The organism is Pantoea coffeiphila (genome assembly GCF_016909495.1).
GTDB classification, from domain to species: Bacteria; Pseudomonadota; Gammaproteobacteria; order Enterobacterales; family Enterobacteriaceae; genus Erwinia; species Erwinia coffeiphila.
The window spans coordinates 1-115,343 of record NZ_JAFBFW010000002.1 but is presented as its reverse complement, the minus strand read 5'-3'; the positions used below and the strand labels follow the sequence as shown (position 1 = coordinate 115,343).

Annotated in this window: 108 protein-coding genes and 3 tRNA genes (1 of these 111 running past the window's edge); 66 read left to right on the top strand and 45 right to left on the bottom strand. The window is 54.3% G+C overall.

Going from position 1 to position 115,343, the window contains the following annotated elements; translation table 11 throughout:
- Positions 1-150: the 5' portion of a DUF2594 family protein gene (locus JOE09_RS06290; RefSeq protein ID WP_105593376.1), read on the bottom strand. The gene continues 75 nt to the left of window position 1, outside the view; 150 of the gene's 225 nt are visible here — the first part of the coding sequence; its start codon is at positions 148-150; the stop codon falls past the left edge of the window.
- 524 nt (positions 151-674) lie between these two features.
- Here JOE09_RS06290 and uvrY point away from each other — a divergent pair.
- The 7 genes from uvrY to JOE09_RS06255 all read left to right on the top strand — a co-directional run bounded on the left by uvrY (position 675) and on the right by JOE09_RS06255 (position 5,215).
- Complete coding sequence (uvrY, locus tag JOE09_RS06285) at positions 675-1,331, top strand: UvrY/SirA/GacA family response regulator transcription factor (protein WP_205065196.1); 657 nt, start codon at positions 675-677, stop codon at positions 1,329-1,331.
- Position 1,332: 1 nt separating this feature from the next.
- Entirely contained in the window at positions 1,333-3,159 is a 1,827-nt protein-coding gene (uvrC, locus tag JOE09_RS06280; RefSeq protein WP_205065195.1) for an excinuclease ABC subunit UvrC, read from the top strand.
- 71 nt (positions 3,160-3,230) lie between these two features.
- Positions 3,231-3,779: a CDP-diacylglycerol--glycerol-3-phosphate 3-phosphatidyltransferase gene (gene pgsA, locus JOE09_RS06275; protein WP_105593373.1), complete on the top strand. Its 549-nt coding sequence runs from the start codon at positions 3,231-3,233 to the stop codon at positions 3,777-3,779.
- Positions 3,780-3,952: 173 nt separating this feature from the next.
- Positions 3,953-4,028, top strand: a tRNA-Gly gene (locus tag JOE09_RS06270).
- A 44-nt stretch (positions 4,029-4,072) separates the two neighbouring features.
- Positions 4,073-4,146: transfer RNA gene (locus JOE09_RS06265), tRNA-Cys, on the top strand.
- A gap of 13 nt (positions 4,147-4,159) precedes the next feature.
- Positions 4,160-4,245, top strand: a tRNA-Leu gene (locus tag JOE09_RS06260).
- Positions 4,246-4,501: 256 nt separating this feature from the next.
- Complete coding sequence (locus JOE09_RS06255) at positions 4,502-5,215, top strand: YoaK family protein (protein ID WP_205065194.1); 714 nt, start codon at positions 4,502-4,504, stop codon at positions 5,213-5,215.
- Between the two features lie 102 nt (positions 5,216-5,317).
- Here JOE09_RS06255 and JOE09_RS06250 read toward each other — a convergent pair whose 3' ends face one another.
- Both JOE09_RS06250 and JOE09_RS06245 read right to left on the bottom strand, forming a co-directional pair.
- On the bottom strand, positions 5,318-5,902 hold the full coding sequence (locus tag JOE09_RS06250; RefSeq protein ID WP_205065193.1) for an RraA family protein: 585 nt from the start codon (positions 5,900-5,902) through the stop codon (positions 5,318-5,320).
- A gap of 41 nt (positions 5,903-5,943) precedes the next feature.
- Positions 5,944-6,411: a GNAT family N-acetyltransferase gene (locus JOE09_RS06245; RefSeq protein ID WP_205065192.1), complete on the bottom strand. Its 468-nt coding sequence runs from the start codon at positions 6,409-6,411 to the stop codon at positions 5,944-5,946.
- 154 nt (positions 6,412-6,565) lie between these two features.
- Here JOE09_RS06245 and JOE09_RS06240 point away from each other — a divergent pair, with 154 nt between their 5' ends.
- The 4 genes from JOE09_RS06240 to JOE09_RS06225 are packed head-to-tail and all read left to right on the top strand — an operon-like array spanning position 6,566 to position 11,162.
- A complete protein-coding gene (locus JOE09_RS06240; protein ID WP_105592844.1) occupies positions 6,566-6,997 on the top strand; it encodes a MarR family winged helix-turn-helix transcriptional regulator in 432 nt (143 codons plus the stop codon).
- A 60-nt stretch (positions 6,998-7,057) separates the two neighbouring features.
- Positions 7,058-8,695 carry an MFS transporter gene (locus JOE09_RS06235; RefSeq protein WP_200546886.1) on the top strand — a complete coding sequence of 546 codons (1,638 nt, stop codon included), beginning with the start codon at positions 7,058-7,060 and terminating at the stop codon, positions 8,693-8,695.
- Positions 8,695-9,786 (top strand): HlyD family secretion protein, encoded by a 1,092-nt coding sequence (locus tag JOE09_RS06230; RefSeq protein ID WP_205065191.1) that lies wholly within the window; start codon positions 8,695-8,697, stop codon positions 9,784-9,786. Before JOE09_RS06235 ends, JOE09_RS06230 begins: the two co-directional genes overlap by 1 nt.
- On the top strand, positions 9,786-11,162 hold the full coding sequence (locus JOE09_RS06225) for an efflux transporter outer membrane subunit (RefSeq protein ID WP_205065190.1): 1,377 nt from the start codon (positions 9,786-9,788) through the stop codon (positions 11,160-11,162). Before JOE09_RS06230 ends, JOE09_RS06225 begins: the two co-directional genes overlap by 1 nt.
- Before the next feature lie 35 nt (positions 11,163-11,197).
- Here JOE09_RS06225 and JOE09_RS06220 read toward each other — a convergent pair whose 3' ends face one another.
- Positions 11,198-13,207, bottom strand: coding sequence for a putative bifunctional diguanylate cyclase/phosphodiesterase (locus JOE09_RS06220; protein ID WP_205065189.1), 2,010 nt, complete (start codon positions 13,205-13,207; stop codon positions 11,198-11,200).
- Between the two features lie 759 nt (positions 13,208-13,966).
- Here JOE09_RS06220 and JOE09_RS06215 point away from each other — a divergent pair.
- Positions 13,967-14,140: a hypothetical protein gene (locus tag JOE09_RS06215; RefSeq protein ID WP_172606586.1), complete on the top strand. Its 174-nt coding sequence runs from the start codon at positions 13,967-13,969 to the stop codon at positions 14,138-14,140.
- Here the strand turns inward: JOE09_RS06215 and JOE09_RS06210 are convergent.
- A complete protein-coding gene (locus JOE09_RS06210; protein ID WP_205065188.1) occupies positions 14,122-15,285 on the bottom strand; it encodes a beta-glucosidase in 1,164 nt (387 codons plus the stop codon). The two genes, JOE09_RS06215 and JOE09_RS06210, sit on opposite strands and share 19 nt — an antisense overlap.
- Positions 15,286-15,408: 123 nt before the next feature.
- On the opposite strand from JOE09_RS06210, the gene JOE09_RS06205 reads away from it, so the two are divergent.
- Complete coding sequence (locus tag JOE09_RS06205; protein WP_205065616.1) at positions 15,409-16,875, top strand: phospholipase D family protein; 1,467 nt, start codon at positions 15,409-15,411, stop codon at positions 16,873-16,875.
- A gap of 24 nt (positions 16,876-16,899) precedes the next feature.
- Here JOE09_RS06205 and mdoC read toward each other — a convergent pair whose 3' ends face one another.
- The gene (gene mdoC / locus JOE09_RS06200) at positions 16,900-18,024 is read right to left on the bottom strand and encodes a glucans biosynthesis protein MdoC (RefSeq protein WP_205065187.1); all 1,125 of its coding nucleotides are present in this window, start codon (positions 18,022-18,024) and stop codon (positions 16,900-16,902) included.
- Positions 18,025-18,277: 253 nt separating this feature from the next.
- Here mdoC and JOE09_RS06195 point away from each other — a divergent pair, with 253 nt between their 5' ends.
- From JOE09_RS06195 to JOE09_RS06185, 3 genes are all read left to right on the top strand, one after another.
- A complete protein-coding gene (locus JOE09_RS06195; protein ID WP_205065186.1) occupies positions 18,278-19,831 on the top strand; it encodes a glucan biosynthesis protein G in 1,554 nt (517 codons plus the stop codon).
- Positions 19,824-22,364: a glucans biosynthesis glucosyltransferase MdoH gene (gene mdoH, locus JOE09_RS06190; RefSeq protein WP_205065185.1), complete on the top strand. Its 2,541-nt coding sequence runs from the start codon at positions 19,824-19,826 to the stop codon at positions 22,362-22,364. The genes JOE09_RS06195 and mdoH overlap by 8 nt, the downstream gene beginning before the upstream one ends.
- Before the next feature lie 171 nt (positions 22,365-22,535).
- Positions 22,536-22,769, top strand: a complete 234-nt coding sequence (locus JOE09_RS06185; RefSeq protein ID WP_105592834.1) for a YceK/YidQ family lipoprotein — start codon at positions 22,536-22,538, stop codon at positions 22,767-22,769.
- Between the two features lie 27 nt (positions 22,770-22,796).
- Here JOE09_RS06185 and JOE09_RS06180 read toward each other — a convergent pair whose 3' ends face one another.
- Positions 22,797-23,195 carry a MysB family protein gene (locus JOE09_RS06180; RefSeq protein WP_205065184.1) on the bottom strand — a complete coding sequence of 133 codons (399 nt, stop codon included), beginning with the start codon at positions 23,193-23,195 and terminating at the stop codon, positions 22,797-22,799.
- 292 nt (positions 23,196-23,487) lie between these two features.
- Here JOE09_RS06180 and JOE09_RS06175 point away from each other — a divergent pair, with 292 nt between their 5' ends.
- Positions 23,488-24,837 carry a carbohydrate porin gene (locus JOE09_RS06175; RefSeq protein WP_205065183.1) on the top strand — a complete coding sequence of 450 codons (1,350 nt, stop codon included), beginning with the start codon at positions 23,488-23,490 and terminating at the stop codon, positions 24,835-24,837.
- Between the two features lie 66 nt (positions 24,838-24,903).
- Here the strand turns inward: JOE09_RS06175 and JOE09_RS06170 are convergent, their stop codons facing one another.
- Positions 24,904-25,824 (bottom strand): Kdo(2)-lipid IV(A) acyltransferase, encoded by a 921-nt coding sequence (locus JOE09_RS06170; protein ID WP_205065182.1) that lies wholly within the window; start codon positions 25,822-25,824, stop codon positions 24,904-24,906.
- Positions 25,825-26,268: 444 nt separating this feature from the next.
- On the opposite strand from JOE09_RS06170, the gene trhO reads away from it, so the two are divergent.
- Positions 26,269-27,315, top strand: coding sequence for an oxygen-dependent tRNA uridine(34) hydroxylase TrhO (gene trhO, locus JOE09_RS06165; protein ID WP_105592830.1), 1,047 nt, complete (start codon positions 26,269-26,271; stop codon positions 27,313-27,315).
- 51 nt (positions 27,316-27,366) lie between these two features.
- Here trhO and JOE09_RS06160 read toward each other — a convergent pair whose 3' ends face one another.
- Both JOE09_RS06160 and JOE09_RS06155 read right to left on the bottom strand, forming a co-directional pair.
- Positions 27,367-27,939, bottom strand: coding sequence for a YceI family protein (locus JOE09_RS06160; RefSeq protein ID WP_200546887.1), 573 nt, complete (start codon positions 27,937-27,939; stop codon positions 27,367-27,369).
- 25 nt (positions 27,940-27,964) lie between these two features.
- The gene (locus tag JOE09_RS06155) at positions 27,965-28,519 is read right to left on the bottom strand and encodes a cytochrome b (protein ID WP_205065181.1); all 555 of its coding nucleotides are present in this window, start codon (positions 28,517-28,519) and stop codon (positions 27,965-27,967) included.
- 592 nt (positions 28,520-29,111) lie between these two features.
- Here JOE09_RS06155 and proP point away from each other — a divergent pair.
- The gene (proP, locus tag JOE09_RS06150) at positions 29,112-30,590 is read left to right on the top strand and encodes a glycine betaine/L-proline transporter ProP (RefSeq protein WP_205065180.1); all 1,479 of its coding nucleotides are present in this window, start codon (positions 29,112-29,114) and stop codon (positions 30,588-30,590) included.
- A gap of 51 nt (positions 30,591-30,641) precedes the next feature.
- Here the strand turns inward: proP and solA are convergent, their stop codons facing one another.
- From solA to JOE09_RS06120, 6 genes are all read right to left on the bottom strand, one after another.
- The gene (gene solA / locus JOE09_RS06145; RefSeq protein ID WP_205065179.1) at positions 30,642-31,754 is read right to left on the bottom strand and encodes an N-methyl-L-tryptophan oxidase; all 1,113 of its coding nucleotides are present in this window, start codon (positions 31,752-31,754) and stop codon (positions 30,642-30,644) included.
- A 108-nt stretch (positions 31,755-31,862) separates the two neighbouring features.
- Positions 31,863-32,120, bottom strand: coding sequence for a biofilm formation regulator BssS (gene bssS, locus JOE09_RS06140; RefSeq protein ID WP_105592827.1), 258 nt, complete (start codon positions 32,118-32,120; stop codon positions 31,863-31,865).
- Between the two features lie 213 nt (positions 32,121-32,333).
- Positions 32,334-32,609: a hypothetical protein gene (locus JOE09_RS06135; RefSeq protein ID WP_205065178.1), complete on the bottom strand. Its 276-nt coding sequence runs from the start codon at positions 32,607-32,609 to the stop codon at positions 32,334-32,336.
- Positions 32,610-32,730: 121 nt separating this feature from the next.
- Positions 32,731-32,976: a DNA damage-inducible protein I gene (gene dinI, locus JOE09_RS06130; RefSeq protein WP_205065177.1), complete on the bottom strand. Its 246-nt coding sequence runs from the start codon at positions 32,974-32,976 to the stop codon at positions 32,731-32,733.
- Between the two features lie 76 nt (positions 32,977-33,052).
- Positions 33,053-34,105, bottom strand: a complete 1,053-nt coding sequence (gene pyrC, locus JOE09_RS06125; protein ID WP_205065176.1) for a dihydroorotase — start codon at positions 34,103-34,105, stop codon at positions 33,053-33,055.
- A 139-nt stretch (positions 34,106-34,244) separates the two neighbouring features.
- Positions 34,245-34,808 carry a lipoprotein gene (locus JOE09_RS06120; protein ID WP_105592823.1) on the bottom strand — a complete coding sequence of 188 codons (564 nt, stop codon included), beginning with the start codon at positions 34,806-34,808 and terminating at the stop codon, positions 34,245-34,247.
- A gap of 323 nt (positions 34,809-35,131) precedes the next feature.
- On the opposite strand from JOE09_RS06120, the gene rimJ reads away from it, so the two are divergent.
- The 5 genes from rimJ (at position 35,132) to JOE09_RS06095 (ending at position 39,434) form a co-directional block, all read left to right on the top strand.
- Positions 35,132-35,725, top strand: coding sequence for a ribosomal protein S5-alanine N-acetyltransferase (gene rimJ, locus JOE09_RS06115; RefSeq protein WP_105592822.1), 594 nt, complete (start codon positions 35,132-35,134; stop codon positions 35,723-35,725).
- A gap of 10 nt (positions 35,726-35,735) precedes the next feature.
- Positions 35,736-36,386, top strand: coding sequence for a YceH family protein (locus JOE09_RS06110; protein ID WP_420830628.1), 651 nt, complete (start codon positions 35,736-35,738; stop codon positions 36,384-36,386).
- Positions 36,387-37,310: a Gfo/Idh/MocA family protein gene (locus tag JOE09_RS06105; RefSeq protein WP_205065174.1), complete on the top strand. Its 924-nt coding sequence runs from the start codon at positions 36,387-36,389 to the stop codon at positions 37,308-37,310.
- Between the two features lie 147 nt (positions 37,311-37,457).
- Positions 37,458-38,996: a murein biosynthesis integral membrane protein MurJ gene (murJ, locus tag JOE09_RS06100; protein ID WP_205065173.1), complete on the top strand. Its 1,539-nt coding sequence runs from the start codon at positions 37,458-37,460 to the stop codon at positions 38,994-38,996.
- A 261-nt stretch (positions 38,997-39,257) separates the two neighbouring features.
- Positions 39,258-39,434: a hypothetical protein gene (locus JOE09_RS06095; RefSeq protein WP_205065172.1), complete on the top strand. Its 177-nt coding sequence runs from the start codon at positions 39,258-39,260 to the stop codon at positions 39,432-39,434.
- 56 nt (positions 39,435-39,490) lie between these two features.
- Here the strand turns inward: JOE09_RS06095 and rne are convergent, their stop codons facing one another.
- A complete protein-coding gene (rne, locus tag JOE09_RS06090) occupies positions 39,491-43,246 on the bottom strand; it encodes a ribonuclease E (protein ID WP_205065171.1) in 3,756 nt (1,251 codons plus the stop codon).
- Positions 43,247-43,836: 590 nt separating this feature from the next.
- On the opposite strand from rne, the gene rluC reads away from it, so the two are divergent.
- Complete coding sequence (gene rluC, locus JOE09_RS06085; RefSeq protein WP_205065170.1) at positions 43,837-44,793, top strand: 23S rRNA pseudouridine(955/2504/2580) synthase RluC; 957 nt, start codon at positions 43,837-43,839, stop codon at positions 44,791-44,793.
- A 46-nt stretch (positions 44,794-44,839) separates the two neighbouring features.
- Here the strand turns inward: rluC and JOE09_RS06080 are convergent, their stop codons facing one another.
- On the bottom strand, positions 44,840-45,421 hold the full coding sequence (locus tag JOE09_RS06080; protein WP_205065169.1) for a Maf family protein: 582 nt from the start codon (positions 45,419-45,421) through the stop codon (positions 44,840-44,842).
- A 142-nt stretch (positions 45,422-45,563) separates the two neighbouring features.
- Here JOE09_RS06080 and yceD point away from each other — a divergent pair, with 142 nt between their 5' ends.
- The 22 genes from yceD (at position 45,564) to JOE09_RS05970 (ending at position 64,327) form a co-directional block, all read left to right on the top strand.
- A complete protein-coding gene (yceD, locus tag JOE09_RS06075; RefSeq protein ID WP_105592815.1) occupies positions 45,564-46,085 on the top strand; it encodes a 23S rRNA accumulation protein YceD in 522 nt (173 codons plus the stop codon).
- A 14-nt stretch (positions 46,086-46,099) separates the two neighbouring features.
- A complete protein-coding gene (rpmF, locus tag JOE09_RS06070) occupies positions 46,100-46,270 on the top strand; it encodes a 50S ribosomal protein L32 (RefSeq protein WP_013025362.1) in 171 nt (56 codons plus the stop codon).
- Between the two features lie 25 nt (positions 46,271-46,295).
- Complete coding sequence (plsX, locus tag JOE09_RS06065) at positions 46,296-47,330, top strand: phosphate acyltransferase PlsX (protein WP_205065168.1); 1,035 nt, start codon at positions 46,296-46,298, stop codon at positions 47,328-47,330.
- A 6-nt stretch (positions 47,331-47,336) separates the two neighbouring features.
- Positions 47,337-48,290: a beta-ketoacyl-ACP synthase III gene (locus tag JOE09_RS06060; protein ID WP_105592813.1), complete on the top strand. Its 954-nt coding sequence runs from the start codon at positions 47,337-47,339 to the stop codon at positions 48,288-48,290.
- Positions 48,291-48,306: 16 nt separating this feature from the next.
- On the top strand, positions 48,307-49,236 hold the full coding sequence (fabD, locus tag JOE09_RS06055) for an ACP S-malonyltransferase (protein ID WP_205065167.1): 930 nt from the start codon (positions 48,307-48,309) through the stop codon (positions 49,234-49,236).
- A gap of 13 nt (positions 49,237-49,249) precedes the next feature.
- Positions 49,250-49,984, top strand: a complete 735-nt coding sequence (gene fabG, locus JOE09_RS06050) for a 3-oxoacyl-ACP reductase FabG (RefSeq protein WP_105592811.1) — start codon at positions 49,250-49,252, stop codon at positions 49,982-49,984.
- A gap of 154 nt (positions 49,985-50,138) precedes the next feature.
- On the top strand, positions 50,139-50,375 hold the full coding sequence (gene acpP, locus JOE09_RS06045) for an acyl carrier protein (protein WP_004157115.1): 237 nt from the start codon (positions 50,139-50,141) through the stop codon (positions 50,373-50,375).
- A gap of 88 nt (positions 50,376-50,463) precedes the next feature.
- Complete coding sequence (fabF, locus tag JOE09_RS06040; protein WP_200546848.1) at positions 50,464-51,705, top strand: beta-ketoacyl-ACP synthase II; 1,242 nt, start codon at positions 50,464-50,466, stop codon at positions 51,703-51,705.
- 223 nt (positions 51,706-51,928) lie between these two features.
- Positions 51,929-52,723: an aminodeoxychorismate lyase gene (gene pabC / locus JOE09_RS06035; protein ID WP_205065166.1), complete on the top strand. Its 795-nt coding sequence runs from the start codon at positions 51,929-51,931 to the stop codon at positions 52,721-52,723.
- 17 nt (positions 52,724-52,740) lie between these two features.
- Complete coding sequence (gene yceG / locus JOE09_RS06030; RefSeq protein WP_205065165.1) at positions 52,741-53,766, top strand: cell division protein YceG; 1,026 nt, start codon at positions 52,741-52,743, stop codon at positions 53,764-53,766.
- Positions 53,756-54,388, top strand: coding sequence for a dTMP kinase (gene tmk, locus JOE09_RS06025; protein WP_205065164.1), 633 nt, complete (start codon positions 53,756-53,758; stop codon positions 54,386-54,388). Before yceG ends, tmk begins: the two co-directional genes overlap by 11 nt.
- A complete protein-coding gene (holB, locus tag JOE09_RS06020) occupies positions 54,385-55,383 on the top strand; it encodes a DNA polymerase III subunit delta' (protein ID WP_205065163.1) in 999 nt (332 codons plus the stop codon). Before tmk ends, holB begins: the two co-directional genes overlap by 4 nt.
- A gap of 11 nt (positions 55,384-55,394) precedes the next feature.
- A complete protein-coding gene (locus JOE09_RS06015; protein ID WP_200560480.1) occupies positions 55,395-56,186 on the top strand; it encodes a metal-dependent hydrolase in 792 nt (263 codons plus the stop codon).
- Positions 56,187-56,483: 297 nt separating this feature from the next.
- Entirely contained in the window at positions 56,484-57,917 is a 1,434-nt protein-coding gene (ptsG, locus tag JOE09_RS06010; RefSeq protein ID WP_205065162.1) for a PTS glucose transporter subunit IIBC, read from the top strand.
- A 199-nt stretch (positions 57,918-58,116) separates the two neighbouring features.
- A complete protein-coding gene (gene hinT, locus JOE09_RS06005) occupies positions 58,117-58,467 on the top strand; it encodes a purine nucleoside phosphoramidase (protein ID WP_105592803.1) in 351 nt (116 codons plus the stop codon).
- A 26-nt stretch (positions 58,468-58,493) separates the two neighbouring features.
- The gene (locus JOE09_RS06000; protein ID WP_105592802.1) at positions 58,494-58,862 is read left to right on the top strand and encodes a YcfL family putative periplasmic lipoprotein; all 369 of its coding nucleotides are present in this window, start codon (positions 58,494-58,496) and stop codon (positions 58,860-58,862) included.
- A 23-nt stretch (positions 58,863-58,885) separates the two neighbouring features.
- Entirely contained in the window at positions 58,886-59,482 is a 597-nt protein-coding gene (gene lpoB, locus JOE09_RS05995; protein WP_239553004.1) for a penicillin-binding protein activator LpoB, read from the top strand.
- A complete protein-coding gene (gene thiK / locus JOE09_RS05990) occupies positions 59,466-60,314 on the top strand; it encodes a thiamine kinase (protein ID WP_205065160.1) in 849 nt (282 codons plus the stop codon). Before lpoB ends, thiK begins: the two co-directional genes overlap by 17 nt.
- Positions 60,315-60,355: 41 nt before the next feature.
- Positions 60,356-61,375 carry a beta-N-acetylhexosaminidase gene (gene nagZ, locus JOE09_RS05985; RefSeq protein WP_200546857.1) on the top strand — a complete coding sequence of 340 codons (1,020 nt, stop codon included), beginning with the start codon at positions 60,356-60,358 and terminating at the stop codon, positions 61,373-61,375.
- 35 nt (positions 61,376-61,410) lie between these two features.
- On the top strand, positions 61,411-61,953 hold the full coding sequence (gene ycfP / locus JOE09_RS05980; protein WP_200546858.1) for an alpha/beta hydrolase YcfP: 543 nt from the start codon (positions 61,411-61,413) through the stop codon (positions 61,951-61,953).
- Positions 61,954-62,196: 243 nt separating this feature from the next.
- Positions 62,197-63,501 (top strand): NAD(P)/FAD-dependent oxidoreductase, encoded by a 1,305-nt coding sequence (locus tag JOE09_RS05975; RefSeq protein ID WP_105592798.1) that lies wholly within the window; start codon positions 62,197-62,199, stop codon positions 63,499-63,501.
- A 286-nt stretch (positions 63,502-63,787) separates the two neighbouring features.
- Complete coding sequence (locus JOE09_RS05970; protein ID WP_105592797.1) at positions 63,788-64,327, top strand: glycine zipper 2TM domain-containing protein; 540 nt, start codon at positions 63,788-63,790, stop codon at positions 64,325-64,327.
- Positions 64,328-65,256: 929 nt separating this feature from the next.
- Here the strand turns inward: JOE09_RS05970 and mfd are convergent.
- On the bottom strand, positions 65,257-68,700 hold the full coding sequence (gene mfd / locus JOE09_RS05965) for a transcription-repair coupling factor (protein WP_200564003.1): 3,444 nt from the start codon (positions 68,698-68,700) through the stop codon (positions 65,257-65,259).
- Between the two features lie 392 nt (positions 68,701-69,092).
- On the opposite strand from mfd, the gene dgcQ reads away from it, so the two are divergent.
- Positions 69,093-70,754: a cellulose biosynthesis regulator diguanylate cyclase DgcQ gene (dgcQ, locus tag JOE09_RS05960; protein WP_205065159.1), complete on the top strand. Its 1,662-nt coding sequence runs from the start codon at positions 69,093-69,095 to the stop codon at positions 70,752-70,754.
- Here the strand turns inward: dgcQ and JOE09_RS05955 are convergent.
- Positions 70,751-71,971, bottom strand: a complete 1,221-nt coding sequence (locus tag JOE09_RS05955; RefSeq protein ID WP_105592793.1) for a glycosyltransferase family protein — start codon at positions 71,969-71,971, stop codon at positions 70,751-70,753. The two genes, dgcQ and JOE09_RS05955, sit on opposite strands and share 4 nt — an antisense overlap.
- Before the next feature lie 29 nt (positions 71,972-72,000).
- The gene (locus JOE09_RS05950; RefSeq protein ID WP_205065158.1) at positions 72,001-72,816 is read right to left on the bottom strand and encodes a mannosyl-3-phosphoglycerate phosphatase-related protein; all 816 of its coding nucleotides are present in this window, start codon (positions 72,814-72,816) and stop codon (positions 72,001-72,003) included.
- A 643-nt stretch (positions 72,817-73,459) separates the two neighbouring features.
- Between JOE09_RS05950 and JOE09_RS05945 the strand changes: the two genes are divergently transcribed.
- Both JOE09_RS05945 and dsrB read left to right on the top strand, forming a co-directional pair.
- Positions 73,460-73,618 (top strand): YqaE/Pmp3 family membrane protein, encoded by a 159-nt coding sequence (locus JOE09_RS05945; protein ID WP_034824466.1) that lies wholly within the window; start codon positions 73,460-73,462, stop codon positions 73,616-73,618.
- A 71-nt stretch (positions 73,619-73,689) separates the two neighbouring features.
- Positions 73,690-73,878, top strand: a complete 189-nt coding sequence (dsrB, locus tag JOE09_RS05940) for a protein DsrB (protein WP_105592791.1) — start codon at positions 73,690-73,692, stop codon at positions 73,876-73,878.
- A gap of 39 nt (positions 73,879-73,917) precedes the next feature.
- Here dsrB and rcsA read toward each other — a convergent pair whose 3' ends face one another.
- From rcsA to JOE09_RS05925, 3 genes are all read right to left on the bottom strand, one after another.
- Complete coding sequence (gene rcsA / locus JOE09_RS05935; RefSeq protein ID WP_200546888.1) at positions 73,918-74,559, bottom strand: transcriptional regulator RcsA; 642 nt, start codon at positions 74,557-74,559, stop codon at positions 73,918-73,920.
- Positions 74,560-75,137: 578 nt separating this feature from the next.
- Positions 75,138-75,347: a DUF2767 family protein gene (locus JOE09_RS05930; RefSeq protein WP_200546862.1), complete on the bottom strand. Its 210-nt coding sequence runs from the start codon at positions 75,345-75,347 to the stop codon at positions 75,138-75,140.
- A gap of 171 nt (positions 75,348-75,518) precedes the next feature.
- On the bottom strand, positions 75,519-76,913 hold the full coding sequence (locus tag JOE09_RS05925; protein ID WP_200546863.1) for a GGDEF domain-containing protein: 1,395 nt from the start codon (positions 76,911-76,913) through the stop codon (positions 75,519-75,521).
- Between the two features lie 457 nt (positions 76,914-77,370).
- Between JOE09_RS05925 and lolC the strand changes: the two genes are divergently transcribed.
- Genes lolC through cobB form a run of 5 tightly spaced genes read left to right on the top strand, consistent with a single transcriptional unit; the run spans position 77,371 to position 82,279 of the window.
- Positions 77,371-78,570, top strand: coding sequence for a lipoprotein-releasing ABC transporter permease subunit LolC (gene lolC / locus JOE09_RS05920; protein WP_205065157.1), 1,200 nt, complete (start codon positions 77,371-77,373; stop codon positions 78,568-78,570).
- Positions 78,563-79,267: a lipoprotein-releasing ABC transporter ATP-binding protein LolD gene (gene lolD, locus JOE09_RS05915; protein WP_200564019.1), complete on the top strand. Its 705-nt coding sequence runs from the start codon at positions 78,563-78,565 to the stop codon at positions 79,265-79,267. The genes lolC and lolD overlap by 8 nt, the downstream gene beginning before the upstream one ends.
- Positions 79,267-80,511, top strand: a complete 1,245-nt coding sequence (gene lolE / locus JOE09_RS05910; protein WP_205065156.1) for a lipoprotein-releasing ABC transporter permease subunit LolE — start codon at positions 79,267-79,269, stop codon at positions 80,509-80,511. The genes lolD and lolE overlap by 1 nt, the downstream gene beginning before the upstream one ends.
- A gap of 12 nt (positions 80,512-80,523) precedes the next feature.
- The gene (nagK, locus tag JOE09_RS05905; protein WP_205065155.1) at positions 80,524-81,435 is read left to right on the top strand and encodes an N-acetylglucosamine kinase; all 912 of its coding nucleotides are present in this window, start codon (positions 80,524-80,526) and stop codon (positions 81,433-81,435) included.
- A 10-nt stretch (positions 81,436-81,445) separates the two neighbouring features.
- Positions 81,446-82,279, top strand: a complete 834-nt coding sequence (gene cobB, locus JOE09_RS05900) for a Sir2 family NAD+-dependent deacetylase (protein ID WP_205065154.1) — start codon at positions 81,446-81,448, stop codon at positions 82,277-82,279.
- A gap of 6 nt (positions 82,280-82,285) precedes the next feature.
- Here cobB and JOE09_RS05895 read toward each other — a convergent pair whose 3' ends face one another.
- Positions 82,286-83,467 (bottom strand): benzoate/H(+) symporter BenE family transporter, encoded by a 1,182-nt coding sequence (locus JOE09_RS05895; RefSeq protein ID WP_205065153.1) that lies wholly within the window; start codon positions 83,465-83,467, stop codon positions 82,286-82,288.
- Between the two features lie 99 nt (positions 83,468-83,566).
- Here JOE09_RS05895 and JOE09_RS05890 point away from each other — a divergent pair, with 99 nt between their 5' ends.
- Positions 83,567-84,127, top strand: coding sequence for a cupin domain-containing protein (locus JOE09_RS05890; RefSeq protein ID WP_205065152.1), 561 nt, complete (start codon positions 83,567-83,569; stop codon positions 84,125-84,127).
- 90 nt (positions 84,128-84,217) lie between these two features.
- Entirely contained in the window at positions 84,218-85,456 is a 1,239-nt protein-coding gene (gene pepT, locus JOE09_RS05885) for a peptidase T (protein ID WP_205065151.1), read from the top strand.
- Positions 85,457-85,536: 80 nt separating this feature from the next.
- Here the strand turns inward: pepT and JOE09_RS05880 are convergent, their stop codons facing one another.
- From JOE09_RS05880 to rluE, 8 genes are all read right to left on the bottom strand, one after another.
- Positions 85,537-86,664: a ribosomal protein uL16 3-hydroxylase gene (locus JOE09_RS05880; RefSeq protein WP_200546869.1), complete on the bottom strand. Its 1,128-nt coding sequence runs from the start codon at positions 86,662-86,664 to the stop codon at positions 85,537-85,539.
- Positions 86,665-86,756: 92 nt separating this feature from the next.
- Positions 86,757-88,229 carry a two-component system sensor histidine kinase PhoQ gene (gene phoQ / locus JOE09_RS05875; protein ID WP_205065150.1) on the bottom strand — a complete coding sequence of 491 codons (1,473 nt, stop codon included), beginning with the start codon at positions 88,227-88,229 and terminating at the stop codon, positions 86,757-86,759.
- Between the two features lie 4 nt (positions 88,230-88,233).
- Complete coding sequence (gene phoP / locus JOE09_RS05870) at positions 88,234-88,902, bottom strand: two-component system response regulator PhoP (RefSeq protein WP_105592776.1); 669 nt, start codon at positions 88,900-88,902, stop codon at positions 88,234-88,236.
- 120 nt (positions 88,903-89,022) lie between these two features.
- Positions 89,023-90,393 carry an adenylosuccinate lyase gene (gene purB / locus JOE09_RS05865; RefSeq protein WP_200564033.1) on the bottom strand — a complete coding sequence of 457 codons (1,371 nt, stop codon included), beginning with the start codon at positions 90,391-90,393 and terminating at the stop codon, positions 89,023-89,025.
- 28 nt (positions 90,394-90,421) lie between these two features.
- Entirely contained in the window at positions 90,422-91,066 is a 645-nt protein-coding gene (gene hflD / locus JOE09_RS05860) for a high frequency lysogenization protein HflD (protein ID WP_105592774.1), read from the bottom strand.
- 36 nt (positions 91,067-91,102) lie between these two features.
- Positions 91,103-92,212, bottom strand: coding sequence for a tRNA 2-thiouridine(34) synthase MnmA (mnmA, locus tag JOE09_RS05855; protein ID WP_205065149.1), 1,110 nt, complete (start codon positions 92,210-92,212; stop codon positions 91,103-91,105).
- A gap of 188 nt (positions 92,213-92,400) precedes the next feature.
- Positions 92,401-92,874 carry an NUDIX domain-containing protein gene (locus JOE09_RS05850; protein ID WP_105592772.1) on the bottom strand — a complete coding sequence of 158 codons (474 nt, stop codon included), beginning with the start codon at positions 92,872-92,874 and terminating at the stop codon, positions 92,401-92,403.
- 45 nt (positions 92,875-92,919) lie between these two features.
- On the bottom strand, positions 92,920-93,576 hold the full coding sequence (gene rluE, locus JOE09_RS05845) for a 23S rRNA pseudouridine(2457) synthase RluE (RefSeq protein WP_205065148.1): 657 nt from the start codon (positions 93,574-93,576) through the stop codon (positions 92,920-92,922).
- A 102-nt stretch (positions 93,577-93,678) separates the two neighbouring features.
- On the opposite strand from rluE, the gene icd reads away from it, so the two are divergent.
- Entirely contained in the window at positions 93,679-94,929 is a 1,251-nt protein-coding gene (gene icd / locus JOE09_RS05840) for an NADP-dependent isocitrate dehydrogenase (protein ID WP_105592770.1), read from the top strand.
- Positions 94,930-95,076: 147 nt separating this feature from the next.
- On the opposite strand, the gene JOE09_RS05835 is transcribed toward icd, so the two are convergent.
- The gene (locus JOE09_RS05835; RefSeq protein WP_205065147.1) at positions 95,077-95,445 is read right to left on the bottom strand and encodes an RND transporter; all 369 of its coding nucleotides are present in this window, start codon (positions 95,443-95,445) and stop codon (positions 95,077-95,079) included.
- A 146-nt stretch (positions 95,446-95,591) separates the two neighbouring features.
- Between JOE09_RS05835 and JOE09_RS05830 the strand changes: the two genes are divergently transcribed.
- Positions 95,592-96,122: a GNAT family N-acetyltransferase gene (locus tag JOE09_RS05830; RefSeq protein ID WP_205065146.1), complete on the top strand. Its 531-nt coding sequence runs from the start codon at positions 95,592-95,594 to the stop codon at positions 96,120-96,122.
- A 137-nt stretch (positions 96,123-96,259) separates the two neighbouring features.
- Here the strand turns inward: JOE09_RS05830 and JOE09_RS05825 are convergent, their stop codons facing one another.
- Positions 96,260-96,691 carry an Lrp/AsnC family transcriptional regulator gene (locus JOE09_RS05825; protein ID WP_239553000.1) on the bottom strand — a complete coding sequence of 144 codons (432 nt, stop codon included), beginning with the start codon at positions 96,689-96,691 and terminating at the stop codon, positions 96,260-96,262.
- A gap of 134 nt (positions 96,692-96,825) precedes the next feature.
- On the opposite strand from JOE09_RS05825, the gene JOE09_RS05820 reads away from it, so the two are divergent.
- Positions 96,826-97,719 (top strand): DMT family transporter, encoded by an 894-nt coding sequence (locus JOE09_RS05820; protein WP_205065144.1) that lies wholly within the window; start codon positions 96,826-96,828, stop codon positions 97,717-97,719.
- 39 nt (positions 97,720-97,758) lie between these two features.
- Here the strand turns inward: JOE09_RS05820 and JOE09_RS05815 are convergent, their stop codons facing one another.
- Positions 97,759-98,475, bottom strand: a complete 717-nt coding sequence (locus JOE09_RS05815; protein ID WP_205065143.1) for an N-acyl homoserine lactonase family protein — start codon at positions 98,473-98,475, stop codon at positions 97,759-97,761.
- Between the two features lie 770 nt (positions 98,476-99,245).
- Between JOE09_RS05815 and JOE09_RS05810 the strand changes: the two genes are divergently transcribed.
- On the top strand, positions 99,246-99,452 hold the full coding sequence (locus tag JOE09_RS05810) for a hypothetical protein (RefSeq protein WP_205065142.1): 207 nt from the start codon (positions 99,246-99,248) through the stop codon (positions 99,450-99,452).
- A 53-nt stretch (positions 99,453-99,505) separates the two neighbouring features.
- On the opposite strand, the gene JOE09_RS05805 is transcribed toward JOE09_RS05810, so the two are convergent.
- From JOE09_RS05805 to JOE09_RS05785, 5 genes are all read right to left on the bottom strand, one after another.
- Entirely contained in the window at positions 99,506-100,792 is a 1,287-nt protein-coding gene (locus JOE09_RS05805) for a carbohydrate porin (RefSeq protein WP_205065141.1), read from the bottom strand.
- Positions 100,782-102,194 carry a glycoside hydrolase family 1 protein gene (locus tag JOE09_RS05800; RefSeq protein WP_205065140.1) on the bottom strand — a complete coding sequence of 471 codons (1,413 nt, stop codon included), beginning with the start codon at positions 102,192-102,194 and terminating at the stop codon, positions 100,782-100,784. The genes JOE09_RS05805 and JOE09_RS05800 overlap by 11 nt, the downstream gene beginning before the upstream one ends.
- 105 nt (positions 102,195-102,299) lie before the next feature.
- Entirely contained in the window at positions 102,300-103,733 is a 1,434-nt protein-coding gene (locus JOE09_RS05795) for a PTS transporter subunit EIIC (protein ID WP_205065139.1), read from the bottom strand.
- 230 nt (positions 103,734-103,963) lie between these two features.
- Entirely contained in the window at positions 103,964-104,809 is an 846-nt protein-coding gene (gene licT / locus JOE09_RS05790; protein WP_205065138.1) for a BglG family transcription antiterminator LicT, read from the bottom strand.
- Positions 104,810-104,944: 135 nt separating this feature from the next.
- Positions 104,945-105,214, bottom strand: coding sequence for a hypothetical protein (locus JOE09_RS05785; RefSeq protein ID WP_205065137.1), 270 nt, complete (start codon positions 105,212-105,214; stop codon positions 104,945-104,947).
- A gap of 42 nt (positions 105,215-105,256) precedes the next feature.
- On the opposite strand from JOE09_RS05785, the gene umuD reads away from it, so the two are divergent.
- The 3 genes from umuD to JOE09_RS05770 all read left to right on the top strand — a co-directional run bounded on the left by umuD (position 105,257) and on the right by JOE09_RS05770 (position 108,295).
- Complete coding sequence (umuD, locus tag JOE09_RS05780; protein WP_205065136.1) at positions 105,257-105,679, top strand: translesion error-prone DNA polymerase V autoproteolytic subunit; 423 nt, start codon at positions 105,257-105,259, stop codon at positions 105,677-105,679.
- On the top strand, positions 105,679-106,941 hold the full coding sequence (gene umuC, locus JOE09_RS05775) for a translesion error-prone DNA polymerase V subunit UmuC (protein WP_205065135.1): 1,263 nt from the start codon (positions 105,679-105,681) through the stop codon (positions 106,939-106,941). The genes umuD and umuC overlap by 1 nt, the downstream gene beginning before the upstream one ends.
- Before the next feature lie 424 nt (positions 106,942-107,365).
- On the top strand, positions 107,366-108,295 hold the full coding sequence (locus tag JOE09_RS05770; protein WP_205065134.1) for an ornithine cyclodeaminase family protein: 930 nt from the start codon (positions 107,366-107,368) through the stop codon (positions 108,293-108,295).
- A gap of 84 nt (positions 108,296-108,379) precedes the next feature.
- On the opposite strand, the gene JOE09_RS26280 is transcribed toward JOE09_RS05770, so the two are convergent.
- The 3 genes from JOE09_RS26280 to ldcA form a co-directional block, all read right to left on the bottom strand.
- The gene (locus tag JOE09_RS26280; protein ID WP_255569952.1) at positions 108,380-108,505 is read right to left on the bottom strand and encodes a hypothetical protein; all 126 of its coding nucleotides are present in this window, start codon (positions 108,503-108,505) and stop codon (positions 108,380-108,382) included.
- Between the two features lie 410 nt (positions 108,506-108,915).
- Positions 108,916-109,161 carry a DinI-like family protein gene (locus JOE09_RS05765; protein ID WP_205065133.1) on the bottom strand — a complete coding sequence of 82 codons (246 nt, stop codon included), beginning with the start codon at positions 109,159-109,161 and terminating at the stop codon, positions 108,916-108,918.
- A 151-nt stretch (positions 109,162-109,312) separates the two neighbouring features.
- Positions 109,313-110,254 carry a muramoyltetrapeptide carboxypeptidase gene (ldcA, locus tag JOE09_RS05760; protein ID WP_205065132.1) on the bottom strand — a complete coding sequence of 314 codons (942 nt, stop codon included), beginning with the start codon at positions 110,252-110,254 and terminating at the stop codon, positions 109,313-109,315.
- 308 nt (positions 110,255-110,562) lie between these two features.
- Here ldcA and emtA point away from each other — a divergent pair, with 308 nt between their 5' ends.
- A complete protein-coding gene (emtA, locus tag JOE09_RS05755) occupies positions 110,563-111,171 on the top strand; it encodes a membrane-bound lytic murein transglycosylase EmtA (RefSeq protein ID WP_205065131.1) in 609 nt (202 codons plus the stop codon).
- Between the two features lie 140 nt (positions 111,172-111,311).
- Complete coding sequence (locus JOE09_RS05750; protein ID WP_105592759.1) at positions 111,312-111,560, top strand: GlsB/YeaQ/YmgE family stress response membrane protein; 249 nt, start codon at positions 111,312-111,314, stop codon at positions 111,558-111,560.
- Positions 111,561-112,351: 791 nt separating this feature from the next.
- On the opposite strand, the gene JOE09_RS05745 is transcribed toward JOE09_RS05750, so the two are convergent.
- Positions 112,352-114,487, bottom strand: coding sequence for a TonB-dependent siderophore receptor (locus tag JOE09_RS05745; RefSeq protein WP_200547803.1), 2,136 nt, complete (start codon positions 114,485-114,487; stop codon positions 112,352-112,354).
- Positions 114,488-115,343 lie beyond the last annotated feature (856 nt).

Genomic DNA, 115,343 nt, shown 5'->3' with positions numbered 1-115,343 from the left:
CGCAATGTAGCGCTCCATATTGATGATCACTTTGCCTGCGTCGGCCTGACCAATCGATTTCAACATCAGCGTAACCAACGCCTTCATGCAGGTGACTTCGTTAGCTAATGCTTTAACGTCTTCACTGGTTGAAAAGTCAATCTGACTCATGATCTCTCCTGATAAATGATAAAAAACATGCTCCTGAGCCACAGGGCAGGGCGCGAAAAATTGTTAAAAGTATATCATACATAGCTTAAAAAAAATCAGACGGGCACGCTTCGTTTTCGCTCTCGTTTACGAAGTAAAGCGTGATGCAGTAACGGTAACGCTATCCTGCTTACTTATCGCTTTAGACTAAACTTAATTTAAGTTCACAGAGATATCCGGATGTCTGTAGAATTTACTTAACGAAGAGTTGTCGCAACTGGTTTTATCTAATGCTATGTAATTGCTGATTATTGTGTATTTTTCATTTATTTTGGTAAGTATTTATTGCAATTTTTCCGATGAATATCAATGTCTCTGCCATAGAGATTTTCATGAGCGTTATTTTTTATTTTGCATTATGATTTAAGAAACGAAATTGTTAGTCGCTGTGTTAAATATGTTCTACCAGTGAAAAAAAAGTAGTAGAATAATGACCCTGCGTTATTGCACATCATCACCTGCCTCAGCCATTTAGGGAGTTCCGTTTGATAAGCGTTTTTCTCGTCGATGACCACGAACTGGTGCGTACAGGGATCCGTCGCATACTGGAAGATATCAAAGGTATCCAGGTTGTAGGTGAAGCCAACTGTGGTGAGGATGCAGTGAAATGGTGCCGCAGCAACAATGTTGACGTGGTGCTTATGGATATGAACATGCCAGGCATTGGTGGCCTTGAAGCTACGCGTAAAATTGTGCGCTACTCGCCGGATGCTAAAGTGATTATGCTGACCATTCATACTGAAAGCCCGCTTCCGGCTAAGGTAATGCAGGCGGGTGCATCAGGTTACCTGAGTAAGGGAGCGGCTCCGCAGGAAGTGGTCAATGCAATCCGTTCCGTCAACGCCGGGCAGCGCTACATCGCCTCTGACATCGCGCAACAGATGGCGTTAAGCCAGATAGAACCGCAGTCAGAATCACCTTTGAGCTGTTTGTCAGAACGCGAACTGCAGATTATGCTAATGATCACCAAAGGACAGAAAGTGACTGAGATTTCCGAGCAGTTGAATCTCAGCCCTAAGACGGTGAATAGCTACCGCTATCGTATGTTCAGCAAGCTGAATATCAGTGGTGATGTTGAGTTAACGCATCTGGCTATTCGCTATGGTCTGTTCAATTCGGAACCGTTAATCAGCAGTGAGTAGTATGGTATTTGATGCCCGTTCCTTTCTAAAAACCGTTACCAGCCAGCCTGGTGTCTATCGTATGTACGACGCCAGTGAAACGGTCATTTATGTTGGTAAAGCCAAGGACCTGAAAAAGCGCCTCTCCAGCTATTTTCGCGATAATCTTGCCAGCCGAAAAACGGAAGCGCTGGTGGCATTGATCCAGCAGATAGATGTGACCGTGACCCACACGGAAACTGAAGCCCTGCTGCTGGAACACAACTATATAAAGCTCTACCAGCCGCGCTATAACGTTCTGCTGCGTGACGATAAATCCTATCCTTATATTTTCCTCAGCGCTGATGCCCATCCGCGTCTTGCCAGTCATCGCGGTGCCAAACACGCGAAAGGGGAGTACTTTGGTCCTTTCCCTAATGGCTATGCGGTGCGGGAAACGCTGTCGCTGTTGCAAAAGGTGTTTCCCGTTCGCCAGTGTGAAAACAGCGTATACCGCAACCGCACGCGGCCCTGTTTGCAGTATCAGATTGGCCGCTGTTTAGGTCCCTGTGTAAGCGGGCTGGTGAGTGAAGAAGAATACGCCCAGCAGATTAACTACGTGCGGCTGTTTCTCTCCGGCAAAGACGATCAGGTTCTCAACCAGCTGGTCAGTCGGATGGAGGCTGCCGCCATGGAGCTGCGTTTTGAAGAGGCTGCACGCCTGCGCGATCAAATCCAGGCCGTGCGCCGCGTAACGGAAAAACAGTTCGTTTCCAATCAGGGCGATGATATGGATGTCATCGGCGTTGCTTTCGATGGCGGCCTGGCCTGCCTGCACGTGCTGTTTATCCGGCAGGGCAAGGTGCTGGGCAGCCGCAGCTATTATCCGAAGGTCCCGGCAGGAACGGATCAGGCCGAGGTGGTGCAAACCTTCGTCGGGCAGTTCTACTTACAGGGTAGTCAGGCCCGAACGCTGCCGTCAGATATCCTGCTTGATTTCACGCTACCGGAAAAAGATCTGCTGGCCGAGTCCCTGACCGAGCTTGCCGGGCGGCGGGTTAGCATACAAAGCAAGCCCCGTGGCGATCGCGCGCGGTATCTGAAGCTGGCCCGGACGAATGCCGCCACGGCGCTGGCGACTCGTTTAGCCCAGCATTCCACCGTTCATCAACGGTTGTCAGAACTGGCTCAGGTGCTGGAACTGCCTGAAATCAATCGAATGGAGTGCTTCGACATCAGCCATACGATGGGGGAGCAAACTGTGGCTTCCTGTGTCGTATTTGATGCTAATGGTCCGGTGCGCAGTGAATACCGGCGTTATAATATCAGCGGAATCACGCCAGGGGATGACTACGCGGCGATGAATCAGGTACTGCGCCGCCGTTATGGCAAAGATCTGGAAGAGAGTAAAATCCCCGATGTGATTCTGATCGACGGCGGTAAAGGTCAGCTGGCGCAGGCGAAAAGCGTTTTTGCTGAACTGGACGTCAATTGGGATAAACAGCATCCTTTGCTACTCGGTATTGCGAAAGGCACCGATCGCAAAGCGGGGCTGGAAACGCTGTTTTTCGAACCGGAGGGGGAGGGATTTTCTCTGCCGCCGGATTCCGCTGCGCTACATGTATTGCAGCATATTCGTGATGACTCTCACAATCATGCAATTACGGGTCATCGCAATAAACGGGCGAAAGTGAAAAATACCAGCGCGCTGGAAACGATAGAAGGCATAGGCCCGAAACGTCGCCAGATGCTGCTGAAGTATATGGGGGGCCTGCAACCGCTGATAAATGCCTCGGTGGAAGAGATTGCCAAAGTACCGGGAATATCGCATGCGCTGGCCGAAAAAATCTTCTATGCGCTGAAACACTAAGCATTGCAACACCCGTAGCAATGTAGGAACATAGAGACAAATTCTACTCTGTCCAAACAGTTAGCATAATTATGCCATTTAATATCCCGACCTTACTGACCCTGTTTCGCGTAGTTTTAATTCCATTTTTCGTGCTGGCGTTCTACCTGCCGTTTGAATGGGCTCCACTACTTTGTGCATTGATCTTTGTCGTTGCTGCGGTAACGGACTGGTTTGATGGATTTCTTGCCCGTCGCTGGAAGCAAACCACCCGTTTTGGTGCGTTCCTCGATCCGGTGGCCGATAAGGTGATGGTTGCCATGGCGCTGGTGCTGGTGGCGGAATACTTCCACGCATGGTGGATCACTTTGCCTGCTGCAACCATGATTGCCCGTGAAATTATCATTTCTGCGCTGCGCGAGTGGATGGCGGAAATCGGTAAACGCAGCAGCGTTGCCGTATCCTGGATTGGTAAAGTGAAAACCACGGCGCAGATGCTGGCACTTTTTGCTCTGTTATGGCGTCCGAACTCGATCGTTGAGGGCATTGGGGTGGCTGCACTTTACATTGCCGCCGTGCTGACTTTCTGGTCAATGTTCCAATATTTGAGCGCTGCACGCGGTGATTTGCTCGAACGTTGATCGAAGCGACTTAAAAAGCAGCAAACGGACGCATTGTACGGATAATTTGATTGACTCAGTGCGCCATCTCAGTAGAATGCAACGCATCGAAAGGCAGCACGGTCTGCCAGAAGATAAAGCAAATCAGCAGCTTCTGAGTTTCACTCAAACAAAGTAGCAAAGTTGATGGCCAAGCGGGAATAGCTCAGTTGGTAGAGCACGACCTTGCCAAGGTCGGGGTCGCGAGTTCGAGTCTCGTTTCCCGCTCCAGTTTAAGTCAGCAGAGAATTTCTCTGAAGGCAAAAAAGAATAAAGGCGCGTTGGCAGAGTGGCCATGCTACGGATTGCAAATCCGTCTACCTCGGTTCGACTCCGGGACGCGCCTCCAATCTTACATCCAGGCCCGGATGGTGAAATCGGTAGACACAAGGGATTTAAAATCCCTCGGCTTATGGCTGTGTGGGTTCAAGTCCCACTCCGGGCACCATATTCGAAGTACCGATTAAAACGAATAAAATCAAAGCAATATGTAGTAATGTCGTGACCGCCCAAGGGCGGTTTTTTTGTTTTTGTCCCGCAATTTCCTAATAACCTCTCCTGATACTATTCAACTGGGTCCGGCCACTAACACGCATCCGCGTATCGCACTCCACGATTAACAACAACATAGGTTCCTCTACTTGTCCTCAGACACAATTAAGCCGATGATGGCACGAATCATGCCTGAGAATGAGACATCGCAGATGTTAATCAGTACCGACGAAGCCAGAACCATCAATACCGACAGCCGTCTGGCCTGTACGCTTGCCGCCGTTGCGGGTGCACTGAATACGGCGGCTTTTGAGATCGTTGGTTTTTTCTCGGCGAATATGACCGGCAACGTTTCGTCACTGTCGGACAATCTGGCGAAAGCAAACCTGAAGGCGGGCGTTCTGTTCCTGGCGGTTCTGCTGCTGTTTATTGCAGGATCTGCTTTTTCCACGCTGATCATCAACGCCGGGCGTAGAAGGGGGATTCGTACCATTTTCGCGGCAAATATTCTCGTTGAGGCACTGGCGCTGATTGCGCTGGGCATCGTTGAAATGTGGTGTAATCCATCATATCCCGGGCTGCTGCTGATTTTTTCATTGAGCTTTTTGATGGGATTACAGAATGCGGTAGTCACGCGGATCTCTAATGCCAGGGTCAGAACCACCCATGTTTCCGGCACCGCCACGGATATTGGCATTGAGGTTGCGATGCTCATCGATGTCTTCCGACGTAAAGAATCGCCCAAGGATGCACCGCTTTACCTGGATCGTCTGGGGCTGCACTCATCAACGCTTTTAGCGTTTTTTGTGGGTGGGGTCGCCGGGATCTGGCTGTCTAAGCTGTTTAGCTATGTTTTTCTGATAATTATCGGTGCCGGGCTGCTTTATCTTTCGCTGGCAACGATATTCAGAAAACGCTCAGCATAAAAACGCCTGATTCAGGCTGAAATCACCAATACGGCTCTCCCCTAACACCGATTCGGCCCGGCAAGCCACCGGGCAGATATCGACTTAAAAACGCAGAACGGTTTATCGTGGGAAGCGTTGTTCAAGCCTGTCGGCGACGTCGGCGGCATATTGCAGCGGAATAACGCAGACGCCATTACGATCGGCAAATACAATATCTCCAGGATTTACCACTACGCCACCGGAGCTGATCGCGACGTTGATTTCACCGGTACCCGTTTTTCCTGAAGCGCCACAGGTCAGCCCTCGGGCAAAAATCGGCAGGCCAATTTTTTCGCAGTCATCAATGTCGCGAAACGCGCCGTCAATAATCACCCCAATCGCACCGAATTTAAGAGCCAGGCTGCTGCGCTGATCGCCCCAGTAGGCGCTTTCGGTATTGCCTTTCCCGTCGATCACCACGATATCACCGGGCTGCGCCAGTTCAATGGCGGTGGGAATGATACCGCCTTCGCCAGGCGGCACTCTGACGGTCAGGGCCGGTCCAACGATTTTACCGGCGGATACCCACGGTTTGATGCTGCTGGTCATGCAGTCGAAGATACCCGCAACATCACATAAATCCGGTGTGGCATAAACCGCCAGTCGTGCCAGAACCTGCGGGTCAGGGCGTTCAAAGGAAGCGTTAATGCGTTTACCGTAGCTCATCGTCATTACCTTTCTTAGTCGTTATGGGTTATCTATCGCCTTTATGCCGCCAGGTTCAGCACCATCACCGAAACCCATTCGCCGGAGACTTCACGTTGTTCAATCTCACGCCAGTCAAGCCGCTGATACAAACTCTGCTTATCCGGCGTATAGAGCCACAGACTGTCCATACGATCGTTTCTCGCATACTGGATACAGGCATTGACCAGCGCCGATCCCACGCCCTTACCGCGCCAGGCAACTGGCGTGAATACTTCTCCCAGCCAGAAGCGTCGCGACGGATCATCGTCGAGTTCGTACTCAATCACACTGGCGGTTCCCATCAGACTGCCGTCTGTGTGGTTGGCAAGCAGGGTAAAACTGCTGCGGTCCGGGTGATTGCGTAAAAGCAGACGTTCATTAATCCGCGCTATCGAAGACCAGTTTGGCAGCGCTGACCATTCGCTGTGCAGCAGGTGCGCTATCTCCAGGCTTCTTTCAGGCTGTTGGCGCAGGGGCACAATCTCCATTCAATCCTCTCCGATGCGTGAATTCATTTCCACCGCCTGGCGGAAAGTTCAGGAACTATCTAAACTTTTTCCGATCCTCTTCCCATTTTTATCTGAGCACGTTTATAATTGCCAGGTAATTTAGTTAGAACTCTAATCATCAGGTCTCTATATATTGAACTCCCAGGAACTGAACTTCTCCCGTTTGCTGCATCTTACGGCGCATGCCTGGCGTCAGGCGATCGATCGGCGGATGAAAGATAACGGTCTGAGCATGAGCAGCTGGATGGCGGTGGCCACCATTGCCATTCAGGAAACGCCAATCAGTCAGAAAGAGCTGGCTCAGGCGCTGGGGCTGGAAGATGCCAGCGTGGTGCCATTGATCGATCGGCTGGTCAAACAGCAGCTGGTGGAGCGCATCCAGCCGGAAGAAGACCGGCGTAAACGGCTGCTGCACGTGACGCCTCAGGGCGAAACGCTGTATCAGCGACTGAAGGTTGAGGCGGATGCACTGCGCAATGAGCTGCTGGCCAACGTTGATAAAGATGACCTGGCGGTCACCCAGCGAGTACTGCAACAGCTACTGATTGCCACCGAGGGTAAGTAAGTGCGCCGCGATAAGCCTAACCCCTATGCGCCGCGGGAGTGGGCTCCCGGTGAAAAGCCGATGCTGCCCGGCTCCCCCTCCACGCCGCTGCACCCCGGCCATAAGCGTATTGCCTTTGGCATTGTTGGCCTGCTGATCTCCATCACCGGGGCGTTGAGCAATGCGCTGGTGACGGCTAATCTCACCAATCTTCAGGGCGTCTTTGGCGCATACAGCAATGAAATCGCCTGGCTGCCGGCGGTTTATGTGATGGGCAACATCTCCATCAACCTGCTGCTGGTCAAGTTTCGCCAGCAGTTCGGCCTGCGGGTGTTTACCGAAGCATTCCTGGTCCTGTACGTGCTGGTGGCGTTCTTCCATCTGCTGGTCAACGATCTCAGCTCGGCAATTATCGTGCGTGCGGCGCACGGTATGGTGGGGGCAGCGCTGAGTTCACTGGGTATTTACTATCAGATTCAGGCCTGGCCTGCGAAGCATCGGCTGAAGGCGTTGGCTATCGGGCTGGGCGCATCGCAGCTGGCGATCCCACTGGCGCGGCTGTTCTCTACCGAGCTGCTGCAGCTGGAGGAGTGGCGGGGGCTGTATCTGTTTGAGCTGGGGCTGGCGCTGATGGCGCTGGGCGCGGTGCTGATCCTCAAACTGCCGCCGGGCGAGCGGACCCGCGTGTTTGAGAAAAAAGATTTCCTCACCTTCTTCCTGATGGCGCCTGGCATGGCGCTGTTTTGTGGCGTGCTGTCACTGGGCCGCATTGAGTGGTGGACCAGCACGCCGTGGCTGGGTGTCTGCACGGCGCTGGGCCTGGTACTGGTGACGGCCGCCGTGCTGGTGGAGCATAACCGCAGTAACCCGCTAATCAATACGCGGTGGCTGGGCAGCGGGGCGATTATTCGGCTGGGGATCGTGATGATCCTGCTGCGTATCATGCTGGCTGAACAGAACACCGGCGCGGTGGGCTATTTGCAAACGATCGGGATGTTAAACGATCAGATGCAGGGGCTGGCGCTGGCGATCCTGGCCGGCGTTGCGGCAGGCATTATTTTCAGTGCGTTGACCATTAATCCGAAGCATCTGAGCTGGCCGATCGTTGTTTCGCTGATTATTGTGATGGTTGCCTCGCTGATGGATGCGCAATCCAACCCGCTGACGCGTGCGCACAATATGTATTTCAGCCAGTTCCTGCTCGGCTTCAGTACCTCTTTCTTTATCGCACCGGCGATGCTGCTGGGGGTAGGGGGCGTGGTCACCCAGCCTAAAAACCTGGTGAGCTTCGTGGTGCTGTTCGGCATGAGCCAGAACATTGGCGGACTGATGGGATCGGCGCTGCTGGGAACATTTCAGACATGGCGTGAGAAATATCATTCCAGCCTGCTTGGCGACCAGCTTTCGTTGCTCGACCCCAACGTGACCGATCGCCTCGCACAGTATTCCAGCCTGTTTAGCAGCCAGTTGACCGATTCTGTTCTCACCAGTGCGCAGAGCACCACGCAGCTACAAACGGTTGCCACTCTACAGGCAAACGTCCTGGCTTATAACGATGTTTATCTTCTGACGGCGGGTATTGCCGCCGTGACTTTACTCTGGGTGCTGTGGCGGCTGTCCCGCCTGCGCTATCTCAACTGGCAGCAGGCAAAACGGGAAGCGGAAGCTGAGCAGCGGGCAATGCAACAAACGGCGACAACGATCGCAACGGGGAAATAATGAGCCAACAGGAACAGCAGCAGGCCGAGCGCCAGAGAAACAACAAGCTGCGAATTTTATCGATTGCTCTGGGATCGGGCATTGCCATCGTCGGTGTACTGGTGATCCTCTACGCCTGGCAGCTGCCGCCGTTTACCAGCCAGGTACAGTCGACGGAAAATGCCTACGTGCGTGGACAGGTGACCTTTATCAGCCCGCAGGTCAGTGGTTACGTCACCTCGGTTAAGGTACTGGATTTGCAGCCGGTTAAGCGCGGCGATCTGCTGATGACTATCGACGATCGTATTTATCGCCAGCGTGTGCATCAGTCTCAAGCGCAGCTGGAGATGAAGAAAGCGGCTCTGGCGAATAACCAGCAGCAGCGGCGCAGCGCAGAGGCGGTAATCAAACGTAATGAAGCCGCTTTGCAAAATGCCAAAGCCCAGGCGGTGAAAAGCGGGCTGGATCTGAAGCGCGTAGAAAATCTGGTGGCGGACGGATCGCTGTCGCTGCGCGAGCGCGACGCTTCACGGGCCAGCAACAGTCAGACGCAGGCGGACGTTCAGCAGGCGCAGGCCACGCTGGAAGTGTCCCGTCAGGATCTTCAGACCACTATTGTTAATCGCGCTTCGCTGGAGGCCGACGTGACCAGCGCGCAGGCAGCGCTGGAGCTGGCGCAGATCGATCTGGATAACACCCATATTATTGCCCCGCATGACGGCCAGCTTGGCCAGATTTCGGTACGTCAGGGTGCATACGTGACCGCCGGCACCCGGCTAACGTCGCTGGTGCCGCAGCAGAAATGGGTGATCGCCAATATGAAAGAAACGCAGATGGCACGCATCCGCCCTGGGCTACCGGTCAGCTTTACCGTCGATGCGCTGAACAACACGCGTTATGACGGAGAAGTGGAGTTTATCTCTCCGGCGGCAGGTTCTGAGTTCAGTGCGATTTCACCGGATAACGCCACCGGTAACTTCGTAAAAATCGCCCAGCGTATTCCGGTGCGTATTCGCATTACCAGCGAGAACACGGAACAGCTGCGCCCCGGTATGTCGGTGGAGGTGAACATCGATACCACAGGGGATGATAACGGCAGGGAGAAACGCTGATGCCGGCTCAAAAAGCCCTGCTGGCACTGCTGCTGGCATCCATGCTGTCGGCCTGCGCCACACAAGTAGACCAGGCTCCCGCTTCGCTGCCGATCCCTGAAGGCTGGCGCAGCCAGGTCGGGCCGGGAGCCGCCGTTGAGGCGAACTGGTGGCGGGCGTTTGGCGATTCGCAGCTGAATCAGCTGGTGGAGCAGGCGCTGCGCAATAATCCGGACATCCTGATCGCCCGTTCGCGCGTGGATCAGTACCGTGCCCAGTTGCGTGGGGCGCAGGGTGACAACTTCCCGACGCTGGATGCCGGTGTGGCCGCGACCCGCGCGCGGGCAATTTCGGCCGTCACCGGGCAGCCGTATCAGTATTCGGTGTTCCAGGGCTTGCTGCAGGCAAACTATAACGTTGACCTTTGGGGCGCGCGCAGCAGCAGTATTGACGCGGCAAAAGCCTCTCTGGCAGCACAGCAGGCCGCCGCCAGTGCTGCGGAGTTGACCATTGCCGCGTCGGTCGCTTCTGGCTATATGACACTGGTCTCGCTGGATGAACAGCTGCGTGTTACCGAGGCAACGCTGGCAACCCGGCAGAACTCACTGAATCTGGCTAAACGTCAGTTTGAAACCGGCTATACCTCAAAGCTGGAATGGGTACAGTCTGAGTCGGAATATCAGACGGCAAAAGCACAGATCCCGCTGTTGCAGCATCAGATATCCCAGCAGGAGAATGCGCTGAGTATTCTGGTCGGTATGAACCCACGTCAGATTGCCCGGCAGAACAACTTTGACCATCTTGCTCCGCAATCGCTGCCTGCGGTGATGCCATCGCAGCTGCTGCAGCGACGGCCGGATATTGTGCAGGCCGAACGCCAGCTGCTGGCGGCGGATGCCTCTTTACAGTCTTCCCGCGCCAGTTTGCTGCCGTCGCTGAATCTGACCGCCAGCGGCACGCTGCAAAGTTCCGTTCTGCATGAGCTGGCGGCCAATCCCTTCCGACTCTGGAGCATCGGTGGCAGCGTGCTGGCTCCGCTGCTCAACCGTGAAGCGCTGACCGCGCAGGTGGATGTCTCAATGGCGTCGCGAAATCAGGCACTCTACACCTATGAAAAGGTGGTGCGCAGCGCGTTCGGTGAGGTGAATGACGATCTTGATGCGATTACGCGCTACCAGCAGCAGCTGGTCGAACTGGAAAAACAGCAGCAGGTGGTGAGCGAAGCGCTGCATATTGCCAGCAATCGCTATCGCAATGGCTACGCGTCTTATCTGGATGAACTGGATGCTCAGCGCACGCTGTTCAGTACCCAGCTGAGCGTGGTACAGGCAAAAAATAATCTGCTGCTGGCGCAGATCGATCTCTACCGTGCATTGGGCGGGGGCTGGCAGCAGTAAATATCTGCCAGCAGGTTTTTTGCCCCGATCCCGCTTTAGTTAAACAGATGGACCAGTCGATCGGGGGTCTGAGAGCGGGAAAAATACCAGCCCTGAAAGCGATGACATCCCATATCGCACAGGGCTGAAAACTGCGTTTCTTCTTCCACGCCTTCGGCAACAATGTTGATCCCCAGAGCCTGGCACATGGCGATCATCGCGCGGATCGCCATCAGATGATCCGGATTATGTTCCATATCCATCACAAAGGAACGATCGATTTTGACCTCGCCGATCCCCAATTTACGCAGCCCGGTCAGCGATGCCATGCCCGTACCGAAGTTATCCAGCGCGATATTAATGCGCATGTCCCGCAGTGCGGCGAGTTTACGCTGAACGTCATCGATATCGCTGGCCAGCGCTGATTCCAGTATTTCAAAACTCAGACGCTGAGGATCAACGCCGCTGCGGCTCACAATGCGCTCCGTTTGCCGAATAAAGTCACTGCGTTTCAGCTGTCGCGGGCTGATATTGACCGAGACTCGCACCGTTTCCATTCCGGGCTGAGTCTGCCACAGCTTGAGCTGTGCGCAGGTTTTCTCCAGCACCCACTCGCTGATATTCAGAATCAGCCCACTGTTTTCCGCTACGGGTATAAAGGTGGCCGGAGAGATCAATCTACCGTCCGGCGTTCGCCAGCGCAGCAGTGCCTCCAGGCCGGTAACGCTGCCACAGCGGGAAAACTGCGGCTGATATTCAAGGAAAAATTCGTCTTCTTTTAGCGCGCGCCGCAAACCGTTTTCGATAGTATCCCGCTGGCGCTGTTCTTCACGCAGGCGCGTTGACCAGAACATCCACTTGCGCTGATTCTTTTTGGAGTAGTACTGCGCCATATCGGCCTTGTGCATCATTTCGGCGATAGGAGCCAGATCGTGGCGGTAGAGGTAAATACCGATGCTACTGGTGATATTGAGCTGGTTATCGCCAATGATGACATCGTGCTCCAGATTCTGCAGCAGGCGCTCGGCGAGTACGGTCAGTTTGCTGCGCGCTTCCTGATAGCTGTCACCGAGGTCGGTTACCAGAACGGCGAACTCGTCGCCGCCGAGGCGAGAGAGAGCATCGTGGCTGCGAAGGGTCGAGCGCAGGCGCTGAGCGATGATTTTCAGCAGCTCGTCCCCGGCGTTGTGGCCCAGAGTATCGTTAACTTCTTTGAAGCGCGTCAGGTCAAGATAGAGCAGGGCGGAAAACTGCTGCCGATCGGCCTGGCTGCGCGCCTGCTCAATTTTATCGTAAAAACGGTTACGGTTATCAAGTTGGGTTAACGGGTCCTGCCAGGCCAGCTGAAGCATCTCACGCTCGCGGCGCTTTTTTTCGGTAATGTCTTTTGCTTTACCCAGCATCTCCAGCACCGTACCCGAATCGCTGTGACGTACCGCCTTGCCGTGATTAAGTATCCAGCGCTGGCGTCCAATGGGATCGACAACGCGATATTCGCAGTGAAAAAGCGGGGTTTGACCGGAGAGATGATTGAAGAAATTCTGTTTGGCGGCGGCAAGATCGTCAGGGTGAATCAGATTGAACATCGCATCCTGGTGATGCGTTAGCCGGTTATCATCAAAGCCAAACAGGCGGTTCCAGTCCTGATTATGGGAAATAATTCCACTGCCGATATCCCATAACCAAAAACCCTCTTCCGTCAGCTCCAGGGTCTGTTCCAGGCGCCAGCGCGAAAGCGACTCTTCACGCTGGGCCTGAATCTCGGCGGTAATATCCGTGGCGATCAGCAGTTGACCGGGCGTGGCCTGCGGATTGCCGATGGTCACGCATCGGGTGCGTAACCAAAGAGGTGCATCGGCCGTTGACAGATCGAGCTGAGGGCAGTCTTCGGTCAGCGTTTTTGCCAATTGTCCGGTTGCCAGCAGATGATGATAGAGCCGTTCACCCGGATGGTTGGCGAAGGTCAGCGTCAAACCACCGTCAACGATAAAAATCGCATTGCTACTGTGTTCAATAATCTGTTCAAAAATTAAAAAACTTTCTTCAGGAAGGCGATATCGATGCATGATAAACCTGGTCGCGCAGCAGGATAAATTGGCGATGCCGTTGAATGAGCGCCAGCATTATTCAGTCTTTTTTCATGCAAGTCTATCGGGGTGGCGAGAAAAGAAGCACCTGGATAGCCTGCCGAAAGAATTCCCTATTTTATCTCTTAAATTGCTTAAAATTGGTCGAATAATTCAGGGTCAACGGTATTCACCGTATTTATCAATTGTGCTAATGTTTTTTATAGGTGCCGGATTTTGCCACCATAGCTGATTTTAAGGTGTGATGACAAAAAGGAATATCTTATAGCCAATCGGGCCAGTGTTAACTGATTTGTCATGTTAATATGTTTATTCGCCATGTTATCATTGTTTTTAAACTTATTTTAGCGGTATCTGGTGTGAACAGACTGATTAAAACAGGCTGTTAATGATTTTTTCAGGTTAATTATTCTTTATTTAATCGCCGATAACATCAAAGCAAAGATACGTTTTCTTAAAATTTTTGAAAAGGATTTCGCACAGTTTTCTGGCTATAAAACAGGGTGGTTTTGCTCAAACGCTGCGGCTTAACATGAAAAAAAGTTCTGAATCTGGCTCCGAATTTGAAGCCGAAAAACACGCGCGGGTGCCGCTTGATGATGCCCCATTTGCGATTGTGGTACTTGCAGTCACCTCTTTTACTCTTATAATCTTTGTCCTCACCATAACGTTGCTGATGTCGTAAATTTTTCCGGGCGACATCATGACGTGTTGATTATCCTAAGGATTGAGGATTATATGGAATCCAGAGACGATAAATTACTGGCGCTGGTCGGGCTGCTTTCCGCTGGACTGATTACTGTAACGGTACTGTTTACCCTGACCTGGCTTTCCGATGTGCGGTATCCCGCAGAGCAGCCGCTTGATACCCGAACCTGCCCCTCATCTTTGCATCATTCTTCCCGATCCTGATTCTGCTTAAATTTAATTTGCTGGCTGCGCAGTGCTAAAGCGCAGGCTTCATTGACCGTGCGATTACCGTTGGCATCGGGCAGCCCAAACAGTCCCGCCGGTGAGCGACGGTCATCATCCCAGCTGGGATAGTCAACCAGCGGATAGAGTGAAATGCCTTCAACCGCAACGCCCATATCGAGTGCCGCTCGGACTTCTTCACACACCCGATTTAGCCACTCAGCACATTTGATTGCTTCGGCACCGGTTTCTGCCAGCAGAAGGGGGCGCTGGTAGCGTGTGGCGATATCCCGCAGCAACAGATGGAGCGGGCGATAATCGGGGTGATGAGGCTCCAGAGGATCGCCATTGTGGAACCACTGGTGGTCCGGGTACCAGGTCAGGCCAATAATATCCAGTAATTCTTCACTGCCCCCCAGATCGGGAAGGCTGCGCCCCGATATCCAGTCCCACACTTCAAACTGCGCTTCATGCTGCTGCTGTGCTGCACTTTTCGCGGTGCTGGAATAGCCGGATGCTGCAATGTGCACCAGCGGATCGGTAATAATAAATCGGGTTTCCGGCAGTTCGTTACGTATCGCATACATTGCCGCGATCGCAGCCTTAGTGAGCTGCTGCTTAAGCTCGTATCCCCGGCCTGTATCAAACGGGTTAAACCAGGCGATTTCAGCCCCGGCCCAGGACCAGAATGAAATCTGGTTCATCGGCGAGATCAGCGGCTGAGTTTCGCCTTGTTCGCGCAGAAGGCGGGCAAATGCCGCTCCGAAGGCCGCGAAGCGGTCAACAAACTCAGGCTGCCAGATATCCACCCCATCCGGCCAGCCAAAGTGCGCCAGCTCCCATGTCATCTGAATATGGTACTTTCTTGCCGCTTCAAGCTGTGGCAGAAAGCTTTCCCAGCAGTACTTCCCCGGCTGATTTTCAATAAGATACCAGCGTACCCCGTCACGTGCGCTCAGTAGCTGATGCTCAGCCAGCAGGGCATAATCCTTATCCACCAGGGTATCGTGGCCGCTGTTGATCATCAGATCGGCGCGCTTTCCCGGCGATCGGCAGGCACTTGAACCGGGGAAACTGCCCTGGAAAAAACTCTGAAACAGATGCGGATGGTGCCGGGAGCGGGAGGAATCGGTGTCATTACACATGATGCTCTCCTGTTTGCAGAACTGAGCGGAACAATGGGATAAGTCTAGACTAAAAGAGCGACCAGACCGTGGATGAGGGGCGCTGATGAATATGATCTACCGAAACTCCGTTAAGGACAGATGATGAGTGATGTTACCGTTTCAATGCAGCCCGATGTCGACGGATTTACACGCCTCGCCCAGGCCATCAGACCGCTGGTGTCCGGGCATCCTCAGGACAGCGGCATCTATCCTCTTGCTGAAGGACTGGATGCGTTTGCCGCCCGCTATCTGCTGATTGCCATGGCAGAAAAAACGCTGGATATACAATATTATATCTGGGAAAACGACATATCAGGGCAGCTGCTGTTCAGCGCCGTGCTGGAAGCCGCCCGGCGTGGCGTGCGCGTTCGTCTACTGCTGGATGACAACAATACCCTGGGGCTGGACAAGACGCTCAGTGCACTTAACAGCCACCCTAATATTGACATTCGTCTGTTTAATCCCTTTTCATTTCGCACGCTGCGCCTGCTGGGATATCTCACCGATTTCGCCCGGCTTAACCGCCGAATGCACAACAAAAGCTTCACCGTGGACGGAGAAGCCACCATCGTCGGCGGGCGGAACGTAGGTGATAAATACTTTGGTGCCGGTGACGAACCGCTGTTCTCCGATCTGGATGTGCTGGCGGTGGGGCCCGTAGTCGAGGAAGTTGGGGAGGATTTTGAACGCTACTGGCAGTGTCGTTCGGTTGCGCCGTTCAGTACGGTAGTTGATATGGAGCCAGGCTCAGAAGCGGATATCGGTCTGCAAGAGGGGTGGCGAGAAAACGAACAGGTGAAGCACTATTTCACGCGCTTGCAGGAGTCAACGTTTATCACCCGGCTGGAAAGCCGCACGCTGCCGTTTATCTGGGCCAGCAGCCGACTGCTCAGCGACGACCCACGTAAAGGGCTGGGGCGAGCCAGAACGAAAAACCTGCTGCCCCAACGCTTACTCTCTGTGATTGGCCGCCCGCAGGAGCAACTGGACATTATCTCTGCCTATTTCGTTCCGACCCGTGCCGGGGTCGCCCAGCTGCTGGCGCTGGTACGCAGGGGCGTAAAAATTGCCATCCTGACCAATTCTCTGGCGGCCAACGATGTCTCTGTGGTGCATGCCGGCTACGCAAAGTGGCGTAAGAAACTGCTGCGTCACGGTATCGCACTCTACGAACTGAAGCCAACCAGTACGCCTCCGGGCGGCGTGCTGCACGACCGTGGCCTGACCGGGAACTCCGGCTCGAGCCTGCATGCGAAAACCTTCAGCGTGGATCAAAAAACGGTGTTTATCGGCTCGTTTAATTTCGATCCGCGTTCGGCGGTGCTGAACACCGAAATGGGGCTGGTGATCGAAAGCGGTGAGCTGGCGAACAGCATCCATCAAAACCTGCTGGTCAACCTGCGTGAACACGCGTGGACGCTGAGGCTTGATGAGCGGGGAAAAATCAACTGGGTGGAATATCCGGGGGAAGCTGAGGAGGTTGTGCACCGGCATGAGCCACGTACGCGATTTATCCAACGACTGCTGGTCAGGCTGGTGTGGCGTCTGCCGATTGAGTGGTTGCTGTAGCCCGGCTGATGCCGGGCATAAGGATCAGCGCTGGGGCTTGCCGGAAAACAGGAAACGCAGCAGGGGGATACGCAGATGGATCTCATACAGCAGGAATGCGATGCTGAAAACCATCACCAGCCCGATGAAGAAGCCCAGCGTGCTGCTGCCAATCAGCGGCACAACAAAAATACCGTACAGGATGGTCAGCGGATGGTGGACCAGATAGATAAATAACGACGAGTTCACCAGATAGGTGACGCGAGGCGAATGGGAATTCAGCATGCGGTGGCCGAAGGAGAACACCACGTTAACCATCCACAGCCCCATCAGCATAGATGCGATCGTGTCCAGTTCGTACATCCAGCCTTCGCCCGTACTCCACGTCAGATTCGCCACATAGGCAGCAAACGCCAGAGCGGCACCAATAAACGTCCACGGATTCGGCTTCACAAACAGGGCCTTGATTGCCGGATATTTCCACGCCATCGCGCCGAGCATAAAGAAGGGCAGATACATCAGCGATTGCATTACCGCCATATTGAACAGGCCATCGGCGGTCACCTGAGGGGCCACGAACAGAATCACCCGGCGAAACGCCCCCCATCCCAACGCACAAAGCAGGATAACGACGGTTAATTTACCCCAGGTCAGGTCGGAATAGTCTGCTTTTTCCCTTTTACCATCGCGCAGCAATCGGAAAAGCCAGAAGCCGGCAACGGTCAGAACCAGCAGTACCAGCAGGAACCAGAGGTGAGAAATCAGATCCCAGACCAGCGCATTGTACTTCTGGTAGGGACTCATTTTGCTCCAGTCGCCAATCTTACTAGTCAGCTCCTTCAGAATGAAGAACTGAGGTACGGTAATCAGCGGAATAGCGGCCAGCATTGGAATTCCGACACGCTCAACGCGCACCTTCAACCAGTGGCCGGGCGTATAGCGCAGGAAGAGCATGTAGGAGAAATAGCCGGATATGACAAAGAACACCTGCATGCGAAATGCATGGATAAACTCATTGAGCAATGTCAGCCACTCAGACGGAGCCGGACTGTTTACTGACCAGTTTTGTGAAGAATAAATCAGGGACAGATGAAAGGGGACGCCCAATAACATCAGCCAGGCGCGAATCGAATCCAGAAAATATTCTCGTTGTGGTGATTTTTTAGTCATATATGTCCAATTTTCAATGCGTTACAATGCAGGCTCACCCTGAACCGGCCTAAAGCTTGCTGCTTACTTTAATAGAGTAAACACAGGTATACTATCAGTCGAATCTGTATCCGCTAACCACTTGAGAATCCGGCGCTTGCGCGTTCGGAATAGTGGAACAAAAACGCGGTCATGCTGTCGGAATGCTTAATTATCCATTAAGATGTTTAGGATTGATTTTCGCACCCGTAAAGGGGGGGATGTGCTGATTAAAATGAACAAAAAACCAAAACTTATGCAGCTACGTTGGGTTGGTGCTGCGGTTTTGCTTGCGATGTATGCCAATTCGGCATGGGCGTTTAGCATTGACGATGTTGCAAAACAGGCAAAGGATTTAGCCGGTAAAGGTTACGAAGCGCCGAAGAGTAATCTGCCTTCTCAGCTGCGCGATATGAAATATGCCGACTATCAGCAGATTCAGTTCAATCATGATAAAGCCTACTGGGGTAAGCTGAAGACACCCTTTAAGCTTGAATTCTATCACCAGGGCATGTATTTCGATTTGCCGGTCAAACTCAATGAAGTGACCGCCAACAGCGTTCGCGCCATTAAATATTCCCCGGACTATTTCAATTTTGGCAATGTGCCGCACGATTCGGATACGGTGAAAAATCTCGGGTTTGCCGGATTTAAGGTTCTGTATCCGTTAAACAGTAAAGATAAGAAAGACGAGATCAGCAGTTTCCTCGGCGCGAGCTATTTCCGTGTTATCGGCGCGGGCCAGGTCTACGGCCTGTCCGCACGCGGTTTGGCGATTGATACCGCACTGCCTTCCGGTGAAGAGTTCCCGCGCTTTAAGGAGTTCTGGATTGAGCGTCCTAAACCGCAGGACAAGCATCTGGTTATCTATGCGCTGCTGGACTCACCGCGTGCGACTGGTGCTTATCGTTTCCTGATCTCTCCTGGTAAAGACAGCACTGTTGATGTTACTTCCAAAGTCTATCTGCGCGACAAAGTGGGTAAACTGGGCATTGCGCCGCTGACCAGCATGTACCTCTTCGGTGCAAATCAGCCGTCGCCGGTGACCAACTATCGTAAAGAGCTGCACGACTCGAACGGCCTGTCGATTCATGCCGGTAATGGTGAATGGATCTGGCGTCCGCTGAACAATCCTCGTCACCTTGCCGTCAGCACCTTCACCGTGGAGAATCCACGCGGATTCGGTCTGCTGCAGCGTGGGCGTGATTTCAACCTTTACCAGGATCTGGACGATCGCTACGATCTGCGTCCAAGCGGCTGGATTGAGCCAAAAGGCGACTGGGGTAAAGGCCGCATCGAGCTGGTGGAGATCCCAACCACCGATGAAACGAACGACAACATCGTGGCGTTCTGGAGCCCGGAAAGCCTGCCGGAAGCGGGTAAAGAGATGAACTTCTCCTATCGCCTGCACTTCACCCGCGATGAAAATCTTCTGCATTCGCCGGAAACGGCCTACGTGAAAGATACGCTGCGATCTACTGGCGATGTTAAGCAGTCTAATCTGGTACGCCAGCCGGACGGCACCGTTGCCTTTATCGTTGACTTTGTCGGCCCGGAAATGAGCAAACTGGCTCAGGATACACCGGTCACTCCGCAGGTGAGTATCGGTAATAACGGTGAGCTGGTTGAGAACAGCGTCCGCTATAATCCGGTCACAAAAGGCTGGCGCCTGGTGATGCGTCTGCGAGTGAAAGACAATAAACAGCCGACTGAAATGCGTGCTGCACTGGTTAACGGTGATAAGACGCTGACAGAAACCTGGAGCTATCAGCTGCCTGCCAATGAATAAGACAACTGTGATACCCGTTGAATACATTGACGCGCTGCCGCTTCCCCCTGAACGGCAGGGGGAACTGCGTGGTGAAGAGAGCTTCAGCCAGCTGCATTTTGATCTGGCGGGTGAAGTTCCGTCTGAAATCCGTCCCGACGACGTACCTCAGCAGTCGGTAAAGGCACGTGTTGAGATGAGCTGGCCAGAGTCAATTGATGAAGGCCGTCAGTTCTATCAGGATGCGCTTAACCGTACTACGCTCAAGGCGATGCCGCCGCATACTCGTTCGTCGATGTATCCTGAGGAGTGGCGTACTAACCCGGTTGCCAGAGCGTGGGACTCGCTGCGCGGGCGCAAAAGTACTCATCGCTATGCCACTAAGGAAGAGCAAAAGAGCGAAGATAACTGGCGCTATGTCGGCTCCATTCGTCGCTACATTTTGCTGTTCCTCACCGTTTTCCAGACGGTGATTGCGACCTGGTATATGAAGACCATTCTGCCTTACCAGGGCTGGGCGCTGATCGATCCTATGGATATGATCAATCAGAACTGGCAGCAGTCGCTGCTGCAGATCCTGCCGTATGTGCTGCAAACCGGGATTCTGTTCCTGTTTGCCATCCTGTTCTGTTGGGTGTCCGCAGGATTCTGGACCGCGCTAATGGGCTTCCTGCAACTGCTGATCGGCAAGGATAAGTACAGTATTTCGTACAAGACCACCGGCGACGAACCGATCAACCCGGAACACCGTACCGCGCTGATTATGCCGATTTGTAATGAGGATGTGGAACGCGTCTTCGCCGGTCTGCGCGCGACCTGGGAATCAGTGGTGCGCTCCGGAGAACAGCAGCATTACGACGTCTATATTCTGAGCGACAGCTACAATCCGGACATTTGCATGGCCGAGCAAAAGGCGTGGATGGAACTGGTGCGTGACGTCGGAGGGGAGGGGCGTATTTTCTATCGCCGCCGCCGCCGCCGTGTGAAGCGCAAATCCGGTAACATCGATGACTTCTGCCGCCGCTGGGGCAGCCAGTACAGCTACATGGTCGTACTGGACGCCGACAGTGTGATGAGCGGCGGGTGCCTTAATGGCCTGGTGCGAATGATGGAAGCTAACCCGAACGCCGGTATCATCCAGTCTTCGCCAAAGGCTTCCGGCATGGATACGCTCTATGCGCGTTGCCAGCAGTTTGCTACCCGTGTATACGGTCCGCTGTTTACTGCCGGTCTGCACTTCTGGCAGCTGGGTGAGTCGCATTACTGGGGGCATAACGCCATTATTCGCGTTAAGCCGTTTATCGAACACTGTGCGCTGGCTCCGCTGCCGGGCGAAGGGTCTTTCGCCGGTTCGATCCTGTCCCATGACTTCGTTGAAGCTGCGCTGATGCGCCGTGCGGGCTGGGGAGTCTGGATCGCTTACGATCTCCCGGGTTCTTATGAAGAGTTGCCGCCAAACCTGCTTGATGAGCTGAAACGTGACCGCCGCTGGTGCCACGGTAACCTGATGAACTTCCGCCTGTTCCTGGTTAAAGGTATGCACCCGGTACACCGTGCGGTATTCCTGACCGGTGTGATGTCCTATCTCTCCGCGCCGCTGTGGTTTATGTTCCTTGCACTATCAACGGCACTTCAGGTGGTTCACACCCTGATGGAGCCGCAGTACTTCCTGCAGCCAAGGCAGCTATTCCCTGTCTGGCCGCAGTGGCGTCCTGAGCTGGCCATCGCGCTATTCTCGACCACGCTGGTGCTACTGTTCCTGCCGAAGCTGCTGAGCGTAGTGCTGGTGTGGTGTAAGGGAGCGAAACCTTACGGCGGAGCCCTGCGCGTGCTGGCCTCGCTGTTCCTGGAGATGCTGTTCTCTGTGCTGCTGGCACCGGTGCGTATGCTGTTCCATACGGTGTTTGTGGTCAGCGCATTCCTCGGCTGGGAAGTGGTGTGGAATTCACCGCAGCGTGATGATGATGCAACGCCGTGGAGCGAAGCCTTTAAGCGTCATGGTTCGCAGATGCTGCTCGGCCTGGTTTGGGCCGGGGGGATGGGCTGGCTGGATCTGAACTTCCTCTGGTGGCTGTCTCCGATTGTCTTCTCGCTGATCCTGTCGCCGTTCGTTTCGGTGTGGTCCAGCCGTCGTACGCTTGGTCAGGCGTCGAAGCGCGGTAAACTGTTCCTTATTCCGGAAGAGTATCAGCCGCCGCAGGAACTGCTGGATACCGATCGCTACGTGGAGCTGAATCGCGAGCGTGCGCTGGATAACGGCTTTATGCATGCGATGTTCCACCCGTCGTTTAACGCGCTGGCCAGTGCGATGGCAACGTCTCGCCACCTGAAAAGCGATATCCTCGACTATGCGCGTGACCGTCGCGTTGAGCAGGCACTCAGCCAGTCGCCGGCTAAGCTGGATCGCGACAGCCGCCTTGCGTTGCTGAGTGACCCGGTTACGCTTTCGCGTATGCACTATCGTCTGTGGCAGAACGCGGATAAGTATCACGACTGGCTGGATCATTACCACTCGCTGCCGCTCAATCCACTGGCGTTAAATAATGCGAAGTAATTAATTGTATTGCGCCTTACGGGTGCTGCATCAGAAAGCCGGGACAGTGTCCCGGCTTTTTTTCGCTGGCTATCCGAGTATTTACGCATAATTTTCACTGTCGGCTATGGTGTGGCGCAGAACTGTGGGTAAAATAGTGCGTTTTTTACCCTAAAGTGTGATGTGATAAGTATGTTCTTACGTAGTTTAACGGTTGGTTTTTGCGTGCTGCTACTGAGCGGCTGTGGCAGCATTATCAGCAGAGCCGTGCCCGGACAGGGACACGGCAATCAGTACTATCCGGGTGTACAGTGGGACGTTCGGGATACGCCCTGGCGATTTCTGACTATTATCGATCTGCCGCTGTCGCTGGTTGTGGATACGTTATTGCTGCCGGTAGATGCTAAACACGGACCTTACGAATAGCACACCGGGGTTGAGCCTGGCGGAAGCCTATGCCCAGCGGTCGGACTCACTGTTATCATCCTCCCACTCCTCAGCGGCGGCATCGGCCTCTTCACTGCCTTCAGGCGGCACCAGCTGAAATTCGCCCTCATCCCACTCGTGCAGGGTATTTTCAGCCAGCCACTCCTGACGAAGTTCGATCTCGTCGAAGTCACCGTCAAAAATTGCCTGCGCCGCTTCACCGCTGCGCAGCGGCAGGCATTCTCCTTCATCACCTTCGTTGGTGAAAAACTCCACCTGCCACATGATGTCGCCATCCTGCATCACGTATTTCTGCATCGCGAACTGTTCAACGGACGCTTCTTCCTCAATCACTTCCGGATTCGCGGCAAGATACTCTTCGCGAGCGGCGTCGATGGCTTCTTCCAGAGTTGCATAAAGGGTCATGTACTTCTCCTTGCTGGCGTTTAAGTAAAAACATCGTTAAGTGTTGTCGCTGTGCTTCAAGATGCAAGGAGCCGGTGAGGAAATTTTTGCCAGATGTGCTGATGGCGTTGCTGTAGCGCAGCTATCTGCATCCGCAGGCAGCGATGTCTACGCGACTCTGTGCGGTTTATCGGCCGAGCGCACGATTTAAATAAAGGAAAATGCCTGAGAAGTGGTTAATTAGCGCCGCGCACAGTGATGTGCCGCCAGGCGGCCTGCCGCCCCGAACTTTCACTATTTAAGGATGACTGATATGGCAAGGAATTTAACCACGCGTAAACCCTGGCAAAAGAAAAAAGCCGGACTGCTACCTCTGGGACTGGCACTGGTTTCGTTTTCCACACTTGCTGATACCCCGCCATTTTCGCTGGACTCTCCCTGGCTGCTGGGGGACTGGGGCGGGTATCGCCAGAAACTGACCGATGACGGCGTAGATTTTCAGGTGGGTTATACCATGCAATCCGCCGCTAACCTTGCGGGGGGATACCGTACGGCAACCACCATGCGTTATGCCGACCAGTGGACATTTGGCAGCACGCTCGATCTGGATAAATTGTTGAACTGGCAGGGGGGAACCTTCCAGGCCACAATCACCAATCGCTCCGGTGAAAATTTAACCTCTCATATTAACGATCCGCGCACCGGCGGTTTATCCAACGTGCAGGGGATCTCCGCGCGTGGTGATTATCTGCGCCTGACGCAATTCTGGTTAAATCAAAGCCTGTTCAATAACTGGCTGGATGTAAAACTGGGGCGCGTCACCACCAACGAAGACTTTGATACGGCAAAACTGGGGATGTTCCAGAACTGGGCAATGGGGAGCGGACAGCCCGGGCACTGGCGTAACGACCGCTGGTTTAACGCCCCAATATCACAATGGGGCGGAAGGGTGAAACTGAATCTGCCAGAAGATCTTTATCTGCAGGTAGGTATTTATAACCAGAACAAGGTCAACAATACCAAAGCCAACGGCTTCCGTTTCGATATGCGCCACGGCGAGGGAAATCTGGTGCCGATGGAGCTCGGCTGGCAGCCGAAACTGGGGGCTGACAAACTCCAGGGTAACTATCGTCTGGGGGGCTATTACAGCTCAACCAGCGGCGGTAATTACAGCAGCTGGCATGACGGAAAATACGGCAAGACGGATCATGCCTACGGCGGCTATCTGCTCGCTGAACAACGGCTTACCGCGACCGGTGGCGATAATACTCGTGGCCTCGGTATTAACTTCCAGTACATCATGAACGATCACCGAACCTCAAAACTGGATAACTACCAGTCGCTCGCCTTAACCTGGGCCGGGCCGTTCGATGCGCGTCCAAAGGATGAAATTGGTATCGGCATGGCGCGCATCCACGTCAACCACGACTATGCGAAGATGCGCAATGAGCAGAACCAGGACAAGGGCGTTAGCGACTATCACGATATGTCCTATATGCCGCTGCAGAAAGGATCGGAGTGGAACTATGAGGTCTATTACAATGTGAAAGCAACGCGCTGGCTCAGCATTCGGCCTAACTTACAGCTGATTACTAAACCGGGCGGTGTTGATCAGGTGCAGGACGCGTTTGTTGGCGGTATTGCCGGGGACATTACGTTCTAAATCGATAACGGTTTGAGGAGTGCCTGCCAGCCCGGCAACGCGGTCTGGCAGGAATAACGCGACGGGTCAGTAAAGTGAAGGCTCGCCTTCCGGTCGAGTTTTAAAACGGCGGTGCAGCCACATATACTGCTCGGGGGCCATCAGCACGCCGTGCTCCACAATCTTGTTCATCCGTGCGGCGGTGGCGCTTTCATTTTCCAGGGGGATATCCCGTTCTTCCGGCAGGATCACCATCTCATAACCTTTCCCGGACGGCAGACGGCGAGGTACAAAAGGAATGACCGCTGGATTACCGCTGCGGATTAACAGATAGCTGCCTTTCGTTGAGGCGGCCTGCTCCACGGCAAAAAAGGGAACAAACACGCTGCTTTTGGGGCCGTAATCGTGGTCCGGTGCATACCAGATGATGTCGCCATTTTTCAGCGCGCGAATCATTCCCTTAAGATCTTTGCGGTCCAGCATGCTCTTGTTTGAACGCATACGTCCCCAGGTTTGCAGCCAGTCCAGCAGCGCGTTGTCATTTGGGCGATAAACGCCAATACCGGGGTTATGGATACCGAAAATTCGCGCGCCCAGTTCCAGCGTCAGAAAATGCATGCCGATCAGCAGCACCCCTTTTTTGTCGGTTGCGGCTTTCGCGATATGTTCAAGCCCGCTGACCTGAAACCAGCGGCTTACCCGCCAGTCCGGCCAGAACCAGGCCATGCCGGTCTCTATCAGGCCCATTCCCAGTGATTCAAAATTACGGACTACCATCGCTTCGCGTTCAGCTACGGGCATCTCCGGGAAGCAAAGTTCAAGATTACGTCTGGCGACGCTTACGCGGCGTTTAAGAAAGCGCATTGAAAATCGCCCAAGGCCACATCCGATGTAATAGAGCACCGGGTAGGGTAACAGGACCAGAACATAAAGCAGGGCAATACCCAACCAGGTAAACCAATAACGAGGATGCAGCAATGCGCGGCTAAATTGGGGCAGCTGAGTCATGAGTTTCCAGATCGTAAAGGGGGAAATGTTATCCTGTCCATAGGGGTTTATTTATGGCGTATTGTGCCATTTATTGTATATCCCGCGAAATAACGCGCCGTTTGGGTGATTTTTATTCGAAAAACCAGTCACTAATCCCGTCAATGATAGTTAATATTTTCCAGTAATCTCACTCCGAATGCCTGAGTTACTCGATTCCCCACAGGCCGAAAATGGCTGACACCATTCCCGCCTGAATGCGATCATAGCATGTGCCTGCGGTTTTTTCCTGGTACTGAACTTTACGTGATGGACTTTTATCCGACTGAATAGACATGTAAAGTCGATGAGGTATCGGGAACCTGGGAGCTGTACAGGGACAACAGCGGCAAGTGCAATTCGCTACAATTCAGGTATGATAGCGCCGCAAAAATTTCTCTCATTCAGAATTCAGGAACGAACACCATGCCAGTGTTACATAACCTTGTTTCCAATGAAGAGCTGAAGGCACGCATGCTGGCTGAAACCGAGCCGCGTACCACAGTATCTTTCTATAAGTATTTCAACATTGACGATCCAAAAGCCTTCCGCGACGCACTTTATGTTGCGCTAACCAAACTGAAGGTTTTTGGCCGTGTTTATGTCGCCGCTGAAGGCATTAACGCCCAGATCAGCGTTCCGGCCAGCCAGTACGAAACCATGAAATCCACGCTGTATGCGTTCCATGCACAGTTGAATAACCTGCGTATGAACATTGCACTGGATGACGACGGTAAATCCTTCTGGGTGCTGCGTCTTAAAGTCCGCGAGCGCATTGTTGCCGATGGTATTACCGATGATACTTTTGACGCCAGCGACGTGGGTGCCTATCTGAAAGCGGCGGAAGTGAATGCCATGCTTGACGATCCGGAAGCCGTTTTCGTTGATATGCGTAACCATTATGAATACGAAGTGGGTCACTTCGACAACGCGATGGAAATCCCGGCGGATACCTTCCGCGATCAGCTGCCGATGGCCGTGGATATGCTGCAGCAGGACAAAGACAAAAAAATCGTGATGTACTGCACGGGCGGAATTCGCTGTGAAAAGGCCAGTGCGTGGATGCGCCATAACGGCTTTGAGAACGTTTATCACATTGAAGGCGGTATTATTGAGTACGCGCGTCGTGCCCGTGAGCAGGGGCTGCCGGTGCGTTTTAAGGGCAAAAACTTTGTCTTTGACGAGCGTATGGGGGAGCGTATCTCAGAAGATGTGATTGCCAACTGCCACCAGTGCGGCGCGCCGTGCGATACGCACGTGAACTGCCTGAACGACGGATGCCATCTGCTGTTTATCCAGTGCCCGAGTTGCGCAGAGAAATTCAATCACTGCTGTAGCCCGATTTGCATGGAGGAGCTGGCGCTGTCGCCGGAAGAGCAGCGTTCTCGCCGTGCCGGCCGTGAGAATGGCAATAAAATCTTTAATAAATCGCGTGGTCTGCTCAGTACTACGATGCATATTCCTGAAGAGTAATATTCAGTGAAACACCACCTTCCCCGGCGGGGAAGGTGGCGATCTCCGTGCTTACTGACGCACGCCCTCAACGGAAATAATCAACTCAACTTCCTGCGAAGCCGGGCCTAAATCGGATTTGATATTAAAATCTTTCAGCGCAAATTTGCCGGTTGCCTCGAAGCCTGCTCGCTCGCCGCCCCACGGATCTTTACCTTCTCCAGTCAGCTTCGCTTCCAGCTTCACCGGCTTAGTCACGCCGTTCAGCGTCAGATTACCGTCCACGTTCAGGGCATCGCCGTTTTTCGTTACGCCGGTTGAGGTGAAGGTCGCCTGCGGGAATTTACTGGCATTAAGGAAATCGGCACTGCGCAGGTGTTTATCGCGCTCGGCATGGTTGGTATCGACGCTGCCGGTATTGATCGTTACGTTGACTTTATCTTTGGACGGATCGGCCTGATCGTAGGTGAATCCCCCGTCGAAATCTTTAAAGCTGCCGTACAGCCAGCTGTAGCCAAGGTGCTTAATGCGGAACTGAACGAAGGCGTGCTGGCCTTCTTTATCAATTTTATAATCAGCCGCTGCGGCAGTTCCGGCGGTCATCAGCAGTGCGGCGGTGGTTAATCCCAGAATAGTATTCTTCAACACGAGACTTCTCCTTTTCCAAAGGTTAATCGATGCGGGAACCCAGCATCCGTTTCAACGTAATATCTTTATCAATAAAGTGGTGCTTCAGTGCGGCAAACCCGTGAAGCCCTGACAGGATAACCACCCCCCAGGCCAGCCAAAGATGGATATCCCCGGCCAGGTCCGCCTGTTCACCGAGGTCGGAAAACGCGGCAGGTACAGGAACCACGCCGAAGACGTTAATCGGTTTTCCTTCAGCGGTAGAAATCAGATAGCCGCTAAACAAAATAGCAAACAGCACCCCATACAGGAGGAGGTGCGCTGCAATCGCGCTATAGCGAGTGAGGGGCGAGTATGTGCTGAGTGGTTTTGGCGGTGGGGAGACAAAACGCCACACGACGCGGACCAGCATTACGGCGAACAGCACCATACCGATACTTTTATGCAGCTCTGGTGCTTTGTGATACCAGGTATCGTAATAGCCGAGTGTCACCATCCAGAGTCCGAAGGCGAACATGCCATAGACAGCGATGGCCACCAGCCAGTGCAGACTGATGCTCAAAGAGCCATAACGGGTAACGCTATTTTTCCACTGCATAATTCACCGGTTGTCATTTTTTTGTTAAGACTGGCCAGGTGAAAGGTTAAAATCAATAGCTAATTTCCTCTAATGACAAAATATTTTTTTATGTGAAATTATTTGAATATTAATTGCGAAAAACACTCAGTAAAGCAGTTTGTTTTTGCGGGTTAGTAGTGGTTTGTGGCTTTATGGTTGAGTTTTAATCATTTCGATTTTGTAAAAACATATTCTATTTTTTTGTTTATTTTATCGATTAATGTCAATTTTTTGTCATTTTTTGTCAATCATCGCCGATAAAAATATATTAAAAATACTAATATCTTTCTCTTGTGGATAGTTTCAGTGGTGGAAACAACCAGGAAGTGATATTTCGATATTTGTTAATCACACTAACTTTAGGTAATTTGGCTTAAAATGCGGTTAATTTGAAAAATATCGGAATTTTGTATACATTAAAGATACGTAAGCAAGGGTGCCAGCGGTATTCGTTGCTTATCGTCATCTCACATTTCGCTGCGTTATAGCTTTCTTCCCCTTTATGTATTCCTGCTCGATCTGGCGACGAAAGCTATAAGGCTGCTCAATCTACTGCGTGACAGGGAGCGCTATGAGCAACTTATCCGATCACAATGCATCGCAAAAAAAACATTTCTGGCAAAAAAAATCAGCTAAAAAAGAGCTGAGTGTTGACGACATTACCATCGTCGATAAAGACATGCTTAAGCGCGCCGTGGGTGCGGCTGCTCTAGGTAATGCCATGGAGTGGTTTGATTTTGGCGTCTATAGCTATCTTGCCGTAACCATAGGTAAGGTCTTCTTCCCCGGCGGCAGCCCTGCCGCTCAGCTGTTAGCCACATTTGGCGCGTTTGCTGCGGCATTTCTGGTTCGGCCTCTGGGAGGCTTAGTGTTCGGCCCGTTGGGCGATCGCATTGGCCGCCAGAAAGTACTGGCACTGACTATGATTTTGATGTCGATTGGCACATTCTGTATCGGCCTGATCCCCGGGTATGCCTCAATCGGCATCTATGCTCCGGTGCTGCTGCTGCTGGCACGTTTGCTGCAGGGATTCTCTACCGGTGGCGAGTACGGCGGTGCGGCTACTTTTATCGCGGAATATTCTACCGATGAGCGCCGTGGATTTATGGGCAGCTGGCTGGAGTTCGGTACGCTCGGCGGTTATCTGCTGGGAGCTGGGTTGGTAACCTGCCTGACAGCGGCGATGCCTGAGCAGGCACTGCTCGACTGGGGCTGGCGCATCCCGTTCTTTATCGCGGCGCCGCTGGGACTGTTTGGCCTCTATATTCGACTAAAGCTGGAAGAGACCCCGGCGTTTCAGAAGCATATGGAAAAACAGGAGCAGCTTGAACATAGCAAACCGCAGATGGGGCTGTGGGCGATGTTGAAGACTTATAGAGCGCAGATGCTGAAGTGTATTGGCCTGGTGCTGCTGTTTAACGTCTCAAACTATATGCTGACCTCATATATGCCGAGCTATCTGACCGGCATACTCGGTCTGAGCGAGTTAAGCAGCCTGCTGCTTATTCTGGTGGTGATGTTTGTCATGATGCCGCTGACGCTGTTCTGGGGGCACTGGAACGATCGCCTTGGTCGTCGTCCGGTTATCTGGGGCGGTGCGGTTGGCCTGATCCTGTTGGCGATCCCCTGCATGATGTTAATAGGCACGGGGAATATGCTGCTGGTCTTCCTCGGATTGATTATTCTCGGTGCGCTGCATACCTGCTTCAGCGGTTCAATGCCGGCCACGCTACCTGCACTCTTTGCCACCGATATTCGCTACAGTGCGCTGGCGATTGGTTTTAACCTCTCGGTTTCGCTGTTCGGCGGCACCACTCCGCTGGTCACCACCTGGCTGGTGGAGAAAACCGGTAATCTGCTAATGCCGGCATACTACCTGATGGGAGCCGGTGCGATTGGTGTGATTACCGTCTTCACCCTGCGCGAAACGGCACGTAAGCCGCTGCGCGGTTCTGCCCCTTCGGTTGGCAGCCGTGCCGAGGCGCATCGTCTGGTCAATAAGCTGCGCCTGCGTAGTCAGAAAGCGCTGGCGAGCGAAATCAAGAAGTAATGTTCAGCAGAAACTATGCAAATAAAAACGGCTCAGAATTGAGCCGTTTTTTTAGGAAAAACGGGTAAGGCTGAACGGCGTTAAATCAAACTCGCTGCTTTTACCTGCGGCAAACTGTGCTGCAACTTCGCCCAGCACGCTGACGAACTTAAAGCCGTGCCCGCTTAAGCCTGTGATAATCAGCCGGTCAGGGTGGGCAAAGGTATCAATGATGAAGTCCTCATCCGGCGAGTTGTCATAGGTGCAGGACTCACCGCGCAGGCAAACACCAACGCCCGGCAGGAACTGGCGTAAAAAACCAAACAGTTCGCTGCCGTCTTCCGCCACGCTGCCAAACGGTTTACGCTGTTCAGGAGCATCAATCGGCTGCCCGCCTTCGTGTTTGCCAATTTTGATGGCGTTATTATCTGCCGGGAAGCCGTAATAGTGAATGCCGTCCGGCATTTCGGCGGTGAACGCCGGGAACTTGTTGTTCTCACTGTACCGGCCATCCGCCTGGTGCCAGGCAAACACCTTACGCACCGGGGTGACCGGTAGAGAAGGATAAAGCGTTTTGACCCAGGTTCCTGCGCTCAACAGCAGCTTACGTGCCTGATAGACGCCTTCAGGTGTAGTGACCGTCTGCAGGCCATCCTGCTCATCGATCGCAGTGACCTCGCAGTTGAAAAGCTGGGCGCAGCCCGCCTCTTTGGCCAGGCGGATATAGTTTTTAATGGCGAGCTCGGATTTCAGGTAGCCGGAACGCGGCTCAAAGACCCCAATATAGCCCTCAGGCACGCTGATCTGCGGCCAGCGGGAGGTTATCTCATCACCCCGCAGGATCTGCACCTCAAGATTAAACTCGCGCGCGCTGCCGATGACGTTTTGGATGAACTCGGCGTTTTCCGGCCCCAGGTTCAGTACGCCGCTGCGATGCATAATCTGTTCGCCACACTCTTTCTCCAGCGCGTCCCACAGCTGCTGGGCGCGGAGCACCATTGGCACATAGCGTGCGCCCTCACCGTAGGCATGGCGAATCAGACGGGTTTCTCCATGGTGGCTTCCTGCCGCGTGGGGAGGATGGGCGCGGTCAATCATCAGCACTTTCAATCCGGCACGCGTTGCATACCACCCGGCGGCGGCCCCAACGGAACCACTGCCCACCACAATTAAATCGTAAACCATTTTTACCCGGCCTCTGGTTGGAACACTATTCCGTGCAGAATAACAAATTATTGCGGGCATGAAAAAGGCACCCAGTGGGGTGCCTGTCGGTGTGGAACAGATTGAAGATCAGTGCTTCTTGTAATCGCGGTCCTGGTAATCGGTCGCTTCGATCTTGGCAATGCCAGCTTCAAGGATGGAAATAAACTGGCGAGCGACATCTGTGGTCAGCCAATAGGTCTGGCCAACTTCGGCTTCATCACTGTGTTGCTCATTGGAGGACAGGGAATGCAGACGAATCATCATTGCATCATAGCTGTCTACTGTACTGATATCCCATCCGATGAGGGGATGTGTCTGGATGACATCTTTGTTGTTTCTGTCCATTATAACCCCCTTATTACTCGTGTTAATGATGACAACGAAGTTATTTATCGAGGTTCAATGCGGCTTCTTTTATTACAGCTTTGTAATTATAACAGCACTTTTTAGTATGACAGAATTATATTTTTGAACGGTAAACAGCAGTGCATTATTTGAACATTAATTGTACGAGTGTGAGTGAAAAATAGTCACTCCGGTTATCAAACCAGAATTTTCTCACTCGGGGGTGTCCGGCTGCGCGGCAGACAAACCAAGGCGTTTTTCAATATCGTCGGCAAAGCTGATGAACTGTTTTTGCAGCGGCTCGTCGCGATTTTGATTTTGCCCTTCCAGCCGCAGGCTGTGGATTAACAGCTGGTTGGATTTATCATCCAGGCAGAAGGTGAGCCAGGAAAAGGCGTTTTCCAACACGGTAAGGCGGCGCTGCTGCTCGCCGATCACTTCCAGGAGCTCCCCAAAAGTCATTGCCTGTTCAGGATTGTCATGAGCCATTAACGACACCTCGGTAATAAACAACGGCGGGATGAGTGATTCAGATTAGGGGATAATTCGAAAGTCGTCTATCCCCTGGAAGGCCGCGATCGCGCAGAAAGACAATATAAAAAGGCAGGGCTTAATCGGTAATAAACCAGTCGTCGGCGCTTTCCCAGGTTTCCTGTAAAATTTCGCTAATGAGATCTTTAGCCTCTTTACCGCCGCCCATCACCGTCAGGCTATTGGCACCGGCGTAGCGCACCGAAATAGTATTGGTGCCGTCTGGAAACTGTTTATCAATTCTTTTGCTGAGTTCCTGCGTCAGCGCTTCAATCGCGCCAGCAGGCAGTGAGGTGGTTTTTGCTACAGTGACTTCTACACGCATGAGAGCCTCCGGTTTATTTACTGTAAATATATACAGTAAGTTAACCGAAGGCAATCACCGCATCAGCAAAAAATGCTTATGCTTTAACGCGCCAGTTCAGGGTTTCACCGGCGAGGAACGGAATGACGGTATGGCCATCGTTACCCACGGCAACGCTTTCGGCCACGGTCCACGGCTGGCGTTCCAGCGTGATGGTACCCTCGTTCAGCGGCAGGCCGTAGAAGTTCGGGCCATTTTCAGAGCAGAACGCCTCGAAATGCTCCAGCGCGCCGATTTCTTCAAACACCGTCGCGTAGGCCGACAGCATGGACGGCGCATTGAATACCCCGGCACAGCCGCAGCTGGCTTCTTTGCGATCGCGGGTGTGCGGAGCGGTATCAGTCCCGAGGAAGAAACGACGGTTACCGCTGGCGACCGCATCACGCAGTGCCTGCTGGTGGATATTACGCTTCAGAATCGGCAGGCAGTAAAGGTGCGGGCGAACGCCACCGACCAGCATGTGATTGCGGTTAAACATCAGATGCTGAGGGGTAATGGTGGCGCCAAGGAACTCGTTGCCTTCCAGAACAAAAGCGGCAGCTTCTTTGGTGGTGATATGTTCGCACACCACTTTCAACTCCGGGAACTGCTTGCGCAGCGGTTGCAGCACGGTTTCGATAAAGCGCGCTTCGCGGTCGAAGATATCAATATGGGCATCGGTCACTTCACCGTGGATCAGCAGCGGCATGCCGATTTTTTGCATCCGCTCCAGTACGGTCGCAATGGTGGCGATGCTGGTCACGCCGTGCGCCGAGTTAGTGGTGGCATGCGCAGGATAAAGTTTCGCGGCGGTAAATACGCCCTCGCGGAAACCTTTTTCAATTTCATCAGGATCGAGGCCATCGGTGAGATAGCACGTCATCAGCGGGGTAAATGCGTGCCCGGCAGGAACCGCAGCCAGAATACGCTCACGGTAGGCACGGGCGGCGGCGACGCTGGTCACCGGCGGCACCAGGTTTGGCATCACAATCGCGCGGCCACAGACCTCACTGGTAAAGGGCACTACCGCTTCCAGCATATCTCCATCGCGCAGATGGATGTGCCAGTCGTCAGGGCGGCGAATAATTAACTGCTGAGGTTGTGCGGTCATGCGATGTGCTCCGGCAAAAGAGAAAGGTAATGGCAGGTTTTGGCCGGGTACTAAGGATAGGGATAAAGCGAGGGGAATGCACCAGGTTTATGACGGATAAGTGAAAAACGGTACGGAAAACCTCCGTACCGTCATGGCATCAGTCAGTGAACGGGATCACCAGCTCGCCAGGCTTCACTTCCAGCCCTTTGGCAAAGCGTTTGGCCAGCGATTCCGCTTTACTGCGGTCGGTACTTAACACATAGGCCGGTTTCTGATTGAAGTAGTTTTTCAGTGATTCATTAAGATAAGGAGTCAGCGTTTTTAGCACACCCTGCATTTTTTCCGGCTGTACCTCAACGTCAACCAGCTCCATATCCTTCAGATAGATGGCACCCGCGGCGGCATCAAAGGTAGGCTGCGCTTTCATTTTCAGCTTCATATCCGCCTGCTGTGGGCCGAAAAGCGAGCTGATGTTGACTTTGGCATTTCCCGTCAGTGTGACTTTATTGGGTTCTTCACGACCAATCTGACTGTTCAGATCGTTGAGAACAATATGCGCATCAACCAGGCCAGGAACACCGATCTGTTTTTCATAGTTATTGTGCTTAACCAGCGCCTGATTAATTTCCTGCTCGCTGATACTGTACTGTGCAATCTGATTACAACCGGTGAGTAAGCCTGCTAACAGCAGGGCACACAGACCAAAATAACGTTTCTTCATAATTATCCTCTGTTATTACACCGGCAGTTTCCAATCCGGCCAGAGGGATAGCATGCACCACGTGGCCTGATTCGTCACCAGGACAAAGCCGATTACCCTCAAGGAAAATCACAACTGAATATGTCGGACTATTTGAAAATACTCCGTGAACCCTGTTCTTATTCGTCTGTATTTTTCATGTTTGTTTCACACATTTTTTGTTGTCAGTATTTTCCAGGGATTCTGATGGCAGGTATAGTGGCAGACAGCGAGGCCAGCACCTTAAGATGCAACCGGCCTGATAAGTGAGAATATTGACCCGGCCACGGATTTCAGGAGAAAAGATGTTTGGCTATCGTACCGCTGCGCCGAAAGTGCGCCTGACTACTGACCGGCTGGTCGTGCGGCTGGTCCATGAGCGTGATGCCTGGCGCCTGGCTGATTACTATTCTGAGAACCGGGCTTTCCTTAAACCGTGGGAGCCGGTTCGGGACGACAGCCACTGTTACCCCTCCGGCTGGCAGGCGCGGCTGGGACTCATCGCGGAAATGCAAAAGCAGGGCAGCGCCTTCTATTTCGCGGTGATGGACCCGGATGAAAATGAAATTCGCGGCGTGGCTAACTTTAGCAATGTACTGCGCGGATCGTTTCACGCCTGTTATCTCGGTTACTCTCTGGGCGAAAAGTGGCAGGGGCAGGGAATGATGTTCGAAGCGCTGCAGACCGCTATTCGCTACATGCAGCGTCAGCAGCGTATGCACCGTATTATGGCGAACTATATGCCGCACAATCAGCGTAGCGGCGATTTACTGGCGCGCCTCGGCTTTGAAAAAGAAGGCTATGCCAAAGACTATCTGTTAATTGACGGACGCTGGCAGGATCATGTCCTGACGGCGTTGACCTGGCACGAATGGCTGCCTGAACGGCGTGGAGCGTAACGTTATCATGATTAAAAGCCCTTTCAGCGCGATTGAAGCGCGAGTTGTTGGCTGCCTGCTGGAGAAGCAGGTCACTACCCCCGACCAGTATCCGATGTCGTTAAACGGCGTGGTTACCGCCTGCAATCAGAAATCTAACCGTGAACCGGTAATGACGCTCAGCGAGAGCGAGGTGCAAAACACCCTGGATCTGCTGGTTAAAAAACATCAGCTCACGGCCATCAGTGGTTTTGGCAGCCGGGTGGTGAAATATGAGCAGCGTTTCTGCAACTCTGAGTTTGGCCAGCTTAAATTCAGCTCTGCGGAAGTGGCGCTGATTACCACGTTACTGCTACGCGGGGCGCAGACGCCCGGTGAGCTGCGTACTCGCAGTTCTCGGATGCATGACTTTAGCGATATGGCGGAAGTTGAACAGACGCTGGAAGGGCTGAGCAAGCGCGAAAGCGGTGCGTTGGTGGTTCGCCTGGCGCGGGAACCCGGCAAGCGTGAAAGCCGCTATATGCATCTTTTCAGTGGAGAGCCGGATGAGGCCAGCCTGGCAGGTGGCGACAGTGATGTTGCCGATGAAGGGCTGAGTACGCGCGTGGATCAACTGGAACGGGAAGTGGCACAGCTGAAACAGCAGCTGGCCGCACTGCTTGAAAACCGGGACGGTGAATAAATGGCCGCGCTAAGAGTAGGTATTGTCGGCCTTGGCGGCATTGCGCAGAAAGCCTGGCTACCGGTGGTTACCCGTACTGACGGCTGGACGATTTCAGGCGCGTATTCGCCCAATCAACAAAAGGCGCGGCCGGTCTGCGACGCTTATCGCATTCCGCTACTGGCTTCCCTTAACGATCTGGCTGCGGTCAGCGATGCCGTTTTTGTACACAGCAGTACCGCCAGCCATTTTGGCATTGTTGATATGCTGTTACGTGCCGGGGTTGACGTCTGCGTTGATAAACCGCTGGCGGCCACCTATGACGAAGCAGAACAGCTGGTGGAACTTGCCGCGTCGAGAGGCCGCAAGCTGATGGTGGCCTTTAACCGTCGATTTGCGCCGCGCTATCTGCAGCTGCGCGCTGCACTTTCTCAGCCTGCCTCATTACGCATGGATAAACATCGCAGCGACAGCGTAGGACCGCAGGATGCGCTGTTCACCCTGCTGGATGACTACCTGCATGTTGTGGATACGGCGCTCTGGCTGGGGGGCGGGGATGGCGATCTGAAAAGCGGCGTACTGCAAACCAATCCGCAGGGGCAGCTGCTGTATGCCGAGCATCATTTCCGCGTTGGCAATGCCCAGGTGACCACCAGTATGCATCGCCGCGCCGGTAGCCAGATGGAAACGGTACAGGCGGTGGACGACGGGGCGGTATTCCGCATCGGCGATATGCGCGACTGGCAGCAGGAGAGCGGGGGGCGTATCGTCATCGATCCGGTTCCGGGCTGGCAAAGTACCCTGGAGCAGCGAGGTTTTGCCGGTGCCGCGCATCATTTTATCCGCAGCATTGAAAATCAGACAATGCCGGAGATTAGTGGTGAGCAGGCTCTGCTCGCACAGCGCTTAGTGGAAAAACTCTGGCGTGACGCGGATCGCGGCTGATTAGCTTAACCCTGCACCCATCCCAACAGAGGCGATGGGTTTATAGGGTGTAACAATCGTGAGTGGTTATTTCCTTTCATTTCCGTAGACTATCCCCCACCTTATTCCGGCCACTCCGATGGCCGGAAAACCCAAATCAGGAAACACATGAACCTGTTGAAATCACTCGCAGCGGTCAGTTCTATGACCCTGTTTTCTCGTGTGCTGGGATTTGCACGTGACGCGATTGTGGCGCGAATCTTTGGCGCAGGCATGGCCACCGACGCCTTTTTTGTGGCGTTCAAATTACCTAATCTGCTGCGCAGGATCTTTGCGGAAGGCGCATTCTCTCAGGCTTTTGTGCCGATCCTTGCCGAATATAAAAGCAAGCAGGGTGAAGAAGCTACGCGGATATTCGTGGCTTATGTATCGGGTCTGTTGACCCTGGCGCTGGCGGTTATCACCCTTCTGGGTATGTTTGCCGCGCCCTGGGTTATTCTGGTCACGGCACCCGGATTCGCCGATACGGCCGATAAATTCGCGCTGACTTCATCCCTGTTGCGGGTGACTTTTCCTTACATCCTGCTGATTTCGCTGGCATCGCTGGCCGGGGCGATCCTCAATACGTGGAACCGCTTCTCAGTGCCCGCCTTTGCTCCGACCCTGCTTAACGTCAGTATGATCGGCTTTGCGCTGTTTGCCGCACCGCACTTCAATCCTCCTGTCATGGCGCTGGCCTGGGCGGTGGTTGCGGGTGGTGTGCTGCAGCTGGGCTATCAGCTGCCGCATCTGAAAAAAATCGGCATGCTGGTTCTGCCCCGGCTGAACCTGAAAGATGCCGGCGTCTGGCGGGTAATGCGTCAAATGGGGCCGGCGATCCTCGGTGTTTCCGTCAGCCAGATCTCGTTGATCATCAATACCATTTTCGCCTCTTTCCTCGCCTCCGGTTCGGTTTCCTGGATGTATTACGCCGACCGCCTGATGGAGTTTCCGTCCGGTGTTCTGGGCGTGGCGTTGGGCACTATTCTGCTGCCGTCGCTGGCAAAAAGCTTTGCCAGCGGTAACCAGGACGAATATTCGCGCCTGATGGACTGGGGCCTGCGCCTGTGCTTCCTGCTGGCGTTACCGAGTGCGGTGGCTTTGGGTATTCTGGCGAAACCCCTGACCGTGGCGCTGTTCCAGTACGGAAAATTCACCGCATTCGACGCGGCGATGACCCAGCGCGCGCTGATTGCCTATTCGGTTGGTTTGATGGGGCTAATCGTGGTTAAGGTACTGGCCCCCGGTTTTTACTCGCGTCAGGACATTAAAACCCCGGTAAAAATCGCCATGGTGACGCTGGTAATGACTCAGGTAATGAACCTGGCATTTATTGGCCCGCTGAAGCACGCCGGACTGTCGCTGTCGATTGGCCTTGCAGCCTGCCTTAATGCGGCACTGCTTTACTGGCAGCTCCGCAAGCAGGATATCTTCCAGCCGCAGCCGGGCTGGCGCAGCTTCCTGGTACGTCTGCTGTTCGCCGTGGTGGCGATGGCCGCTGCGTTACTGGGTGTGCTGTACGTGATGCCTGACTGGGCGACGGGCAATATGCTGTGGCGTCTGATCCGCCTGGCGGCGGTTTGTGCGGTGGGTGGGGGAGTATACTTCGCCGTGCTGATGCTGCTGGGCTTCCGGCTGCGTGACTTTGCACGCCGGACGGTGGCTTAACGTCGTGCGTTGAACGATACGGATCAACACTGAATAAGAATCGCCTTCGGGCGATTTTTTTTTCGCCTGAAAACGGGATTGAAGTGCAGTCTGTTGGATGACTGGTTTATTGCTTAATGATTTCAACCTCAGAGAATAGCCTGCCGCTTTTGCTGAATTAATCGATGAGGAGGGCAGCTTTAACGCCAGTCCGGAAGAGAATTTATTAGATATCCTCCTTTTTAAATTGAGGCCACCATTAGCAAAAGCTGAGAATATACGATGCTGATGCTGATGCTGATGCTGATGCTGATGCTGATGCTGATGCTGATGCTGATGCTGATGCTGATGCTGATGCTGATGCTGATGCGGCGGGTCAAGTCTGAGTCGTCGTTCGCAACGTTAAGGGAAGTGCGTTTGGCAGGGATTGAAGGAAAAATGCTCATCCCACAGGCATAAAAAAGCCCCGGCACGTTGGCCAGGGCTGGATTTCACTTCAGCGTTAAAAATAACGCTTAAGGACGGGTTGCCGGAGCGGTAGCCTGATGAGAGGCCGCGTGGCCACCGGCAGAACCTTTACCTTCAAAGTTGAAGTCAGGGCGCACCCAGTCACTCTGAGGTGCTGGTTCTGGCTGATATGCCGGAGCTGGAGCACTGGTCATTGGCGCGCTGGCATGATGCTTAAAGCTACCGTGGGCGGCTGCATCACTCACCGGCTTATCGCGTGCCGGTACTGGCGCATGCGGTTCGCTAACGATCGGCGCATCTTCACTCACCGCAGTGCTCACGTTCAGTACTTCAGCGACCTGCTGAGTGGTTTCCGCGCTGACGCTCGTCGGAGCCTGCTCTGCCAGTTCGCTCGCTGCTTCAGCAATCTGCTGCTGCTCAACGATATCCGCAACGGCATCAACCGGGGCGAATTCAGCCTGAGGCTCTTCGGCAGCCGATACGGCTTCCGCGACAGTCTCAGCGGCAACGCTCTCTTTCGCTGGAGGAATAACTGAAGGGACCTCTGTTGCCGGTGTTTCGATAGCGGCAGTTTCATCGGTGTTCACCACGGTAACCTGTGGCTGTTGCTCTTCCGGCAGCGGTTCAGAGATATGAACCGGCTGAGCTTCTGGCTGAACTTCTTCGGCGACGGTGACTGGCGCCGCGGCAATCGGTGTTTCGATTACTGGAGCAGATTCCACAACTTCTGCAGTCGGGATCGCTGCAGCCGGGGCGACTTCAGCCGTTATAACATCTTCCTGCACTGACGTGGTTTCTTCAGCCTGCACCGGTGTTGCTTCAACCTGTACAGGAGCAGCTTCAGCCTGCGGCGCCTCCGCTACCGCTGGGGTAGCTTCTACCGGTGAAGTTTCTGCCGACACTGGCGCAGATTCAACCGATGCGGCTTCTACCTGAGGAGCGACAGGTGCTGCCGGTGCCTCAACGGCTTGAGACGATGCCACAGTAGCAGAAGCAACGGCTACGCTTGCCGCTGCCGCCACTTCAACTGCTGCCGGAGCTTCAGCGACGTCGTTGTCGACATCAGCATGACCATAAGCTGGAACAACGGACTGTTCCTGCTCTACTTCATCGCTTGCCTGAGCAACAGGGTAGGAGATCCACACTTTTCCTGATGCCATTTCTGGCGATGCAGCAGCACTGGTCAACGGCATTGGCGACTGTGTTGGGTAACGCTCATCGCGGTAGCGACGACGACGCTGGCCGCTAACGCGCAGATGGCGTGGCGAACGGCGTGAACGACGCGGCATGTTGTTGCTGTCACGATCGTCATTATCGAAGCTTTCGCTTGGCGTTTCTGCCGCGGCTGGCTGAGCAGCTGGAGCAGGGACTGCCTCAGTCTCTTCCGGGCGGAAGGTACGGGCTGCCGTTTGCTCTGCGGTTTCAATGCGTACTTTTTGGTTCAGCTGGCGCGGTTTACGACGCGGCATCACCTGCACATTTTCTTCCAGCGCATCGATATTTTCATCAACGGCAGCAACGGCCTGCTCAATGACTTTCTCTTCCTGCACTACCGGGCGCTTTTCTTCCTGGCGACGACGCTGGCGATCTGCGCGAGGTTCACGCCGCGGCTGCTGCTCTGCACGATTCTCTTCGTTCAGATTCTGACGATCGTCTGCCTGCTCAACCTGCGTGGCAACGTTACGCTTGTTACGACGATTGTCATCGCGGCCTTCACGCGCTTCATTGTTACGGTCGCGAGAACTATTGCGGTCGTTACGATCGTTACGGTCATTGCGATCGGTATTGCGTTCAGAACGCTCATTACGATCGTTATAACGGTCGTTGCTACGCTCAGTACGATCGGCATTGCGGTCGTTGCGCTCGTTGCGGTCGCTACGTTCACTGCGGTCGTTACGCTCATTACGATCGTTACGTTCAGTACGCTCACCGTTGCGATCGCGACGGTTGTTGTTCTGACGACGATTGTTACGACGATCGCCACGTGGTGCAGCGCTATCGGTCGCTTTTTTCTCGGTAACTGGCTGAGCCTGTTCAACGGTTTTTTCTTCACCGGCAAACAGCTTTTTCAGACCACTAAAGAAGCGACTAATCAGACCCGGCTGTGCAGGCTCTGCTGGGGTTTTTTCAACCGGCTTTTTGCTTACTGGAACCGCAGTGACATCGCTGCTGGTTTCCTGCGGTGCCGGAGGTGCATCAGGCATCACGAAGGCGGCAAGCGCAGGCTGTTCAGGGCGCTTACGCTCGGCACGTTCTTCTTCCGAAGGCAGCGCCATTTCGGTTTCGTGCAGCTTAGGCAGGTGATAGCTCAGCGTCTGAGTTTCTTCGCCGGTACGAACGCGCAGTACCGAGTAGTGCGGGGTTTCCATCTGATCGTTTGGCACGATGATGGCACGAACGCCACCCTGACGCTTCTCGATAGCACTGACGGCATCGCGTTTTTCGTTTAGCAGATAGGACGCAACCTGCACCGGAACGATGGCGTGGACTTCTTTAGTGTTTTCCTTCAGCGCTTCTTCTTCAATCAGACGCAGAATAGACAGCGACAGCGACTCGTTATCACGGATGGTGCCGGTACCGCTACAGCGTGGGCAGACGTGATGGCTGGACTCACCCAGTGACGGGCTGAGGCGCTGACGTGACATCTCCAGCAGACCAAATCGTGAAATATGGCTGATCTGAATTCGCGCACGATCCTGGCGCACCGCTTCACGCAGGCGGTTTTCAACCGCGCGCTGGTGGCGAACCGGGGTCATATCAATGAAGTCGATAACGATCAGACCGCCCAGGTCGCGCAGGCGCAGCTGGCGGGCAATTTCATCGGCCGCTTCAAGGTTAGTGTTAAATGCGGTTTCTTCAATGTCGCCGCCGCGGGTTGCGCGCGCCGAGTTGATATCGATAGCGGTCAGGGCTTCGGTGCTGTCGATAACAATGGAACCACCGGACGGCAGACGCACTTCGCGCTGGAAGGCGGACTCAATCTGCGACTCAATCTGGTAATGGCTGAACAGCGGGATCTCACCGGTGTACAGTTTAATTTTGCTGCTGAAGTCAGGGCGTCCGAGAGCGGCAATGTGCTGACGAGCCAGCTCAAGCACTTTCGGGTTATCGATAAGGATTTCACCGATATCCTGACGCAGGTAGTCGCGGAATGCGCGGACAATCACGTTGCTTTCCTGATGGATCAGGAACGGAGCAGGGCGGCTGTCAGCGGCTTTCTTAATGGCATCCCAGTGCTTCATACGGAAGCTCAGATCCCACTGCAGCGCTTCGGCTGATTTACCGACACCGGCGGTGCGAACGATCAGTCCCATGCCATCCGGCAGTTCCAGCGAAGAGAGCGCCTCTTTCAGTTCTGTGCGATCATCACCTTCAATACGGCGAGAAATACCGCCAGCACGCGGGTTGTTCGGCATCAGAACCAGATAGCTTCCCGCCAGGCTGATAAAGGTGGTTAAGGCTGCGCCTTTGTTGCCACGTTCTTCTTTATCAATCTGGACAATAACTTCCTGACCTTCACGGAGTACGTCCTTGATATTAGGGCGGCCGTGAGCGGAATAGTTAGCGGGGAAGTATTCGCGGGAAATTTCTTTCAGAGGTAGGAAACCGTGTCTTTCAGCACCGTAATCAACGAAGGCGGCTTCAAGGCTGGGTTCAATGCGGGTTATCTTGCCTTTGTAGATGTTGGCTTTTTTCTGTTCGTGTCCTGGGCTTTCAATATCCAGATCGTACAGGCGTTGGCCGTCTACGAGAGCCACACGCAACTCTTCCTGCTGAGTTGCGTTTATCAACATTCTTTTCATCGTAACTTACTCATTATTCTTACATTAGGGACAAAGCTGCGGGCAAAGTAACGCTGGACGTATTGAACCGATGGCCCCGTGTCTCATCGCTTAGTCGTCAACCTCTCGGGTGTCGGCAGCTCAAGGGGCGCAAAATCACGGTAGCCTGTTTTACATATGGAAAAACAGCGCTTTGTAAGGGGGGAACCGCCAGTAGATTACCAGGTGAACCAATCCCGTTTTTTCGTCCAGGCTGCAACCCGCAGCCCGCTAAATGCCTGATTGCACAATACGTCTTACGCCATTGCTGCGTGTATGGGCTATCCGGCAAAATTTTGGTAATACACCCCAATTCTATTGGGTTAACGCTTTTTCTTGCATTCCCAAGATGTCGCGTTAAAAACGGAAACATTATTCCATTGCTAAGCTTGAGAGCGCAAGATGACTTTATCCGCGATGAGAAGTTTATCCCGTCTTTTAAAACGAATTGCAGTGCTTTTCAGCAAACTGTATAAAATCCGGCCATAACTTCCTTGCGGCGGTCATCCATGTCAGTTAAGCACAGAAAAAGATGTGGCGCTATCACTGCCGGGTATTTAGAATCGCCAACCATGAAAACCATGACTCCAGCCGTACAAATAATTGCCATTTCTGCTGATGAAGCGGGACAGCGCATCGATAACTTTTTACGCACTCAGTTAAAAGGCGTGCCGAAAAGTATGATTTATCGCATTTTGCGTAAGGGCGAAGTGCGGGTGAACAAAAAACGCGTCAAACCTGAGTACAAACTTGAAGATGGCGATCAGGTTCGCGTCCCGCCTGTGCGCGTGGCCGAACGTGAAGAAGAGAGCGTTTCACCTAAGCTGGCCAAAGTGGCGGCGTTAAGTGATGCAATCATTTATGAAGATGAACATATCCTGGTGCTGAATAAGCCTTCCGGCACGGCCGTACACGGTGGCAGTGGTTTAAGCTTTGGTGTAATTGAAGGGCTGAGGGCGCTGCGCCCGGAGGCACGTTTCCTTGAGCTGGTCCATCGTCTTGACCGCGATACGTCGGGTATTTTGCTGGTGGCGAAAAAGCGTTCCGCGCTGCGTTCACTCCACGAGCAGCTGCGCGAAAAGGGAATGCAGAAAGATTACCTGGCGCTGGTGCGTGGGCAATGGCCGTCACATGTTAAATCGGTGCGCGCACCATTATTGAAAAACATCCTGCAAAGCGGTGAGCGAGTGGTGAAGGTCAGTAGTGAAGGCAAGCCGTCGGAAACGCTGTTTAAGGTTGAAGAGCGCTATGCGTTCGCCACGCTGGTGAAAGCCAGTCCGGTGACCGGACGCACTCACCAAATCCGCGTTCACACGCTGCATGCCGGACACCCGATTGCGTTTGACGATCGCTACGGCGAGGCAGAGTTTGATAGCCAACTGGCCGGCACCGGGCTTAACCGCCTGTTCCTGCATGCTGCCGCGCTGAAGTTCACCCATCCCGGCACCGGTGAAGAAATGCGCGTGGAAGCGCCGCTGGACGACGGCCTGAAGCGCTGCCTTGCTGTGCTGCGTAAGCAAAGCAGCTAATTATCCCGGCAATGAATGCGGCAGCGTCTGCGCCGCATTTTGTTGCTCAGCCCAGCGGGTCCATTCCGGCCTTTCTTAGCATCTCACAAAGCGCAATCAGCGGCAGGCCAATCAACGTATTCGGGTCTCGCCCTGAAAGGCGTTCAAACAGCGTGATGCCTAAACCTTCGCTTTTAAAGCTGCCAGCACAGTTTAGCGGCTGTTCGCGACTAACGTAGTGGGTAATTTCGGGCTCGCTAAGCGTTCGAAAATCTACGGTGAAATGCTCGCACAGCGTTTGCAGTGCCTGGTGGCGACTATCGTACAGCGCCAGTCCGGTATAAAACACCACGCTGCGTCCGCTGGCGGCGCGAAGCTGGGCGCGGGCGTTCTCCTCGGTATGAGGTTTGCCACAAACAACGCCGTCCACGACGCAGACCTGATCGGAACCGATAATCAGATGCTCGGGGTAACGTCCTGCCAGCGCCTGAGCTTTCGCCGCCGCGAGGCGCACAACCAGCTGCTCTGCCGTTTCGTTGCCCAGCCGGGTTTCATCCACCTCCGGCGCATCGGTAATAAAGGGCAATTGCAATTTCGTTAACAGCGCGCTGCGGTAAGTCGACGTTGAGGCTAAAACCAGCTGTGACATATTTTTTTCCATAATAGATAGCGAATCGATGAAAGGCATTTTAAACTGTGCGCCGCACTGGATGCGAATAATGGCTGAAAGATGTCGTTACACGGCCTTTTTCTTTGACTCTATGTCGTTACAAAGTTAATATGCGCGCCCTATGCAAAAGGTAAAATTACCCCTGACTCTCGATGTGGTGCGAACCGCTCAGAAACGCCTGGACTACCAGGGTGTTTACACCCCTGAACAGGTTGAGCGAATTGCCGACTCGGTGGTTAGTGTGGACAGTGATGTAGAATGTGTGATGTCGTTTGCGATCGACAATCAGCGTCTGGCGGTATTGAAAGGTACTGCTGAAGTTTCCGTGACGCTATGTTGTCAACGCTGCAACAAACCATTCCCGCATCAGGTCCACGTATCGTACTGTTTCAGCCCGGTCGTTACTGACGAGCAGGCCGAAGCACTACCGGAAGCGTACGAGCCAATCGACATCAACGAGTTTGGTGAAACCGATTTGCTGGCAATGGTTGAAGATGAAATCATCCTCGCCCTGCCTGTCGTTCCGGTGCATGATTCTGAACACTGTGAAGTGTCCGAGGCGGACATGGTCTTTGGTCAATTGCCTGCAGAGGCAGAAAAACCAAATCCATTTGCCGTATTAGCCAGTTTAAAGCGTAAGTAATAGGAGTAAGGTCCATGGCCGTACAACAGAATAAACCAACCCGTTCCAAACGTGGCATGCGTCGTTCACACGATGCTCTGACCACTGCAACACTTTCCGTAGATAAAGTTTCTGGTGAAACTCATCTGCGTCACCACATCACTGCGGATGGTTACTACCGCGGTCGCAAGGTCATCGTTAAGTAATTCCGCGGAATAGCGCGGCAATACTTTGACACGATTGACCCTGGCGATAGATGCCATGGGCGGGGACTTCGGTCCCTGCGTGACAGTGCCTGCGGCAATGCAGGCACTGGCATCTGATTCGCACCTGCATCTTCTTCTGGTCGGCGATCCCGACAAAATCACGTCATTACTAGCCACAGCTGATTCTGCGCTGCGCGCGCGTTTGCAGATAATCCCTGCTGAATCAGTTATTGCCAGTGATGCGAAACCCTCGCAGGCTATTCGTGCAAGTCGCGGATCGTCAATGCGTATTGCTTTGGAGCAGGTCAAAGCGGGTCACGCCGATGCCTGTATCAGTGCCGGTAACACCGGTGCGCTGATGGGGCTGGCAAAAATATTATTGCAGCCGCTGGAAGGGATTAAGCGTCCAGCGCTGATGACAGTACTGCCAAATCAGCTGAAGGGTAAAACCGTCGTGCTGGATTTAGGTGCTAATGTCGAATCCGACAGTGCTATGCTGGTGCAGTTCGCCATTATGGGTGCGGTGATGGCAGAAGAAATTTTAGAAATTGCCAATCCGCGCGTGGCGCTGCTCAACATAGGCCAGGAAGAAACCAAAGGGTTAACGGCAATTCGCGAAGCCGCAGCAGCACTTCGTGATTCAGCAGAAGTTAACTATATTGGCTACCTTGAAGGTGACGATCTTCTTACCGGCAAGACGGATGTTCTGGTGTGCGATGGTTTCATCGGCAACGTGACGTTAAAAACTATGGAAGGTGTGGTAAGAATGTTTCTTTCGCTGTTGAAATCACAGGGCGAAGGTAAAAAAAAGGCATGGTGGCTGAGACTATTAGGGCGCTGGATTCAAAAGCGTCTGGCTAAGAATTTCGGCCATCTCAACCCCGACCAGTACAATGGCGCCTGTCTGTTAGGATTGCGCGGCACCGTGATTAAAAGTCATGGCGCAGCGAATCAACGCGCGTTTACCGTCGCGATAAAACAGGCAGAGCAGGCGGTGCGGCGGCAAGTTCCCGAGCGGATTGCTGCCCGCCTACAGGCTGTATTACCTAAGAGTGACTGAGCGTACATGTATACGAAGATTATCGGTACGGGCAGCTATTTGCCCGAACAGGTGCGGACTAACGCCGATCTGGAAAAAATGGTGGATACGTCGGACGAGTGGATTGTCACACGAACCGGTATCCGTGAACGTCGTATTGCTGGCCCGGATGAAACCGTGGCAACGATGGGCTTTCATGCCGCCGAGCGTGCGCTCTCTATGGCGGGCATTGATAAAAATGACATCGGTTTGATCGTGGTAGCAACCACCTCTTCCAGTCACGCGTTCCCAAGCTCAGCCTGCATGATCCAGCAGATGCTGGAAATTGACGATGCGGCCTCTTTCGATCTGGCTGCGGCCTGTGCGGGCTTTACCTACGCACTGAGCGTTGCCGATCAGTATATTAAAAACGGTGCGGTGAAATATGCACTGGTGGTCGGTGCTGACGTGCTGTCACGCACGCTTGATCCTTCCGATCGTGGCACGATCATCCTGTTCGGCGATGCTGCCGGCGCAGTTGTTCTTGGTGCCAGCGAAGAGCCGGGCATTATCTCTACCCATCTGCACGCAGATGGCCGCTATGGTCAACTACTCACCCTGCCAAATCAGGATCGCGAGCATCAGGAACAGCCTGCGTATCTGACGATGGCGGGCAATGAAGTGTTCAAAGTTGCCGTGACCGAACTGGCCCATATCGTTGATGAAACGCTCAAGGCGAACGACCTTGACCGTTCTGCCATTGACTGGTTAGTGCCGCATCAGGCCAACCTGCGCATTATCAGTGCAACGGCCCGCAAATTGGGCATGGATATGGATAAAGTGGTGGTGACCCTCGATCGCCACGGCAATACATCTGCGGCTTCTGTGCCTTCAGCACTGGATGAAGCGGTGCGCGACGGGCGTATCCAGCCCGGCCAGTTGATTCTGCTGGAAGCCTTCGGTGGCGGTTTCACCTGGGGTTCAGCTCTGGTTCGTTTTTGATTAACAGGAAATAACGATGACGCAATTTGCAATGGTATTCCCGGGACAGGGATCGCAAACGGTGGGCATGCTGGCTGATTTAGCCGCAGGCAATCCGATTGTGGAAAAAACCTTCCGCGAAGCTTCTGACGTGCTGGGTTACGATTTATGGCAGCTGGTCCAACAGGGACCTGCTGAAGAGTTGAACAAAACCTGGCAAACTCAGCCTGCTTTACTGGCTGCTTCTGTTGCCATTTTCCGCGTTTGGCAGGAAAAAGGCGGAAAAGTACCGTCAATGCTTGCAGGCCACAGCCTTGGTGAGTACAGTGCCCTGGTTTGCGCCGGAGTGATTGCGTTTGCCGATGCCATTAAGCTGGTTGAACTGCGCGGTAAGCTGATGCAGGAAGCCGTACCGGAAGGGACGGGGGCCATGCAGGCGATTATCGGTTTGGACGATGCGTCCATCGCCAAAGCCTGTGAAGAGTCTGCCCAGGGGCAGGTTGTTTCGCCGGTGAACTATAACTCACCGGGCCAGGTCGTTATCGCCGGCAATAAAGAAGCCGTTGAGCGCGCGGGTGCAGCCTGTAAAGCTGCGGGCGCGAAGCGTGCACTGCCGCTGCCGGTGAGCGTACCTTCGCACTGTGCGCTGATGAAACCTGCTGCTGATAAGCTGGCCGTGGCGCTGGAGCAACTGACCTTCAACGCACCGGCATTCCCGGTGGTGAATAACGTTGATGTTCAGTGTGAGACTTCACCTGAAGCTATCCGCAGTGCGCTGGTCCGTCAGCTGTACAGCCCGGTGCGTTGGACCGGTTGCGTAGAATTTATGGCTCAGCAGGGCGTGACGTCGCTGCTGGAAGTGGGTCCGGGTAAAGTGTTAACCGGGCTGACTAAACGTATTGTTGACACCCTGACGGCGGCGGCGGTAAACGACCAGGCCAGCCTGTCAGCGGCGCTTGAACAATAACACGAGGAACAACATGAATTTCGAAGGTAAAATCGCGCTGGTTACCGGTGCAAGTCGCGGTATCGGCCGTGCAATCGCGGAAACGCTTGTCGCCCGCGGTGCTAAAGTTGTCGGTACGGCGACCAGCCAGAACGGAGCCGAAGCCATCAGCGCTTATCTGGGCGATAACGGAAAGGGCATGCTCCTGAACGTGACAGACCCTGCTTCGATCGAGACCGTGCTGGAAAATATTCGCGCCGAATTTGGCGAAGTGGACATTTTAGTCAATAATGCTGGCATCACGCGTGATAATCTTCTGATGCGCATGAAGGACGATGAGTGGCAGGATATCCTGGACACCAATCTGACTTCAGTATTCCGTCTGTCAAAAGCGGTAATGCGTGCCATGATGAAAAAGCGAGTGGGCCGAATTATTACCATTGGCTCCGTAGTTGGAACAATGGGTAATGCGGGTCAGGCAAACTATGCGGCAGCAAAAGCAGGTTTGATTGGCTTCAGCAAGTCACTGGCGCGTGAAATTGCGTCACGTGGCATTACCGTTAACGTCGTGGCACCTGGTTTCATTGAAACCGACATGACGAGCGCGCTGAACGACGATCAGCGTGCAGGTATTCTGGCGGAAGTTCCCGCGGGCCGCCTCGGCAGCGCGCAGGAAATCGCTAATGCCGTGGCATTTTTGGCCTCTGACGAAGCAGCTTACATCACTGGTGAAACGCTGCACGTCAATGGCGGAATGTATATGGTCTGATAATCACGAAAACTATTTGCGTTATTTGAGGCAAAAGCCGCAAAATAGCGTAAAATCGTGGTTTGACCAGCCGGGATTTAGTTGCATCTTTTTCAACATTTTATACACTACGAAAACCATCGCGAAAGCGAGTTTTGATAGGAAATTTAATAGTATGAGCACTATCGAAGAACGCGTTAAGAAAATCATTGGCGAGCAGCTGGGCGTTAAGCAGGAAGAAGTTGTTAATACTGCCTCTTTTGTAGAAGATCTGGGCGCTGATTCTCTTGATACCGTTGAGCTGGTAATGGCTCTGGAAGAAGAGTTCGATACCGAGATTCCGGATGAAGAAGCTGAGAAAATCACTACTGTTCAGGCTGCTATTGATTACATCAATGGTCACCAGGCATAAGTGAACATCTCCAGGCGGTCATTCGACCGCCTGAGTTTTATCTAAATATCCCTCATCGCGTCAATTTTTCCCTCCCTGGAGGACGAACGTGTCTAAGCGTCGTGTAGTTGTGACTGGTCTTGGCATGTTGTCTCCTGTCGGCAATACCGTAGAGTCTACCTGGAATGCTCTTGTTGCCGGTCAGAGTGGCATCAGCCTGATTGACCATTTTGATACTAGTGCCTACGCAACGCGTTTTGCTGGCTTAGTAAAGAATTTTAATTGTGATGAAATCATCTCGCGCAAAGATCAGCGTAAGATGGATGCTTTCATTCAATATGGCGTTGTTGCTGGCGTTCAGGCCATGCAAGATTCTGGCCTCGTTATTACAGAAGAAAACGCAGGGCGCGTTGGTGCCGCGATTGGCTCCGGTATCGGTGGTCTTGGTTTAATCGAAGAAAACCATTCCTCACTGGTCAACGGTGGTCCCCGTAAAATTAGTCCGTTCTTTGTCCCTTCAACTATTGTGAATATGGTTGCCGGACATCTGACGATTATGTACGGAATGAAAGGCCCAAGTATTTCCATTGCTACCGCCTGTACGTCCGGCGTGCATAATATTGGTCATGCTGCACGTATCATCGCCTATGACGATGCTGATGTGATGCTGGCTGGTGGTGCAGAAAAAGCCAGTACGCCACTGGGCGTGGGTGGTTTCGGTGCTGCTCGTGCACTGTCAACCCGCAATGAAAATCCGCAGGCTGCCAGCCGTCCGTGGGATAAAGACCGCGATGGTTTTGTTCTCGGCGATGGTGCTGGTCTGATTGTGCTGGAAGAATATGAGCACGCGAAAAAACGCGGTGCCAAAATTTACGCAGAAATCGTTGGTTTTGGTATGAGCAGCGATGCTTATCATATGACTTCTCCGCCGGAAAACGGCGCTGGCGCAGCCCTGGCGATGGTCAACGCGCTGAAAGATGCAAAGATTTCAGCGGAACAGATTGGTTATATCAACGCGCACGGTACTTCAACGCCGGCCGGTGATATCGCTGAAGCTCAGGCGGTGAAATCCGTCTTCGGTGCTTCTGCCGGTAGCGTGATGGTCAGCTCGACAAAATCCATGACCGGCCACCTGCTGGGTGCGGCGGGCGCGATCGAATCGATCTTCACTATTCTTGCCCTGCGCGATCAGGTTGTTCCTCCAACCATCAATCTGGATAACCCGGATGAAGGTTGTGACCTGGATTTCGTGCCGCATACTGCGCGCCAGGTGAAAGGTATGGAATACACTCTGTGTAATTCATTCGGATTTGGTGGCACCAACGGGTCACTGATTTTCCGTAAGGTCTGATTTTTTGCTCTTGCGTAAAGGCCCGCCTTATCGGCGGGCTTTTTTTTACCTACGATTGAGGGGAGCGAATCACCACTATCCGGTTTTGAACGACATATTCGTCTTTGCGAGTTATAGCGAACCGGGTATTACCTGATATTGCTCATCATCCCCGGCAGATTCAGATGATTCTGGCACGACGGGCAGGTAATCTTGCAGCATGATCGAAAATAGAGGAATCAGCATGATGTGGGTCAATGGGGTGAAGCAGGGCGTTGTTGCCGCGAGCGATCGCGCCGTGCAGTTTGGTGATGGCTGCTTTACCACCGCTCGCATAAGTTCTGGCGAGATCGAGCTGTTTCCCGCACATATCGCGCGGCTGCAGCAGGGCTGCGAACGTCTGCTGATAACCGGCGTGGACTGGGAATTATTGCGCCAGGAAATGATTCGCGCAGTTGCTGACTGTGACGATGGCGTACTGAAAACGATTGTGACCCGGGGCAGCGGCGGCAGGGGATACAGCGCCGCTGGCTGTGCAGCACCCACGCGCATCGTCTCCGTTTCAGCCTATCCTGCACACTACCACACGCTGCGTGAGAGCGGGGCAAGGCTGGCCCTCAGCCCGATTCAGCTGGGGAAAAATCCGCTGCTGGCGGGGATAAAGCATCTTAACCGGCTGGAACAGGTGCTGATCCGCACACGGCTTGAGCAGACCGGTGCCGATGAGGCACTGGTGCTTGACACTGATGGCATGCTGGTGGAATGCTGTGCGGCAAATTTTTTCTGGCGCACCGGGGAGCAGGTTTTTACCCCGGACTTAAGCGCTTCGGGCGTGAACGGTATCCAGCGCCAGCGGGTGATGCGGCAGATCGCGGATCTGGGGTTTACCCTCAGCGAAGTCCGTGCAGGCGTTGAGGTGCTGGCGGAAGCCGATGAAGTGCTGATCACCAATGCACTGATGCCGGTGTTGCCCGTTCGTCAGATTGAGGCGTGGCACTTCAGCTCGCGCCGCTTGTTCCGTCTGCTTAACCCCCATTAATCAACCGTGGAATTTTCATGACTAAAACACGCAAAATTATCGCCGGGGTCGTTGCTGTCTCTCTGCTGGCCGTTGCTTACGGATACTGGCAAACCCGCCAGCTTGCAGACTCACCGCTGACGGTGGACAAAGAAACTATTTTTACCCTCCCGGCAGGTTCTGGCCGAGTGGTGCTGGAAGCCCAGCTGGAATCTAAGCACATCATTAAACAAAGCCCGTGGTTTGGCGTATTGCTGAAACTTGAGCCGGATCTGGCAAAGTTTAAGGCCGGGACCTATCGGCTCGACCCCAAAATGACCGTCCGCGAGATGCTGGCGCTGCTTGCCAGCGGTAAAGAGGCCCAGTTCCCGCTGCGTTTCGTAGAAGGCACGCGCATGCAGGAGTGGCTGAGCCAGCTGCGCAGCGCGCCGTATATCAAACACACGCTGGCGGATGACCAGCTGGCTACCGTCGCCAGTGCCCTTAAGCTGGAAGGTGAAGCGAAGGGCGTTGAGGGATGGTTCTATCCTGATACCTATCTGTATACCGCGAATACCACCGATGTTGCGGTGCTCAAGCGCGCTTACCAGCGGATGGAAAAAGAGGTGGATGCGCAGTGGCAGGGGAAAATGGATAGCCTGCCGTATAAAAACAAAAATGATATGCTGACCATGGCCTCGATTATTGAAAAAGAGACGGCGGTCAGCGACGAGCGCAGCAAAGTGGCTTCGGTGTTTATTAACCGCCTGCGGTTGGGTATGCGTCTGCAAACCGATCCGACGGTGATCTATGGCCTGGGGCCGGACTACCGCGGTACGCTAACGCGCAAAGATCTGGAAACGCCGACGGCCTGGAATACCTATACGATTAACGGCCTGCCGCCTGGTCCGATTGCAATGCCGGGTAAAGCCTCGCTGGAAGCCGCAGCTCACCCGCTGAAAACGAACTTCCTCTACTTCGTTGCCGATGGGAAAGGTGGCCATACGTTTACCACCAATCTGGCAAGCCACAATAAAGCCGTGCAGGTGTATCGCCTGGCGCTGAAGGAAAAAAATGAACAGTAAATTTATCGTTATCGAAGGCCTGGAAGGGGCAGGTAAAACCACTGCGCGGGATGCGGTAGTGGCTGAACTGCGTCGTCATGGCATTAACGATATTGTTTTCACCCGCGAACCCGGCGGTACTCCGCTGGCGGAAAAACTGCGCGATTTGATTAAGCAGGGGATTGAAGGCGAACAGGTTACCGATAAGGCCGAGCTGCTCATGCTGTATGCTGCCCGCGTGCAGCTGGTGGAAAACGTGATTAAACCCGCGCTGGCGCGGGGGGCCTGGGTGGTTGGCGATCGTCACGATCTTTCCTCTCAGGCTTATCAGGGCGGCGGACGGGGCATGGACAGCCAGCTGATGAGCAGCCTGAAACAGGCGGTGCTGGGTGACTTTACCCCGGATCTGACGCTATATCTGGATGTCACGCCTGAAATCGGCCTGCAGCGTGCCCGCGCGCGCGGTGCGCTGGACCGCATTGAGCAGGAGTCCCTGAACTTCTTTATTCGCACCCGTGACCGCTATCTTGCGCTGGCCGCTGCCGATGCGCGGATTAAAACCATTGATGCAACCCGTGACCTCCCGCAGGTGACGCAGCAGCTGGAGCAGACGCTGCAGCAGTGGTTACAGGAACAGCAATGAACTGGTATCCGTGGCTGAATAACAGTTACCGGCAAATTATCAGCCAGCATCAGGCGCAGCGTGCGCATCATGCGCTGCTGATTCAGGCGCTGCCCGGTATGGGCGACGATGCGCTGGTGTGGGGGATTGGCCGCTGGCTGATGTGCCGCCAGCCCGACGGGATGAAAAGCTGCGGAAGCTGCCATGCCTGCCAGCTGATGCAGGCGGGAACCCATCCTGACTGGTATCGTTTGGAAGCGGAGAAGGGTAAGAGTGCGCTGGGGATTGATGCGGTGCGCAGCGTAACGGAAAAGCTCTATCACCACTCTCAACAGGGTGGGGCAAAAGTGGTCTGGCTGCCGGACGCCGAACAGCTGACCGAAGCTGCGGCTAACGCCCTGCTCAAAACGCTGGAGGAGCCGCCGCAAAATACCTGGTTCTTACTCAGCTGCCATGAACCCTCCCGCCTTTTGGCAACCCTGCGCAGCCGCTGTCTGCAATGGCACCTCGCGCCACCGGATGAAATGCAGAGCCTGAACTGGCTACAAAAACAGTGTGCCGCGGGCCTGAATGAACGTACTGCGGCGCTACGGTTGAGCAGCGGCGCGCCTGCGGCAGCGCTGATGCTGCTGGAAGAGAAAAACTGGCAGCAGCGCCAGCTGGTTTGTCAGGCGCTCCCCGCAGCTATTCAGGGCGATCTGCTCAGTCTGCTGCCCGCGCTGAATCATGATGATGCCGCACGTCGTATTGGCTGGCTTTGCTCGCTGCTGGTCGATGCGGTGAAGTGGCAGCAGGGCGGCGGGGCCTGGATCAGCAACGTCGACTGCCAGGCGCTGGTGATGCAAATCGCCAGCCTGCTGCCGGCGACGGCCATTGATGCCAGCCTTCGCCAGTGGCTGACCTGCCGCGACCGCCTGCTGAACGTCGTGGCGGTAAACCGCGAGCTGCTGCTCACCGACCAGCTGCTGAGCTGGGAAGCCATTTTGCATCCTCACGCTACCGATTTTACGGGTTAAGAGTAACGATTATGTTTTTAGTTGATTCACACTGTCATCTGGATGGCCTGAACTACGAAACGCTGCATCAGGACGTCTCTGACGTTCTGGCGAAAGCCGCCGCGCGCGATGTGAAATTTTTGCTGGCGGTCGCGACCACGCTGCCCGGCTATAAAGCGATGATTGAATTAATTGGCGATCGTCCTAACGTGGCCTACTCCTGCGGCGTTCATCCGCTGAATCAGGAAGAAGAGTACGACTTCGCTGAACTGCGCCAGCTTGCCGCCGATTCGCGGGTGATTGCGATGGGTGAAACCGGCCTGGACTACTTCTACCAGAAAGAGACCAAAGCGCGCCAGCAGGCCTCATTCCGCGAACACATCCGCGTGGGGCGCGATCTGAATAAGCCGGTGATCGTCCATACCCGCGATGCGCGTGAAGATACGCTGGCCATTTTGCAGGAAGAGCAGGCTGAAGGCTGCGGCGGCGTGCTGCACTGCTTTACCGAAGACCGTGAGACGGCGGAAAAGCTGCTGGATATGGGCTTCTATATCTCATTCTCCGGCATTGCGACCTTCCGCAATGCGGAGCAGATCCGCGAAGCGGCACGCTATGTTCCGCTGGACAGGATGCTGGTTGAAACTGATTCGCCGTATCTGGCCCCGGTTCCACACCGTGGTAAAGAGAATCAGCCGGCCTACACCCGCGATGTGGCGGAATATATGGCGGTGGTGAAGGGCGTGAGTATTGAAGAGCTGGCGCAGGCGACCACGGAAAACTTCTCCCGTCTGTTCCATGTGCCGATGTCACGACTGACGGATTAAGTGGCGGGCTTTCTTTTATAGCTCGTAATTAATAGCGAAAATTTGTAAAGTGCAGCCCGATAAAATCAGTGGCTGCATTTTTTTTGCTGAAAAAAGTCGCAAATCCTTGTGAAATCATCCAAAGAGCGGCAGCACGTTCAACGAAACGTGATAGTCATCAAACAAATTTACGCGGATTTATTTTACTCTTCGTAATAAATATCAGGGGCACAACGATGCCTCACCCGCAAAGGGTCCTCCCCCCTTTGCAACGCGCCTGGCGCGAAGAAAAGCACTCATACTCAGGAGCTTTACACTATGTTCAAAAATGCATTTGCGAACCTGCAAAAGGTCGGTAAATCGCTGATGTTGCCTGTATCGGTCCTGCCGATTGCAGGTATTCTGCTGGGCGTTGGTTCCGCCAACTTCAGCTGGCTGCCGGCGGTGGTTTCGCAGGTTATGGCGGAAGCGGGCGGTTCGGTCTTTGCCAATATGCCGCTGATTTTTGCTATCGGCGTAGCACTCGGCTTTACCAATAACGACGGCGTTTCCGCGCTGGCCGCCGTAGTTGCCTACGGCATCATGGTGAAAACCATGGCCGTTGTGGCACCGCTGGTCCTGCATCTTCCTGCGGAAGAGATTGCAGCCAAGCACCTGGCGGATACCGGCGTCCTCGGCGGGATTATTGCCGGTTCGATAGCGGCCTATATGTTTAACCGCTTCTATCGTATCCAGCTTCCTGAATATCTGGGCTTCTTTGCCGGAAAACGCTTCGTGCCGATTATCTCCGGCCTGACGGCAATTTTCCTGGGCGTGGTGCTCTCCTTCATCTGGCCACCGATCGGTACGGCGATTCAGACCTTCTCACAGTGGGCTGCGTATCAGAACCCGGTTGTGGCATTCGGTATCTACGGTGTGGTTGAGCGTGCGCTGGTGCCGTTTGGTCTGCACCATATCTGGAACGTACCTTTCCAGATGCAGATTGGTGAGTTCACTAACGCAGCGGGCCAGGTCTTCCACGGTGATATCCCTCGCTACATGGCGGGTGACCCAACCGCAGGTAAACTGTCCGGCGGCTTCCTGTTCAAAATGTACGGTCTGCCAGCGGCGGCGATTGCTATCTGGCACTCAGCAAAACCGGAAAACCGCGCTAAAGTCGGCGGCATCATGATCTCAGCAGCGCTGACCTCATTCCTGACCGGCATCACCGAACCGATTGAATTTTCATTCATGTTCGTTGCGCCGATCCTGTATGCGATCCACGCTATTCTGGCCGGTCTGGCATTCCCAATCTGTATTCTGCTGGGTATGCGCGATGGCACCAGCTTCTCGCACGGTCTGATCGACTTTATCGTACTGAGCGGCAACAGCAGCAAAATCTGGCTGTTCCCAATCGTCGGTATCATCTACGGTCTGGTGTACTACACCATCTTCCGCGTGCTGATTGCTAAGCTGAACCTGAAAACCCCGGGTCGTGAAGACAGCTCCACCGAGCAGACCACCGGTAACGCCACAGAAATGGCCGCTAACCTGGTTGCAGCCTTCGGTGGTAAAGACAACATCACTAACCTCGATGCCTGTATCACTCGTTTACGCGTTAGCGTTGGCGACGTCAGCAAAGTTGACCAGGCCGGGTTGAAAAAACTGGGCGCGGCCGGTGTTGTCGTTGCAGGTTCCGGCGTGCAGGCGATTTTCGGCACCAAGTCTGACAACCTGAAAACCGATATGGATGACTACATCCGTAAGATGTAATCGGGCAGGATGATGACGCAAAAGGGGAGGCCAGCGGCTTCCCCTTTTGCTATTTAACAGATGGATAAATCGTGCTGCCGGAACGCTGAACTGCTGCAAAGCCGCGCAGTCGGGAAAGAAAAATCAGTTGCAGGTTGAAAGAAAACGATTTTCTCGCTCATACTGCGGTTATAAAAAAACACTGCTAAGGATATGCAACATGGCCGAAGAAACTATTTTCAGTAAAATCATTCGTCGCGAGATCCCGTCCGACATCCTGTTCCAGGATGAACTGGTCACCGCGTTTCGCGATATCTCACCGCAGGCACCGAGCCATATTCTGATCGTACCGAATGTGTTGATACCGACCGCCAACGACGTTCAGGCTGAACACGAGGCCGCGCTGGGGAGAATGATTACCGTCGCCTCTAAAATCGCTAAGCAGGAAGGCATTGCTGAAGACGGCTACCGCCTGATTATCAACTGCAATAAACACGGTGGCCAGGAGGTTTATCATATTCACCTTCACCTGGTTGGTGGCCGTCCTTTAGGCCCAATGCTGGCTTCCTGAGCGCCGCTGAACGGGGACACAATGTTATGCGGGCATGTCTGACGGCTCTGACGTTACTGATTACACTGGCAGGTTGCAGTAACGATCGCACCACCATTAATACCTCGCAATCGCTGGTGATGGAATCCTCGGTTCTTTCTGCCGGTATCACCACCGATGAGCCGATAATCAGCGAAACGGAAGGCCAGCAGCGCGCGGTAAGCACCCTGGTCAACCAGCAGGAAAAACCGGTCAAAGTCACCTATCGTTTCTACTGGTATGACGATCGTGGGCTGGAGATCCTGCCTTACGAGAAGCCGCGTACGCTGGTGGTGCCCGCGAAGGGTAAAATCGACATTTCCTCGCAAACCGGCAATCTGACGGCGAGCAAAGTTCGCCTTTACCTGTATCTGTAAGGAGTGATGGCGTGACAAGTCACCTGTTAAAATTCTCTGGCGTGCTGGCGCTGGCGCTGATCCTCAGCGGTTGTGTTATTAACCAGCAACAGCAGCCTGAACAGCCGCAGCAGCCTGCGCCGGTAGAGCCGGTACAGCCGCAGCAACCTCAGCCGGTGCCTTCCCAGCCCGGACCGATTGAAACCGTACCGCAGCCGCCGAAAATGCAAACCATTAACTGGCAGGCCAGCGTCAGCCCGCTGGTGGCACAGATGCTGAAAGCCGACGGCGTTACGGCGGGTAGCGTGCTGCTGGTCGACAACGTGAAAAACAGTACCAATGGCAGCCTGCAAAGTGCGAAAGCCACCGCTGCGTTGCAGAGTGAGCTGGCTAACAACAGCCAGTTTACCCTGGTCACGCCGCAGCAGCTGGCGGTGGCGAAACAGACACTGGGTCTGTCGGCGGAAGACAGCCTGGTATCACGCAGTAAAGCAATTGGTCTGGCACGCTACGTGGGTGCGCAGTACGTGCTTTACAGCAATGCGCAAGGGGATGTGAAAGCGCCCGAGCTGCAAATGCAGCTGATGCTGGTGCAAACCGGCGAGATTATCTGGTCAGGCAGCGGTGACGTTCAGCATTAACGCCGATTTGCAGCAGCTGATATCCAGACAGTTTCCGGCGGCGCAGGTCGCCGGTACCGTTTTGCCGCTGGATGGTCTGAGCGGCTACAGTATGAAAGTTTCTCTCCCCTGTCAGACCCTGCTGGCGCGTCGGGCGGCAGGCTCGCTGGAGATGCCTGGCGTTAATCGTCAGCGCGAATACCGTATTCTGCGTAAACTTCAAGACAGTGGCCTGGTGCCTGCGGTTTATGGCCGCAGTCGAAACTGGCTGCTGCTTGACTGGCTGCCGGGAGAGGTGCTGTCCGCAGCGGAATTCGATCGGGCAATTGAGCCGCTGTCTGAAATCATTAGTAAGCTGCATCGCCAGCCGCTCACCGGCTACCGGCTTCAGCTCATGCCCCTGCTGATGAGCTACTGGCAGCGTAGCCTGCCCTCCCGGCGGAATCTCACCTGGCTCAGAGCACTCAAGCGTCTGCGGCGTCGCGGCGAACCGCATCCACTGCGGCTGGCGGTGCTGCATATGGATATCCATAGCGGTAACCTTATCGGCAACGGCGGTCGTTTGCGTCTGATTGACTGGGAGTATGCGGGCGACGGCGACGTTGCCCTTGAGCTGGCGGCGCTGATCGACATTAATGGTCTGGACGACGTGCAGCAGCAGCGGCTCATTACCGCCTGCGCTATCGGGCAGAAGATCGACAGCGGCAGGCTTTGCCGACAGATTCGGCGCTGGCAGCCCTGGCTTTTGCTGCTGGCTACCAGCTGGTACGAACTTCGCTGGCAGCAGACCGGCGAAAACCAATTTGGCGCGCTGGCAGCATCAGGCTGGCAGCGGCTTTCACAGTTTAATTAGCCTGATAAGCAGGCTTACAGAGGTGCAGTGTGGGACCGGTAATGTTAGATGTGCTCGGCTACGAGCTGGATGCGGAAGAACGCGAGATTTTACAGCACCCGCTGGTGGGGGGGCTGATTCTGTTTACCCGCAACTACCACGATCCGGCCCAGCTGGCCGAGTTGATCAGGCAGATCCGCGCGGCGTCGCGTCATCGTCTGGTGATTGCCGTTGACCAGGAAGGCGGGCGCGTACAGCGCTTTCGTGAAGGTTTTAGTCGGCTGCCGGCGATGCAGTCTTTTGCCGCACTGAATGATGCAGCTGAAGCGGCAAGACTGGCGCAGGAGGCGGGCTGGCTGATGGCTTCGGAGATGATTTCGATGGATATCGACATCAGCTTTGCGCCGGTACTCGATATCGGTCACGGCAGCGCAGCGATCGGTGAGCGTGCGTTTCATGAAGATCCGGTTCAGGCGCTGGCGCTGGCCCGCTGTTTTATTCGCGGCATGCATGAGGCCGGTATGAAAACCACCGGTAAACACTTCCCCGGTCACGGTGCGGTGAGTGCAGACTCCCACAAGGAAACGCCGCGCGATAACCGCAGCGAGGCGGAGATTCGCCAGCATGATATGGCGATCTTCAAACAATTAATTGATGAGCAGGCGCTGGATGCGATTATGCCCGCCCACGTTATCTATACTGAAGTGGACCCTCGCCCGGCCAGCGGTTCATCGCACTGGCTGCAAAAGGTATTGCGCAAAGAGCTGGGCTTTGACGGTGTGATCTTCTCGGACGATCTGTCAATGGAAGGTGCAGCGGTGATGGGCAGCTACGCCGAGCGCGGGCAAACCGCACTGGATGCCGGATGCGATATGATTCTGGTGTGCAATAATCGTGCAGGTGCGGTTAGCGTGTTGGATAACCTGTCACCGATCAATGCAGAGCGCGTGAGTCGGTTATACCATCGGGGTTCCTATACCCGCCAGCAGTTGCTGGGCTCTTCCCGCTGGAAGCAAATCAGCGCGACACTCGACAACCTTCAGGAGCGTTGGCTGGCACACAAAGCCGCAAAAGGTGACTGACTCCGCTGCCTGCGGCACGTTAAGTGAGAATGACGATGATTATCTACCTGCATGGTTTTGACTCTAACAGTCCAGGCAATCACGAAAAGGTTTTACAGCTGCAGTTTATCGATCCGGATGTCCGGCTGGTGAGTTACAGCACGCGGCATCCCAGGCATGACATGCAACATATTCTTAAAGAGACGGATAAGCTGTTAAAGCACTGTACCGACCCATCGCCGTTAATTTGCGGCGTAGGGCTGGGGGGGTTTTGGGCTGAACGCGTGGGATTTCTGTGCAATATCCGTCAGGCAATCTTTAATCCTAACCTGTGGCCCCAGGAAGTGATGGAAGGGAAAATCGATCGGCCAGAAGAGTATCTCGATATTGCCACCAAATGCGTAAAGGACTTCCGCCAGAAAAACCATAGCCGCTGTCTGACTTTTCTCTCGCGCAATGACGATGCCCTTGATAGTCAACGCAGTGCCGCGCTGCTGCGTGAATTTTATGAATTGATTTGGGATGAAGTTGAGGGGCATAAATTTAAAAACATCTCACATCATCTGCCGAGAATTAATCACTTCAAAACCCTCGGATAATTATCCAAATACGCCTTTTACATCCATTCCGTAACCCGCCTTGAGCGGGTTGCGTTGCTAAGTTTATTCTTACTATTCTTGGTTTTTATAATAAAATTGACCAGGATCAATTTTCGTAGAACTCATGAATTCCCCCGTGATATCCTGCCCTCAGCTTGCGAATTAACATCGCCAACCCTATGTTTACCAAGGTTATTTATTTAACTTTTGGTTAACGATTGGTTCACTTTTAGAGAGGGTCGTTTGACAGCACCTATGAAGAAAATTGTTATTATCGGCGGGGGTGCCGGCGGACTGGAACTGGCTACCCAGCTGGGCCATAAGCTTGGGCGTAAGAATAAAGCACAAATCACGCTGGTGGATCGTAACCACAGCCATTTGTGGAAACCTCTGCTGCATGAAGTAGCGACCGGTTCACTGGATGAAGGCATTGATGGCCTGAGCTACCTGGCTCACGCGCACAAGCATAACTTCCAGTTCCAGCTGGGTACGCTGACGCAGCTGGATCGCGAAAACAACCGCGTTCATCTGGCAGAAATCCGTGATGCGCAGGGCAGCGTGCTGGTTCCTGAGCGCGAACTGGCGTATGACACGCTGGTGATGGCGTTAGGCAGCACCTCGAATGATTTCGGTACGCCGGGCGTGAAAGATAACTGCATCTTCCTGGATAACCCGCATCAGGCGCGTCGTTTCCATAATGAGATGCTGAACCTGTTCCTGAAATTCTCCGCCAGCGAAGGTGCAACGGAGAAAGTGAACATCGCCATCGTCGGTGCGGGTGCTACCGGCGTGGAGCTTTCTGCTGAACTGCACAATGCCGTTAAGCAGCTGCACAGCTATGGCTACAAAAACCTCGACAGCAATGCGCTGAACGTGACGCTGGTGGAAGCCGGTGAGCGTATTCTGCCTGCACTGCCTGCGCGTATCTCCAGCGCTGCGCATCAGGAGCTGACCAAGCTTGGCGTCCGGGTGCTTACCCAGACCATGGTGACCAGCGCCGAGAAAAACGGCCTGAATACCAAATCCGGTGAATTTATTGAAGCCGATCTGATGGTGTGGGCGGCCGGTATCAAGGCGCCGGACTTTATGAAAGATATCGGCGGTCTGGAAACCAACCGTATCAATCAGCTGGTGGTTGAGCCAACGCTGCAAACCACGCGCGACCCGAACATCTACGCAATCGGCGACTGTGCGTCATGCGCGCTGCCTGCAGGTGGTTTCGTACCGCCGCGTGCGCAGTCTGCTCACCAGATGGCGTCCCGCGTGCTGGCAAATATTCTCGCTGACATCAAAGGCAAACCGCAGCAGGCCTATGTTTATAAAGATCATGGCTCGTTGGTTTCCCTGTCTCGCTTCAGTACCGTGGGCAGCCTGATGGGGAACCTGATGCGCGGCTCGATGATGGTTGAGGGGCGTATTGCGCGCTTCGTTTACATCTCTCTGTACCGTATGCATCAGATCGCTCTGCATGGCTACTTCAAGACGGGCCTGATGATGCTGGTGGGCAGTATCAACCGCGTGATCCGCCCAAGGCTGAAGCTACACTAATTTCAGCAGAACAGTGTTAAACGGCCCGGGATAACGTTCTTAATTGCGCGTTATCAGCGGGCCGTTTTTTTATGATGGCCGCGAGAGTGCTTCGGAACACTCTTAAAACGCGGTACTAATCATGCGGTAATCTCATTTCTTCCCGTATTCCGATTGTCAGTTTTCCCTCTCCGCCGCAAAATTTGTCTTAATTACCCCGGCGCGTCGCGCACGCCGAGTATGCCGTACCTGCCACGGATGTTGCAGCAGGCAAAGATGCGCGGTAACACTTTCAGGAGGGTTTCCTGTGAATAAATCAATGTTAGCCGGTATTGGGATCGGTGTGGCTGCAGCCCTGGGCGTTGCTGCCGTTGCCAGTATGAACGTGTTCGATCGCGGTCCGCAGTTTGCACAGGTTTTGTCCGCCACCCCAATTAAAGAAACGATAAAAACTCCGCGTCAGGAGTGTCGTAACGTGACCCTGACTCACCGTCGTCCGGTACAGGATGAGAACCGTATTGCCGGTTCCGTGCTGGGTGCCGTGGCGGGTGGTGTGCTGGGTCATCAGTTTGGCGGCGGGCGCGGGCGCGATGTAGCAACCGTTGCTGGCGCACTGGCCGGCGGTTACGGCGGTAATCAGGTGCAGGGTGCGTTGCAGGATCGCGATACTTACACCACCACCGAGCAGCGTTGTAAAACCGTCTATGATAAGCAGGACAAGATGATGGGTTACGATGTGACTTATAAGATTGGCGATCAGCAGGGCAAGATCCGTATGGATAACGATCCCGGCACGCGTATTCCGCTGGATGGCAACGGTCAGCTGGTGTTGAATAATAAGGCCTGATTGTTGGTTTGAGGGCGAATTTGGTCGAAAATCACTGAAGTTACTGAAGTTACTGAAGTTACTGAAGTTACTGAAGTTACTGAAGTTACTGGCGTTGCTGGAAGTTCAGGTGCTCGGTTCAGCCTCTGCGGTGGCTGCAGGGCGGTCCTCGCGTCGTGCTCTGCACGATGCCTTCGGTGTCAGCATCTGGCCGGTCGGACCGGCAAAGACGGGTCGTCCCTGACCCGACTCCGCCTGACGCCAGCGTCCTGCTGGCGTCTCCTGGCCAGCTGCTGCCACCTCAGCGCTGCGGATTGCCCGGCAGCCACCGCAGAGGCTTTCCCTTTTTATCTCTCTTTATCGCGATGTGAAACGTATTTCTGGTGGTGCATTGCGTATATTTCGCAGCACATAAAATACCAGGAAAAATGCCAGCAATTGCCGTTAACGGGCTGCCTGCTTGCCACCCGAACCCAATTTAGCCTGAAACCAGCTTCCCTGCTGGCGTCTCCTGGCCAGTTGCTGCCACCCCAGCGCTGCGGAATGCCCGGCAGCCACCGCAGAGTCCGTCCCTTCAATCTTTCTTTAATCGCGATGTGAAATGTATTTCTTGTGGCGGACGAACACGATTTTTTAGCAGGCAACGCAGAATGTAAAAGCGGAGCGGCAGGGGCACCCTACGGGCAATCCGCAGCGCTGAGCGAAGAGAGGAAGCCAGGATTCGGCCACAGGGATGTGGACGAAAGCCTGAGCCGTGCCATGGATGGCACGTCTCAGGCGGTCCGACAGGCTGACGATCGGAGAGAAGGTATCGCGAAGCGACGCGATGACCCGCCCGAAGGGGGACTCTGCCGCTCAGCGCCGCAAAACGGTTCAGACAGCTACAAGCGTTTAACTTAAACTCCACTGCTGAACCGAACTCAGCACAATAAAACGGACCAAATCGCCCGTCAGCCCACGTTCTCCTGCATACGCTGCATAAACTCCTGTACCCACTTCATCCGCACCTTACGCTCCGCCAAATCGCGAATAAACTTCAGGCGCGTCGGGCCATCAAGACGCCAGTGCTTCGGCTCCTTTTGCAGCAGCCCAATCAGCCACATCGGATCGACCTTATTCTTCTCGGCAAACTCAACATAACCACCGTTATCGCTGGCTTCAATCTTGCGCACGCCCAGCTTCTGAGCAATCAGCCGCAGAGCCGCAATATCCAACAGGTTACGCGCCGCATCAGGCAGTAAACCGAAACGATCGATCAGTTCGACCTTCAGATCGTCCAGATCGCCCTGCTGCTGGGCACTGGCTATCCGCTTGTAGAATGAAAGGCGGGTATTCACGTCAGGAATAAAATCATCCGGCAGCAGCGACGGCATGCGCAGCTCAATTTCGGTCTGGCTGCTGGTCAAATCCTCCAGCGACGGCTCACGGCCTTCTTTCAGCGCGGTCACCGCGTTTTCCAGCAGCTCCATATACAGCGAGAAGCCAATGGTTTCCATTTGCCCGCTCTGGCCTTCACCCAGCAGCTCACCTGCACCACGGATCTCAAGATCGTGGGTGGCGAGCGCGAAACCAGCCCCCAGATCCTCCAGCGAGGCGATCGCCTCCAGGCGCTTATGGGCATCAACGGTCATTGCTTTCGGATGCGGCGTCAGCAGCCAGGCATAGGCCTGGTGATGCGAACGGCCCACGCGGCCGCGCAGCTGGTGCAGCTGTGCCAGACCAAAGTGGTCGGCGCGCTCAATAATAATGGTATTGGCCGTAGGAATATCGATACCGGTCTCAATAATCGTGGTACAGACCAGCACGTTAAAACGCTGGTGATGGAAGTCGTTCATCACCCGCTCCAGCTCGCGCTCGCGCATCTGGCCGTGACCGATCGCCACCCGCGCTTCCGGCACCAGCGTAGATAAACGCTGTGCGGCTTTTTCGATATTTTCCACGTCGTTATACAGGTAATAAACCTGCCCGCCGCGCAGCACCTCACGCAGAATCGCCTCGCGTACCACCAGATCGTCATACTCGCGAACGAAGGTTTTCACTGCCAGGCGACGTGCCGGCGGAGTGGCAATAATCGACAGGTCGCGCATGCCGCTCATCGCCATATTCAAGGTGCGCGGAATTGGCGTGGCGGTCAGCGTCAGAATATCGACGTCGGCGCGCATCGCTTTGATACGCTCTTTGTGACGCACGCCGAAACGGTGCTCCTCATCGACGATTAGTAAACCAAGGTCGCGCCATTTGATGTCATTCTGCAACAGCTTGTGTGTGCCGATCAGAATATCAACTTTACCCTCGCCGGCTTCGGCCTGAACCAGTGCCTGTTCTTTCGCGGTTCGGAAGCGGGAGAGCATCTCAATACGTACCGGCCAGTTGGCGAAGCGATCGCGGAAGTTATCATAATGCTGCTGTGCCAGCAGGGTGGTGGGCACCAGCACCGCCACCTGCTTGTGGTTTTCCACCGCCAGGAATGCGGCGCGCATCGCCACTTCGGTTTTACCAAAGCCGACGTCACCACACACCAGGCGGTCCATCGCCAGCGGCTGGCACATATCGCTCAGTACCGCGTTGATGGCCTGCGCCTGGTCCGGTGTGGTTTCAAACGGGAATCCGTCGCAGAACAGCTGGTACTGCTGCCGGTCGTGCTTAAAGGCAAAGCCTTTTTTCGCTTCACGCTGGGCATAGATGTCCAGCAGCTCGGCGGCCACGTCACGCACTTTTTCGGCGGCTTTCTGCCGGGCGCGCGTCCAGGCATCGCTGCCCAGCTTGTGCAGCGGCGCATTCTCTTCGGCGCCACCGGCGTAGCGGCTAATCAGGTGCAGCGACGATACTGGCACATAAAGCTTGGCATCTCCGGCATAGGCCAGCATCAGATATTCTGCCGTGATGCCGCCGGTCTCCAGCGTGGTCAGACCGATATAGCGCCCCACGCCGTGCTCAAGGTGGACCACCGGCTGGCCCGGATGCAGCTCGGCGAGGTTACGGATCAGCACGTCCGGGTTAATGGTCCGTTTGCTGTCCTGGCGGCGTCGACTTACGCGCTCGCCCAGCAGATCGCTCTCGCAAATCAGCGCCAGATTGCGCAACCCGTCGATAAAGCCGTGCTCGCTGGCACCGATCAGCAGGTAATGACCTGGCTTACTGACTTCTTTCAGCGAACGTACCGTTTTGGGCTTCAGCTTGATACGTGCCAGCAGTTCCTGCAGCGTTTCACGGCGGCCTTCACTCTCAACGGAGAACACCACCGAACCGCTGAAGGATTCCAGAAACTTCCGCAGCGCTTCCAGCGGTGATTTGGCCTGTGCCTGCACGGCCAGATCCGGCAGCGGTTGATACTGCAGATTGGTATTCGCCGCTTTGTCTGTCAGCAGATCGGTACGCAGCTGAATACGCGGCCAGTTTTTCAGTTCGGCAAATAATTCATCGCAGCGTAACCACAGAGCCGGTGGTGAAAGCAGAGGGCGCATCGGATCGACTTTGCGATTTTCGTAACGCGTATTCACATCCAGCCAGAAACGCTCGGCGCTGCTTTCCAGATCGCCCGCCACCACCAGCAGGGTACTGGCAGGCAGGTAGCTGAACAGCGCGGGTAAAGGCTTGTCGAAAAACAGCGGCTGCCAGTATTCGATTCCGGCAGGCAGGGTGCCTTTGCTGACTTGCTGATAGATATGTTCCGGTTCACGGCGAACGTCAAATTGCTCACGCCACTGGGAGCGGAACAGCTCGATGGCATTTTTATCAGTCGGGAACTCGTGAGCAGGCAGCAGATTGATGGCGGAAACTTCTTCCTGAGTACGCTGCGTATCAACGTCAAACAGACGCAGACTGTCGATTTCATCATCGAAAAAGTCGATGCGGTACGGGCGGTCGCTGCCCATTGGATACAGGTCCAACAGGGCACCGCGCGTGGCGTATTCGCCGTGTTCCATCACCTGATCAACGCTGCGGTAGCCCGCCTGTTCAAGCTGTGAACGCAGCGTATCGCGGGAGAGCTTCTGCCCCTTGCTCATCACCAGCGCATGTCCGTGCAGGAAACTGTGCGGGCACACGCGCTGCATCAGGGTATTAACCGGTAAAATCAAAATACCGTGGCTTAGCGATGGCAGCTGGTAAAGCGTGGAGAGGCGCGAAGAGATAATTTCCTGGTGCGGCGAAAAACTGTCGAAAGGCAGCGTTTCCCAGTCAGCCAGCGTCATCACCGGCTGTTCCGTAAACTGGCGGATTTCATCCTGCAACCGCAGAGCATTCTGCATATCTGGCGCAATTAACAGCACCGGGCCGGCATGGCGTTCAACAATTTCGGCGCATTCTACGGCGCAGGCAGCGCCCGTGAGCTGCCCCAGCAGCCGCTGATCGCCGGCGCGTGAGGGAAGAGTATAACGATAGTTTTCAGGCATATTCAGTTCGATAGTCTCTACTCAAATGGGAGAGAGGGGAGCCGCCATGACGCCTGTCGGCTGTAATGGCTCGGACAGCAGGGGACCCCAATTCAGCTTTGCCGAGTATACCTTTTTTTTGCTGGCCGCTGGGTACTGTGTCGCTCCGGCTGGTCAATGTTTATCCAAAGCTTCATTTTTTCGCTATGGCAATGATGTCCACTGCCGCAGTCTGACGGAATCAATATAGTGAAAAATCCCCGTTAGCGTCGTCTTTCCGGCGAAAGGGCACTTTTAAAATGTTTCAGATCAATAAGTGTCGATAAATAAGCCCGTGGCGGATATAGCGCCAATAGCACTCATTGTCTAAAATCATCAGGTAAAACGGCCATGGTGCAACCGGGAGAAATCGAGTGAGTTTGCCTACGGAATCACGCTTTTTTCACCCTAAAAATATTGTGCACCTGTGCTTTGCCCTCGTGTTTCTGTTTTTAACGTTGCTCACCTGGCATGAAGCGATAGTGCTGAAGCGCACCTATGAGTCCAACCAGCTGGCCCGTCTCAGCGCGGTGGCGAACAATCTGGATAATCAGTGGCAGCATAACCTTGATGAACTGGCGTTTTTTCACAGTATGCTGGAGCATTCACTCGGCGATCCACTGATTACCGACAAATCCACCGCTTTCTTGCAGCAGTTTGAGCACGTTCGCCATACGCCACTGTGGCATCTTAGCCCGAGTGAAACCCGTGGCATACCGATCAACGGTATTTCCGATGAGCTGCTGACGCGTTTTCCGCTGTTCAGCCGGTCTGATTCCCGGCGCCTGGCCGATGAGCTAAATGCGGTGCTGGAAATGAGCCAGATCCTGCAATTTAACCAGCCGGAGCGCGATTTCCACTATCGCTTCTGGTATATCTCTCGCGCCGGTTTCTACCTCAGTTCCACGCTGCCGGATGCCAGCAGCAACCACTCGCTGGAAAATTTCTCCGGCGTGGCACAGCGTCCTTACTTTGTCGACCTCGACCCAAAGGTCAATCCGCAGCGTAAGATCCTGTGGTCAGATCCCTACGACTCCATGGATAACGAGGGTAAGGTGGTGACGGTCGCGCGCCCGGTCGATCGTGATGGCTACTGGTACGGCGTACTGGCAATGGATTTCTCCACGCAGCAGATCAAGCAGTACCTGCAGCAGTCGCTGAGCACGCGGCAGGAAGGGGGGGTAATGCTGGTCGGTCATCAGTTCAATCTGATCGCCTGGTCTGACGGCAGCCAGCTGGAGGAGTACCGTCTGCACAAAGCACAGCTGGCGCAGCTGACCGAACAGGCTGCCGGAACCCACAGCGGGACAATGCGCTTTGACGGGCGTTTTGTCAGTTGGGTCCGCCTGCAGTATTTCGACGGCATGCTGGTCAACGTGCAGACGCTGCGTGAAGGGCTGCTGGGCGACAGTGGTCGTGTTGGACTGGTGCTGCTGCTGACGTGGCTGATGTTTAGCATTGTGGTACTGGTTTCCCATCAGACGATTATTCGGATGACCGGCAGCCTGCTGAATTTGCAGGAAAAACTGAGCTGGCGCGCGAATTACGATGGCTTAACGCGGCTGTTTAACCGCACTGCCTTTTTCGATCGCGCGGAAAAGCTGGCAGCGCTGAATCACCGACAGCAGCAGCCGCTCTCCGTAATCCAACTCGATCTCGATCATTTTAAATCGGTTAACGACAGTTGGGGACACCACGCCGGAGATCGCGTGCTGGCCCACGCGGCATCGGTGATTGGTCAGGCGCTGCGGAAAACCGATATCGCCGGTCGGGTAGGCGGGGAAGAGTTTTGCATTTTGCTCCCGGCCACCCGGCTGGATGAGGCCGTGCTGGTGGCGGAACGCATTCGCCGCAAGCTGGCGGCAAAAGAGCTGCTGGTGGGCAAACATCAAACGCTGAAGGTTACCGCATCGCTGGGCGTGAGCAGCAGTGAAGAGCAGGGTGAGTATCAGGTGGATAACCTGCAGTCCGTTGCCGATCGCAGGCTGTATCTGGCGAAACAGGACGGACGCAACTGCGTCCGCCATCGAGATTAAACATCGCCGCTGTTATCGTCTTCAACCGCCTGATAGATGCGCTGCATAATATCGGGGAACGCTGACTGAACCCGGCTCCAGCTGGGAATAAACGGCTTTTCGTTAGGGCGTTCAATAAACGCCTGCCCGGCCTCGAGTATTGACTGGGTGAACATTTCTACCGCCGCTTCTTCGGCGTGCTGATCGAACTTCAGGCCATTCATCACCGCTTCGTGGTTGTAAATCTCCATCATATCCAGCGCATTGCGATAGTAGGTTGCTTTCAACACCCGGAAGGAGTCGCTGGTGATGTTCACGCCCATGGTGGCCATTTTACGCAGCAGCGACTGCACAATATCATTGCTCATCCGCCGCAGCCCGCCGGTTCCGTCCTCCTCCGACAGCGGCTGATGCTTGTGGTCGTAATTATCTGCGATCTCCACCTGGCAGCTCTGGCGGGTGGTATAGTTGCGGTAAATCTCAGACAGGACGCCGATTTCCAACCCCCAGTCGCCGGGGATTTTGATGCCGTTCAGCACGTGCGTGCGCATGGCGAATTCGCCGGAAAGCGGGTAGCGGAAACTGCTGAGATAATCCAGATACTCGGAGTGGCCGTAAACTTTTTGCAGCGAACGCAGCAGCGGGCCAACCAGCAGTCGGCCTACTCGGCCATTAAGTTTGTTATCGGCCACCCGGGCATAAAACCCTTTACAGAATTCGTACTGGAAATCGGGGTTAGCCAGTGGATAAAGCAGCCGCGCCAGCATGCCGCGTTCATAGGTTACGATGTCGCAGTCATGCAGTGCCACGCAGGAGGATTTATCGGAAGCCAGCGTATAGCCGGTGCAGAACCAGACGTTGCGCCCCTTGCCCGGCTGTGAGGGGGAGAGTCCTTCTTTATCCAGTTCGGCGTCCAGTGCCTTCAGACGCGGCCCGTCATTCCACAAAATGCGATGCCGCTGCGGCAGGCGAGAGAAGAACTCGCGGGCGTGAAGAAACTGATCGCGATCGGCACGATCGAGGCCGATAACGATCTCTCCCAGGTAGGGAACCTGTGCCAGCTCATCAACAATATGGCTCAGCGCCGGGCCTTCAAGTTCCGAAAACAGCGAGGGCAGAATCAGCCCCATCTTACGTTTGCGCGAAAAGCGTACCAGGTCCTTTTCCAACTCTTTAAGACTGCGACCGGTGAGATTATGAAAGTTAGTTATTACGCCGTTCTGGTAAAAATCGCTCATCGCTATCCCCTTGGAATGTAGGTGGTCAGTCAGGATGGAGTGATAAAATGGTTCAGGCCTTCAACCCAGCCTTCCGGGCCCCGGGCGGTACTGCGATAGATATGCTGTTTGTCGGCTCGCTCAAGGAGCACCGGATTTTTGCTGTAGCCGCGAATGACCACGGCATAATCGACACTGTCGAGCATTGGCGCATCGTTAGGTCCGTCGCCCAGGCCAATGGTGATCGGGCGGCGGCTGTGCGGAGAAGCCGAAGAAGGGGCGTGCTCAAGCAGCCAGCGCAGCGCAGCACCTTTGCCACTTCCCTTGCTCATGACGTGCCAGAAACGCCCGCCCTGAACCAGCTCCAGTTCCGCCTCATTCAGCCGTACCCGGAACAGGTCAAATTGTTCTCTGCTGTCCCGCCAGATCAGGCTTTCGGATGCTTCGCGCATTTTGGCCCGGGCAGCTAAAGCCGGGGTCAGCCCGGTCCACTCGGCAATCTCTTTTTCACTGACGTCGGCAAAGCCGATAAATTTAAAAGCGTCACGCTGCCGGAGATTCAGCAGGGTATGGCAGATCGCCCGATAGTCCTGGGGGGATAACTGGCCGGTGAGCGCCGACTGAGCATCGCCATAGTGAACGACAGCACCGTTTTCGCTGATAAACGGCGAACCGCCGAAACCCAGTTCCTGCTGCAGCGGCACAATTTCCGCGGCTGTTTTACTGGAGCAGATCACCAGTGGGATGTGGTGTTCTTTCAGACGCGTCAGCCACTCCGTGGCGGGTTGCCAGCTGTAGGTGTGATGATCGAGCAGTGAGCCGTCGAGATCGGTAACGATCATCAGAGGTTCCTGCAGTGTAAGCATAGTTTTAACCTCGCGAAATTAGCCCGGTGTGACAGTAAGACCACCGTATCAGCACAAAGTATAGTCAAGCTATCGTCACCTTGTGGGGTGTGGAAGTTCGCCTGATACAGGCTGGTATGCGGATTAATCCTAAAAAAAATGCTGATTTTTTGGCCGGTTGCAAAAGTGCCAGAATGCCCACAGCGCAGAACTGGTGCGGGTTTTCCTGTACAAGTTAACGATTGTTGTACACATTAATGCGTGAACTTAGGATTAGTCTTAATGCCAGAACGGGTTAGGGTAGTGCTGTAAAAGGATTTCCCCGAGTAACGAATTTTATTTTTAATGTGAACAATTTACCCTGGCCAGCGGCTGGGGTTTTTTTTACCAATCGAAGGGCATCACGGGTATCAGGTAAGAGATGTCAGGAACGGCGGGCAAAAAAAAGCCCGCGCTGCGCGGGCAAAATCCTTGTTACTTTTTAGGTTGACTGCGCCTTTGGGGTTGGTGCAGTGAGAATATTCTAAGTGTTCCCGATGTCAGAAGTCTTTGCGCGAAACGTAAAGAAAGCGAAAAGGCGGGTTATGACAGTGCCTTTTCCGATTGATTTTGCCACGCTGTCTATACTGTTTATCAGACAGTTATCGATTAAAAAGGAGAAAATATGGACTTTATTCGTATTGTGATTGCGATTCTTCTACCGCCTCTGGGCGTCTTTCTGCAGGTCGGTTTCGGTGGCGCTTTCTGGCTTAACATCCTGCTGACGTTATGCGGTTATATCCCCGGAATTGTTCATGCAGTGTGGGTGATTGCGCGCCGATAATTCTGGCTAAACCCCTGCGCAGTATGCGGTTTTTAAGTTAAACTGTTGGGAAAAATTGCACAGGAGTTACCATGAAGGTGAATCAGCAGGTGACGGTAAAAACTGACGGCGGTCCACGCCGGGTCGGCACGGTTCTGGCGGTGGAAGAGTTTAACGAAGGGACAATGTATCTGGTTGCACTGGAAGACTATCCGCTGGGGATCTGGTTCTTTAATGAATCGGGTCACGAAGACGGCGTTTTCGTTGAGCCTCACGCCTGAACACATTAAGGGGGGACTCCCCCCTTTAAACCGCTACTGTTAACCCTGCCGCACGTTGACGTAAATACCGCTGGTGACGTTATCCATCAGGCGCACCACATGGTAGATCACCTGCTTGTTATGCGTCTTGATTTTGCGCTTAATATTGCCTTTATGTGACGAAACGGTTTTTACCTTGATTTGCATCTGGTCAGAAATCTCGCTCGTATCGTGGCCCGACATCCACATCCTCAACATATTGGATTCCGTCTGACTGAGCGTCAGTGGATGGACATCCTTGCCAGACGACTGGCGGGATGAAACATTAAGCCGTTGCTGGAAGTAACTGCCTAATAACTGATCCAGAGTGGCAGGCTTGATGGATTTCGACGTAATAATCAGGTTCTTCCGTACGTACAGATATTCTTCAAAATGGTTATTAGAAATAGCCATAAAGATAAAAAACAGCGTATCCGGATTCTGGACTATCGCATCTCTGATTTGCTGGCTGGCTTCGGGTTCGTTAATGAAGCAGTCTTCGTTGATAAACACGACGCCGGGATGCAGCTGTTGACAGCATGTTTGCAGCCGATCGATACCGTTAACCGGCGTTATATTCTTGCTTTTAATCCCTTTGGTTGTCATATAGCTGATCAACCCTGCACGGGTATAATTACACGGGTCCATAATTATTGTCGGCATTCTAGCGGCCCTTACCGGTTCGTTATCCATTTAAGTCAACGATGAATTACACGTTAGCGTGTCAAAAGAAAGCGTTCTGTATGCACATTCTTGTTATAGCTGCCAACATTAATACTACCCCGCCGCAGGTGGCTGGAGTATTGACTCATCCTTGTAGAAGGGAGCTGCATTGGTCGCAGCGATCGCGGTCACTATCGCGTAAAATGTTAAAAATCATGATAGGATTTTTCTTAAAAAAATTCAATCAGAAAAACTTTCTTCAAAGCAGGCAGATTTTTCTAACGTCAGTCAGTCATTCAAATGAAATAAACGATCGGTAAAGTTGTACTAATAAACATGGGGCTGTTCATGTTTCACTTATGATATCTTACTGTTTTTTGTCCCTATTTTATTTCCGGCATTCTCGCTGGCAGGGCCCGCTCAGATTTAGTAAATCAATGACTTAAATTTGTCGGTTACGGCAACGAAAACTGACTATTTTTAGTGCGCTAAATGATTTGTCTTCCAGTGGGTCATAGGAAAACATTATTTCTTGTGCAAATTAATAATATCGATGTGCATATAAGTACTCATTACCGCTAATCTGGCTTTATTAACCGGATGGCATGTTCCAAAATTTTCTGTTCATCACGGTTAGCATCAACGCGATTCAGCCGCGTTTGCCTCAGCAGGCTGGCAATCATCCCCCGAGAAATATTATGGCCGTCCTCCGTCAGTACAATTGCAGCATCGCCGATAACCCGGCAAACTTCATCATAATATTCTTCGCTCAGTACATCACGTTTCATTTTTACTCTCCAATCATTGCCAACGGCCAGGTGTTTATCCTCCGGCAGTGTGCGGAATAAGCTTATGCCCGCAGTATCGGGCCCTTTTCGTTAAATGGCTGCAATGAAAAAGGGTAGCAATGATTGACCAGGTGTCAAACCCACCGGCAGTCAGGCAATCGCCAACAGTTATTACAGGACGAATTCCGGCCTGACCTGGTTTCTGCCGCTGCTTTTGGCGATATATAATTGCTCATCTGCGCGGTTAATTGCTTCATCCAGGGCCTGTACGCTGCTGATATTCAGCAGGCTGATACCGATACTGGCCGTGACGCTAAGATCGTTGCCCTTATGCATAATGGCATTGTTTTCGATGCTGTTACGCAGTCGATTGGCCAGAAGGAATGCCCGCGCTTCGTTTGCCCCTTCCAGCAGCACAAGGAACTCCTCGCCGCCCATCCGGCAGACCAGCGAAGTGGGGGGGAGCGCCTGTTGAATACAGTGCACGGTTTGTGCCAGCACATAATCGCCGGCAGCATGGCCCCAGGTATCATTAATATTCTTAAAACGATCGATATCGACCAGGAACAGCGCCCCGGAAAAACCCGTCAGACGGTTGCGTGGCGCGATTAAGCTCTGCAAACGGGATGAGAGGCCGCTGCGAGTCAGTGCACCGGTCAACAAATCGTAATCCGCCCGGCGAGTTACGCGCGCAACCAACCTTTTATTTGCTTCAATACTCAGCGAAACGATTAACGGGCTGATGGTCATGGCAGCGACCCCCAGCCGTGCCGCAGACAGGCTGTCTATGCGGAACAAATCGTTTTCGCCCTGGATATTCAGGACGTTACCGGCCACCAGAATGATCTCGCTAATACCGGTTATCAGCGTCAGGCAGCAGGTAATAAACAGCGGGTAGCTAATGGCACACCACAGCAGCGCCGGAAGCGGAAACAGCAGGCTGCCGCCGCCGCCTACCCAGATACTCATGGCGGTGGTCACCAGCAGCGCGACCAGCGGCAGCAGCGAACTCTCAAACGTTTTTCTCAGTATCAGGCGCAGTTCGTCACGTCGCGGCAGGCTGATTACCGCCGGTAGCAGCAGAATGGAGGTCGACATCTGTTCTGAGAACCATGAAAACCAGGCCTTAAACAGCTCATCGTGAAAATAGCGCTCGCTGACAATGCCGCCGATCGCCGCGCAGACCAGCGCACCGGCAATCGACGCCGGGAATATGCGCATCAGCGACTGTAAGCGGCGCGGATACGGGCGGGTAAAGTGGCGAGTCAGCAGTACCCAGCGCGCGGCGGCAATAAAGGTAATGTTGGAGAAATTCACCCCCACGGAGATCATCGCCGGAGTGCCCCAGCACAAATCCGTGATCAGCATGCCGAAAAATAGCACCAGCAGTGAAACGCGGTTATCCAGGGCCGGAAAACGGATCAGTAAACCCAGCAGCACCGCATTGCCCGGCCAAAAGATCGACATGGATTCGAAATTACGAAAGCACAGGCCGATAACCGACAGCAAAATGGCGAAAAAAAATAGAACGATAACCTGGTGAATACGATTTTTATTGTTTGGCATCTTCAGACTCGCTGCTGCCTGATACGGCTGCTTATAGCATCTTTGATTGAGTCGCTGGCTTCCGGCCGGCAGACCTCCCGCGGGTGGCTACCTGAACTCACGTGCGAATGACATAAGTGACGAGCTGGATGAAAGCAAATTAAGTAAGAACATTCCTGGTTATCATAGTAGCAAGAGTTGGCCGTGTCTTTTCTGAAAATCATCACATTCTGTTCTTAATGAATAACTTCTCCGCCACTGGTGTGACGAAATCTTCCATTTCAGCGTCATTCATTTAGTGGATGGTGCGGGTAACTGATGCGAGTCCGGCTATATTTTAGGCATTGCCGTTGAGATTAGGCCGAATGTTTCAGCCATTGACAAAACAATGCGCACAGTCAGAGGCTTAGTAGTTCCATAAGACGGTACTAAGCTTTATCATTCCCCCCACTTATTGCATTAGCAAAAAACGGATTTCATGTATCAGCCTGTCGCACTTTTTATCGGCCTGCGCTACATGCGCGGGCGCGCCTCCGACCGCTTTGGGCGGTTTGTTTCGTGGCTTTCGGCTATCGGCATCACGCTCGGCGTAATGGCGCTGGTGACCGTGCTGTCGGTGATGAACGGCCTGGAGCACCAGCTGGAGCAAAATACCCTTGGCTTAATGCCGCAGGCGCTGGTGACCAGCGACAGCGGTTCCATTAACCCGCAGACAACCCCCGCCGATTCGCTGCACCTCAACGGTATCAGTAAGGTCACGCCGCTGACGACCGGAGAAGTGGTGATGCAGAGCGCGCGCAGCGTTGGTGTTGGGGTTATGCTGGGGATCAACCCCGATGAGCCCGATCCGCTCACGCCTTATCTGATGAACGTCAGGCAGCAGCAGCTGCAAAGCGGCGAGTATAACGTCATTCTCGGTGAGCAGCTGGCCGCGCAGTTAGGTGTGCGCCTCGGCGAACAGATCCGCCTGATGGTGCCTTCCGCCAGCCAGTTCACTCCAATGGGGCGCATTCCCAGCCAGCGTTTGTTTACCGTAATCGGTACATTCGCCGCGAACAGCGACGTTGACGGCTATCAGATCCTCGTTAACCAGCAGGACGCCTCGCGCCTGATGCGCTATCCGGCAGGCAACATCACCGGCTGGCGTTTATGGCTGGATAAGCCGCTCGATGTTGACGTGATCAGCCAGCAAAAGCTGCCTGAGGGCATGGTGTGGAAGGACTGGCGCGAGCGTAAAGGCGAGCTGTTCCAGGCGGTGAAAATGGAAAAAAACATGATGGGGCTGCTGCTCAGCCTGATCGTCGCCGTGGCCGCGTTTAATATCGTGACGTCACTGGGCCTGCTGATTATGGAGAAGCAGGGCGAAGTGGCGATCCTGCAAACCCAGGGCCTGACCCGGCGGCAAATTGTGGCGGTATTTATGGTGCAGGGTGCCACTGCGGGCGTGGTTGGCTCGCTGCTGGGCGCGCTGCTTGGCATGCTGCTGGCCAGCCAGCTGAATAATCTGATGCCGGTTATCGGCGCGTTCCTTGATGGCGCGGCGCTGCCGGTGGACATTTCCCTGACGCAGGTAGCGACCATTACCGTAACGGCGATCGTCGTGGCGCTGCTGTCAACGCTGTATCCTTCCTGGCGCGCGGCCGCCGTTCAACCCGCTGAGGCTTTACGTTATGAGTAACAAGATCCTGTTGCAGTGCGACAACCTGTGCAAACGCTATCAGGAAGGCAGCGTGCAGACCGATGTCCTGCGCAACGTTTCCTTCAGCGTGCAGCCGGGTGAAATGATGGCCATCGTCGGCAGCTCCGGTTCCGGAAAAAGTACCCTGATGCATCTGCTCGGCGGGCTGGATACGCCGACCTCCGGCAGTGTGGTGTTTGACGGCAAGTCGCTGAATGAGATGTCCTCTGCCGCGAAAGCCGAGCTGCGCAACCGCGAACTGGGCTTTATCTATCAGTTCCATCATCTTCTCCCGGACTTCAGCGCGCTGGAAAACGTGGCGATGCCGCTGATGATTGGTAAAACGCCAAAGGCCGAAGCCCGCACCCGGGCGCTCGAAATGCTGAAAGCGGTGGGCCTCGATCACCGTGCCGAGCATCGCCCGTCGGAGCTGTCCGGCGGCGAGCGCCAGCGTGTGGCTATCGCCCGCGCGCTGGTGAATAATCCGCGACTGGTACTGGCCGATGAACCGACCGGTAACCTGGACGCGCGCAATGCCGACGCGATCTTCGATCTGCTGGGTGAACTCAATCAGCGTCAGGGCACGGCATTCCTGGTGGTAACGCACGATCTGCATTTAGCCAAACGTATGCGTCGCCAGGTAGAAATGCGCGACGGCCAGCTCAGCGATCGCCTGACCATGGTGGGTAGCCTCTGATGGCGAATTCGCTCTCTTTACTGCTGGGCCTGCGTTTTAGTCGCGGCCGTCGTCGCGGGGGGATGGTCTCGCTGATTTCGGTGATTTCTACCGTGGGTATTGCCCTGGGCGTGGCGGTGCTGATCGTCGGGCTGAGTGCGATGAACGGCTTCGAACGTGAGCTGAACAACCGTATTCTTGCTGTTGTACCCCACGGTGAAATCGAACCGGTCAACCAGCCGTTTACCGGGTGGCAGGGTATGCTGCCGAAAATTGAGCGAGTACCCGGCGTGGCAGCGGCAGCCCCCTATATCAACTTTACCGGCCTGATAGAAAGCGGCAGCAAGCTGCAGGCTGTGCAGGTCAAAGGCGTGGACCCGCAGCAGGAATCTCGTCTCAGCGCGCTGCCTTCCTACGTGCAGGGCAATGCGTGGCAATCGTTTGGTGCTGGCAAGCAGCAAATCCTGCTGGGGCAGGGCGTGGCCAACAGCCTGAAGGTGAAGCAGGGCGACTGGCTGACCATTATGATCCCCAACAGCGATGCGCAGAACAAACTGTTACAGCCGAAACGGGTACGCCTGCAGGTCAGCGGCATTCTTAAGCTGAGCGGCATGCTCGATCACGGCCTGGCGCTGGTTCCGCTGGCCGACGCGCAGCAGCTGCTGGGTATGGGCGATAACGTCACCGGCATCGCCATTAAAGCCGCCGATCCCTTCAGCGCCCAGAAGCTGATCCGCGAGGCGGGCAGCGTCACCAACGCCTATGTGTCAATCCGCAGTTGGATCGGCACTTACGGCTACATGTACCGCGATATTCAGATGATCCGCGCCATTATGTATCTGGCTATGGTGTTGGTGATCGGCGTGGCCTGTTTCAATATCGTGTCCACACTAGTGATGGCGGTGAAGGATAAGAGCGGTGATATCGCCGTGCTGCGCACGCTGGGGGCCAAAGATGGCCTGATCCGCGCCATCTTTATCTGGTACGGGCTGCTGGCCGGGCTGGTGGGCAGCGTCAGCGGGGTGGTTGTCGGCGTGCTGGCCGCGCTGAACCTGACCGCTATCATTCATGCGCTTGAAGCATTGACCGGCTATCATTTCCTCTCCGGCGATATCTACTTCATTGATTTCCTGCCGTCCGAGCTGCACTGGCGTGATGTGGTTATCGTGCTGTTTACCTCACTGCTGCTCAGCCTGATCGCCAGCTGGTATCCGGCAAGGCGTGCCAGCCGCATCGACCCGGCACGTGTGTTAAGCGGCCAGTAAGCGAGGCAACGGATGTACTACGGTTTCGATATTGGCGGCAGCAAGATTGCGCTGGGCGTGTATAACGCGCAGCGCGAGCTCATCTGGAACAAACGGGTTGCTACCCCGGCGCAGGATTACGAGCAGTTTCTCTCGGTATTGCAGGCGCTGACCGCAGAGGCCGATGCGTTTTGCGGCTGCGCGGGCAGCGTGGGGCTGGGTATTCCCGGCCTGCCGGTGCCTGACGACGGCACGGTATTCAGCGCGAACCTGCCCGCCGCAAGGGGCCGCACGCTGCGTGCCGATCTCAGCCAGCGGCTGGGGCGCGAAGTCCGTATCGATAACGACGCCAACTGCTTTGCCCTCTCCGAAGCCTGGGACGATGAGTTTCAGGCCTATCCGGTGGTGCTTGGTATGATCCTCGGCACCGGTGTTGGCGGTGGAGTGATCGTCGATGGTAAACCGGTCACCGGCCGCAATTACGTGGTGGGAGAAATGGGGCATATGCGCCTGCCGGTGGATGCGCTGGAGGTGTTGGGCCGCGATATTCCGCTGCTCACCTGCGGCTGCGGCAAGAAGGGCTGTATTGAGGGATACCTCTCAGGTTCAGGATTTTCCTGGCTGTGGCAGCACTTTTATCACCAGACTCTCAGTGCGCAGGAGATAATCACCCGTTATTATCAGGGAGATGCCAGTGCGCTGGCACACACTGAACGCTATCGCCAGCTGCTGGCGGTATGCCTGGGCAATCTGCTGACTCTGCTGGACCCGCATCTGGTGGTACTTGGTGGCGGGCTGTCCAATTTTGATGCGTTGTATGACGGCCTGGCGGAGCGGGTTGCCCCGTATCTGCTACCGGTCGCCAAACCACCGCGCTTTGCCAAAGCGCGACATGGAGACGCAGGCGGAATGCGCGGTGCCGCATTCCTGCATATTAAGGATTAGAGGATCGACTATGCGCACACCCCGCCGTCGCTTACGACTGGCCCGCTACAAAAAAAACCGCCGTCAGGTTCACCAGCGCTTTCGTCAGCGCATTTTTGAGCGCGATCGTAATCTCGAAATTTCACGTCAGCCGCTGCCGCGCGTGGTGGTGCTGACCGGTGCGGGGATCTCTGCGGAATCCGGCATTCGCACCTTCCGTGCGGCGGACGGCCTGTGGGAAGAGCATAAAGTGGAAGATGTCGCCACGCCTGAGGGTTTTGCGCGTAACCCGCAACGCGTGCAGACGTTCTATAACGCTCGCCGCAGCCAGCTACAGCAGCCGGAGATCAGGCCGAATGCCGCTCATGCCGCGCTGGCCGAGTTGGAAGCCGTGCTGGGTGACCATTTCCTGCTGGTAACGCAAAACATCGATAATCTGCACGAACGTGCGGGAAGCCGCAATATCATCCATATGCACGGTGAACTGCTGAAGGTGCGCTGCACCGGCAGCGGCCAGATCCTGCACTGGACCGAAGACGTGAAGCCTGATGACCGCTGCCACTGCTGCCAGTTCCCAGCGGTTCTGCGTCCGCATATTGTCTGGTTTGGCGAAATGCCGCTGCAAATGGACGAGATTTATCAGGCGCTGGCCGATGCGGACTATTTTGTGGCGATCGGCACTTCCGGACACGTCTACCCGGCTGCGGGGTTTGTGCATGAGGCCCGTTTACAGGGCGCGCACACCGTTGAACTGAACCTGGAGCCAAGCCAGGTCGGCAGTGAGTTTGATGAGAAAACGTATGGTCTGGCCAGCGAAGTTGTGCCCGCCTGGGTGCGCGGGCTGTTGAGTAATCTCGGTCGCTAAGCGGGATTAACCCGCTTGACGTTTTGGCAACGAAAAAATCAGATGGGCGATAACGCCGCCGCAGAGTCCCCAGAATGCGGAACCGACCCCTACCAGCGTGACGCCCGAAGCGGTAATCAGAAAGGTGATTACCGCTGCGTCACGCTGTTTCTCATCGCTCAGCGCCCGCTGCAGACTGCCGGCAATCGTGCCCAGCAGCGCCAGGCCGGCAATGGTATGGATCAGCGCCAGCGGTAGCGCGGTGAACAGCCCGCTGATGGCTCCGCCAAAAATCCCGGCAATAATGTAAAACACGCCCGCCGCCGCTGCTGCCATGTAGCGACGCTGCGGATCGCTGTGGATCTCCGGTCCCATGCAAATCGCCGCGGTTATTGCCGCAATACAGAAGGTAAATCCGCCGAACGGGGCGAGGATCAGCGCCGTGGCACCGGTCCAGGCAATCAGCGGCGAGATCGGCACCTGATAGCCCGCGGCTTTGAGCGTGGCGATACCCGGAGCATTCTGCGACGCCATGGTGACCACAAAGAACGGAATGCCAATGCCCAGCAGGCTGGATAGCGTGAAGTGCGGAGCAATAAATTCGGGCATCACCATACTCTGGCCGCCGCTAACGTGGATATTTCCCTGCATCGCGGCCACCGCCAGCCCCGCGAACAGCGTCAGTACGATGGCGTAGCGCGGCGTAAAGCGGCGGGTTAGCAGATAAACCAGGCACATTGTCCCGCTGAGGGCGAAATTCACCTGTAAAGCGCCAAAGGCGTCAATGCCGAAGCGCAGCAGGATACCGGCCAGCATGGCGCTGGAAATCGCCAGCGGAATATGATTCATCAGCCGTGCAAACAGCCCGGTAACGCCGCAGAACACAATCAGCGCCGAAGCGAAGATAAAAATGCCAATGGCTTCATTAATCGGGGTGCCCGGCAGGCTGGTCACCAGCAGCGCCGCGCCTGGCGTCGACCAGGCAGTCAGAATCGGCGTGCGGTACCACAGTGAAAGCGTCAGGGTAGTGATACCCATACCCAGACCCAGCATAGTCAGCCAGCCGCCGGTTTGCTGCGGCGTGGCTCCGGCGGCTCCGGCAGCCTGGAAGATAATGGCGGCGGAGCTGGTATAGCCCACCAGCACGGCAACAAATCCGGCGATCAGCGCCGGGAGAGTGATATAGCGTATTGAAAGGGGCGGGCGCATTGCAGGTTCCGAATTAGTGTGCGTTATAACGCACAAGTTAGCATCGTGCGTTATAACGTACAAGCGGATATACTCGCCCTGTTAACAGGAGGGAAAAGTGTGGACGATCTGCAAAATCATCTGGCGCATACGCTGAAAACCCAGCGTGGCCTGCGCGGGTGGAGTTTAAGCCAGGCTGCCGAAGTCACTGGCGTGAGCAAGGCGATGCTGGGGCAGATAGAGCGAGCGGAATCCAGCCCGACGATTGCTACGCTGTGGAAAATTGCCACCGGATTTAACCTGCCGTTTTCCCTGTTTATTGATGCCCCGGATACGCCGCATGATGCCCCCAGACAGCAGAAGGGATTACCCGCATTTCGTCAGCCTAATCTGGCGATGCAGGTGCAGACGCTGTTCCCGTTTGATGCTGCGACCGGATTCGAGATGCTGGTCATCGAACTGGCGCCCGGTGCCGTAAGCGAGTCTGCTCCCCACGAAGCGGGAGTGATTGAACATGCTATTGTCATTGAGGGGCAGCTGGAGCTGCGGGTTGCCGATGTCTGGCAAGTGATTGCTACCGGTGACGCACTGCGGTTCGAGGCCGATCGGCCCCATGCCTATCGCAACGGCGGCGCGCAGCCGGTGCGTTTTTATAATTTAATTCATTACCCACACCGCTAATGGCCTTCGCCGCACACTAAACTGACCTGAAACAATATGTATGGGTTACCTAATGATGATAATCATTACTGGCATTCAGAGGGACGACAGATGAATAAATTACTCGATCGCTTCTTAAACTATGTAGCTGTGGATACGCAATCTAAAGGTAACGTTCGTCAGGTCCCCAGTACGGAAGGGCAGTTGCGCCTGGCGGATCGGCTTTGTGAAGAATTACACGATTTGGGGCTGCGTGATATCAGCTGCAGCGAGCACGGAATTGTGATGGCCACGCTGCCATCAACGGTGAGCTGGCCGGTGCCGGTGATTGGCTTTATTTCCCACGTTGATACATCGCCGGATTTCACCGGTAAAAATGTCTCACCGCAGGTCATTGAAAATTATCGCGGTGGCGATATTGCATTAGGAATTGGCGATGAGATCCTCTCGCCGGTGATGTTCCCGGTTCTGCACGAGCTGCACGGCCATACGCTGATCACCACCGACGGTAAAACCCTGCTGGGTGCCGATGATAAAGCCGGTGTGGCGGAGATCATGACCGCGCTGGCGCGGCTGATTGAGGGCAAACGGTCGCACGGCGAAATCCGCGTGGCGTTCACTCCCGACGAAGAAATTGGTAAAGGCGTGCACTTCTTTGACGTAGCGGCCTTTGGCGCCGACTGGGCCTATACCGTTGACGGCAGTGGCCTGGGGGAGTTTGAGTATGAGAACTTTAACGCCGCATCGGTGACGGTAAAAATCACCGGTAATAACGTGCATCCCGGCACGGCCAAAGGCGTGATGGTCAACGCGCTCGATCTGGCCACGCGATTCCATCAGGCGCTGCCGTCGGAGGAAGTGCCTGAAAAAACCGCCGGTTACGAAGGTTTCTATCATCTGCACGGGATTAAGGGCGCGGTCGATCGGGCGGAAATGCACTACATCATCCGCGATTTTGACCGCGAGAGCTTTACCCGGCGTAAAACGCTGATGCAGGATATTGCGCAGCGGATTCAGCAGTCTCTGCCACACTCGGCGTTGATTGAGCTGGTGATTGAGGACAGCTATTTTAATATGCGCGAGAAGGTGGAAGCCTGCCCGCAAAGTATCGACCTGGCACTCCAGGCGATGCGCGACTGCGATATTAACCCGCTGGTGAAGCCGATTCGCGGCGGGACCGACGGCTCACAGCTCTCCTATATGGGGCTGCCCTGCCCGAATCTGTTTACCGGCGGCTATAACTACCACGGCAGGCATGAATTTGCGTCGCTGGATAATATGGAGAAAGCGGTGCAGGTTATCGAACGGATTGCCACACTGACGGCGGAGCAGGCGAAGGCCTCTACCTGAAAAAGCGTTGATTCTGTGACTCTGTACCGCAGTCGAAAGGGCGGATGCCGCGTTATTCACGGCATCCGCTCTCAGGCGTCTTACTCTTCGTCGCCGAAGTACCAGTAGCCGCTGTTGACCAGCGCTGCCAGCTGGGCGAGGAATGACGGATCGTCCAGGGCCTCGCCAAGCGCTTCCTGGTTCAGCGTCAGCTGATTGGCCAGTGCGGTAAGCGCAGCGCGGTGCGGGGATTCAAGCTGCTCACCGTTGATGAATACCGCATCACCGATCGAAACGACGCGCAGACCGCCGAGGCGTGAAAGCGAGTCGCCCTGCTGAAGCGCGTCGTAGATTTCATCAGGCTGATACGGTGGCTCCGGTGGCGCGATATCCAGCTCGTGTCGCGACTGCGAAATAAACTCACCAAACCACTGATTAAACTGGTGCGGCTGGTCGATAACGTCCAGCATCATCTGGCGGATACCCGCCAGCTCGGCAGGCAGGATTTCTGCCGGGTTTTCGCGCGGCTGCACGTCCGGATCGCTGAAGCGATAGCTGCCCAGTTCACGGGACAGAACGTGATCGGCAAAGCCGCTGATCAGCTCACGCCCGCTTGGAGCACGGAAGCCCACGGAGTAGTTAAGGGCGTTTTCCAGCGAATAGCCTTCGTGCGGGAATCCCGGTGGAATATACAGAATATCGCCCGGCTCCATCTCTTCATCGATGATGGCGTCAAACGGTTCAACCTGCAGCAGATCCGGGTGCGGACAGTGCTGCTTAAGCTCGGTTTTCTCACCCACACGCCAGCGGCGGCGGCCGGTTCCCTGAATGATAAACACATCATACTGATCGAAATGCGGACCCACGCCACCGCCCGGCACCGAGAAGGAGATCATCAGATCGTCGGTACGCCAGTCGGGAAGGAAGCGGAAAGGGCGCATCAGCGCAGCAGAAGGTTCGTGCCAGTGATCGACCGCCTGCACCAGCAGCGACCAGTTATTTTCGCCCAGATGATCATAGCTTTCGAACGGGCCGTGCCCGACCTGCCATTTGCCGTTCTGGTGGCTGACGAGGCGGCTGTCCACCTCATTTTCCATTGCCAGCCCGGCCAGCTCATCGGGAGAGATCGGGTCGACGAAATTTTTGAAACCGCGCTTAAGTACTACCGGCCGTTTTTGCCAGTAGCGCTGAATAAAATCGGGCCAGTCGAGATCGAGTTGATAATCCATGAGGGTTTCCTGAAGCGCAAAAGTGGATCGATTATAACAGCGCGCGGGCCTGACTGTGTATCGTCTCGGTCAAATGTCTGCGCATAAGCAGTTTACTCATCCTTGTGCAGCAGTTCCTGGCGGCGAAACACAATCTCCATCCGCGCTCCGCCAAGCTGGCTGCTGCTGGCGCTGATGTCCCCGGCGTACTGCTCCAGAATTTCACGCGCCAGGCCAAGGCCCAGACCCTGGCCCGGCCGCAGCGTATCGGCCCGCTGGCCGCGAACAAAGACCAGGTCGCGTTTATTTTCCGGGATGCCGGGGCCGTCATCTTCCACGATCAGCTGCAGCTGGTTATCGGTCTGGCTGGCGGTCACTTCAACAAACTCCAGGCAGTATTTGCAGGCGTTATCCAGCACGTTGCCCATCACTTCCATAAAATCGTTCTGCTCGCCCACGAAGATCAGCTCCGGGGAGATATCCAGCGTCAGCACCACGCCTTTGCGTTGATACACCTTGTTCAGCGCCGAACACAGGCTGTCGAGCAGGGCAGGCACCGAGTGCAGGTCACGTTTCAGGGCATGGTGGTCGGCCTGCATACTGGCGCGATGCAGGTAGTAGCCAATCTGCTGCGAGATGCGGCTGATCTGCTCCAGCATAATCGGCTCGGCCTGCTCTATCGACAGGTTCCGACCGCCGCGCAGTGAACGCAGCGTCGTCTGCAACACCGCCAGCGGCGTTTTCAGACTGTGGGTTAAATCGCTGAGCGTGGTGCGATAGCGGGTATAGCGCTGCCGTTCGTTATCCAGCAGCATGTTGAGGTTGCGTACCAGCCCTTTTAACTCCTGCGGCGGCGCCGGGTCGAGCGTTTCCCGCACGCCGTTTTCCAGCTCGCGCACCTGGCTTGCCAGCGAGCCAATGGGGCGCAGGCTCCAGTGCGCCGCCAGCCACAGCAGCGGAATAATCAACAGCAGATTGGCCAGCAGCACGTAGCTGAACCACGACCAGACAACGTCGGAATGCTGTAACTCCTGCGGAATAGAATCCACCACCACGATGGTCAGCTCCGGGAGGTTGATGGTCGCCTCATAGCGGTTCACCGCCACCGAGTGGGTGAAGGTGTCATTGCCGTCATCATCGTAGGCGCTGAGTTTATTCTGCGCATCGCGATCGTTACTCAGCACCTTGCGGCTGGTGTAGTTGTTGGTATCGATCTCGTAAAAATCGGACTTGTTCAGCCATTCGCGGCGAATTTTGCTGCGGATTTCGGGCACGTCGCGCTGCTGCCACAGCAGCTTGCCGCGATTGTCATAAATAAACACCAGCGCCGGGAAATTCAGCGACATCCGCTCCGGCTGCACGATGGTCAGGCGATTGTTTTGCCACTGGGCGAGGGTGAAGAACAGATTGCTCTCACTGCGCAGCACGCGATAGGTATTTTTATCAAAGCTCACCACGTAGCCGATCACCGCCACCATGCCGTAGGAGAGCGACATGGTCAGCACTACGGCGGCGGTGGCCAGCAGGAAGCGCACGCGCAGCGACAGCGGTTTTTTCCGGCGGAATATCTTCCGTAGCAGCGTCATCACTTCAGAGATCGAAACGGTAGCCCTGACCGCGCACCGTGGTAATCACATCCTGCGGGTGTTCGGCCTGGATCTTCTTACGCAGGCGCCCCATCAGGACGTCAATGGTGTGGCTTTCACGCAGTTCAGCGTCGGGATACAGCTGCAGCATCAGCGAATCTTTGCTGACCACTTTGCCGACGTTGCGGATCAGCGTTTCAATAATGGTGTATTCAAAGGCGGTTAACTTGATCTGCTGTTCGTTAATCGTCAGCTCACGGCGGGAGAGATCGATTTGGAACGGCAGCAGGGTAATAATCTGCGAGGCCAGGCCGCTGTTACGACGCATCAGTGCCTGCATGCGCGCAACCACTTCCTCAATATGGAAAGGCTTGGTGACATAGTCATCGGCACCGGCTTCCAGCGCTTCAACTTTTGCCTGCCAGCCATCGCGGGCGGTCAGCACCAGAATCGGCTGACGCACTTCCTGGCTGCGCCAGCGGCGGATCATCGCCATGCCGTCTTCATCCGGCAGGCCGAGATCGACCAGCGTAATGTCCGGCGTATGCTCATTGAGAAAATAATCCGCTTCTTTTGCGCCTTCCGCAGCATCCACCTGATGACCCATCTCACGCAGCTGAACGGCGAGATGATGACGCAACAGAGGGTTATCTTCGACGACTAACACACGCATAACCTAATCCTTAATCGATTCGAACTGCATTGAGACGCAGCATAAACTGTCAGAAGTATAGGAGAAAGCAAATAAACCGCAGGTTAACGCGGGCCGACTAGCGCCGGCCCGGCGGGGGGATTATTTCAGGTCATCAACCATCTGGATAGCGCGGCCGATGTAGTTGGCCGGCGTCATCTGCTTCAGACGGGTTTTTTCTTCTTCCGGCAGAGCCAGACCGTCGATAAACGTCTTCATGCCTTCAGCATCAACGCGCTTGCCGCGGGTCAGTTCTTTCAGCTTCTCATACGGCTTCTCAATGCCGTAGCGGCGCATCACGGTCTGGATCGGCTCAGCCAGCACTTCCCAGTTGTGATCCAGCTCGTCCAGCAGACGGTCACGGTTCACTTCCAGCTTGGAGATACCTTTCAGCGTCGCCTGATAGGCGATCAGCGCGTAGCCGACGCCCACGCCGAGGTTACGCAGCACGGTAGAGTCGGTCAGATCGCGCTGCCAGCGGGATACCGGCAGTTTGCTGGCCAGATGCTGCATGACGGCGTTGGCCAGGCCGAGGTTGCCTTCGGAGTTTTCGAAGTCAATCGGGTTCACCTTGTGCGGCATGGTGGAAGAACCGATTTCACCGGCGATGGTTTTCTGCTTGAAGTGGTTCAGCGCGATGTAACCCCAGACGTCGCGATCGAAGTCGATCAGAATGGTGTTAAAGCGGGCCATGCAGTCAAACAGTTCGGCGATGTAGTCGTGCGGCTCGATCTGCGTGGTGTACGGGTTCCAGGTGATGCCCAGCGAGGTGACAAACTCTTCGCTCAGCTGATGCCAGTCCACTTCCGGGTAAGCGGCGATGTGGGCGTTATAGTTACCGACCGCACCGTTGATTTTACCCAGCACTTCAATGCGCTCCAGCTGACGCAGCTGGCGCTCAAAGCGGTAGGCAACGTTGGCCATCTCTTTACCCAGCGTCGACGGAGTTGCCGGCTGGCCGTGGGTACGGGAAAGCAGCGGAATATCGCGGTACTGCACGGCGAGATCCTTCACCGCGGCGATGATTTTATTCCAGTAAGGTACAATCACGTCGCGGCGCGCGGTATCCAGCATCAGCGCGTGGGACAGGTTGTTGATATCTTCTGAGGTACAGGCGAAGTGGATAAACTCAGACACGGCATGCAGGGCAGGCACGCTCTCCACTTTCTCTTTCAGGAAGTATTCAACCGCTTTTACGTCGTGGTTGGTGGTGCGCTCGATGGTCTTAATGCGCGCGGCGTCTTCTTCGCTGAATCCGGCGACAATAGCATCAAGGAAAGCGTTTGCGTCGGCGTCAAATGCAGGAACTTCCTTGATCGCAGCGTTGGAGGCCAGTTTTTGTAACCAGCGAACTTCAACCTCAACGCGGAACTTCAGCAGACCGAATTCGCTGAAAATGCCACGCAGTGGGCTGACTTTGTCGCCATAACGACCATCAACAGGTGAGACGGCGGTCAGAGAGGATAATTCCATTGTTGCTGCTCCAGGATCGGTTAAAAAATCAGGTTGGTGTCCCGTTCAGGCGGGCCAGAATCGCTTTCGCCTCGTTAACAAGACGGCCACGGGAAAACATCAGCTGCAGGCGGCCACCGCCAACCTGCTGCCACAGCACCGCTGCGCGGATACCCGCCAGCAGCGCCGCACGAACTTTGCTCTGCACCTGCGTATTCTGCAGGATCGCCGGGGAACCGGTGACCTGAATACGCGGCCCGAGCGGGCTTATCACATCCACATAAATCCCGGCCATGGCGCTGACTAAGGTATCAGACTCCAGGCCGTAGTGCGCCAGCTGGCGATCGAGCTGGGCGATGCGCCGCGACAGTTCGTTCATCGCATCCTTGTTGCCGTTCAGCTTGCGCTCCAGCACCATCAGGCTCAGGGTATAGCGTGTCAGCTCCGCGCCCAGCCCCTGACGGCTGTTGCTGTTCAGCACCGCCTGCAGAGTTTCCAGACCGAAGCGCAGGTTGGCTTCATCGTCGCCGAATACCGCCAGTGTGGAGGAGGGATTCAGATCCAGCAGGCTGTTCAGCGAGACCTTTAGCGCCTCCGGCGGACACTGGCCCTGGTGCGCCAATTGCTGCACCAGGTGAGCGGACTGGCAGATACCGGCCAGTGCCAGGGTAATATCATAATAGTTCTTCGCCACGATGACTCCTGTTGTCTTCCCTGCGCGTCGTCTGTATCAGGCACTTACCAGAGGCAGACGCTGTTCAATAATGCCGCCGCCGAGGCAGACTTCATCAAGATAGAATACCGCTGACTGGCCCGGCGTTACCGCCGCGACCGGCTCGTCGAAACGAACCTCTATGCGCTCATCGTCGATCGGCGTGATGGTGCACGGAATATCTTCCTGACGGTAGCGGGTTTTCACCACGCAGCGTAGCGGGGCGCGAAGCACTTCGCGATCCACCCAGTGCAGCTGCTGGGCGATCAGCCCGACCGACATCAGGCGCGGGTGATCGTGGCCCTGGGCGACGATCAGCACATTATTCACCACGTCTTTATCCACCACGTACCACGGCTGTTCGCTGTGATCTTTGGTGCCGCCAATGCCCAGCCCTTTGCGCTGGCCGAGCGTATGATACATCAGACCCTGATGCTGACCGACGGTGTCCCCGGCCACGGTAACGATCGGACCCGGCTGTGCGGGCAGATAGCGGGCAAGGAACTCGGTAAATTTGCGCTCGCCGATAAAGCAGATGCCGGTGGAATCTTTCTTCTTCGCGGTAATCAGCTCCAGTTGTTCTGCGATGCGGCGCACTTCCGGTTTTTCCAGCTCGCCCACCGGGAACAGGCTTTGCGCGATCTGATCGGTGCCCAGCGTATAGAGGAAGTAGCTCTGATCTTTGTTGCCATCCAGGCCGCGCAGCAGGCGGCTTTTGCTGTCAACGTCGGCACGGCGCACGTAGTGGCCGGTGGCGATATAGTCCGCCCCGAGATCTTCGGCGGCAAACTCAAGGAAGGCTTTAAATTTGATCTCTTTATTACACAGAATATCCGGGTTGGGCGTGCGGCCCGCTTTGTACTCCGCGAGGAAGTGCTCGAAGACGTTATCCCAGTATTCGGCGGCAAAGTTTACCGTGTGTAAATAGATGCCGAGCTTATCGCAGACGGCCTGCGCGTCGGCGAGATCGTCTGCTGCGGTGCAGTACTCTTCGCCATCGTCCTCTTCCCAGTTTTTCATAAACAGGCCTTCAACCTGATAGCCCTGCTGCTGCAGTAACCAGGCGGAAACGGAGGAGTCAACGCCGCCGGACATCCCGACGATCACTTTTTTCTGGCTGTTAGACATAATTACCTGACTTTAAAGTTTTTACCCTTATCCCCAAACCCGAGCGCATCGGAGGTTTTGATCTGTCGCAGTCGCAGACCGGGATCGATCTGGCGCGATACTAAAAACTGCCGCTTTACCGTATTGGGGGATTTTCGGGCACCAGGAGTCGTTAAAGGCGACTCTGATAAAATTGCGGCAGCATTCTATCATGCACCGGCGGCGGGCGCATCCTCGCTAAACGGCCACTGGAAGGCGCTGAGGATCGACAGCGGATAGCGCGGGCCGTGCTGATAAACCCGCAGACTTTCGGCCACCAGCGGCGAGCGCAGTTTTTTCGACGTCAGGATCTCTTCCGGCGGCAGCCACCAGCAGCGATCGATGTCGCGGTCCTGCGGATAAGTTTCCACAATGGCGGGCAGATCGAGGCAAAACAGAAAGCGCAGAAACGGCGTGTTGTCCGGCGCAATCCACTGATGCATCCCCAGGAACGCCTGCGGTACGGCTTCGATACCGGTCTCTTCCGACAGCTCGCGCGCGGCGGCCTGTAGCAGCGTTTCATTGGCTTCCAGATGGCCTGCCGGCTGGTTCCAGGTGGCGCGGCCGCGTACCCGTTCTTCAACAACCAGAAATTGTCCTTCGGCCTGAACGACGGTGGCGACGGTCACGTGCGGTTTGAACATGAGTAGCTCCTTAAAGTTAACGGCGTGCGGCTTCCACGCGCAGAGTCAGATCAGATGGCTGATATCGCGCCATTCGCCCGGGGCCAGTCCCTCTAACTGTAGCGTGCCCATCGAAAAACGAATTAAACGCAGAGTGGGGAAACCGATATGGGCTGTCATTCGCCGTACCTGGCGGTTACGCCCCTCAAACAGGGTGATCTTCAGCCAGCTGGTGGGGATCGACTTCCGCTCGCGGATCGGCGGTTCGCGCTGCCAAAGCCAGTCGGGTTCAGCAACCCGTTCAATCAGGGCGGGCAGGGTGGGGCCATCTTTCAGCGTTAAGCCGTGGCGAAACGGCAGCAGGTCACTTTCAGCGGGTTCACCCTCAACCTGAACAAAATAGACCTTTCCGGTACGTTTTCCCGGCTGGGTCAGTTTGGCCTGTAGCGCACCGTCGTTGGTCAGGACCATCAGTCCTTCGCTGTCGCGATCCAGCCGACCAGCCGCATAAACACCCGTTTGCGGCACATAATCTTTCAACGTGCGCCGCCCGGACTCGTCGCTGAACTGGGGCAGAACATCGAACGGTTTGTTAAATAAAATCACCGAGCGCGGCCCTTTATCGACGGGTTTAGCGGCCTGGCGCGGGCTGTTCCGCTTAACGCGGTGAGGGCTAACAGAAGATTTTCGCATGGTCTTTGCACTTAGAAACAATAAGCGCATTATACCGCAATCCTGAGATGATTGGCGCGGAGTCAATATTCAAGTAGTATTGACGCGCATCTTACAAGTCATTAACAAAAAAAGCGCTCGAAGGAGAGGTTAATGGAAAGCAAAGTAGTTGTTCCGGCGGAAGGTCAGAAAATCACCCTGGAAAAGGGAAAACTGAACGTACCAAACAATCCAATCATCCCATTCATCGAAGGTGATGGCATTGGTGTGGACGTTTCTCCAGTGATGATCAAAGTTGTCGACGCCGCTGTGCAGAAGGCTTATAACGGTGAGCGTAAAATTTCCTGGATGGAAATTTACACCGGTGAGAAATCGGTAGAGCTCTACGGCCAGGACGTTTGGCTGCCGCAGGAAACCCTCGATCTGATTAAAGAATACCGCGTGGCTATCAAAGGCCCACTGACTACCCCAGTCGGCGGTGGTATTCGTTCCCTGAACGTTGCGCTGCGTCAGCAGCTTGACCTCTACATCTGCCTGCGCCCGGTTCGTTACTACACCGGTACGCCAAGCCCGGTTAAACGCCCTGAAGACACCGATATGGTGATCTTCCGCGAAAACTCCGAAGATATCTATGCCGGTATCGAATGGAAAGCGGGCACGCCGGAAGCGGATAAAGTGATCAAGTTCCTGCGTGATGAAATGGGCGTGAAGAAAATTCGCTTCCCTGAGCAGTGCGGTATCGGCGTTAAGCCGTGCTCTGAAGCCGGTACTAAGCGTCTGGTTCGTGCTGCCATCGAATACGCAATCACTAACGACCGTGATTCCGTAACCCTGGTTCACAAAGGCAACATCATGAAGTTCACCGAAGGCGCTTTCAAGGACTGGGGCTATGCTCTGGCACGCGAAGAGTTCGGCGGCGAGTTGATCGACGGCGGCCCGTGGGTGAAAATCAAGAACCCGAACACCGGCAAAGAGATCGTTATCAAAGACGTGATCGCCGATGCGTTCCTGCAGCAGATCCTGCTGCGTCCAGCCGAGTATGACGTTATTGCCTGTATGAACCTGAACGGTGACTACATCTCTGATGCCCTGGCGGCACAGGTTGGCGGTATCGGTATTGCTCCGGGCGCAAACATCGGTGACGAATGCGCCCTGTTCGAAGCGACCCACGGTACTGCACCTAAGTACGCTGGCCAGGATAAAGTGAACCCAGGTTCCGTAATCCTGTCCGCAGAAATGATGCTGCGCCATATGGAGTGGTTCGAAGCCGCAGACCTGATCGTTAAAGGCATGGAAGGCGCAATTAACGCCAAGACCGTGACCTATGACTTCGAGCGTCTGATGGACGGCGCTAAACTGCTGAAATCTTCAGAGTTTGGCGATGCAATGATCAGCCACATGTAATATGTGCTGTTGATTGTTGTGAAGACGGGGGCCTTTTGGCCCCCGTTTTTGTTGCGCTTATGGACTGATTTTTATATATGTCGCCAACTAATGAATCCAAAGTTTCAGGAACGTCGATTCAGCTGGCCACATTGCATGAATACCTGTTCACTGATGATTTGTCATGTCCAGGCTGGACGTTGCCGCACCGTCATTAATATTGGACGGCGCATTCCAGTCTCTGCCTTTTAAGGCATCATTCGTATTCATACTTGATGAATCGTTGGCTGAGTTGAGTGATGAACCATCAAGCTCAGCATCGGCTTCTTCATCGCCTGAATCCGTACTGGTAAAGCCCCCTTTACTGGAAATCGTATCCGTACCATCCATCTCATTCGGCATGCTGTCGCTGGTTGAACCATCGTCATTTAAACAAGAATAGCCACCCAGATCATTAGGTTCGCAGTCAGTAGCCTGCGCGAAGTGAGTGAATGACGCCAAAGCAGATACCAGCGACAAAACAATAATTTTTCTCATTTTTTCAGCTCGTTTTGAAAAGATTATCACAGCATAAGTTCTTATAAGTTTGTGATGCTGTATGTAACCTGTTGTGAAGTTGAAGGGTTCTGGCTATAAAAACAGCAAGATAATTCGTTGAATGAATCAAAAACTCAGGAGGCATTTTGCCGATAACTCCCGCTCGACTGCATCTTCGCCCCGTAATCAGCTCAGACGCAGATGATCTTTTCAGAATTTATGGCGACCCTGCCACAAATACGTTTAATCCTGCAGGACCATATCCTGATATTGATTATGCCCGTGGTGTTTTGGCTCGATGGCTTAAACACTGGGAAGATTACGCTTTCGGAAGTTGGGCTATCTCGCTAAAGGATAATCCCGAAAGAATTATCGGTTTTGGCGGGTTAAACATCCGCAGTTATGCTGATATTTCTATCAATAGCCTGGGATATCGCTTCTCCACGGAGTCGTGGGGAAAAGGCCTGGCGACAGAGTTTGCTAACTATGCGGTCAGCTATGGGTTTGGTGAGATCAAATTACCTGATATATCTGCCACAGTAAGAGCAAATCACCTGGCATCGCAGAAAGTCCTGACGAATGCCGGACTCAGATATGTACGGGACATTCATGATGTAAAAAATGCGCCCGCCAGCATGCTGTTTACACTGACCCACGCCGAATGGGATAAACAATAATGTTCGTTTTTGTTGGCTGGCATATAAACAGTTATCAAAAAAAGTTATCAAAAATCTCAATTTCAGGCCGGAAAGTTATCCTATTCTGAGCTGGCCCTTTACGCTGAACGTGCGGTCTGATGCCAGTCGGCCACGCTTTAATATCCCGGTAACCGCCGCTTAACTGGCTGAGACTTCACAATCGCGCTGTTGGTTTCTGCCTTATCGGTGATGCGATCCAGAATAAAATCCAGATGTTCGATGGAACGCAGATGCAGGCGTGCGATAAAGCAGTCGTCGCCCGTCACTTTGTCGCATTCAGCCAGTTCAGGAATGGCTTCCAGCAGTTTCTGCACCTCATGCAGTTTTCCCGGCAGCGGCTTGATGCGAACGATGGCCTGCAGCGAGTAGCCCAGCGCGTGCGCATCCACCTCGACGGTAAAAGCTCGAATTACACCGCGATCTTCCAGACGTCGCAGCCGTTCGGCCGCGGCGGGAGCGGAAAGGCCGATCTGTTCAGCCAGCGCTTTAATCGGCGTCCGGGCATCGGTCTGTAACAGCGCGAGCAGGCGGCGATCGATATCATCCAGGGCCATCAGTTTTTCTCCAGTTTTACCTTTTTAACACAGGTATTTTTGCATAAGTGCCTTGTTTATCGCAGGTGAATTTGTCGAAGTTACGCGTAAATTATGGACCACGCGATCCGACACATTTGGGAAATCTGATGAACAATACGACACGCGGCACGCTGGAGATGACGGCGGCGATGATTATTTCCGGCACCATCGGCTGGCTGGTGACGCTTTCCGGCAGGCCGGTAACCGAAGTGGTTTTCTGGCGCTGTCTGTTTGGCGCGCTCACCCTGCTGCCCGTTTGTGCGGCAATGGGGCTGCTGCGGTACGGGCGGGTCTCCCGGCGTCAGCTCCTGCTGGCGGCGCTGGGCGGTGTGGCCATTGTGGTCAACTGGTTACTGCTGTTTGCCGCCTATTCACGCGCATCAATCTCTATAGCGACGGCCGTGTATAACACCCAGCCGTTTATGCTGGTGGGACTGGGCGCGCTGTTTTTGCACGAACGCCTGACGCGGGCGAAGCTGGGGTGGCTGCTGCTGTCATTTGCCGGGTTACTGCTGATTGTGCAGGCACGGCCTGATGCCGCTGTCAGCAGCAGCGATTATCTGATGGGGATTCTGCTGGCGCTGGGGGCGGCATTTTTCTATGCCCTGGCGGCGCTTATCACTAAAAAACTCAGTGGAATGCCGCCGCATTTAATTGCGCTGGTACAGGTGTTGGTAGGAACGGTGCTGTTGCTGCCGTTTGCGCTGCAAAGCCACGATGCCATTGCGCCCGCCAGCTGGTCGCTGCTGATGACACTGGGCGTCGTGCATACCGGATTAATGTATATCCTGCTGTACGGCGCGATCCAGCGGCTGCCAACACACCTTACCGGCGCGCTTTCATTTATCTACCCGGTGGTGGCGTTTATCGTGGATGCCGTGGCTTTTGGGCATCGATTACATCCATTGCAGATGGCGGGGACCGCCGCTATTTTGCTGGCGGCAGCCGGGATGATGCGTGTTAAGCGGCTGCCAGCGCAGCCGTGTGCGGTTAACGATTAAGCAGGGTGGGCTGGCTGGCCCCCGATATTGCTTTCCACGTTAGTCGTAGTATTGCGGTGAAAGACGCAAAGTCGCCCACTGCCCGGTGTCGTGGCCGTAAACAACCAATGCTGCCTGCTCGTTTCTGGCGATGTCTGCGACTTTCTGCGTGCTGCGTCGTATACCTGTTTCATCATCCATATCGGTGATATAGATTTCACGTGTCGTCGCATCAGCCATGGTGTGGTGCATTACCGCATCGGCAGCCAGTATCACGTTCCCTGTTTCAGGCAGTCGTACCAGCAGGGACTGATGTCCGGGAACATGCCCGCTGGTTTCAAAAATGGTCACTCCCGGCACCAGTTCAACATCGCCTTCGATCTGGCGGTAGCGAAGATCGGGGCGATCCCATACGCTGCGGTTTGCTGCAAAACGCGGATGCCCCCCTTTCGCCACCGTATAATGTTGTTTCTGGATAATCAGCTCCGCACCGGGAAATAAATCGTGGTTCCCGCAGTGATCGTCGTCGAGGTGGGTGCACACCAGATAATGAATATCCGAAGGTTTCAGTCCAATGTCGGCCAGGCGTGCGGTAATAATATCCTCCGGCCTGATATCGATCGTCAGACCTGGCGGGGGGCGTGGATCATCAACAAAGGATCGGGGCCAGCCGGTATCCACGAGGATATTAATGTTATCTGCTGTTCGAATTAGATAGCCTGGCACGGGGATATCGCCCGGCTGCATGGTGCCAAGATAGAGTAGATAAAGCCGCATAGACCGATTCCCTTTTGATAGCTGGCAAAAGTCCAGAGTCATGAAAATAGTCCGTTATTGCACTAACGGCAACGCTGAAGTCATGACAGAGGCTATGCAGTTTACTCTGCGGAATGAAAATCTTATGGAAATGTCCTCACCGGGAAGGTTATTACTACTTTAATTACCTCAAGGCGGTCTACACGAAATAACAGTGTGAAAGTGATTCGGTTCACAATTTATTGTTTATTTTTGGGGTGTTTGTTACTTTTGATATTGTTATTGTAAGTTTTTATCTTAACTGCGTGGAAAAATTGATTTTTTTATGCTCCCGCGTTTCCTGTCTATTTTTTTTAAATTTCATTATTTTTTGTTACTCTTATTCTCCATTTAAAATGGAATGAATTTTCAATAATAAAAAGGAGAGTTTATGAGATTGTTGGATTTTGTTGAATTAGATAGCATCTCCGGAGCAGGTGGAAGGAATGATCCTGTTAATACATCTAACTCTATCAATAGTGCAGGTCGCACGAGTGGTTCCCATCGGGGGCGAAACACGGGAGCAAACTTCTCTTATGATGGAGTCGATGATTGTTTAGCTACTGTAATTGGCGGGACTATTGGAGGACTATTTGGAGGATGGAGAGGCGCTGCAGGAGGCGCAGTTGGTGCAGCATTATCGCCTGCATGTGCAAAACCTGGCTCGGGTAATAGCGCTAGCAATGCCGGTTCTAATTATGGTGCACAATGTACCTGGTAAAATATAAATTACAGGATGACGCGATGTGATAATGAAAATTTACCGTACCCTGTCTGGCTTTATCGGCGCGGTGATTGCCTTTGTGATTCTTGGCGGGGCCGGAGTTCTCCCCGTCTGGGGCTTCAGTCCGCCAGCAGGGATATCGAAAACCCTGGTTGTGGCATCCTGTGTGGCCTGCACCATTAAATGTCTGGATTTTATCGCCATTCGGCTTTTCACCAGCAAATCTGCAAAGTAACGCCTCAACGTGGACATTAAGCCCGGATAACCGGGCTTGATGTCGAAAATCTGCTACAGATTGATGACGATCTGCGTCAGCAGGTTCCACGCATCGTCCTCTTTTGGGGTAACGGAGGGGTGATGCGTCCAGGCCAGCTGATTGGTCCAATATATGCCGTTACTGACACGCAGCGTATAGGCGGTTGATGCCGTGGCGCTGTAGCTTTCTGCACTGCTGCCGTGCCGCTCGAAATAATCCTTCGCATCCTGGCTGAATTTATTCCAGGCCAGGCCAAACGACAGCATATCCATCGGGCGGCTATCAAAGGGACCAATACTGAACAACGTCAGCGAGGCATCCTGGGTGAAGACATTGCGGTCCTCCGGTGAGTAGTTCGTTTTGCCGTCGATATACCATCCCCTGAACGGCAGGCTGGCATCCGGCTGGCTGAGCTGGTGGGTGGCCGCCAGGTAGTGGGACCAGGTTTCATCCTTATCCTGCTCGGTGTTGTAGTCGAAGTAGGGAGTTTTATTGTAGACCGACCCACCGCGTAGCCACGTCATGCGCTCTGACGCGCCGGCATTAACGCGATAACCGATTTCGTTAATTAACAGCGTTCCGGCATTCGGCACCTGCCAGCGCAGTCCGTACGTATTGTACTTCGAATCCGCCAGCAGGCCGTCCGAGCTTTGACTGCGGGCTACGCCAATATGATCGTACCAGCGCTGATCCTCAGACTGAAAACGGATATCCATTCCCGGGCTGGGTTTCAGGCTGGTGAGCCCGGCCTGGCTCAGCATAACGCTGGTCGGACCGAGCGCTGACGACGCCGTACTGCTGCCAAGATACAGGCCGTAGAAATGCGTCAGCCAGGCCGAATAGCCGTAATGCAGGATCACCCGGTTGTCGAATAACGGCTGATAGACGGACAGATCGCTGATCGCCACATGCCCGTCCTGACCGTTGCCTTTGAAATTGTTATAGGCATACATCGCGCCAAGGCGCAGCTGGGCACCCTCACCCAGGCCAAGACGCGCCAGATCGTAAGTCACATCCGCGCTGAGCGCATTGCCGGTGGTCAGGCGCTGTCCCACGTAGTTCGGCTCATTTTTCCAGTTTCCGGCTACGTCGTAGGTCAGGTTGGTTAACAGCTGAACCTGAGCATAGAAGCCATTATCAGCCATATCCTGGCGCAGGCCGCCCCATTCGGGGGCGATCGTGTCGCAGACTGAACCAATGCTGGGTGTCTCTGGTCCTTTAGGCAGCATTTTATCGAACCGGGAACAGTCATCGGCGGCCTGCGCCAGGGGCGCAAGCGACAGCAGCAGCGGCGTCAGTAACAGCAGCTTATTGCGCATTTTTATCTCCCTGCACCAGGTTGGCACCCGCGCTGGCAATCACCTGCTGATACCAGCCGAAGCTCTGTTTACGATGGCGTTGCAGGGTGCCCTGGCCGCTATCGTCGCGGTCAACATAGATATAGCCGTAGCGTTTCGACATTTCTGCCGTCGAGGCGCTGACCAGATCGATCGCCCCCCAGCTGGTGTAACCCAGAACGTTGGCACCGTCGGCAATGGCTTCTCGCACCTGAACCAGATGGTCATTCAGATAGGCAATGCGATAGTCATCACGAATGCTGCCATCCTCTTCAATCCGGTCTTTCGCACCCAGTCCGTTTTCGACGATAAACAGCGGTTTCTGATAGCGATCCCAGAGCATATTCAGCAGATAACGGATGCCTGCCGGATCGATCTGCCATCCCCATTCCGACGCTTTTAAATGCGGGTTAGTAATCAGATTTAAAATATTACCGGTGACTTTATGCTGTTCCGGATCGGCACTGGCACAGCTGCTCATGTAATAGCTGAAGGAGAGGAAATCCACCGTTTCCCGCAGGTCTTCCCGATCCTGATGGGTGATGTCCAGCAGGATGTTGTGCTGGTCAAAGTGGCGCGCCATAAAGCTCGGGTACTCTCCCCGGGCCTGAACGTCGAAGAAGAACAGCCACTCCCGCTCTTTACGCTGTGCTTCCAGTACATCGTCAGGATGGCAGGTCAGCGGGTATTGCGGCATTGCCGCCACCATATTGCCAATTTTGGCATCCGGGATAATGCGGTGACAGGCTTTGACCACGCGTGCGCTGGCGACCAGCTGATGGTGAACCGCCTGATACACTTCCTGCGGGCTGCTGCCTTCTGGCAGGCCCAGCGGGCCGAAATGGGCGAACAGCGCGGCGTTGATTTCATTAAAGGTCAGCCACCATTTGACCTTGTGCTGATAGCGTTCAAATACCGTGGTGGCATAGCGTTCAAAAAAGGTAATCGTCTGCCGGTTTCCCCATCCGCCCAGGTTTTTCGCCAGATGGTAAGGCATCTCGTAATGGGAAAGCGTTATCAGTGGCTGAATGTTGTGCTTGAGCATTTCGTCGAACAGGGCATCGTAAAAGGCCAGTCCGGCTTCATTCGGCGTGGTTTCATCGCCGTTAGGATAGATACGTGTCCAGGCAATCGACGTGCGCAGGGTTTTGAATCCCATTTCGGCAAACAGGGCAATATCTTCGGGATAGCGGTGGTAGAAATCGCTGGCAACATCTTTGATGTACAGCTCACCGGTTGTTCTCTCTGTCGGGGGATAGAGCAGACCGCGCGTTTGATAGTCAGACGTGGAAAGACCTTTACCCGCCTCGTCAAAAGCACCTTCGACCTGGTTGGCTGCAACCGCACCGCCCCAGAGAAAATCAGTCGGAAATGTCGTTTTCATGGATTAGTCCTCATATTTTAGGTAATACCCAGCCCGTCCGGCAGCGGAAGGCAGCCAGTGAGGGAAAAACAGGGTTAAAGGGGTGGAAAAGGGTGAAAAAGAAACCTAGCGCGGTGAGGCCGTGCCCAGCTCCGCGTGACCGTCAGGAAGCGAACGCGGTATGCCGACCATCCAGCTACTGATAAAGGCAAACAGGAAGGCAACGGCGGAACCGGTCACAATGCCCCAAAAGCCGGCATCGATGCCCGTTGGCGAGATAAAAGAGGGGAAGGCGAAAATACCCAGCCCGCCGAAGGCATAGGCCGTGCCGTGGTAATAACCGATGATCGCGCCCCCGAGTGCACCGCCCATGCAGCCCAGCACAAACGGGCGCTTCAGCGGCAGGTTAACGCCGTAGATGGCGGGTTCGGTGATACCGAAAATGCTGGAGACAAACGACGGCCCGGCAATGCGTTTTAACGCCGTATCACGGGTGCGCAGCCATACGCCCAGCGTCGCGCCTGCCTGTGCCCAGACCGCCGCCTGAACCAGTACCGAGACGGTATCCGTGCCGGTGGTCATCAGATTGTTGATCATCAACGGTGCCAGTCCCCAGTGCAGACCGAAGATCACGCACACCTGCCACAGTGCGCCGAATACGGCACCCGCAACGGTGGGATTGAGGTGCCAGACCCAGTTGTAGCCGATGCCGATAGCGGAACTGAGCTGGGTGGCCAGCGGGCCGATGACCAGGAAAGTCGCCGGTAAGGTGATGGCCAGGCACAGATAGGGGGTCACAAAGGTTCTGATTGATGCCGGCAGCCAGCGGTTGAAGCGTTTTTCCAGCCAGCAGCAGAACCAGGCCGCGAGTATCACCGGGATCACCGTTGAACTGTAATTGATCAAGGTGACCGGGATCGTCAGGAACGAATAGTGCTGGGCCGGATCGGTCTGAGTGGTGTGAAAGGCTTCAATCAGCGAGGGATGAACCATGGCGGCACCCAATACCAGCGTGACCAGCGGATTGCCTCCAAACTTTTTCCCTGCGGTATATCCCAGCAGCACGGGCATAAAGAAAAATACCGCATCGCTGGCAGCAAAGAGAATAAGGTACGTTCCTTCGTCTTTATTTAGCCAATGGAACAGTGTGGCAATAATCAGTGAGCCTTTTAGTAGCCCGGCAGCTACTAATATCCCAAGTAACGGGGCGAAGATGCTGGAAATAATATCAATGGTGCTGTTTAAAACGGCTTTAAAATCCCGTGGAGATGAAGGGAGCGAGGCGTTTTCATCGACATTTTCCTCAGGGTTATTATCAGGAATATATTCTACAAGCTGATTGTACACTTCACCGACGTGGCTACCGATAACCACCTGAAACTGCCCGCCGCTCTCAACGACGGTAATGATTCCCGCCACCTGTTTTAATTTTTCTGCCTGAGACAGGCTGCTGTTTTTCAGTTTGAAACGCAGGCGAGTGGCGCAGTGAATAACGCTGATAATATTATCCCGGCCACCGACTCCGGATATGATCTCAGCACATAAATGGGCATATCCCATAACTTACCTCTTGTCAGAGTTTCCTGAGAAGGAAATTTTAGGCAAAAAAAAACCTAACTTTCCTTCCCGTTGACCTGATTCGGGAGGTGTAGTTAGGTTTTGCTCAGCGCGCCGGTTAGGCGAGAAGATAACAATCCTGTTATGGGAAAATTTATAATCTCAAATTTCCTTTCCGACAAGCGTTTTTCTTAATGTTATGACACTGTGTGAAGTGTCTCACAAAAGATGTGTTATTTATCCTCTGTGGAAATGGATATTTTCACCTGTTCAATGTGGATAGCCAGAAACATCAGTTCATCCATCGTTAACTGATGATCGTGATGCAATTCACTGTATTTGCTGATTTTTATCGCGCATGAGTAGGCGTCTTTATATTTTTCCTTCACTAAGTTAGCCAGATCGGGATCGCCAATATCCAGATGTTTTTTATCGAGAATGCGCTGGGCGAAAAATTTGAGATGGGTAACAAAACGCTGATAGCTTAATGCCTTTTCCTGGTAGGTAATATCAAAGTGGTAGGCGACAAGGCTTAATATGTCCTGCATAAAACGGGTGATCTTCATCGTGTTTTGCATATTATCATTGAGCTGGGCGTTGACCAGATGCAGGGCGATAAACCCGGCTTCGTCTTCGGGTAAAAGCGTGCCGGTATGCTGATAAATAATCTGAAGCGCGTCTTTTCCAATATCGTACTCATGTGGGTAAACTTTTTTTATTTCCCACAGTAACGCATTTTGGATGCTGATGTTTTCTGAAAATCGCTGTAGTGCATAGTGTAAGTGATCAACCAGTGAAATTAATAAGCTGTCGTGTAGTTTTCCCGGTAGTCGACCCCGGGCCAGAGAAATAATGGCTTCTGTTGCAAGGATGCACTCTTTCGAAACCTGATCCAGTAGTGATCTGAAGTGATCGCTATAGGGGTTATCCAGTGAAAACGTTTTCTCAATGTTAGTCGGATTAATGTATTCTCCGGCTTTCTTGTTAAAGCCGATACCTTTACCCATGACCACCATTTCCTGCAAATTGTCATCAACGGTGATAACAACATTGTTATTCAGTATTCGATCTATTTTCATCACAAGCTCCAGAAGGAACAGGGCGGGAGATTTATCCGGGAAAAATAAATGAGTGCATAGCAGAATGTCAATTGCCGGGTGACCGAAGCGCTTATTCACCCGTTTCTTTTATCTTAAGTGCCAGCATTGTCACATTTAATAAAATAAACCGGATCGCTCCAGCAGGTCGTACTCCGGGCGATAACCGTCTCTGGTCTCTTTCAGGCAGGCCAGTGAAAAGTGTTTAAAACGAGAGTCCGGTGTGTGAGCCGTGTCTGAAAAGCGTTGAAAACGATCGGTCAGCGTGTGAGCCGCGGGCAACGAAGCGGAGTGCTTGCCTGCCTGTGAGGCAAAATAAATTCCCTTTTCCAGCAACCGCTTTACAAAAACCTTCTGTTTCTGACCTTGATCAAAGCGGTAAAACAATATTACTGTATTTATATACAGTAATTATTTGAGATCGTAGCTATGAAGTTTTATCAGCCCGCAGAAATCCGCGTCATTCTGCACCTGCCGTTGTTTATCAGCCGGGTGCCCTGTGGTTTTCCGTCGCCTGCGCAGGACTACATTGAGCAGCGCATCGACCTCAATGACCTGCTGGTGAGCCACCCCAGCTCAACCTACTTTATCAAGGTCAGCGGCGATTCGATGATTGAAGGTGGAATTGGCGAGGGCGACATGCTGGTGGTAGACAGCTCGCTGAAGGCGGAGCACGGCGATATCGTGGTGGCGGCGCTGGACGGCGAATTCACCGTCAAGCAGCTGATGCTGCGGCCTTATCTGCACCTGCGGCCGATGAATTCCGCCTATTCGATTATGCCGATTCCCGATGCTGACCAGTTCGACATCTTCGGCGTGGTGAAACACGTGATTAAAACGCTGGGTAAGTGATGTTTGCCCTCGTGGATGTGAACTCATTCTACGCTTCGTGCGAAACGGTGTTCAGGCCGGACCTGAAGGGTAAACCCGTCTGTGTGCTGAGCAACAACGACGGCTGCGTGATTGCCCGCTCGGCGGAGGCAAAGGCGGTCGGCGTAAAAATGGGCGAACCCTATTTTAAAATCAAAGACCACCTGCGGCAGCACCGGGTGAGCGTGTTCAGCTCAAACTATGCGCTTTACGCCGATATGAGTCTCCGGGTGATGACCACGCTGGAGGAGATTACCCCGGCGGTAGAGGAGTACTCGATCGATGAGGCATTTATCGATCTGACCGGCGTGCGCAACTGCCGGGTGCTGGAAGAATTCGGGCACGAGATCCGTGAAACGGTGAAGCGCGATACGCACCTGACCGTTGGCGTCGGGATTGCCCAGACCAAAACGCTGGCAAAGCTGGCCAACTACGCAGCAAAAACGTGGACGCGGACCGGCGGCGTGCTGGATCTGTCGAACGTGGATCGCCAGCGCAAACTGATGGCGCTGATACCGGTGGCGGAGGTGTGGGGTGTGGGTCGGCGGATTAGCAAAAAGCTGAATGCGATGGGCATTATTACCGCAAAAGATCTGTCGGAACAGAGCACGTGGATTATCCGCAAGCACTTTAACGTGGTGCTGGAGCGCACGGTGCGAGAACTGCGCGGTGAACCGTGCCTGGCGCTGGAGGAACAGGCACCAAACAAGCAGCAGATCCTCTGCTCGCGTTCGTTTTCCTCGCGGATCGTTGACTATGCCGATATGCGTGAAGCGGTGTGTAACTATGCGGTGCGCGCGGCGGAAAAGCTGCGGGCAGAAAAGCAGTACTGTCGGCAGATTGCGGTGTTTATTCGCACCAGTCCGCATACGGTGAATGAACCGTTTTACGGCAATCAGGCGATGAGTATGCTGCTGACGCCGTCCAATGATACCCGGGATATTATTCGTGCCGCGATGCATGCACTCGATCGCATCTGGCGCGACGGGCACCGATATATGAAGGCCGGGGTGATGCTCGGCGACTTTTTCAGCCACGGCGTTTCGCAGCTTAATCTGTTCGATGATTTCAAACCGCAGCAGAACAGCGAGGCACTGATGCAGGTGATCGACCGCGTGAATCAGAGCGGCAGGGGCACGCTGTGGTTTGCCGGGCAGGGGATTCAGAAACCCTGGGCGATGAAGCGCGAAATGCTGTCACCGGCTTATACCACCCGCTATCAGGACCTGCCGTTGGCGAAGTAATCCGGCACTTATGGAGAGTGAGTTTACTCAGATGTTCTCTTGCCTGGTCGCAACAGGAGTAATTTCGATTAAGTGCCTGAACTTTCCGCCACCGCCCGCAGTGGGTGAGAAAATAGGATTAAATTTGGGCGACAGGAAAAATGAGAAAACATGCTGCCGTAATATTCTTTTAGCGTGAGTGTGATCTTTCTCTTAATTAACAAAAAAACGTGAAAAGAAATAAGTAAATTATAACGTTATGATTTATATGAAAATGAAAATAATTCCCGGCCTGAATTTTCTACCACAACGTAAAGCCTTTCTATCTTTACGGGGCATCATAAATTTCAGCAGTTGATCTGCATCTGTTCGATATGCACATTCTTAAGCCGTACTTGTCCCCTTATTCGTTGATTTCGTGCTGATTACGTTCAGGAGCTGTTTCATGCAATTTATTTCCGCAAAAACCATTCATGACCTGCTGGAATGGGAGGGCGTCATCAACGCCATTCACTCGGCGCATCTGGGGGCTCGCCATACCGGGGAAGGCTTTTTCCTCGGTGATGCCGCTTATGGCCTGCTTAGCCGGGGCGTTATTCTGCCCGGTCGCGGTGCCGGATTAAAAATCGCCTCAATTTATCCGGCTAACGCACAGGCAAAACCGCCACGCGCGGCGGAGGATGCCGCCTTTGTGGTGATAGACGAAGAGACAAAAGCGATCTCTGCCGTGCTTGATGGTCCGGCGATTACCCGCTGGAAAACGGCGGCAGATTCGGTGGCTGCTGCCCGCATACTGAGCCGTGAAGATAGCGCCACACTGCTGGTGCTGGGGGCCGGACCGGTGGCAACGGCGCTGGTCGATGCCTATTTGCATATCCGACCGTCCATTCGCACCGTGCTGCTGTGGAACCGCACGGCTGAAAAGCTGGCTGCGACGCTGGCCGCGCTGAGAGAGAAGGGGATTGAAGCGGAAATTGTGCAGGATCTTAGCGCAGCGGTAGGACGCGCGGACATTATCACCGCGGCCACCAGCTCGGCGTCACCGCTGATTTTGGGGAAAGATGTGCAGCCCGGTACGCATATCGATCTGCTGGGTGGCTATCGCCCGGATATGCAGGAAGCAGACGGTGAAGCGGTGGCAAAAGCACGGGTATTTGTCGACGACCGGACCAACGCCGCGATGTCCGGCGATCTTCATATTCCACTGCGGTTGGGCATGATTACGGAACAGCATATCGAAGCCGATCTCTATGAGATTTGCCAGAACACGAGTTTCTGCCGACAGCAGCAGGATATTACGCTGTATAAGAATGCGGGCGGCGCGCACCTGGACCTGATGGTCAGCCTGCTGGTGATCGATCGTTTAAACCGGTAATCCGTAGCGTAGAGACGTTGTGATTCACCCGATGGTTATTTTACTGGTGCTTATCGGGTGGATGCCGGTTAGTGGCCTGCCGAACTAATGACGCCGGGGTCGATGCAGGATCTCACCCAGCATCCCCGGCAGGCAGGCGCCAACGATCACCAAAAATCCCATCAATGGCCCCCCAATCAGCAACAGGGCGCAAAATAGTACGGCGTTCATGTCTGTCCTTTCGTTGTTTTTTCTTCTGTCAGGAACGTAAACAGCGTGGCTATGCTGCACCTAAAGTGTCGATTATGCATTGATCGGAATCACAATTTCGCAGGGCTAAAATGTGGCAAGGCTGGCTACTGGCCGATTGCGTTTCAGGGAAAATATTTCGGGCCACGAGGCGTGATTAAAAAGGGAAGAAAGCATAAGAATTGTTTCAGGAGAAATTAGGCAGTGTATGTTATAACAGTTAATATTTACTTATATTTACGCAAAAAAAAAGCCCGCTAAGAGCTTTAATGCGGGCCAACACCAGGGAAATCGATTAATTTTAATGATAGGAGTATTCTCAGTTATTGCCAGGCAAAAACGCGTTATTTGCGAGCGAAATCAAAAAAAATGTTGGATCACCCTTTCCCACATTAATACTCTTCAGAAATCAGCCACTGGTCCGCTTCCTCAAACATTTCTTCGATGATACGCAGCAGCGTGGATTTATCGGCTTTACTGGCGTCGCTTTTTACGCCGTTGGCCTGCATCGGTTTCACTTTGACCAGCGCATCAGGGAAAACTCGCTGAACGCGTTTTTCCAGCTCTTCCAGTATCAGCTGCTCGGCGTTCGCCAGTCCCGCCACGTTGCGCTTGTCATAAATCAGTTCAACAAACATTCTACTTTCGCTCCCTTTAAATTTATCTGTATAAAAATACAGGTATATGAGAGCGGGTTCAAACACTATTTCGTCGGGTGAACGGGTGCTCGCCCCGCATGCTGGCTGGTCTCAGCCAAATCTGCCGCGCGGTGAGCACGTTTTCACCGAATCACTGACTCAGCGGTGCCGATCCGATCGTCGTATGGCCAGAAATCGCCAGTGCGGCATCGCTGCCGTTAACGTTAAGCTCGGCCCGTGCGCCCAGCGGGAGCGTAACGGTATCGTGACCGTGGCCGAAGTCCAGGCCGGTTACCAGCGGCAGTCCGCTGCGCTGCGCTATAAGCTCCCATACGCTGCTGAAATCGTAACCGTTATCGTAGTCAGAAAGCGTGTTGCCGGTAAAACTGCCGGTCACAATGGCTTTTTGCCGCGCCAGAATACCGCTTTCCAACAGCTGTAGCAGCATGCGTTCAACGCGGAATGGATGCTCATTAACATCCTCGATCACCAGAATTCCGTCGCGGATATCCGGCAGCCAGGGAGTGCCGATCAGCGAGGCGATCATCGCCAGATTTCCCCCCCAGAGCGTGCCCGACGTGCTGAGCTGCTGTGGCGTGGTCTGCCAGCGCAGGGTGAACTGCGCAGAGGTCAGCGCCAGCCAGAAGTTGTTGAGGGTGAAATCAGAGAGCGTTTCCGCACCAAAATTTCCTGTCAGCATGGGGCCGCTAAAGCTCTGCAATCCGGCCTGAGCCAGCAGGGCAAGCTGTATGGCGGTGAAATCACTGTGCCCGCAGAGTGCGACAGGTTCGCCGCGCAGACGGTCCGCCAGGCTTTTATAGTCAAGATTTGGCAGCAGGCGGCTGGCACCATAGCCGCCGCGTACGGCCAGCACAATGTCCGGCAGCGTTTCCAGCCGCGCAAGATCGTTAACGTCGGCCAGCCGCTGCCTGTCGCTACCGGCAAAACGCTGTTCGCGTCTGCTGATAATGTCGGTATGGGTCACCCGATGTCCGTCTGCACGCAGGCGGTCAATACCGCGCTGTGCGGCATCCGGATTGTGGCAAAAGCCAGAAGGGGCGATCAGATGAATATTTCGTGGAGACACGGTCATAATACGTACTTATCTCATCCGGATAGTGGTTTTACCGACGTTTATCAACAATTTTGACAGCATGTACGGCAATAAAAAGTGTGCTCTGCCGCAGGCTGGTGAAAATTTATACGCCGGTAAGTGAATTATTTTTGTACACTCGCTGTCGAATTCTTTCGATGATGACGAAAAGCCGTAGTGATGTCATCAGCCGCAGCCAGCAAATTAAGAATTACGGCAATTTTCTGCTAACCGGCAAGTCGTATGATAGGCGCGACGCCAGGCCCAGAGGATAAACAAGCGTGCATAAATGCGTGAAATTAGCAGCCATGATGGCTGCACTACTGCTGGCAGGTTGCGCCAGCGAACCCGCAAAGAAGATCGTTCATCAGCCGGATACCCCGCTGACGTCAGCACCGCCACAGAAAGTGGCACAGGCCTGGTCACTCTTTACTGAAAACGCCGCCCGTAGCTACGGTGTCGATCAGAAACTGGTGGATGCCATTATTGCTGTGGAGTCCGGCGGCAATCCAACGGCGGTCAGCAAGTCTAATGCCGTTGGCCTGATGCAGATTAAAGCCTCCACTGCCGGGCGCGAAGTGTATCGTGCACAGGGCCGCCACGGGCAGCCGAGCAAAAGTGAATTGCGCGATCCGGTCAAAAATATCGATATCGGCACGGCCTATCTGCGTATTTTACAGCAACAGCAGCTGGCCGGTATCCGCAATCCTGAAACGCTGCGCTACGCAACTATCGTTTCCTATGCTAACGGTGCCGGTGCGCTACTGCGGACTTTCTCGCGGGATCGCAATCGAGCGATTGCGATGATTAATGCCATGAGCCCGGATGAGTTTTATCAGCACGTGCAGAACAATCACCCGGCGGCGCAGGCTCCGCGCTATTTATGGAAGGTGACAACCGCCTATCGTACGATTTAAGCCGTCAACCGGTGTTGATAAGTACCAAAAAAAATTGCTGAAAAAGTTTGTCCTTAAATCACAGACTTAGAATCCTCTCCTATACTTAGTGCAGTTTTAATCGTGCCAGTTTGATAACGGTAATCATTAAGGGGGAGTAAATGGGTATTCTGTCATGGATCATTTTTGGATTGATCGCCGGTATTATCGCCAAGTGGATTATGCCAGGTAAGGACGGTGGCGGCTTTATCATTACCGTGGTGCTGGGGGTTGTCGGTGCGGTTGTCGGCGGCTGGATCAGTACCTTCTTTGGTTTTGGTAAGGTTGACGGGTTTAATTTCGGCAGCTTTGTGGTTGCGGTGATCGGCGCGATTGTGGTGCTGTGGATTTATCGCAAGGTACGTAGCTGATACGAATGGGGCCTGCGGGCTGGTTTCGTTAAGAATTGTGGAGCCACTCTCTGTTAAGGAGGGTGGCTTTTTTATTGGTGGCGTGGATGCTTGCATTGGTGAATTGGTGAATTGGTGAATTGGTGCATTGGTGCATTGGTGCATTGGTGCATTGGTGCATTGGTGCAGGGGGGAAGCGGTGATACCGGTGTCAGGGAGTCAGCCTGTGCGGCGGTCGGGCGGTCCTCGCGCCGCGCGTTGCGCGGTGCCCTCGGTTGCCGCATCTGGCCGATCGGACCGGCGGAGACGGTACATCCTTGTACCGACCCCGCCTGACGCCAGCGTCCTGCTGTCGTCTCCTGGCCAGCTGCTTTCACCTCGGCGCTGCGGATTGCCCGTCTGCCGCACAGGCTGACTCCCTTTCGGCTATGGGGTTCGCCGCCTGATCTAAATGGGTCGATTGCCTGAAGGTAACGCTGAAGTCACGAAGCGGACTGGCGAGTTTCCCGTTTGGGCATCCGCAGCGCTGAACGTAGAGAGGAAGCCCGGATTCGGCCGCATGGACGCGGACGAAAAGCGCAGCCGGGGCAGGACGCCCCGTCTGCACTGGTCCGAAAGGCTGACGAAAGAAGTGAAGGCATCGCATCGCGGCGCGAGGACAAGTCCCATTAGGGAAACCCGCCAGTCAGCGCGATCACTGGTCATGCAGGCAATAAATCACCAGTCAGCACGATCACCGGACACGCAACGAATCACCGATGCAGCCAAACGATCTGAGCCAGCGCATCCGATCGCGCTGGCTCAAACTGGGATTAGAAATCATACCCCACGGTCGCCACTACAGAACGCTCCGCGCCCCAGTAGCAGTAACCATAACCGTAGCAGGCCGCCACATAGTCACGTCCGGTCAGGTTATTGGCATTCACCTGCACAAACGCGCCCTTCAGGCTGCTGTTCCATGCGCCCAGATCCGCACGAACCGATGCATCAAACAGCGTTACCGACGGCAGACGCACGGTATTGGCATTATCCGCCCACTGCTTACCGATATAGCGCACACCCGCACCGGCACTCAGACCATAGTCAAACTTGTAGTTAGCCCAGGCAGATGCAGTCGCATTAGGGGAAACGTATGGCGTATGACCGTTGATAGACTCACCGGTCGAGGCATCAATCGCTTCTTTATAACGAACGCGGCTCAGCGTATAGTTGGCAATCGTGCTCAGGCGCGGCGTCAGCTGATTACGCGCTTCCAGTTCCAGACCGCGAGAGTTGACCTTGCCAGCCGGGTCGTAATAGCCACCCTGCACGTTACGACTGCCGACGTTTTTCTGCGTCAGATCGTACACCGCCACGGAGTAGAGATCGGACGTTCCTACCGGCTGGAACTTCACACCAGCCTCATATTGCTCGGCGGTGGTAGGTGTCAGCAGATTGCCGTCAGCACCGGTCAGCGACTGCGGCGTGATAGCCTGACTGTAGCTGACGTAAGGTGATACACCGTTGTCAAAGGCGTACAGCAGACCGGCGCGTCCGCTCACGTGGTCATCCTGGCGGCGATTATCGTTACCGAGGTCGATATTATTGATTTTCGACACGATGCGGTCATAGCGGCCGGACACGTCGAAATGTACGCGGTCCCACTTCATCTCATCCTGCAAATACATCCCGGTCTGATAGTACTGGCGCTCGGAGTGAACAAAGTTATAGTTCGGACGCACACCGATGGTTTGACCCGTTGCCGTATTCAGCTGTGAGCCATAGCCGCTGGCGTCGTGCAGGTCGTTTTTATACTGATGGTATTCCACGCCCAGCACCACTTTATGCTCAATGTCAGCGGTCGCGAAATCGGCTTCCAGCTGGTTGTCGATGGCGAAAGCATCCAGCGAAGAGCGGGAGCCGGAGTAGTAGCGATTCATAATATCGCTGTCGGCAGAAACCCAGCCAATCTGGTAGATCTGGTCCAGGTCGACGTTGGAATGGCTGTAGCTGGCGGTAGAGCGAACGGCCCAGGTATCGTTGAAGCGATGGGCGAATTCGTAGCTGTAGATCTGCTCGTGGCGCTTGAAGCGGTCAAGGTCGGAATCGCCGTCGTAGAAACCGGTACTCAGCTTCTTGCCGTTGTGCTCGTAAATGCTGCCATCACCCGGTACGGAACCGTGGTAGCCGCCGGACGGATCTTTTTGCAGATAGGCTTTTACCAACAGCGACGTGTACTCATCAGGCTGCCACAACAGGGAAGGGGAGATCGCGTATTTCTCTTCACGGGTGTGGTCGTACTGCGTGTCGCTGCTGTGGGTCAGGCCGGTCAGACGGAAGGCCAGCTGGTCGTTAATCGCATTGGTGTAATCAACGGCCACGCCGGAAGTGCTGTTATTTCCCACGTAGGTACGGAAGTGGCCTTCTTCAGTAAACTGCGGGCGTTTAGACGTTTCCATCACCAGACCGCCCGGCACGGTTTGACCGTACAGCGCGGAGGAAGGCCCTTTAATCACGTCGATACGCTCGAGGAACCACGGGTCTACCTGTAATACGTTAAAGCTGCCCGGATCGCTCATCAGGCGCAGGCCATCGAGGAAGATGTTATCCACATCACCGCCGTGGAAACCGCGCAGGGAAACGGTGTCATAACGGGTGGCGGCGCCGCCGAAGTTAGTGAAGGCACCGGCAGTGTAGTTCAGTGCCTGGTTGACGCTCATGGCACCCTGGTCTTCCATCTGCTGGCGGGTAACAACCGAAACGGACTGCGCGGTAGTAATCAGTGGTTCATCGGTTTTGGTCGCGCCCTTGCTGCTTTTGACCGTGTAGCCTTCGGTCGGTGAAGTGGCGGACTCTTCAGGTGCGCTGGTTACCGTAATGGTGTTTTCTGCGGCAAAAACGATCCCGGGTGCGACGAGCGCGAGTGAACAGAGCAGCGCAGAACGCTTCAGGTTGAAAGCCATACTCATTGTTAAAGTCTCTTATTAAGGTTTAGAACGTGCCACCGCGTTGAGTGCGGTTTACCTGTCTGTATTGATACAGGCAGATAAATGTAAAGAGTTGTAATAATATCAATGAGAAGTATTATCTTTTCGATTAACGCTTTCAAGTATTAATTACAGTTAATAATTGCCTATTGTAGTTCAGTAATTAACCTGAAAATGATGAGCTTGAGGCTTGAGGCTTGAGGCTTGAGGCTTGAGGCTTGAGGCTTGAGGCTTGAGGCTTGAGGCTTGAGGCTTGAGGCTTGAGGCTTGAGGCGCAGGTGTCCGGGAGTCAGCCTGTGCGGCCGCCGGCCGGTCCTCGCGCCGCGCGTTGCGCGGTGCCCTCGGTTACAGCATCTGGCCGGTCGGACCGGCGGAGACGGTACATCCTTGTACCGACCCCGCCTGACGCCAGCGTCCTGCTGGCGTCTCCTGGCCAGCTGCTTTCACCTCGGCGCTGCGGATTGCCCGTCTGCCGCACAGGCTGACTCCCTTTCGGCTATGGATTTCGCAGCAGGACAGGGCCAGGCAACAAACTTCCCCATCGGCTAACTGGTCAGGATTCGCCGAAAAAGATCAAAAGCAGAAACTGATTCTCTCCTGGCAATATGCGTTGCAGCTTTAGCGGTCATGTGAATTTCCTTGAAAGCAACACTGAAGTCACGAAGCGGACTGGCGGATTTCCCGTCTGCCGTACAGGCTGACTCCCTTTCGGCTATGGATTTCGCAGCAGGACAGGGCCAGGTAACAAACTTCCCCATCGGCTAACTGGTCAGGATTCGCCGAAAAAGATCAAAAGCAGAAACTGATTCTCTCCTGGCAATATGCGTTGCAGCTTTAG

Coding starts and splice junctions, on each gene's coding strand:
- JOE09_RS05800 (WP_205065140.1), bottom strand. CDS start 102,194: ATGAAAACGACATTTCCGACTGATTTTCTCTGGGGCGGTGCGGTTGCA.
- mfd (WP_200564003.1), bottom strand. CDS start 68,700: ATGCCTGAAAACTATCGTTATACTCTTCCCTCACGCGCCGGCGATCAG.
- rne (WP_205065171.1), bottom strand. CDS start 43,246: ATGAAAAGAATGTTGATAAACGCAACTCAGCAGGAAGAGTTGCGTGTG.
- JOE09_RS06245 (WP_205065192.1), bottom strand. CDS start 6,411: ATGGAGATTGTGCCCCTGCGCCAACAGCCTGAAAGAAGCCTGGAGATA.
- JOE09_RS06000 (WP_105592802.1), top strand. CDS start 58,494: ATGCGGGCATGTCTGACGGCTCTGACGTTACTGATTACACTGGCAGGT.
- JOE09_RS26280 (WP_255569952.1), bottom strand. CDS start 108,505: ATGAACGCCGTACTATTTTGCGCCCTGTTGCTGATTGGGGGGCCATTG.
- lolD (WP_200564019.1), top strand. CDS start 78,563: ATGAGTAACAAGATCCTGTTGCAGTGCGACAACCTGTGCAAACGCTAT.
- fabD (WP_205065167.1), top strand. CDS start 48,307: ATGACGCAATTTGCAATGGTATTCCCGGGACAGGGATCGCAAACGGTG.
- rcsA (WP_200546888.1), bottom strand. CDS start 74,559: ATGCCGACAATAATTATGGACCCGTGTAATTATACCCGTGCAGGGTTG.
- rluE (WP_205065148.1), bottom strand. CDS start 93,576: ATGCGCTTATTGTTTCTAAGTGCAAAGACCATGCGAAAATCTTCTGTT.
- JOE09_RS05880 (WP_200546869.1), bottom strand. CDS start 86,664: ATGGATTATCAACTCGATCTCGACTGGCCCGATTTTATTCAGCGCTAC.
- JOE09_RS06095 (WP_205065172.1), top strand. CDS start 39,258: ATGCTGATGCTGATGCTGATGCTGATGCTGATGCTGATGCTGATGCTG.
- JOE09_RS05850 (WP_105592772.1), bottom strand. CDS start 92,874: ATGTTCAAACCGCACGTGACCGTCGCCACCGTCGTTCAGGCCGAAGGA.
- JOE09_RS06225 (WP_205065190.1), top strand. CDS start 9,786: ATGCCGGCTCAAAAAGCCCTGCTGGCACTGCTGCTGGCATCCATGCTG.
- nagK (WP_205065155.1), top strand. CDS start 80,524: ATGTACTACGGTTTCGATATTGGCGGCAGCAAGATTGCGCTGGGCGTG.
- fabG (WP_105592811.1), top strand. CDS start 49,250: ATGAATTTCGAAGGTAAAATCGCGCTGGTTACCGGTGCAAGTCGCGGT.
- JOE09_RS06205 (WP_205065616.1), top strand. CDS start 15,409: ATGAGTGATGTTACCGTTTCAATGCAGCCCGATGTCGACGGATTTACA.
- JOE09_RS06210 (WP_205065188.1), bottom strand. CDS start 15,285: ATGTGTAATGACACCGATTCCTCCCGCTCCCGGCACCATCCGCATCTG.
- JOE09_RS06230 (WP_205065191.1), top strand. CDS start 8,695: ATGAGCCAACAGGAACAGCAGCAGGCCGAGCGCCAGAGAAACAACAAG.
- licT (WP_205065138.1), bottom strand. CDS start 104,809: ATGAAAATAGATCGAATACTGAATAACAATGTTGTTATCACCGTTGAT.
- JOE09_RS06195 (WP_205065186.1), top strand. CDS start 18,278: ATGAACAAAAAACCAAAACTTATGCAGCTACGTTGGGTTGGTGCTGCG.
- hinT (WP_105592803.1), top strand. CDS start 58,117: ATGGCCGAAGAAACTATTTTCAGTAAAATCATTCGTCGCGAGATCCCG.
- pabC (WP_205065166.1), top strand. CDS start 51,929: ATGATGTGGGTCAATGGGGTGAAGCAGGGCGTTGTTGCCGCGAGCGAT.
- pgsA (WP_105593373.1), top strand. CDS start 3,231: ATGCCATTTAATATCCCGACCTTACTGACCCTGTTTCGCGTAGTTTTA.
- JOE09_RS06060 (WP_105592813.1), top strand. CDS start 47,337: ATGTATACGAAGATTATCGGTACGGGCAGCTATTTGCCCGAACAGGTG.
- rluC (WP_205065170.1), top strand. CDS start 43,837: ATGAAAACCATGACTCCAGCCGTACAAATAATTGCCATTTCTGCTGAT.
- lolC (WP_205065157.1), top strand. CDS start 77,371: ATGTATCAGCCTGTCGCACTTTTTATCGGCCTGCGCTACATGCGCGGG.
- murJ (WP_205065173.1), top strand. CDS start 37,458: ATGAACCTGTTGAAATCACTCGCAGCGGTCAGTTCTATGACCCTGTTT.
- icd (WP_105592770.1), top strand. CDS start 93,679: ATGGAAAGCAAAGTAGTTGTTCCGGCGGAAGGTCAGAAAATCACCCTG.
- tmk (WP_205065164.1), top strand. CDS start 53,756: ATGAACAGTAAATTTATCGTTATCGAAGGCCTGGAAGGGGCAGGTAAA.
- trhO (WP_105592830.1), top strand. CDS start 26,269: ATGCCAGTGTTACATAACCTTGTTTCCAATGAAGAGCTGAAGGCACGC.
- JOE09_RS05745 (WP_200547803.1), bottom strand. CDS start 114,487: ATGAGTATGGCTTTCAACCTGAAGCGTTCTGCGCTGCTCTGTTCACTC.
- JOE09_RS05810 (WP_205065142.1), top strand. CDS start 99,246: ATGAAAATTTACCGTACCCTGTCTGGCTTTATCGGCGCGGTGATTGCC.
- proP (WP_205065180.1), top strand. CDS start 29,112: ATGAGCAACTTATCCGATCACAATGCATCGCAAAAAAAACATTTCTGG.
- JOE09_RS05835 (WP_205065147.1), bottom strand. CDS start 95,445: ATGAGAAAAATTATTGTTTTGTCGCTGGTATCTGCTTTGGCGTCATTC.
- JOE09_RS06120 (WP_105592823.1), bottom strand. CDS start 34,808: ATGAAGAAACGTTATTTTGGTCTGTGTGCCCTGCTGTTAGCAGGCTTA.
- cobB (WP_205065154.1), top strand. CDS start 81,446: ATGCGCACACCCCGCCGTCGCTTACGACTGGCCCGCTACAAAAAAAAC.
- solA (WP_205065179.1), bottom strand. CDS start 31,754: ATGGTTTACGATTTAATTGTGGTGGGCAGTGGTTCCGTTGGGGCCGCC.
- JOE09_RS06220 (WP_205065189.1), bottom strand. CDS start 13,207: ATGCATCGATATCGCCTTCCTGAAGAAAGTTTTTTAATTTTTGAACAG.
- uvrC (WP_205065195.1), top strand. CDS start 1,333: ATGGTATTTGATGCCCGTTCCTTTCTAAAAACCGTTACCAGCCAGCCT.
- JOE09_RS05765 (WP_205065133.1), bottom strand. CDS start 109,161: ATGTTTGTTGAACTGATTTATGACAAGCGCAACGTGGCGGGACTGGCG.
- umuD (WP_205065136.1), top strand. CDS start 105,257: ATGAAGTTTTATCAGCCCGCAGAAATCCGCGTCATTCTGCACCTGCCG.
- JOE09_RS06155 (WP_205065181.1), bottom strand. CDS start 28,519: ATGCAGTGGAAAAATAGCGTTACCCGTTATGGCTCTTTGAGCATCAGT.
- phoQ (WP_205065150.1), bottom strand. CDS start 88,229: ATGACGCTGCTACGGAAGATATTCCGCCGGAAAAAACCGCTGTCGCTG.
- JOE09_RS06255 (WP_205065194.1), top strand. CDS start 4,502: ATGTTAATCAGTACCGACGAAGCCAGAACCATCAATACCGACAGCCGT.
- JOE09_RS06080 (WP_205065169.1), bottom strand. CDS start 45,421: ATGTCACAGCTGGTTTTAGCCTCAACGTCGACTTACCGCAGCGCGCTG.
- holB (WP_205065163.1), top strand. CDS start 54,385: ATGAACTGGTATCCGTGGCTGAATAACAGTTACCGGCAAATTATCAGC.
- mdoC (WP_205065187.1), bottom strand. CDS start 18,024: ATGACTAAAAAATCACCACAACGAGAATATTTTCTGGATTCGATTCGC.
- JOE09_RS06105 (WP_205065174.1), top strand. CDS start 36,387: ATGGCCGCGCTAAGAGTAGGTATTGTCGGCCTTGGCGGCATTGCGCAG.
- emtA (WP_205065131.1), top strand. CDS start 110,563: ATGATGGCTGCACTACTGCTGGCAGGTTGCGCCAGCGAACCCGCAAAG.
- JOE09_RS05815 (WP_205065143.1), bottom strand. CDS start 98,475: ATGCGGCTTTATCTACTCTATCTTGGCACCATGCAGCCGGGCGATATC.
- lolE (WP_205065156.1), top strand. CDS start 79,267: ATGGCGAATTCGCTCTCTTTACTGCTGGGCCTGCGTTTTAGTCGCGGC.
- JOE09_RS05805 (WP_205065141.1), bottom strand. CDS start 100,792: ATGCGCAATAAGCTGCTGTTACTGACGCCGCTGCTGCTGTCGCTTGCG.
- JOE09_RS06175 (WP_205065183.1), top strand. CDS start 23,488: ATGGCAAGGAATTTAACCACGCGTAAACCCTGGCAAAAGAAAAAAGCC.
- ycfP (WP_200546858.1), top strand. CDS start 61,411: ATGATTATCTACCTGCATGGTTTTGACTCTAACAGTCCAGGCAATCAC.
- JOE09_RS06185 (WP_105592834.1), top strand. CDS start 22,536: ATGTTCTTACGTAGTTTAACGGTTGGTTTTTGCGTGCTGCTACTGAGC.
- JOE09_RS05750 (WP_105592759.1), top strand. CDS start 111,312: ATGGGTATTCTGTCATGGATCATTTTTGGATTGATCGCCGGTATTATC.
- JOE09_RS06250 (WP_205065193.1), bottom strand. CDS start 5,902: ATGAGCTACGGTAAACGCATTAACGCTTCCTTTGAACGCCCTGACCCG.
- JOE09_RS05945 (WP_034824466.1), top strand. CDS start 73,460: ATGGACTTTATTCGTATTGTGATTGCGATTCTTCTACCGCCTCTGGGC.
- dinI (WP_205065177.1), bottom strand. CDS start 32,976: ATGCGTGTAGAAGTCACTGTAGCAAAAACCACCTCACTGCCTGCTGGC.
- JOE09_RS05925 (WP_200546863.1), bottom strand. CDS start 76,913: ATGCCAAACAATAAAAATCGTATTCACCAGGTTATCGTTCTATTTTTT.
- pepT (WP_205065151.1), top strand. CDS start 84,218: ATGAATAAATTACTCGATCGCTTCTTAAACTATGTAGCTGTGGATACG.
- mdoH (WP_205065185.1), top strand. CDS start 19,824: ATGAATAAGACAACTGTGATACCCGTTGAATACATTGACGCGCTGCCG.
- JOE09_RS05895 (WP_205065153.1), bottom strand. CDS start 83,467: ATGCGCCCGCCCCTTTCAATACGCTATATCACTCTCCCGGCGCTGATC.
- purB (WP_200564033.1), bottom strand. CDS start 90,393: ATGGAATTATCCTCTCTGACCGCCGTCTCACCTGTTGATGGTCGTTAT.
- yceG (WP_205065165.1), top strand. CDS start 52,741: ATGACTAAAACACGCAAAATTATCGCCGGGGTCGTTGCTGTCTCTCTG.
- bssS (WP_105592827.1), bottom strand. CDS start 32,120: ATGGACAGAAACAACAAAGATGTCATCCAGACACATCCCCTCATCGGA.
- umuC (WP_205065135.1), top strand. CDS start 105,679: ATGTTTGCCCTCGTGGATGTGAACTCATTCTACGCTTCGTGCGAAACG.
- dsrB (WP_105592791.1), top strand. CDS start 73,690: ATGAAGGTGAATCAGCAGGTGACGGTAAAAACTGACGGCGGTCCACGC.
- phoP (WP_105592776.1), bottom strand. CDS start 88,902: ATGCGTGTGTTAGTCGTCGAAGATAACCCTCTGTTGCGTCATCATCTC.
- ldcA (WP_205065132.1), bottom strand. CDS start 110,254: ATGACCGTGTCTCCACGAAATATTCATCTGATCGCCCCTTCTGGCTTT.
- JOE09_RS05950 (WP_205065158.1), bottom strand. CDS start 72,816: ATGCTTACACTGCAGGAACCTCTGATGATCGTTACCGATCTCGACGGC.
- JOE09_RS05820 (WP_205065144.1), top strand. CDS start 96,826: ATGAACAATACGACACGCGGCACGCTGGAGATGACGGCGGCGATGATT.
- JOE09_RS05770 (WP_205065134.1), top strand. CDS start 107,366: ATGCAATTTATTTCCGCAAAAACCATTCATGACCTGCTGGAATGGGAG.
- mnmA (WP_205065149.1), bottom strand. CDS start 92,212: ATGTCTAACAGCCAGAAAAAAGTGATCGTCGGGATGTCCGGCGGCGTT.
- JOE09_RS05795 (WP_205065139.1), bottom strand. CDS start 103,733: ATGGGATATGCCCATTTATGTGCTGAGATCATATCCGGAGTCGGTGGC.
- nagZ (WP_200546857.1), top strand. CDS start 60,356: ATGTTAGATGTGCTCGGCTACGAGCTGGATGCGGAAGAACGCGAGATT.
- rimJ (WP_105592822.1), top strand. CDS start 35,132: ATGTTTGGCTATCGTACCGCTGCGCCGAAAGTGCGCCTGACTACTGAC.
- JOE09_RS06235 (WP_200546886.1), top strand. CDS start 7,058: ATGCTGCCCGGCTCCCCCTCCACGCCGCTGCACCCCGGCCATAAGCGT.
- JOE09_RS06180 (WP_205065184.1), bottom strand. CDS start 23,195: ATGACCCTTTATGCAACTCTGGAAGAAGCCATCGACGCCGCTCGCGAA.
- acpP (WP_004157115.1), top strand. CDS start 50,139: ATGAGCACTATCGAAGAACGCGTTAAGAAAATCATTGGCGAGCAGCTG.
- yceD (WP_105592815.1), top strand. CDS start 45,564: ATGCAAAAGGTAAAATTACCCCTGACTCTCGATGTGGTGCGAACCGCT.
- JOE09_RS06135 (WP_205065178.1), bottom strand. CDS start 32,609: ATGGCTCATGACAATCCTGAACAGGCAATGACTTTTGGGGAGCTCCTG.
- JOE09_RS06170 (WP_205065182.1), bottom strand. CDS start 25,824: ATGACTCAGCTGCCCCAATTTAGCCGCGCATTGCTGCATCCTCGTTAT.
- JOE09_RS05955 (WP_105592793.1), bottom strand. CDS start 71,971: ATGAGCGATTTTTACCAGAACGGCGTAATAACTAACTTTCATAATCTC.
- rpmF (WP_013025362.1), top strand. CDS start 46,100: ATGGCCGTACAACAGAATAAACCAACCCGTTCCAAACGTGGCATGCGT.
- JOE09_RS06015 (WP_200560480.1), top strand. CDS start 55,395: ATGTTTTTAGTTGATTCACACTGTCATCTGGATGGCCTGAACTACGAA.
- JOE09_RS06215 (WP_172606586.1), top strand. CDS start 13,967: ATGGAATCCAGAGACGATAAATTACTGGCGCTGGTCGGGCTGCTTTCC.
- pyrC (WP_205065176.1), bottom strand. CDS start 34,105: ATGACCGCACAACCTCAGCAGTTAATTATTCGCCGCCCTGACGACTGG.
- JOE09_RS05930 (WP_200546862.1), bottom strand. CDS start 75,347: ATGAAACGTGATGTACTGAGCGAAGAATATTATGATGAAGTTTGCCGG.
- ptsG (WP_205065162.1), top strand. CDS start 56,484: ATGTTCAAAAATGCATTTGCGAACCTGCAAAAGGTCGGTAAATCGCTG.